The 115,343-nt window shown below is 41.4% G+C and carries 97 protein-coding genes and 2 tRNA genes; 66 read left to right on the top strand and 33 right to left on the bottom strand.

What is annotated here, in order from left to right; genetic code table 11:
- Positions 1–9 precede the first annotated feature (9 nt).
- The 7 genes from ACP2AF_RS10525 (at position 10) to ACP2AF_RS10555 (ending at position 11,221) form a co-directional block, all read left to right on the top strand.
- Positions 10–2,352 (top strand): TonB-dependent receptor domain-containing protein, encoded by a 2,343-nt coding sequence (locus tag ACP2AF_RS10525; protein ID WP_425236114.1) that lies wholly within the window; start codon positions 10–12, stop codon positions 2,350–2,352.
- 30 nt (positions 2,353–2,382) lie between these two features.
- The gene (locus tag ACP2AF_RS10530; RefSeq protein ID WP_425236115.1) at positions 2,383–2,892 is read left to right on the top strand and encodes a hypothetical protein; all 510 of its coding nucleotides are present in this window, start codon (positions 2,383–2,385) and stop codon (positions 2,890–2,892) included.
- A 76-nt stretch (positions 2,893–2,968) separates the two neighbouring features.
- On the top strand, positions 2,969–4,282 hold the full coding sequence (locus ACP2AF_RS10535; protein WP_425236116.1) for a prolyl oligopeptidase family serine peptidase: 1,314 nt from the start codon (positions 2,969–2,971) through the stop codon (positions 4,280–4,282).
- Positions 4,283–4,409: 127 nt separating this feature from the next.
- Positions 4,410–5,339, top strand: a complete 930-nt coding sequence (locus tag ACP2AF_RS10540; RefSeq protein WP_425236117.1) for a DUF5996 family protein — start codon at positions 4,410–4,412, stop codon at positions 5,337–5,339.
- Positions 5,340–5,391: 52 nt separating this feature from the next.
- Positions 5,392–6,201, top strand: coding sequence for a helix-turn-helix domain-containing protein (locus ACP2AF_RS10545; protein WP_425236118.1), 810 nt, complete (start codon positions 5,392–5,394; stop codon positions 6,199–6,201).
- Positions 6,202–6,281: 80 nt separating this feature from the next.
- The gene (locus ACP2AF_RS10550) at positions 6,282–8,756 is read left to right on the top strand and encodes a TonB-dependent receptor domain-containing protein (RefSeq protein WP_425236119.1); all 2,475 of its coding nucleotides are present in this window, start codon (positions 6,282–6,284) and stop codon (positions 8,754–8,756) included.
- Between the two features lie 116 nt (positions 8,757–8,872).
- On the top strand, positions 8,873–11,221 hold the full coding sequence (locus ACP2AF_RS10555; RefSeq protein ID WP_425236120.1) for an ABC transporter permease: 2,349 nt from the start codon (positions 8,873–8,875) through the stop codon (positions 11,219–11,221).
- 172 nt (positions 11,222–11,393) lie between these two features.
- On the opposite strand, the gene ACP2AF_RS10560 is transcribed toward ACP2AF_RS10555, so the two are convergent.
- Together ACP2AF_RS10560 and ACP2AF_RS10565 are read right to left on the bottom strand one after the other, a co-directional pair.
- On the bottom strand, positions 11,394–11,843 hold the full coding sequence (locus tag ACP2AF_RS10560; RefSeq protein ID WP_425236121.1) for a hypothetical protein: 450 nt from the start codon (positions 11,841–11,843) through the stop codon (positions 11,394–11,396).
- Positions 11,836–13,047, bottom strand: coding sequence for an AAA family ATPase (locus ACP2AF_RS10565; protein ID WP_425236122.1), 1,212 nt, complete (start codon positions 13,045–13,047; stop codon positions 11,836–11,838). The genes ACP2AF_RS10560 and ACP2AF_RS10565 overlap by 8 nt, the downstream gene beginning before the upstream one ends.
- A 274-nt stretch (positions 13,048–13,321) precedes the next feature.
- Here ACP2AF_RS10565 and ACP2AF_RS10570 point away from each other — a divergent pair, with 274 nt between their 5' ends.
- From ACP2AF_RS10570 to ACP2AF_RS10605, 8 genes are all read left to right on the top strand, one after another.
- The gene (locus tag ACP2AF_RS10570; protein ID WP_425236123.1) at positions 13,322–14,188 is read left to right on the top strand and encodes a DUF5677 domain-containing protein; all 867 of its coding nucleotides are present in this window, start codon (positions 13,322–13,324) and stop codon (positions 14,186–14,188) included.
- A 158-nt stretch (positions 14,189–14,346) separates the two neighbouring features.
- A complete protein-coding gene (locus ACP2AF_RS10575; protein ID WP_425236124.1) occupies positions 14,347–14,814 on the top strand; it encodes a RidA family protein in 468 nt (155 codons plus the stop codon).
- A 179-nt stretch (positions 14,815–14,993) separates the two neighbouring features.
- Complete coding sequence (locus tag ACP2AF_RS10580) at positions 14,994–15,587, top strand: Crp/Fnr family transcriptional regulator (RefSeq protein ID WP_425236125.1); 594 nt, start codon at positions 14,994–14,996, stop codon at positions 15,585–15,587.
- Between the two features lie 53 nt (positions 15,588–15,640).
- On the top strand, positions 15,641–16,282 hold the full coding sequence (locus ACP2AF_RS10585; RefSeq protein WP_425236126.1) for a hypothetical protein: 642 nt from the start codon (positions 15,641–15,643) through the stop codon (positions 16,280–16,282).
- A 22-nt stretch (positions 16,283–16,304) separates the two neighbouring features.
- Positions 16,305–16,757: a DoxX family protein gene (locus ACP2AF_RS10590; protein WP_425236127.1), complete on the top strand. Its 453-nt coding sequence runs from the start codon at positions 16,305–16,307 to the stop codon at positions 16,755–16,757.
- 4 nt (positions 16,758–16,761) lie between these two features.
- On the top strand, positions 16,762–17,304 hold the full coding sequence (locus ACP2AF_RS10595; protein WP_425236128.1) for an NADPH-dependent FMN reductase: 543 nt from the start codon (positions 16,762–16,764) through the stop codon (positions 17,302–17,304).
- Between the two features lie 36 nt (positions 17,305–17,340).
- Positions 17,341–18,180, top strand: a complete 840-nt coding sequence (locus ACP2AF_RS10600; protein ID WP_425236129.1) for an NmrA family NAD(P)-binding protein — start codon at positions 17,341–17,343, stop codon at positions 18,178–18,180.
- A gap of 19 nt (positions 18,181–18,199) precedes the next feature.
- Complete coding sequence (locus ACP2AF_RS10605; RefSeq protein ID WP_425236130.1) at positions 18,200–19,459, top strand: serine hydrolase domain-containing protein; 1,260 nt, start codon at positions 18,200–18,202, stop codon at positions 19,457–19,459.
- Between the two features lie 14 nt (positions 19,460–19,473).
- Here the strand turns inward: ACP2AF_RS10605 and ACP2AF_RS10610 are convergent, their stop codons facing one another.
- Complete coding sequence (locus ACP2AF_RS10610; protein WP_425236131.1) at positions 19,474–20,088, bottom strand: TetR/AcrR family transcriptional regulator; 615 nt, start codon at positions 20,086–20,088, stop codon at positions 19,474–19,476.
- A gap of 87 nt (positions 20,089–20,175) precedes the next feature.
- Here ACP2AF_RS10610 and ACP2AF_RS10615 point away from each other — a divergent pair, with 87 nt between their 5' ends.
- Positions 20,176–20,949 carry a hypothetical protein gene (locus ACP2AF_RS10615; protein ID WP_425236132.1) on the top strand — a complete coding sequence of 258 codons (774 nt, stop codon included), beginning with the start codon at positions 20,176–20,178 and terminating at the stop codon, positions 20,947–20,949.
- Positions 20,950–21,177: 228 nt separating this feature from the next.
- Here the strand turns inward: ACP2AF_RS10615 and ACP2AF_RS10620 are convergent, their stop codons facing one another.
- Positions 21,178–21,702 carry a hypothetical protein gene (locus tag ACP2AF_RS10620; RefSeq protein WP_425236133.1) on the bottom strand — a complete coding sequence of 175 codons (525 nt, stop codon included), beginning with the start codon at positions 21,700–21,702 and terminating at the stop codon, positions 21,178–21,180.
- A 216-nt stretch (positions 21,703–21,918) separates the two neighbouring features.
- Here ACP2AF_RS10620 and ACP2AF_RS10625 point away from each other — a divergent pair, with 216 nt between their 5' ends.
- The 4 genes from ACP2AF_RS10625 to ACP2AF_RS10640 all read left to right on the top strand — a co-directional run bounded on the left by ACP2AF_RS10625 (position 21,919) and on the right by ACP2AF_RS10640 (position 25,482).
- Positions 21,919–22,743 carry a winged helix-turn-helix domain-containing protein gene (locus ACP2AF_RS10625; protein ID WP_425236134.1) on the top strand — a complete coding sequence of 275 codons (825 nt, stop codon included), beginning with the start codon at positions 21,919–21,921 and terminating at the stop codon, positions 22,741–22,743.
- Positions 22,744–23,351: 608 nt separating this feature from the next.
- A complete protein-coding gene (locus tag ACP2AF_RS10630) occupies positions 23,352–24,236 on the top strand; it encodes a helix-turn-helix domain-containing protein (RefSeq protein ID WP_425236135.1) in 885 nt (294 codons plus the stop codon).
- 108 nt (positions 24,237–24,344) lie between these two features.
- Positions 24,345–24,842 (top strand): SRPBCC family protein, encoded by a 498-nt coding sequence (locus ACP2AF_RS10635; RefSeq protein WP_425236136.1) that lies wholly within the window; start codon positions 24,345–24,347, stop codon positions 24,840–24,842.
- Positions 24,843–24,882: 40 nt separating this feature from the next.
- Positions 24,883–25,482, top strand: coding sequence for an SRPBCC family protein (locus tag ACP2AF_RS10640; RefSeq protein WP_425236137.1), 600 nt, complete (start codon positions 24,883–24,885; stop codon positions 25,480–25,482).
- Positions 25,483–25,608: 126 nt separating this feature from the next.
- On the opposite strand, the gene ACP2AF_RS10645 is transcribed toward ACP2AF_RS10640, so the two are convergent.
- Positions 25,609–26,943 carry a S41 family peptidase gene (locus tag ACP2AF_RS10645; RefSeq protein ID WP_425236138.1) on the bottom strand — a complete coding sequence of 445 codons (1,335 nt, stop codon included), beginning with the start codon at positions 26,941–26,943 and terminating at the stop codon, positions 25,609–25,611.
- Positions 26,940–27,413, bottom strand: coding sequence for a MarR family winged helix-turn-helix transcriptional regulator (locus ACP2AF_RS10650; protein ID WP_425236139.1), 474 nt, complete (start codon positions 27,411–27,413; stop codon positions 26,940–26,942). Before ACP2AF_RS10650 ends, ACP2AF_RS10645 begins: the two co-directional genes overlap by 4 nt.
- A gap of 180 nt (positions 27,414–27,593) precedes the next feature.
- Between ACP2AF_RS10650 and ACP2AF_RS10655 the strand changes: the two genes are divergently transcribed.
- The 5 genes from ACP2AF_RS10655 to ACP2AF_RS10675 all read left to right on the top strand — a co-directional run bounded on the left by ACP2AF_RS10655 (position 27,594) and on the right by ACP2AF_RS10675 (position 31,439).
- Positions 27,594–28,634 (top strand): alpha/beta hydrolase family protein, encoded by a 1,041-nt coding sequence (locus tag ACP2AF_RS10655; protein ID WP_425236140.1) that lies wholly within the window; start codon positions 27,594–27,596, stop codon positions 28,632–28,634.
- Between the two features lie 63 nt (positions 28,635–28,697).
- A complete protein-coding gene (locus tag ACP2AF_RS10660) occupies positions 28,698–29,135 on the top strand; it encodes a hypothetical protein (RefSeq protein ID WP_425236141.1) in 438 nt (145 codons plus the stop codon).
- Positions 29,136–29,208: 73 nt separating this feature from the next.
- A complete protein-coding gene (locus ACP2AF_RS10665) occupies positions 29,209–30,003 on the top strand; it encodes a sugar phosphate isomerase/epimerase family protein (protein WP_425236142.1) in 795 nt (264 codons plus the stop codon).
- An 89-nt stretch (positions 30,004–30,092) separates the two neighbouring features.
- Positions 30,093–30,905 carry an AraC family transcriptional regulator gene (locus ACP2AF_RS10670; RefSeq protein WP_425236143.1) on the top strand — a complete coding sequence of 271 codons (813 nt, stop codon included), beginning with the start codon at positions 30,093–30,095 and terminating at the stop codon, positions 30,903–30,905.
- Between the two features lie 150 nt (positions 30,906–31,055).
- Positions 31,056–31,439, top strand: coding sequence for a VOC family protein (locus ACP2AF_RS10675; protein ID WP_425236144.1), 384 nt, complete (start codon positions 31,056–31,058; stop codon positions 31,437–31,439).
- Positions 31,440–31,500: 61 nt separating this feature from the next.
- Here ACP2AF_RS10675 and ACP2AF_RS10680 read toward each other — a convergent pair whose 3' ends face one another.
- Positions 31,501–31,623: a hypothetical protein gene (locus tag ACP2AF_RS10680; RefSeq protein WP_262696934.1), complete on the bottom strand. Its 123-nt coding sequence runs from the start codon at positions 31,621–31,623 to the stop codon at positions 31,501–31,503.
- Positions 31,624–32,216: 593 nt separating this feature from the next.
- On the opposite strand from ACP2AF_RS10680, the gene ACP2AF_RS10685 reads away from it, so the two are divergent.
- The 3 genes from ACP2AF_RS10685 to ACP2AF_RS10695 are packed head-to-tail and all read left to right on the top strand — an operon-like array spanning position 32,217 to position 33,982.
- Positions 32,217–33,041 carry an alpha/beta hydrolase fold domain-containing protein gene (locus ACP2AF_RS10685; protein ID WP_425236145.1) on the top strand — a complete coding sequence of 275 codons (825 nt, stop codon included), beginning with the start codon at positions 32,217–32,219 and terminating at the stop codon, positions 33,039–33,041.
- A gap of 42 nt (positions 33,042–33,083) precedes the next feature.
- The gene (locus ACP2AF_RS10690; RefSeq protein WP_425236146.1) at positions 33,084–33,596 is read left to right on the top strand and encodes a DUF2165 family protein; all 513 of its coding nucleotides are present in this window, start codon (positions 33,084–33,086) and stop codon (positions 33,594–33,596) included.
- A gap of 38 nt (positions 33,597–33,634) precedes the next feature.
- Positions 33,635–33,982: a VOC family protein gene (locus tag ACP2AF_RS10695; RefSeq protein ID WP_425236147.1), complete on the top strand. Its 348-nt coding sequence runs from the start codon at positions 33,635–33,637 to the stop codon at positions 33,980–33,982.
- 5 nt (positions 33,983–33,987) lie between these two features.
- Here the strand turns inward: ACP2AF_RS10695 and ACP2AF_RS10700 are convergent, their stop codons facing one another.
- Complete coding sequence (locus ACP2AF_RS10700; protein WP_425236148.1) at positions 33,988–34,671, bottom strand: cell division ATP-binding protein FtsE; 684 nt, start codon at positions 34,669–34,671, stop codon at positions 33,988–33,990.
- A gap of 244 nt (positions 34,672–34,915) precedes the next feature.
- On the opposite strand from ACP2AF_RS10700, the gene ACP2AF_RS10705 reads away from it, so the two are divergent.
- From ACP2AF_RS10705 to ACP2AF_RS10730, 6 genes are all read left to right on the top strand, one after another.
- Positions 34,916–37,939: a tetratricopeptide repeat protein gene (locus tag ACP2AF_RS10705; RefSeq protein WP_425236149.1), complete on the top strand. Its 3,024-nt coding sequence runs from the start codon at positions 34,916–34,918 to the stop codon at positions 37,937–37,939.
- 31 nt (positions 37,940–37,970) lie between these two features.
- Positions 37,971–39,728, top strand: a complete 1,758-nt coding sequence (locus tag ACP2AF_RS10710; protein ID WP_425236150.1) for a TonB-dependent receptor — start codon at positions 37,971–37,973, stop codon at positions 39,726–39,728.
- Positions 39,729–39,855: 127 nt separating this feature from the next.
- Entirely contained in the window at positions 39,856–40,974 is a 1,119-nt protein-coding gene (locus tag ACP2AF_RS10715; RefSeq protein WP_425236151.1) for an OmpA family protein, read from the top strand.
- A 61-nt stretch (positions 40,975–41,035) separates the two neighbouring features.
- Entirely contained in the window at positions 41,036–41,788 is a 753-nt protein-coding gene (locus ACP2AF_RS10720) for an NYN domain-containing protein (RefSeq protein WP_425236152.1), read from the top strand.
- A gap of 67 nt (positions 41,789–41,855) precedes the next feature.
- Positions 41,856–42,299 carry a hypothetical protein gene (locus tag ACP2AF_RS10725; RefSeq protein ID WP_425236153.1) on the top strand — a complete coding sequence of 148 codons (444 nt, stop codon included), beginning with the start codon at positions 41,856–41,858 and terminating at the stop codon, positions 42,297–42,299.
- A gap of 149 nt (positions 42,300–42,448) precedes the next feature.
- The gene (locus ACP2AF_RS10730) at positions 42,449–44,080 is read left to right on the top strand and encodes an amidohydrolase (RefSeq protein WP_425236154.1); all 1,632 of its coding nucleotides are present in this window, start codon (positions 42,449–42,451) and stop codon (positions 44,078–44,080) included.
- Positions 44,081–44,146: 66 nt separating this feature from the next.
- Here ACP2AF_RS10730 and ACP2AF_RS10735 read toward each other — a convergent pair whose 3' ends face one another.
- Positions 44,147–44,686, bottom strand: coding sequence for a DUF2911 domain-containing protein (locus tag ACP2AF_RS10735; RefSeq protein WP_425236155.1), 540 nt, complete (start codon positions 44,684–44,686; stop codon positions 44,147–44,149).
- A gap of 242 nt (positions 44,687–44,928) precedes the next feature.
- On the opposite strand from ACP2AF_RS10735, the gene asnB reads away from it, so the two are divergent.
- The 3 genes from asnB to ACP2AF_RS10750 all read left to right on the top strand — a co-directional run bounded on the left by asnB (position 44,929) and on the right by ACP2AF_RS10750 (position 50,209).
- On the top strand, positions 44,929–46,599 hold the full coding sequence (gene asnB / locus ACP2AF_RS10740; protein ID WP_425236156.1) for an asparagine synthase B: 1,671 nt from the start codon (positions 44,929–44,931) through the stop codon (positions 46,597–46,599).
- 581 nt (positions 46,600–47,180) lie between these two features.
- The gene (gene gyrB, locus ACP2AF_RS10745) at positions 47,181–49,121 is read left to right on the top strand and encodes a DNA topoisomerase (ATP-hydrolyzing) subunit B (RefSeq protein WP_425236157.1); all 1,941 of its coding nucleotides are present in this window, start codon (positions 47,181–47,183) and stop codon (positions 49,119–49,121) included.
- 71 nt (positions 49,122–49,192) lie between these two features.
- On the top strand, positions 49,193–50,209 hold the full coding sequence (locus tag ACP2AF_RS10750) for a DUF6588 family protein (protein ID WP_425236158.1): 1,017 nt from the start codon (positions 49,193–49,195) through the stop codon (positions 50,207–50,209).
- A gap of 73 nt (positions 50,210–50,282) precedes the next feature.
- Here ACP2AF_RS10750 and ACP2AF_RS10755 read toward each other — a convergent pair whose 3' ends face one another.
- The gene (locus ACP2AF_RS10755) at positions 50,283–50,654 is read right to left on the bottom strand and encodes a hypothetical protein (RefSeq protein WP_425236159.1); all 372 of its coding nucleotides are present in this window, start codon (positions 50,652–50,654) and stop codon (positions 50,283–50,285) included.
- Between the two features lie 255 nt (positions 50,655–50,909).
- Between ACP2AF_RS10755 and ACP2AF_RS10760 the strand changes: the two genes are divergently transcribed.
- Together ACP2AF_RS10760 and secDF are read left to right on the top strand one after the other, a co-directional pair.
- A complete protein-coding gene (locus ACP2AF_RS10760; protein ID WP_425236160.1) occupies positions 50,910–51,836 on the top strand; it encodes a malate dehydrogenase in 927 nt (308 codons plus the stop codon).
- 158 nt (positions 51,837–51,994) lie between these two features.
- On the top strand, positions 51,995–54,970 hold the full coding sequence (gene secDF / locus ACP2AF_RS10765; RefSeq protein WP_425236161.1) for a protein translocase subunit SecDF: 2,976 nt from the start codon (positions 51,995–51,997) through the stop codon (positions 54,968–54,970).
- 37 nt (positions 54,971–55,007) lie between these two features.
- On the opposite strand, the gene ACP2AF_RS10770 is transcribed toward secDF, so the two are convergent.
- Positions 55,008–56,261, bottom strand: coding sequence for an ATP-binding cassette domain-containing protein (locus ACP2AF_RS10770; RefSeq protein ID WP_425236162.1), 1,254 nt, complete (start codon positions 56,259–56,261; stop codon positions 55,008–55,010).
- A 233-nt stretch (positions 56,262–56,494) separates the two neighbouring features.
- Here ACP2AF_RS10770 and ACP2AF_RS10775 point away from each other — a divergent pair, with 233 nt between their 5' ends.
- On the top strand, positions 56,495–59,263 hold the full coding sequence (locus tag ACP2AF_RS10775) for a phosphoenolpyruvate carboxylase (protein WP_425236163.1): 2,769 nt from the start codon (positions 56,495–56,497) through the stop codon (positions 59,261–59,263).
- Positions 59,264–59,284: 21 nt separating this feature from the next.
- On the opposite strand, the gene ACP2AF_RS10780 is transcribed toward ACP2AF_RS10775, so the two are convergent.
- The 6 genes from ACP2AF_RS10780 to folE form a co-directional block, all read right to left on the bottom strand.
- On the bottom strand, positions 59,285–59,824 hold the full coding sequence (locus ACP2AF_RS10780; protein ID WP_425236164.1) for a GNAT family N-acetyltransferase: 540 nt from the start codon (positions 59,822–59,824) through the stop codon (positions 59,285–59,287).
- A gap of 5 nt (positions 59,825–59,829) precedes the next feature.
- The gene (locus ACP2AF_RS10785; protein ID WP_425236165.1) at positions 59,830–60,318 is read right to left on the bottom strand and encodes a DUF192 domain-containing protein; all 489 of its coding nucleotides are present in this window, start codon (positions 60,316–60,318) and stop codon (positions 59,830–59,832) included.
- 124 nt (positions 60,319–60,442) lie between these two features.
- A complete protein-coding gene (lgt, locus tag ACP2AF_RS10790; protein WP_425236166.1) occupies positions 60,443–61,405 on the bottom strand; it encodes a prolipoprotein diacylglyceryl transferase in 963 nt (320 codons plus the stop codon).
- 184 nt (positions 61,406–61,589) lie between these two features.
- Positions 61,590–61,811, bottom strand: a complete 222-nt coding sequence (yidD, locus tag ACP2AF_RS10795; protein ID WP_211341796.1) for a membrane protein insertion efficiency factor YidD — start codon at positions 61,809–61,811, stop codon at positions 61,590–61,592.
- 96 nt (positions 61,812–61,907) lie between these two features.
- Positions 61,908–63,389: a cysteine--tRNA ligase gene (cysS, locus tag ACP2AF_RS10800; RefSeq protein ID WP_425236167.1), complete on the bottom strand. Its 1,482-nt coding sequence runs from the start codon at positions 63,387–63,389 to the stop codon at positions 61,908–61,910.
- Positions 63,390–63,401: 12 nt separating this feature from the next.
- A complete protein-coding gene (gene folE / locus ACP2AF_RS10805) occupies positions 63,402–64,085 on the bottom strand; it encodes a GTP cyclohydrolase I FolE (RefSeq protein WP_425236168.1) in 684 nt (227 codons plus the stop codon).
- A 136-nt stretch (positions 64,086–64,221) separates the two neighbouring features.
- On the opposite strand from folE, the gene ACP2AF_RS10810 reads away from it, so the two are divergent.
- Together ACP2AF_RS10810 and ACP2AF_RS10815 are read left to right on the top strand one after the other, a co-directional pair.
- Positions 64,222–66,027 carry a T9SS type B sorting domain-containing protein gene (locus ACP2AF_RS10810; protein ID WP_425236169.1) on the top strand — a complete coding sequence of 602 codons (1,806 nt, stop codon included), beginning with the start codon at positions 64,222–64,224 and terminating at the stop codon, positions 66,025–66,027.
- Positions 66,028–66,156: 129 nt separating this feature from the next.
- Complete coding sequence (locus ACP2AF_RS10815) at positions 66,157–67,602, top strand: T9SS type B sorting domain-containing protein (protein ID WP_425236170.1); 1,446 nt, start codon at positions 66,157–66,159, stop codon at positions 67,600–67,602.
- Positions 67,603–67,656: 54 nt separating this feature from the next.
- On the opposite strand, the gene ACP2AF_RS10820 is transcribed toward ACP2AF_RS10815, so the two are convergent.
- Complete coding sequence (locus tag ACP2AF_RS10820; protein WP_425236171.1) at positions 67,657–69,162, bottom strand: OmpP1/FadL family transporter; 1,506 nt, start codon at positions 69,160–69,162, stop codon at positions 67,657–67,659.
- A 42-nt stretch (positions 69,163–69,204) separates the two neighbouring features.
- A complete protein-coding gene (locus ACP2AF_RS10825) occupies positions 69,205–70,530 on the bottom strand; it encodes a hypothetical protein (protein ID WP_425236172.1) in 1,326 nt (441 codons plus the stop codon).
- A gap of 92 nt (positions 70,531–70,622) precedes the next feature.
- Between ACP2AF_RS10825 and proS the strand changes: the two genes are divergently transcribed.
- From proS to ACP2AF_RS10850, 5 genes are all read left to right on the top strand, one after another.
- Entirely contained in the window at positions 70,623–72,098 is a 1,476-nt protein-coding gene (gene proS, locus ACP2AF_RS10830; RefSeq protein WP_425236173.1) for a proline--tRNA ligase, read from the top strand.
- Positions 72,099–72,207: 109 nt separating this feature from the next.
- Positions 72,208–72,279: transfer RNA gene (locus ACP2AF_RS10835), tRNA-Glu, on the top strand.
- Positions 72,280–72,351: 72 nt separating this feature from the next.
- A tRNA-Glu gene (locus tag ACP2AF_RS10840) sits at positions 72,352–72,423 on the top strand.
- A 46-nt stretch (positions 72,424–72,469) separates the two neighbouring features.
- The gene (gene rpsT / locus ACP2AF_RS10845) at positions 72,470–72,721 is read left to right on the top strand and encodes a 30S ribosomal protein S20 (RefSeq protein ID WP_282161243.1); all 252 of its coding nucleotides are present in this window, start codon (positions 72,470–72,472) and stop codon (positions 72,719–72,721) included.
- Between the two features lie 280 nt (positions 72,722–73,001).
- Positions 73,002–73,997: a fasciclin domain-containing protein gene (locus tag ACP2AF_RS10850; RefSeq protein WP_425236174.1), complete on the top strand. Its 996-nt coding sequence runs from the start codon at positions 73,002–73,004 to the stop codon at positions 73,995–73,997.
- Positions 73,998–74,046: 49 nt separating this feature from the next.
- Here ACP2AF_RS10850 and ACP2AF_RS10855 read toward each other — a convergent pair whose 3' ends face one another.
- Entirely contained in the window at positions 74,047–74,805 is a 759-nt protein-coding gene (locus ACP2AF_RS10855; protein ID WP_425236175.1) for a HEAT repeat domain-containing protein, read from the bottom strand.
- Between the two features lie 82 nt (positions 74,806–74,887).
- Entirely contained in the window at positions 74,888–76,450 is a 1,563-nt protein-coding gene (gene rho / locus ACP2AF_RS10860) for a transcription termination factor Rho (protein WP_425236176.1), read from the bottom strand.
- 194 nt (positions 76,451–76,644) lie between these two features.
- Here rho and ACP2AF_RS10865 point away from each other — a divergent pair, with 194 nt between their 5' ends.
- Positions 76,645–77,055 carry a DUF4293 domain-containing protein gene (locus tag ACP2AF_RS10865; protein WP_425236177.1) on the top strand — a complete coding sequence of 137 codons (411 nt, stop codon included), beginning with the start codon at positions 76,645–76,647 and terminating at the stop codon, positions 77,053–77,055.
- Between the two features lie 75 nt (positions 77,056–77,130).
- Here ACP2AF_RS10865 and ACP2AF_RS10870 read toward each other — a convergent pair whose 3' ends face one another.
- From ACP2AF_RS10870 to ACP2AF_RS10885, 4 genes are all read right to left on the bottom strand, one after another.
- A complete protein-coding gene (locus tag ACP2AF_RS10870) occupies positions 77,131–77,589 on the bottom strand; it encodes an SRPBCC domain-containing protein (RefSeq protein WP_425236178.1) in 459 nt (152 codons plus the stop codon).
- The gene (locus ACP2AF_RS10875; protein WP_120713182.1) at positions 77,586–77,933 is read right to left on the bottom strand and encodes an ArsR/SmtB family transcription factor; all 348 of its coding nucleotides are present in this window, start codon (positions 77,931–77,933) and stop codon (positions 77,586–77,588) included. The genes ACP2AF_RS10870 and ACP2AF_RS10875 overlap by 4 nt, the downstream gene beginning before the upstream one ends.
- A 99-nt stretch (positions 77,934–78,032) precedes the next feature.
- Complete coding sequence (locus ACP2AF_RS10880) at positions 78,033–79,457, bottom strand: alkaline phosphatase D family protein (protein ID WP_425236179.1); 1,425 nt, start codon at positions 79,455–79,457, stop codon at positions 78,033–78,035.
- A gap of 186 nt (positions 79,458–79,643) precedes the next feature.
- Entirely contained in the window at positions 79,644–80,138 is a 495-nt protein-coding gene (locus ACP2AF_RS10885) for a metallophosphoesterase family protein (protein WP_425236180.1), read from the bottom strand.
- A 200-nt stretch (positions 80,139–80,338) separates the two neighbouring features.
- Here ACP2AF_RS10885 and truA point away from each other — a divergent pair, with 200 nt between their 5' ends.
- Together truA and ACP2AF_RS10895 are read left to right on the top strand one after the other, a co-directional pair.
- On the top strand, positions 80,339–81,112 hold the full coding sequence (truA, locus tag ACP2AF_RS10890; protein ID WP_425236181.1) for a tRNA pseudouridine(38-40) synthase TruA: 774 nt from the start codon (positions 80,339–80,341) through the stop codon (positions 81,110–81,112).
- Positions 81,084–82,850 carry an ABC transporter ATP-binding protein gene (locus ACP2AF_RS10895; protein ID WP_425236182.1) on the top strand — a complete coding sequence of 589 codons (1,767 nt, stop codon included), beginning with the start codon at positions 81,084–81,086 and terminating at the stop codon, positions 82,848–82,850. The genes truA and ACP2AF_RS10895 overlap by 29 nt, the downstream gene beginning before the upstream one ends.
- Here the strand turns inward: ACP2AF_RS10895 and ACP2AF_RS10900 are convergent, their stop codons facing one another.
- Together ACP2AF_RS10900 and folP are read right to left on the bottom strand one after the other, a co-directional pair.
- Positions 82,851–83,636, bottom strand: coding sequence for a diadenylate cyclase (locus tag ACP2AF_RS10900; RefSeq protein WP_425236183.1), 786 nt, complete (start codon positions 83,634–83,636; stop codon positions 82,851–82,853). It lies immediately after the preceding gene.
- A 56-nt stretch (positions 83,637–83,692) separates the two neighbouring features.
- Positions 83,693–84,514, bottom strand: a complete 822-nt coding sequence (folP, locus tag ACP2AF_RS10905) for a dihydropteroate synthase (protein WP_425236184.1) — start codon at positions 84,512–84,514, stop codon at positions 83,693–83,695.
- Between the two features lie 109 nt (positions 84,515–84,623).
- Between folP and ACP2AF_RS10910 the strand changes: the two genes are divergently transcribed.
- From ACP2AF_RS10910 to ACP2AF_RS10935, 6 genes are all read left to right on the top strand, one after another.
- Positions 84,624–85,184 carry a DUF1599 domain-containing protein gene (locus ACP2AF_RS10910; protein ID WP_425236185.1) on the top strand — a complete coding sequence of 187 codons (561 nt, stop codon included), beginning with the start codon at positions 84,624–84,626 and terminating at the stop codon, positions 85,182–85,184.
- The gene (locus ACP2AF_RS10915) at positions 85,181–86,278 is read left to right on the top strand and encodes a BT_3928 family protein (RefSeq protein WP_425236186.1); all 1,098 of its coding nucleotides are present in this window, start codon (positions 85,181–85,183) and stop codon (positions 86,276–86,278) included. Before ACP2AF_RS10910 ends, ACP2AF_RS10915 begins: the two co-directional genes overlap by 4 nt.
- A gap of 4 nt (positions 86,279–86,282) precedes the next feature.
- Entirely contained in the window at positions 86,283–86,792 is a 510-nt protein-coding gene (locus ACP2AF_RS10920) for a TlpA family protein disulfide reductase (protein WP_425236187.1), read from the top strand.
- Positions 86,782–87,531 (top strand): triose-phosphate isomerase, encoded by a 750-nt coding sequence (tpiA, locus tag ACP2AF_RS10925; RefSeq protein ID WP_425236188.1) that lies wholly within the window; start codon positions 86,782–86,784, stop codon positions 87,529–87,531. The genes ACP2AF_RS10920 and tpiA overlap by 11 nt, the downstream gene beginning before the upstream one ends.
- A 101-nt stretch (positions 87,532–87,632) precedes the next feature.
- Entirely contained in the window at positions 87,633–88,472 is an 840-nt protein-coding gene (gene prmA, locus ACP2AF_RS10930) for a 50S ribosomal protein L11 methyltransferase (RefSeq protein WP_425236189.1), read from the top strand.
- A 33-nt stretch (positions 88,473–88,505) separates the two neighbouring features.
- Entirely contained in the window at positions 88,506–88,781 is a 276-nt protein-coding gene (locus ACP2AF_RS10935) for an ATP-dependent Clp protease adaptor ClpS (protein WP_425236190.1), read from the top strand.
- Positions 88,782–88,798: 17 nt separating this feature from the next.
- Here the strand turns inward: ACP2AF_RS10935 and ACP2AF_RS10940 are convergent, their stop codons facing one another.
- A complete protein-coding gene (locus ACP2AF_RS10940) occupies positions 88,799–89,212 on the bottom strand; it encodes a DUF6691 family protein (RefSeq protein WP_425236191.1) in 414 nt (137 codons plus the stop codon).
- Positions 89,209–89,772, bottom strand: coding sequence for a YeeE/YedE family protein (locus tag ACP2AF_RS10945; protein WP_425236192.1), 564 nt, complete (start codon positions 89,770–89,772; stop codon positions 89,209–89,211). The genes ACP2AF_RS10940 and ACP2AF_RS10945 overlap by 4 nt, the downstream gene beginning before the upstream one ends.
- Positions 89,773–90,135: 363 nt before the next feature.
- On the opposite strand from ACP2AF_RS10945, the gene ACP2AF_RS10950 reads away from it, so the two are divergent.
- From ACP2AF_RS10950 to ACP2AF_RS10980, 7 genes are all read left to right on the top strand, one after another.
- Positions 90,136–92,406 carry a GH92 family glycosyl hydrolase gene (locus ACP2AF_RS10950; protein WP_425236193.1) on the top strand — a complete coding sequence of 757 codons (2,271 nt, stop codon included), beginning with the start codon at positions 90,136–90,138 and terminating at the stop codon, positions 92,404–92,406.
- An 88-nt stretch (positions 92,407–92,494) separates the two neighbouring features.
- Entirely contained in the window at positions 92,495–94,336 is a 1,842-nt protein-coding gene (locus ACP2AF_RS10955) for a sodium:solute symporter family protein (protein ID WP_425236194.1), read from the top strand.
- 4 nt (positions 94,337–94,340) lie between these two features.
- The gene (locus ACP2AF_RS10960) at positions 94,341–95,306 is read left to right on the top strand and encodes a glycosidase (protein ID WP_425236195.1); all 966 of its coding nucleotides are present in this window, start codon (positions 94,341–94,343) and stop codon (positions 95,304–95,306) included.
- A gap of 46 nt (positions 95,307–95,352) precedes the next feature.
- Positions 95,353–96,399, top strand: coding sequence for a carbohydrate-binding family 9-like protein (locus ACP2AF_RS10965; RefSeq protein ID WP_425236196.1), 1,047 nt, complete (start codon positions 95,353–95,355; stop codon positions 96,397–96,399).
- Positions 96,386–98,716 (top strand): GH92 family glycosyl hydrolase, encoded by a 2,331-nt coding sequence (locus tag ACP2AF_RS10970; protein WP_425236197.1) that lies wholly within the window; start codon positions 96,386–96,388, stop codon positions 98,714–98,716. Before ACP2AF_RS10965 ends, ACP2AF_RS10970 begins: the two co-directional genes overlap by 14 nt.
- Before the next feature lie 41 nt (positions 98,717–98,757).
- Positions 98,758–100,998 (top strand): GH92 family glycosyl hydrolase, encoded by a 2,241-nt coding sequence (locus ACP2AF_RS10975; RefSeq protein WP_425236198.1) that lies wholly within the window; start codon positions 98,758–98,760, stop codon positions 100,996–100,998.
- A gap of 16 nt (positions 100,999–101,014) precedes the next feature.
- Positions 101,015–103,246, top strand: coding sequence for a DUF4838 domain-containing protein (locus ACP2AF_RS10980; protein WP_425236199.1), 2,232 nt, complete (start codon positions 101,015–101,017; stop codon positions 103,244–103,246).
- Between the two features lie 48 nt (positions 103,247–103,294).
- On the opposite strand, the gene ACP2AF_RS10985 is transcribed toward ACP2AF_RS10980, so the two are convergent.
- Positions 103,295–104,410 (bottom strand): NAD-dependent epimerase/dehydratase family protein, encoded by a 1,116-nt coding sequence (locus ACP2AF_RS10985; protein ID WP_425236200.1) that lies wholly within the window; start codon positions 104,408–104,410, stop codon positions 103,295–103,297.
- Between the two features lie 228 nt (positions 104,411–104,638).
- On the opposite strand from ACP2AF_RS10985, the gene ACP2AF_RS10990 reads away from it, so the two are divergent.
- Both ACP2AF_RS10990 and ACP2AF_RS10995 read left to right on the top strand, forming a co-directional pair.
- Positions 104,639–105,664, top strand: a complete 1,026-nt coding sequence (locus ACP2AF_RS10990) for a sensor histidine kinase (RefSeq protein ID WP_425236201.1) — start codon at positions 104,639–104,641, stop codon at positions 105,662–105,664.
- Positions 105,661–106,368, top strand: a complete 708-nt coding sequence (locus tag ACP2AF_RS10995; RefSeq protein ID WP_425236202.1) for a LytR/AlgR family response regulator transcription factor — start codon at positions 105,661–105,663, stop codon at positions 106,366–106,368. Before ACP2AF_RS10990 ends, ACP2AF_RS10995 begins: the two co-directional genes overlap by 4 nt.
- A 459-nt stretch (positions 106,369–106,827) precedes the next feature.
- Here ACP2AF_RS10995 and ACP2AF_RS11000 read toward each other — a convergent pair whose 3' ends face one another.
- Together ACP2AF_RS11000 and ACP2AF_RS11005 are read right to left on the bottom strand one after the other, a co-directional pair.
- Positions 106,828–107,289 carry a COG2426 family protein gene (locus ACP2AF_RS11000; protein WP_425236203.1) on the bottom strand — a complete coding sequence of 154 codons (462 nt, stop codon included), beginning with the start codon at positions 107,287–107,289 and terminating at the stop codon, positions 106,828–106,830.
- A gap of 472 nt (positions 107,290–107,761) precedes the next feature.
- A complete protein-coding gene (locus ACP2AF_RS11005; RefSeq protein ID WP_425236204.1) occupies positions 107,762–107,947 on the bottom strand; it encodes a hypothetical protein in 186 nt (61 codons plus the stop codon).
- An 806-nt stretch (positions 107,948–108,753) separates the two neighbouring features.
- On the opposite strand from ACP2AF_RS11005, the gene ACP2AF_RS11010 reads away from it, so the two are divergent.
- Positions 108,754–112,785: an FG-GAP-like repeat-containing protein gene (locus ACP2AF_RS11010; RefSeq protein ID WP_425236205.1), complete on the top strand. Its 4,032-nt coding sequence runs from the start codon at positions 108,754–108,756 to the stop codon at positions 112,783–112,785.
- Between the two features lie 977 nt (positions 112,786–113,762).
- Here ACP2AF_RS11010 and ACP2AF_RS11015 read toward each other — a convergent pair.
- On the bottom strand, positions 113,763–114,686 hold the full coding sequence (locus ACP2AF_RS11015) for an Abi family protein (protein ID WP_425236206.1): 924 nt from the start codon (positions 114,684–114,686) through the stop codon (positions 113,763–113,765).
- Positions 114,687–115,343: the final 657 nt, after the last annotated feature.

Genomic DNA, 115,343 nt, shown 5'->3' on the forward strand with positions numbered 1-115,343 from the left:
AGCTTTTTCATGGCTATCTGTACAACTTTTGCCCAAAATACAGGCCCTATTACCATAAAGGGTATAGTAGTGGAGCAGACTGGAGGACAGCCGGTGTCCTTTGCCACCATAATGGTTGCGGATAACGAGACCAAAAAACCGATAAGCGGTACTACCACTTTGGACGATGGAAGTTTTGTCCTGGAGACAGAGGCGAATAATTTTTATATTGAAATCAGTTTCCTAGGTTTCCAAACACGGACCTTTGGCCAGCCCGAGGTACGGAGTAAAACCATTGATTTGGGCACTATTGAACTTTCCGAGGATGCCGAGCAATTGAATGAAGTGGTTGTCCGTGGCGAAGAATCCGTGACGGAATTTAAGCTGGACAAGCGTGTTTTTAACGTGGGAAAGGATTTGAGCAGCACCGGAGCAAGTGCCTTGGATGTCTTGAACAACGTACCCTCCGTAAATGTAAGTATCGAGGGCCAGATAAGTCTAAGGGGAAGTGCAGGGGTACAGGTGCTCATCAACGGAAAACCCTCCATAATTGCCAGTGAGGAAGGGAATACCTTGGGCACCATTACCGCGGATATGATCGATAGGGTAGAGGTCATCACCAATCCATCTGCCAAATACGATGCGGAGGGCACATCGGGTATTATCAATATTGTAATTAAAAAAGAGGAAAGGAAGGGGTTTAACGGTTCCGTTTCCGTAAATGCCGGGGCACCAGAGAACAATAGTGTGGGGATAAGCTTAAACCGGAGGACAGAGAAGTTTAATCTATTCAGTCAGATAGGGGTAGGATTTCGAGATCTGCCCAATGACATTGAAAATAGGAACGTGGATTTGATAAACAATACCACCATTTTGACCACGGGTGAGGAATTCAGGAATGAAAACTATTACAATTTTATATTGGGAACCGACTACTACCTAAGCCCCAATGACGTTATAACCCTCTCGGGAAATTTTGCGCTGGAGCTTGAAGACCAACCTTCTACCACTAATTTTGCCGCATTGGATGCCTCGGATGAAATTACCTCTCAATGGGAACGTAACGAAACCACGGAAGCCACCAATCCAAAATTCCAATATGAACTGCAGTATAAAAAAGATTTTAAAGGGGATGAGGATCATACATTAATGTTCAGTGCATTGGGGAGCTTCTTTGGAAAGGACCAATCCTCGGATTTTCTGGATACCACAATTTCCGGAGAGGACAATGATGATGCGCAACGGACCCGAACTGATTTTAAGGAATCCGTTTTTACCTTTAAATTGGACTATACCTTACCTCTTGCCAAGAAATGGACCGTGGAGACTGGAACACAGTATGTCCTCAATGACGTAAGCAATGATTTTGAGGTCAATGATCTGATAGGGGGGGAATTTATAAACGACCCCGGTCTTACCAATATTTTTGAATTTGATCAGAAGGTTTTGGGACTTTATGGTACAGGAGCGTATGAAGGGGAAAAATGGGGGGTAAAGGCTGGTGTGCGTTTGGAGCAAACGGATTTGAACACCATACTTATCAATACCAATGAGATCAATGATCAGAATTATACCAATCTATTTCCCAGCGTACATACCTCCTATAAGTTTTCCGAAAAGATATCGTTGCAGGCTGGGTACTCAAAACGTATTTATAGGCCACGGCTCTGGGATTTAAATCCTTTTTTCAATATCCGGAACAATTTTAACATTCGTCAAGGTAATCCGGACTTAATGCCTGAATTTACCGATTCCTATGAGCTTACCAGTATTTTCTTTGTAGGCAGGACTTCCCTAAATTTTGGAGTCTATCATCGGTACACCACAGATGTAATTGAGAGAATATCCATTTTTGAGAACAACGTGAATACCGTTAGACCGGAGAATATTGGTACCAATAGGTCCACGGGGATCGAGTTCAATACCAAATATAGTCCTGTTAAATGGCTAACCCTTAATGCAGACTTTAACTATAGCCAGTTTGCTCGCGATGGATTTTTTGATGATACCGTCTTCGATTTCAGTGCAAACCAATGGTCTTCCAAATTGATGACCAAAGTGAAGCTCCCAGCGGATATTGATTTGGAAGCTACTGGAAATTATCGATCTAGTTATGAGACCGTTCAGGGTAGAATAAGTGAAATGGCTTTTTTGGACCTGGGCCTACGGAAAAAATTATTTAAGGGAAGGGGCGTGCTGAATTTAAGTGTACGGGATGCCTTTGCATCCAGAATACGTGAAAATGAAATAAGTCAGGAAAACTTCTTTATCTATAGTCGCCGCTTAAGGGGCACTTTTGTGGCCTTCGGATTCAGTTACGGTTTTGGAAAAGGGGAAGCCATGGAGTTTACCGGGGCAAGAAGGAGATTTTAATCTATTTTTGCGGCCGAATAAACTTGGGTTATGGGAAGAAAGACCGAACAGACCATGCGTACCTATCATAGGTATTTAGGATTCTTTTTAGCTGGAATCATGGCCATGTACGCCATCAGCGGAATCGTACTTATTTTTAGGAATACCGACTATTTAAAAAAAGACGTACAGGTCGAAAAAAAGCTGGAACCGCAACTGACGGCTGCGAATCTGGGCAAGGCCTTACGGAAAAAGAATCTCAAAGTAGAAAAGGAAGAAGAGGGACTTATCTATTTTGAAACCGGCACCTACAATACAACAACGGGAGAGGTCCAATATCTTGAGAAGCGTTTACCCTTACTATTGGACAAAATGGCCAAAATCCATAAGGCCAATTCCGATCATCCCCTGTTTTTTCTCAATATCTTTTTTGGAGTGTCCCTTTTGTTCTTTGTACTATCTGCCTTTTGGATGTTTAGACCCAATACCCCAATTTTCAAAAAGGGCCTCTATTTTACCTTGGGCGGGATAGTGCTTACCCTGATTCTGTTATTTGTTTGACCAACCGGTAAACCCTACATTTGTTTAAAGCGATACTATCCGATACGAATCAATTCACACCATAAAAAATGATCAAATGAAAAAAAGTATTCTCAATTCGATTATTTGGGTACTGGTCATTGCACCGATACTCCTTTCATCCGGCGAACCGCCAAGGGAACCTTTGCCATCCGGGAATGAAGATGCCGGGGAATACACCCTGATAGTCGAAGGGTATGACTGGGGTCCGGCCGCTAGCCGGGTGGTCTTGTCCTTAAATGAGACCATATCGTCCGCCAATTCCAGTGAATATGAAGTTTCCGTAAAGCGTAGTACCGAACAGGCCCAGATTCCCAATGAAATGGCCTCTGGACAGCGGACGGTACAGTATGCCTATGTATCCGACAAAAATGGCCATAGGGTGGCCGAAGGAAAATTCCTGACCCTTCTCCTTGCCATAGGGCCGAATATGGTCCTTGCCTCACCCATGCAATATATTCCCAGTGCACGGGGTAATGTATGGATAGATTACCAACTGGCCATAACCCATACCGAAACCGGTAAGGTTTGGGACAAGGAGGCGAATAGGATCCTACCCTTGGTCAATGAATTCGATTTGAACGGAAAGTATACGCACAATGCGGACATCAGTCTGTCCTATGCTTCTTTTAAACCCAAGACCTCCAACAAAAAATCCCCCTTGATCATATGGCTCCATGGGGGAGGGGAAGGGGGCACCGATACGACTATTCCCCTAATGGCCAACAGGGCGGCCAACTACGCCTCGGATGAAATCCAATCCCTTTTTGGAGGGGCCTATGTCCTTGTACCCCAAAGCCCGACCTTTTGGATGCAAAGCGCCTCGGGGGAATACACCCGGGGAAAGGAAAATGATATCTACAATGAGGCCTTAATGGGGCTCATCAAAAAATATGTGGCCGATCATCCCCAAATTGATACCGACCGGATTTATGTAGGAGGGTGCTCCAATGGGGGCTATATGTCGCTGAAGTTGATACTCCTCTATCCCGATTATTTTGCTGCTGGCTATATCAGCGCATTGGCCTATCATTCCCAGTTTATTACGGACGAGCAGCTACAGAAGATTAAGGATGTCCCTATGTGGTTTCTCCATTCCAAGGACGACCCGGTGACCCTTCCGGACGAGACCGTGGTGCCCTTGTACAAACGACTGATGGAGGCCAATGCCCAAAATGTCCATTTCTCCTACTACGACAACGTAGTGGATATTACGGGCTTCTTCGGTGGTCCCAATTACCGATATCATGGCCATTTTTCATGGATCTATTCCCATGCCAACCACGCCGATTTCGATTTTCAGGGCAATCCCGTTCTTTGGGAAGGCAAACCCGTAACGATAATGGAATGGATGGCCGCACAGCGCAAGTAAGGCCTAGGGGGTACGGCGAATTTGATTTACGTTTTGGGGAAATGCAAAAATACAGGCTTAAAAGCCCCTTGCTTTTTTGTACTTTTAAAAAGATGGAATTACTAAAAAAGGAAAGCGAAAAGTAGTTATGAAAAAAGAAATAGCATTGCCCGATTTACCCTTTGAAGCCTGGAAAGAAACCCGACTCACCGTACATTTAATTCTCCAGATTATTGGAAAGGCGCGTCTAAAACTGACCACCCGGAAAAACCATTGGTGGTATATTACGCTCTACGTTACCTCCAGGGGCTTTGGTACCCATAGTATTCCGGTCAATGACGGACTTGATACGCTGGAGATAGATTTCAATATATTGGAAAAAGCCGTCGTGCTCTCTCATAGTTCATACGAACCCATTCATATTTCCCTGTTGCCCAATCCCACCATAGCGGAATTTTACGGACATTTTATGAAAGCGCTGGCCAGTTTTGACCTGCATCCCAAATTTATAGAGAAACCTTTGGATCTCGGTATTGAGACGCGTTTTGATGCCATCAAGGAATACCATCATTACGATTGGAAATATATCCAGACGTTCTGGAAATTGATGCGATGGAATCACGCTGTTTTTCAGGAATTTAGCGGCCGGTTTTATGGGAAGACCTGTCCTGTACATATCTATTGGCACCACATGGACCTAACGGTTACCCGGGTTTCGGACAAGAAACTTCCCCCCATGGATAAATCAGCGCGTATTCTGGAACGGGACACCTATTCCCACGAACAGATCAGTTTTGGATTTTGGGCGGGCGATGATAATATGTCCGAACCTATGTATTATGCCTATACCTATCCCTCCCCGGAAGGCTTGGATGAAGAACCCTTGTCGCCGGATGCTGCCCATTGGGTAGATAGCAATGGGAGTCCCATGGCCCTCTTACGCTATGAAACGGTCAGGAATTCGGAAAATCCAAGGACGACGGTATTGGATTTTTTGGAAAGCGCCTACCAAGCGGGAGCCAAACGGGCCAAATGGAATGTTACCGAATTAACGGTTCCTTCCTTGGAGGATATTTGAAACCAATAAACGTTGATCTTAAGTTTAGGGCAGAGAAAATAGGCAATTATCCATGAGGACCGCAATCAATACCTACAACAAAATTTCCCCATATGCCCACATAAAAATTGAGCCCTTTGACATCAACAAACGGTATACCAAGCCCCACAGGCACAACAAGTACTTGGAACTGGTCTATTTCAGGAAGGGTTCGGGCCTTCACCATATGGATCTTAAGAGGTACCGTATAGAACCGCCCGTAGTTTTTGTGATCCAAAAAGACCAGGTACACCATTGGGAAATCAATACCCTTCCCGAGGGATTCGTCATTATCATCAAAGCCGAGTTTTTGGAGAAGACCCTGGATAAAAAGATCAACCACCAACTTGGGCAGCTAAACCAGAAACAAGTTATTGATGTTGGTCCGGATGCTACCATCGATAGTCTCTTTGAACTTCTGTGTAGGGAAACGAGGCAAAATACGTCTGGTCAAAACGAAGTGATCGAGGGATCCTTAAAGGCCCTATTGGCCAAGATACTGAGCTATGCCATAACGGAAAGGGCTCCCTTTATGGGAGATAAACTATCCCAATTCAATACCTATTTGGGAAAACAACTAAAAAACGACGTTTCGTACTATGCCAAAATGCTCAATACTACTTCCCAAAATCTAAATGCCCTTTGCCAAAAGGAATATTCAAAGACCGCCTCCAAAGTAATCGCCCTGCATATCATTAAAGAAGCAAAGCGATTATTGAACTTCACGGATCTTTCGGTTACCGAAATTGCTTTCAAATTAAACTTCAAGGATGTTTCCCATTTTGTAAAGTACTTTAAACGGCACGAGGGCAAAACCCCGATCCAGTTCAAGAAACGACAATGATACCTTAACTTTTTCAAATACACCGTCAGACCTCGGTACCTAGGTGTAGATTTGACATTTAACGTGTCAATGGATTTTTCATGAAGTTAGGCTTGTGCGGTGCCCTCATCTTGTTTTTTGTTTCCCATTTTACCTTAGCCCAGATTACCGGAAAAATTAGTAGTAGTGATACCAGAGCTCCACTGGAATATGCTACGGCCGCTTTGTACCATCAGGAAAATAGCGAATTGGTGGCAGGAGTAATTACGGATGGTGAAGGGGTCTTTGTCCTTACCGATCTTAAAAAGGGCATGTATTATCTAGAAGTTTCCTTTATCGGCTTTGAAACAAAAACTATTCGTGATATTCGTTTAAACGTCCGCAATGAAGCCAAGGAACTTGGGACAATACTACTTAAAATTGGGACGAACCAACTGAACGAAGTGGTGGTACAGGCCGAAAGTGCCACGGTAATCAATACGATCGATCGGCAGGTATTTGAGGCTTCCAAGTTTCAGAACGCTCAAGGTGGGACCGTAACAGATGTGCTAAGAAACCTACCCTCGGTCGCCGTCAATGGTTTAGGGGAGATTAGTGTACGGGGAAGTACCGGATTCGTACTCTTACTCAATGGGAAACCGATACAGGGCGATGCCGCGGTTTTCTTGAACCAACTTCCTGCAAATTCGGTGGAAAGGGTAGAGGTGATAACGGCACCCTCGGCAAAATATGACCCGGAGGGCAAGGCAGGCCTATTGAACATCATTATGCAGAAAGAATCGGTAGCGGGAACCTTTACGCAAATCAATGTCAGGGCGGGCCTACCATCAATCGAAGGGTATGGCAATACCGAACCTTCCCGGCGTTATGGGGTGGATGTTACCCACAACATCCGCAAGGAACAATGGAACTTTTCCTTTGGGGCCAACTACCAGCGAAACGATCTGGCCGGGAGGCGGGAAGGGGATGTCTTTACTATCCTCAACGATACGCTTACCCGTTTTCCTTCCGATGGGGAACGTAGTTTTGACGAAGTAAACTACAGCGGAAGATTTACGGTGGATTTTGAACCGGATACCCTCAATATAGTTGCCCTGGGGTTTTATGCTGGAAAGCGACAAAAGGATAGAACCGCGGATATCCTATATTTTGATAACCACGCCATTACCCCTGCCAATGGTACGGAGCGTTTGTATACTTTTCAGTATTTCAATGAAAACCTAAGGGAACGAAAAGGGGATTTTGTTTTAGGAAGTCTGGATTACGCACATACCTTTCAGAATCGCTCCAAATTGTCGGCTTCCTTGCTTTATGAATATACCTTATTGGGCGGGCCGACCACGAATCGGAATTTGGGATTCCCCAATACCGATTTGGTATATCAGGATGAATTCAATACCAACGACAACCCTTTGAACGGGTTCCGATTTCAACTCGATTATGCCTGGAAACCCTTTGCCTTCGGAACCTTGGAAACGGGATATCAGTACCGGATACTGGACCATACGGGGGATTTTGTATACGAACGCCGTAACAATGTCACCGGGGAGTTTGAACTGGTACCGGAATTCTCCAGTGAGGTGGATTTAACACGCAGTATTCATTCCGCCTATGCCCAACTCAGCGAAAAAAAGGGAAAATGGGACTATGCCGCCGGAATTCGCCTGGAGGCCATGGATCGGGATTTTGACCTTCGGGATAAGACCAATACCATAGATACCACCTATACCTACAATTTTGTAAAACCCTTTCCTTCCGCCTCCCTACAATACGAGCTAAATGAACGCACTCATATCAAGGCTGCCTATAGCAGGCGTATTGAACGTACCACCACCTTTAAAATGAATCCCTTTCCGGAAAGGGAACACTCCGAAACCTTGGAACAAGGTGATGCCACCTTGCTGCCAGAGTTTATTGATTTAGTGGAACTCGGGATAACCAAAAACTTTAAGGGCGATCACTCCCTGTTCGCCACCGCCTATTTTCGGAATGTGGAGAATTTGGTAAATCGGGTAAATACGGTCTTTAATGATACCATTTTAAACCGTATTTATTCCAATGTGGGCCGGGGTCGTTCCCTGGGACTGGAAGTAGGCGGTCAATTTAAACCCACAAAGAATTGGTCCAACTTTATCGGCGGTAATTTTTATAGTTATGATATAGCAGGCACCTTTGATAACCGAGCGCTTAATACCCATAGTTTCGTGTATTCCGTTAATGCGAATAGCACCTATGCCTTTACTCCCACGGCTTCCCTACAATTTACCTTCAATTATCTTTCGACCCAAAACACCGCCCAGGGCGAGGATTCCCGCTTCTATTCGCCCAACCTTACGTTTCGAAAGGCGTTTCTGGACAATCGGTTGGTAGCGACGCTACAATGGCAAAATATGGATATGGGCCTCCTGGATACCAACGAGCAGCGCATTACGACCGAAAGGCCCGGAGAGTTTTTTACCACCACCAACTATGTCTATGAGGTAGATATGATCCTGCTCAATCTCAGCTATTCCTTCAACAAGAATACCAACAAGGCCAAGTTTATTGAAAGTGAATTTGGCAAACGGGAGTTTTAAGAACTATTGCAAACCCGGCTTTCCCTGCCCGTTCCGGAATTCCTAAAGTGCACCTTCGGTTGGTATGATTGGAATTCGTAATTTCAAGGACGATAAACTTTAATACTCCAAGCACTATGATTAAGAATGGGTTAAGGGTCGGTCTTCGTATTTTGTTCAAGTATCGACTCTATACGGGAATCAGTCTGGTGGGAATGGCGGTTGCCATTGCCTCGGTTTGGTTCATAGCCAACTATGTCACCAATTCCTATCGCTACGATGCGTATCAGGACCATTCGGATCGGATCCATAGGCTAAGCATGCAAATTACCGCTGGGGGCAATACGGACAATTATGCCACCACGGGAAAACCCTTGGGCGGTGTATTGGCGGAGAACTATTCCGGTATCGGCAACTATGCGCGGTTGACTTTTCAGGGGAACCCCGTGGTACGGGTCAATGACGAGCTTTTTAAGGAAGACGGCTTTTATGCCATCAATCCGGAGGGGTTGGCGGTCTTTACTTTCAATTTTGTTTCAGGAAATGGAACCGCTGCTTTATCAGATCCCAATTCCATACTGTTATCCAGATCTTTGGCCGAAAAATATTTTGGGAGTACTGAGGTGGTAAACCAGTCGATTACAATCGGGGACCATGCCTATACCATACAAGGCGTGTATGAGGATTGGCCCAAGAACTCCCATGTGAATCCCAAGGCGTTGTTGCATTCGGAAGGCCTGGCGTCCGATTATGAACTACAGGAGTGGTTTAATCTGGAGCATTATACCTATGTGCTGCTCGATGGGTCCATGGGCCCAAAGGATTTGAATAACCAGCTAGCCCAGATGACGACCGAACATCTAAAACCGGGTCTGGAAGGATCCGGGGTAGATGTACAATTCAGGGCCCAACCCCTTAAAGGCCTGTATTTTGCACCCGCATTGATCGATGATGTACCCAAGGGCAACGCCAAATATGTCTATGCGTTGTTATTCGCGGGTGTATTGGTGCTATTGATCGCCGGCCTCAATTCTATTAACCTGTCCCTGACGCAATCGACCCAACGCACCAAGGAAATTCAACTGAAGAAAATGTTGGGCATATCGCGGGGACAACTGGTACTGCAGAGTGCTATGGAATCGGGCATCATGACGGTATTGGTGCTGCTCGTTGCCGGAATCCTGGTGCTAGCGTTTACCAATACCTATTTTCAATATTCCGGTTTTCAGGCCTTGGATGTCTCCGGCCAATGGCTGTTGCTACTCGGTCTTCCCTTGATCACTTTTGGTTTTGGGCTGTTGGGCACCAGTTACTCCGGGGTCTACCTGTCCTTTTCCGGCAATTTGGTACATTCCCAAAAATCTTCGGTCAATACCTTTAAAAAAGTACTGCTCGGATTTCAGTTTGCCATAGCGGCGATCATCCTCATTGCCAAGGGTACCATGAACCAGCAGATCCATTTTATGAAAAACAAGGATTTGGGTTTTTCAAAAGAGCAGGTTATGATCGTTGATCTTCCGGAGCGCGAGGATTTGAAAGACAAGCACATCCAGTTTCGGGAGCGGATCCAAAGCTTTCCCACGGTCCAGAATGCGTCCCTGATTGGGGGTGGCGCCCTGCCGGGGGAGGATAACGGCAAAGAGCTCTTTCAGGTTATGGTTAACGGGGAGGAAGTGGAAAAGGTATTTAACTTCTACCGGGTGGACGAAAATTTTAGCGACCTCCTAGACATACAAATGGCCCAAGGCCGAAACTTTGAAGCCGACCGGACCAGCGACCAAGAGGATGCCGTGTTGATCAACCAGGCTTTGGCCCAATCGCTACAATGGGACAACCCTTTGGGCCAAACGATACAGTATTATGGTAAGCCCAGAAGGGTGATCGGGGTGGTCCAAAATTTTCACAACAAATCCCTGCACAATGCCATAGAGCCCATTGTGTTTCTCTATGACGAGGCGTATGCCACCAAATTGCTCGTAAAAACAGCGATGGCCAACGTGGATCTGGTGGAGACGGCCTGGGCGGACTTTTTCCCGAATACCCCTTTTGCACTGTCCCATTTTGATCAATTTATCGAGGCTATGTATACCCAGGAGGATTATTTGGCCAAACTATTGGGCTTCTTTTCCTTAGTATCCTTGGGCTTGTGCTGTATGGGTCTTTTCGCCATTTTCTCCTTGCATTTGCTACAAAAGACCAAGGAATTGAGTATCCGAAAAGTATTGGGCGCCGATGCCTGGCATTTAGTACGGACTACCACCCGGAGTTATATGGGGGTTGCAGTACTGGCCATAGCTACGGCTATACCCGTGGCTTGGTATCTTCTGGAAAACTGGCTCACTGGGTTTAGCTATCGGATTTCCCTAGATGCCTTGGTTTTTATAGGGGCCGCTACGTTGATCTTGGGCATGAGCGGTCTTACCTTGGGGTACCATATTTTGAAATCCGTACGTATGAATCCCGTAACGTCCTTACAATCCGAATAGGCAGTACCACTACATATCCCATTGAATTCCTATAGCTAAGGACAAGTCGCTTCTATCCCTTACTTAAAATGTAGTTGTACTGGCTGGCTTATTAGAACGAAAAATACTACATTCGTAGGGATTGGATTTAGGATCATAGACAACTGTTTTAGCCAATTATTCAAATCCTCAGTTATTTTCGATTTTTACCTTTATTCTGAATTCCTTGCACTGGCCAAAATTTATGTTCTTCGTCTAAAAAAACGATATTAAAAACATCATTTTCTATATAGCCCACAACGACCTCCTTACTATTTGGCTTAATATGTAAAACAGACCAATTTTTTGGAGAAACATGTTTTGGAACATCAAATTCCGAATTAGGCGGAAATCCAACTTTAGTATATGTTTTAATCATTTGTCTGGCAAGAACCTCTCTAGTAGAATATTGACCAACTTGTCGCATCATCTCGCATAGTTCAGCTAATAATCCTTTTTCCTCCCAAGTTTTGATTGATTGTCCTTGATTAATGTCTAATTTAACCCAACTGAATGTTATGGTTCGTTCTTTATGACCCACTGCGGGCTTTTTACCCCGCTTTCTTTCATATGATTTGTACCATTCAGGGTCGTAACTAGCCATTCATAAGTGCAATTAAGTCTTCAGTAATTTCAATTGTATTTGCCGCACCAAAAACACTTTCCAAATACTTTTTCCTGAAATCAGAAGTGTTTCGTACTACGTTGGAGTCAAATTCAGACATTGAATACAATTCTGAAACTCCGAATTGGTTCTTATCAACAAACCAAATTTGATCTCTCCTAAAAAGCTCTTTGTTGAGAAGTGTTGCGTCTTGAGCAGTAAAAATTATTTGAGCTCCATTTTGATTAAGTTTATGGAAAAATTCTACGAGCTTTCTTGACAAATTAGGATGCAATTTAGAATCTAATTCGTCAATAAAAAGTATTCTACCGTACTTTAAAGTATCATAAATAGCACCTAATAGGTAAATCAATTTTCTTGTACCTTGACTTTCTTCTAATGACAATCTGAATGGAACCGTATCAATTATCACATTGTTTTCGTCAAACTTATTGTGGTAAGTTATTATTTCGTCATTCTCCTCACTTAATTCGATACTCGCAATTTCCAAAAATCGAACTGCTAAAATTAACCAGGCCTTAAATTTGGCATCATTCCTAAGATATAGACTCGTAACATTTTTGTAATGCCTGTTATCCAGTGCGCTAATAACGTTCATGTCCTCAAACCAAGAAAAAATATTCTTGGCTTCAGGAGTATTATGCTGAGCTAAATGGCTTAGGAATAATACATTAGAGTTAACCTCTTTTTTATGTTTATTCCCTTCGGGAAAACCACTATTATTAATTTTGAATTCAAGGAATTTTCTCTTGAAAAGAAGTGTTTCTACTTCTACTTTCTTAAACAACCATTCCGATACAATCTCATGTTCATGTATTTCGAATCCATATCGATAAATAATATTTTCTTTTAAAAACGTTACTTCGAACATTATCGGTTCACCAGTCGAAGTGGAACTAAGTTGAAAACTATAATCGCGAGTATCCCGATCCTCAATCTTTTTTAAAGAATCACTAAAGGAATTATGTATTGTATCCTTCATATGACTCATTGCTAAAATGAAATTGGTTTTCCCGCCTCCATTACTACCAAAAAGAGCCGCGGTTTTAAGAAGCTGAATGTTCCTTTTAGTTCTTATAATGTTTGTCTCAGCAAGTTCTTTGAAGGAACGGACGTTGGTCATAAGTAACCTAGTCTCATCTCTATAGGATAAGAAATTTTTGAATTTTAATTCAATTAACATTGACTGGTGGAGTTTTGCTTTAGGTTTCGGCTAATGTACGTTTTAAAGTTGTATTTTTGCCATCATATTGCATTTTTTTAACATTAGAATGCAAAAAAGTCAATTTAGTAGGGATTTACGGCAGTCAAACCTTCAAAATAGCTGGCCACAACAACGGCCATTACTTATGGTTTACCGCCTGGCCGTTTTTTCCTATTTTTAAATCAACAAAATAACGCCTGAAACTAGCCACAGAGTCATAGCCAAGACCGTTGGCATGCATTTTAACCGAACGTTGAACGAACTACATAAAATAAAACCCAAATATTCAAAAGCTGAATTAACTGAATTCAAAGATGAAAATCAGTTTATGGATGCTTATGTCGAATTATTAAAACAAACTATTACTTTACTATTTCTAATTGTCGGAGACAGATATTGCGAAGGAAATGAAGGAATTCCGAGAAAAATAAATCGGAACGAAGCCATAATTGGCGGAAATCTAACTCGGTTGATAAAACTGAACACCTCATTTCTTGAAAATATTTGCAATGGTAAATTAGAAATCTGTTATATACTTAATCGGTGTATTGCTGAAACAGCAATTAATATACAATTTATGATAGTTGAAGGCGAAGAAAATGTTTTAAGAAATTACATTAAATATTCGCTTATAACCGAAAAAGAATTGTGGAATACCATAAAAGACAATGTAGAGGACAGAAATGACGAAAAATTGCACATTGAGGAAAGAATGCAAAAATCAATCGAAAGTAGTTTTAACTCATCCGATTTTGATTTAGAAAATGTGAATAGAAGTTCAAAATGGAAATCAATTGCGAAAAGAGCTGAATATGTCGCAGGTGACCAATTTTATAAGATATTTTATGGTTTAGGCAGTCATTCAATTCACGGAAATTGGCAAGACATTTTAATGAATAATTTGACAAGAGAAAATGATGAATTTAAGCTAAATCTCGAATGGAATAGACCAAGACCTCAAATAATGGATGGAGCAATCGGAATGAATTTATTGTTAACAAAATCTTTTGTAGAAAAAGAGAAATTAAATAAGTCAAAATTTTATGTGGAAAAAGTAGAGCTTTTAATGAATTATCAGTCTGACTTGTTAAATGAACACGAAAAGTATCTGAAAACATAAAAAAAGAAATACCAAAATTGGCAACCGTTGCACAGGCCTTTGATTTTGGAAGAATCAACTTGGAATAAGCACTTAAAAAACCGAATCCCATTGCCGTAGCAACTGGGCAATGCCACAAAGCGCGGAAACCACTTGCTACAAAAAATGGAACTGAAAAAATGAATATAGACCCAAAGAAAAATCTCGCTGCTCTGGGATTGGAACTACCAGAAGTCTCAACACCCGGTGGAAATTATGTATCTGTAAACATTCGAGAGAATATAGCTTATGTCGCCATCCAATTCCCCATACGCAACGAAGCATATTTACATCAAGGCCGATTGGGAGATGAAATCACGTCTGAACAAGGTTATGAAGCCATGGAATTATGTGCTTTAAATGTACTTGCACAAATGGATAAAAAAGTTGGATTTGACCATATCATTGGACTAAACCATATAGACGCCTATTTCCAATCGGGCGATGATTGGGACGAATCGCCAAAAGTGGTCAACGGAGCATCCGACTTGTTCGTAAAAGTACTTGAGGAAAAGGGAAAACACTCCCGTTCCATTTTCGGAGTGCATAAATTACCAAGAAACTTTAGTGTTGGACTGACCGCTTCATTTACCATAAAAAGCGAATAAAAGCTACTCACGGCAATGATAAGCGTTGCACAAAACGTAGGTGTACCGGCTGGCACATTCGACAGAAAAAATACTACATTCGTAAGGCTGGGATGTAGAATCTAAGATTATATAGCATTGTTGGCAATAATCACTGAAAACACCGAATATAAAGGCACTTTAATTAAACTAAACCTGAATTGAATTACCAAGAATCACATATAGTAATACTTACTAATATCGCTAGGTTCATTGATTTAACCGAGTTGGAAAAACAGAAATATCTCTCCTTACTTACGGAAATAAAGGTAAAAAAGAAATCATTTTTGATGCAGGCCGGTGATATTACCCAGTATGAGTATTTTATAACCAAAGGTTGCTTAAAGGTATATACCTTAGATGAAGATGGCGCCCCTCATATATCGATGTTTGCAATAGAGGATTTTTGGACTGGTGATATGGCGAGCTTTATAACTAAAGAACCTACACGTTATTACATTAAGGCTACCGAAGATTCAGAATTGTTAGGTATTTCGCGAGCTAATTATGAATTGCTTTTTCAAGAGATACCAAAATTTGAAAGGTTTTATCGTATGCTGTATCAAAGATCCTTAATTAGTTATATAAGACGCTCAAATCATGGTATTTCATTAACCGCAGAAGAAAGATATATCGAGTTCAAAAAGAAATATCCAAACATTGTCAATAGAATTACTCAAAAAGATCTAGCAGGTTACATTGGCATTACACCAGAATTTATGAGTAAGATCATTACTAAAGTCAACCGAAAGTAAAAGTCTTAAACTAGTTCATTTTTTTTCATGCGTTCCCAAGGGAATTTTGAAGCATGAAAAAAATCATAATTATCACTTTTCTTATAAGCATTGGGTTTTCGAATCTAGTGCAAGCTCAATTTACTCAAGTAGAGCTGTTTTCAGGATTTGATAAAACTGATTTTACGCTATTCTACAGCTATCCTATTAATAAAAGTCAGACCCTGAGCATCAATACGCTGGCTTTCTTTCAAAAGTTTAAAAAAGAGAACCAAGAATTTGATGAGATTGGTGTACAACCCACATTGTTTTGGAACATTACCAAAAATATTGCTCTAGGACCTTCCATATACTATAACAGCTTTGCCGGCTATTCTGAAAGATTATCCGCTAAGTATGCCCTCAAAAATTCACGAGTGTTATTTGTACTGATGCCCACTGTAGCTCATTCGGAACAAAAGAACGCTAGCTATGCAGAAGTATTTGTACAAATTCAGTACAACACATCTTTAAGAGATAATCTATCGCTGTGGTTAAACGGTCAGTTCTTGACTATTTGGGATGGGTTTAAAAGGCATTCAAGAAGCTTTCAACAGTTGAGAGTCGGAGTGTCCTTTTATGACCATCAGGTTGGTATAGGTATAGATCTTGACCAGTTTGGTCCCAAACCCATCGAAAAATCTTCTTTCGGATTTTATTATCGCAGAACCCTATAAACAATTTTAAATCTTAAACATTATGAAAAATGTAGTAAAACAACTTTTAAAAACAAATCCAAATATTGGGTTTGGTATCGCACGATGGACTCTTGGTCTAGTACTATTTCCGCATGGTGCACAAAAATTACTGGGACTCTTTGGTGGCTATGGCTATTCCGCTACAATGGAATCCTTGACTACCCAAATGGGTCTGCCCGGTATTGTGGCCTTCTCAGTAATAATGCTTGAGTTTTTTGGCTCTATGTCATTGGTTCTTGGATTCTTCTCCAGATTTTGGGCATTATCACTTGTAGGCATGTTTACAGGCATAATCATTACTACGCAGTTAGAACACGGTTTTTTTATGAATTGGTTTGGAAATCAAGCAGGTGAAGGGTATGAGTATTCTCTTCTAATTATAGGTCTTGCTTTAAGTGTTGTAGTTAATGGAAGTGGACCATGGTCCATTGATGGTTTCATCTTAAAAAGATAGAAAAATGAAAAAAATAATCACAATGGCGGGAAGTAATAGTCAGAAATCTATCAACAAACGGTTACTATCGTATACATCTGGTTTATTGGAAAATGTAGAAATTATTTCAATAGACCTAAACGATTATGTTCTCCCTATTTATGGAGTTGATTTTGAAGACGAAAACGGGATCCCTACAGCCATTAAAAGACTTAGCGAATTATTTGATAAAGCTGATGGATTTATAATAGCACTGGCAGAACACAATGGAACGTATACCGCAGTATTTAAAAATACTTTAGACTGGTTGTCCCGCGTAAGTCTCCAAATATGGAGAAATAAACCTATGCTCTTAATGGCTACCTCACCTGGTGGTCAAGGTGGTACTAGCGTACTGCATACTGCAGTAACCTCTTTTCCCTACTTAGGTGGTAATGTGGTCGCGGATTTTTCCCTGCCCAGTTTCTTTGAAAATTTCTCGAACGATGAGATTTCCAATGCCGTCTTCAGGGAAGGGTTAGCTCAAAAACTTCAACTTTTCGAACAGCATCTTACTTACACAAAATAAAAACAGAATAATTATAAACTTTTAAACTTTAAAAACATGAAAACAGAAAACATTTTAGTAATAGGAGGAACTGGCAAAACCGGTCGCAGAGTTGCAAATAATTTGACTCAATCAGGACATAATGTACGTATTGTGGGTAGAAAAACAGACCCTGCTTTTGATTGGGAAAATCAAGAAACCTATGATGCGGCTTTGAAAGATATGGATAGAGCCTACATTGTCTATTATCCTGATTTGGCGGTTCCTGGTGCTAGGGATGCTATTACAGCACTCACTGAAAAAGCTCTAGAGGCTGGTTTAGAAAAAGTAGTACTGCTTTCTGGTAAAGGAGAAACTGAAGCTGAAGCTTGTGAGGATATCGTTGCCAATTCAGGTTTAAATTATACCTTGGTTCGGGCTTCGTGGTTTAATCAAAATTTTAGTGAAGGGGCATTTTTGGATTTTGTATTAAATGGTGTGGTTGCACTACCCATGCCAGAGGCCGAAATTCCATTTGTGGATGCAGATGATATTGCAGATGTGGTATCCAAAGTAATTGTGGATGATTCGTATAACGGACAGACCATAACCGTTACTGGACCTCAAAAAAGAACCTTTAAGGAAGTGGTTGAGATTATAGCTGAAGCTTCTGATACAACGATCCAATTTGTACCCATTTCTATTGACGAATTTAAGGATGGTATGCGAAAAGCTGGATTGCCGGATTCTTATGTTTGGCTTTTTGGTTATTTATTCAAAGAAGTGTTAGGAAATCCTAGTAATCAGGTAGTAATTAATGATATCGAACGTGTTTTAGGTAGAAAGGCAAAAACATTTTCAGCATATGCTAGTGAAACGGCTAGGACCGGAATTTGGGAGCAGGTAAGCGTCAAATAACCCTTTTAAAACGAAACCTATGAAACGACTTTTGAAATACTTAATACTGACAATTGTATTGACGGTTAGCTACATCGTGATTATTTTTCTAGGTACCGATAAAGGTTGGTGGTACACTCCATTTACCCATGAAAAAGCGCCTGATGCGTTTGTAGTATCGGTGCAAGAGGAACTCCAAAATGAGTATGTTGGAAATATGGCCATAGCAGTATTCGAAAACGGAAAACTTGCAAAAGAATCCTTTCACTCGAATGGTAAGACTGTGGATAGGAACACGGTTTTTCAAGTTGCATCGCTCTCAAAATTTGTATCTGCGATCGGTGTTATGAAGCTTGTTCAAGAAGGGAAGTTGGATTTGGAGGCACCTGCAAGTCAATATCTCACGAGGTGGCAATTCCCTGAAGGTAATTTTGACAGCAATGCGGTGACCATAAGAAGATTACTAAGCCACACAGCGGGTTTAACCGATGGACTCGGATATGCAGGTTTTGAGCATACAAAAGATGTTCAGTCTTTGGAAGCATCATTGACCAATGCCCAAGATGCAGACCCAGGTAGTGATGGTAAAACCGCGGTAGGTATCTTGCCAGGAAGTGAATGGCGTTACTCTGGTGGTGGATTTACAATACTACAACTTCTCGTTGAAGAGGCAAGCGGACAAACCTTTGATGTTTATATGAGAACCGAAATTTTTGGGCCATTGCAAATGACATCTTCATTTTATGAATGGGACGAAACTTTTGGAAGTAGATTATGTGATTTCTACCGGACAGACGGTTCCGTAGCGCAGCACCGTTACTATACAGCCCAAGCTGCCAGTGCGCTTTATACCACTTTAGCAGACTTGGAAAAACTCTTCTATTTTTTTGATGGAGACCATAGTAATCAAAAACCCTTGTCAACGGAATTTCAAAAAAGAATGTGGCAAGTGGAAGCAAAGACCCTAGGCGCACCCATCTATGGACTAGGAACTTTTTTATACACAGAAATAGAAAACGGCGAGTATATTATAGGTCATGATGGAAAAAATAACCCGCCCATCAATACAGCTTTCCGGTATAACCCAATGACAAATAACGGTATTATTATTTTGACCACGGGGAGCACTGATTTTGCAACAAGAATTGCCAGTGATTGGGTTTTTATACAAACCGGAAAGATAGATGCACTTTTATTCGTGATGCAACAGGATAAAATGATTCGGACCTTTGTCATCGGTTTGTTTGTTATTCTGGTTCTAGTAATATCCATTGCTTTGATTCGAAGGACAACTAAGTAGCCATTTCATCCAGGTCAATCTAATAGTTTTTCCCAGGTTTTCATTTCAGAAGGGTCCAGGTAAGGCAACCATAGTCTAAAAAGGAGCTTGGCATAATACTCAAACGACACCTTATCCGGGTTATAGTCCTTGACATTTAACCAGGATTGTATGTTAAAAATGAATTGTTCCGCCAGAAATTCAACCTGTCTGGCACTGATTTCTTCCCGGAACTTTCCTTCCTTTTTGTACAACTCTATAAGTGCCAAAATTTCGGATTGCTTGGTCTGGAACAACAGCGTCATGGTCTCCTTAATTTCGGGTAGCCTTCTCCAGATCACATCATTCTGTTGAAAGAATAGGCGATACGAATACATGATTTCAAAGTTATCCGTCATGGAGTGGAGCATTTGTTCCGGATCTAAAGGCTTATCCTCAATGATCCGCTCTGCGTTCTTCAATGCAGTGAGCATATCACTAAATAGCGTTTCAAGCAGTTTGTCCTTATTTGGATAATGATAGTGCAAGTTGCCCTGACTGATACCAAGTTCCTTCGCGATATGCCGGGTCGTGATGTTCTCCACCCCACTTCGATTGAACAGGCTCAGAGACATAGCGATGATTTTTTCTTTGGTAGATTTTTGGTTCATTTGAACTAATTAATATCTTCGCAAAGAATAGTTCATTTGAACTAATCTAAATTATTGTACAATATTCAGCATAAAATAGCAAAAGAAATGGGAAGATTGCAACTATTTGAATTTGAAGATCAAAAGTGGTTTCCGGCATTTTTAAGAAATTATGGCACGGACTTTTTGCAGTTTCTGTCGAACGCAACAAAAATGTACAAACCCATTATTCCAGTCATCAAGAAAGGACTTCAAAAAAGCCGAAGCAACCAAATAATAGATCTTGGTTCCGGTGGTGGAGGTGGACTTGTTTGGTTGAATTCGGAATTGAAGAAAGACGTGCCAGACCTCAAAATAACGTTGACTGACTTTTATCCAAACATACCAGCTTTCCGATTAACGAAGGAAAAGGCGGATAATTTTGACTATGTAAAAACCCCAGTTGATGCCAGGGACGTGCCCGAAGATTTAATAGGATTGCGAACCCAATTCCTATCATTGCACCATTTTAAACCCAATGATGCCAAACGCATTCTTCAAAACGCCATCAATACGAACAGTCCAATAGCCATATTTGAAGGACAGGAAAGAAGTTTGCCAAGCATTTTGGCCATGTTGTTTTCGCCCATAAGCGTTTTACTTACCACACCCTTTATAAGGCCATTTAAATTCGGACGGATTATTTTCACCTATCTTATTCCCATTGTACCTTTATTTGTGCTTTGGGACGGTGTGGTTTCTTCATTGCGGACGTATTCGGTCAAGGAAATGAATGAACTTGTTGAAGATTTGAACGGGACAGAGCATTACAATTGGGAAATAGATAGGGTGAAATCCGGCCCGGGTGTTATTCTATACCTATTGGGAACTAAAAAAGCGTAAGCTGCTTGCCATACCCAAGCGGACGATGAAAACTACCAGGCCACACAATCTGGGTCATCCTAAATTTTAGCGCTTTGGCACAAGAATAAACAAAAGATTCCCCACTATTGGAATGACGTACATGCGATATAACAGGGAATCTTATTTCAGGACCAAAAAGAACCATCAACTAAAAAGGCTTCTTTACCGAGGTAAAGAAGCCTAAACTCATCCGGAATATCGGTAGCCCTAGCAACCCGTTGGCCCCAAAGGAACTACCTGTTCCTGATCCACTTTTTCACCTTTGGCATTTTCGGCCGGTTCCCATTTCCCCGGTGCTTTTAGAATAAGGTCGATCATTCTGTAATCTATGGCAAAGTAACCCGAAGTGCCATCCAGTTTAACATTTTCGATAGTCCCATTTTTGGTCACGGTAAACACCAACTTAAAAGGTTGTAGTTTATCCATTTCCTGGCCGGCACGGACTTCTTTACTATTTTCTTCGAGGTATTTCATAAGCGCATCCATACCGCCTTCGTATGTCGGTTCCTTTACGGGTTCAACGGGAAGGTACGGCCCCCAATGGCTAGTTTCCCAAGCTGGGCCCGTAGCATTGCAAAAGCTACCCCCTGTTACCGGCTTGTTGATGACATTGGCCCCGGTAACCGATGTGGCTACCCTATCGGTTTCGGAATCGTTTCCCTCCATAAAACCAAAGGCCTGTGCCCCAAAAGCGGCAAGTGCCACGCAGAAAATGATACTGTTCTTTCTCATATCAGAATTGATTTAAAGATTAATTACTGTCAAATCTAACGGGGACAGCCCCTTCATCAGGTAAATCCAATGTAAAATGATGTAAATTTTGTGTAAAACGAGGTAAACTTTTATAGATATAAATAGTTTTGTAACATGGGCCAAAGACCGTTTAAAACAACGCTGTTCACTTTCGTTTGCCTCCTGCTTTTTGTCACAAGGAGCAAGGCTCAATTTATGCAGGACGAAAGGCACTTGGAAGTGGCATTGCGCATGATCGGACATCAGGTCTTGCTCAGTTCGGGCGATAGTATCTCCCGGATATTGCCGATTAGAAAGGAAGAGGATGGCCGCTATCGCATTCAATTCGAGTCCGAATTTGAATTCTCCCCGGAAGAATTGGTCACTACGATTAATGAAGTGGTCCACGAAACCCGTATGTCTACCCATTTTATCGTAGAGGTGGAGCAGTGCGAAACCGGTGAGGTGGTCTATAGTTACGAAATGAACCTTTTGGAACACAAGGACCTGATTCCCTGTAAGGCCAGAAGGCTACCCAAATCCTGTTATCAGCTCTTCTTCACTTTGCTGGATTTCGGTGAACCCCTGGTGGCATCGCAAGACGTTGCCCAAGCACCTTCCAATGGATGGTTGTCCAAAGCAGGTCCCGTAACCTATTCCATACTATCCGTACTGCTCGTTGTTCTGCTTGGTACCTTTGTTTTTCTATGGAGGAGAAGACATAATTCCAGGGTAGATCCGAATGTAATCTCCTTGGGGGAATACCAATTCGACAAACGGAATACGGAACTTGTATTGGGAAATCAAAGAACAGAGTTAACGGGCAAAGAAGCTGATCTACTTCTTTTATTGTACAAAACGGTCAACACCAGTGTGGCACGAGAGGTAATCCTAAACAAGGTCTGGGGCGACCAAGGCGATTATGTGGGCCGGACGCTGGATGTTTTCATATCGAAATTGCGAAAGAAATTCGAAGCCGATCCAAGGGTGAAAATTGTAAACATTCGTGGGGTGGGGTATAAGCTTGTGATAGGGGTTTAGAGGTTACTGGCCGAGTCGGGTCGATTTTTCGGAGGTAATGTTCGTTGCTTTTAGAATAGTTATTGAGTAATGATTTATGCTCCTTATAATCCCGATGCTGTCTTGGGTCTTTTTTTGAGCGTTAAAATTTGTTTTTAGTAAATCGAAAGAAACGAAAGACAATTTGGGAATTTCAGCGGTTTATGGATTTACCTACACCGCACTTTATACAGGTTGGATTTTTGGAATTATCTACATTGCGGAAATACTAAAATAAGGCCCAACACAGCGGCCTCACGGTTCGTGGGTGATTGCCACAGACACCTTGTTTTTAAGCGATTGACGACCCTGACTTTGGGCTATGAGCTATTACACCACTAATCCCTACAGATCGATCCCGTGGAATCCTTAGAGTCGGAATGCGCGCATTTCGCTGGGCATTTCCATAAAAAATTGTCATACTTTGCTTATGCGTAATGCAAGGTGTAGGTGCGCCGGTTAGCGCAATCGACTAAAAATATCATATTGGTAAGGGCGGGATATACAATTTCTGTTCATATACAATTGCTGTACAGCATCTTGACTCGAACCAAATTAACATTTATCTGCACTAAATCTACCATTTTCCAATGAATAGCTTTTTTAACTTTGAAAGAGTTATGATTATCAATCACCAACATTTTGATTTCAACGGAAAAGTAGTCTTGGAACGAGTAAAGTACAATGCCCCCTTGACCACTAACCGAAATATGCAAGATGAGGCTTGCTTGCTTTACAACATAATGGGAAAGTTTGATTTATATAGTCCCATTGACAAAGAGACGATACGTAGCCGGGAATGTGTGATAATGAAATGTGGACAATATTTTACTTCAGCTCCTAAATCCAATAAAAGGGAATCTTCTGAGGTAATAGCAATTCATTTTTATCCTGAGTTGATCAAATTGGCCTTTAAGGAAGGCCTTCCGAAATTTTTACAAATAAATGGCAACAATAAGAGACAAAACGCTATAAGTAGAATAAGTGTCGATGCTATCATTAACAATTATATTGACGGACTATTGCTTCTCTTCGAAACCCCTACACTAGTTACCGAGGACCTCATTATCCACAAAGTCAAGGAGATTATACTCATTTTGCATAATACGGATTCTGAAGAGGCCGAGAAGATTAAGGAGATCATATCCGACGTTTTCAACCCAAATCAAGCCTCTTTTAAAGAAATCATCGAGGCACATTGTTATAACTCAATTACTATCGAACAATTGGCTTATCTATGTAATATGAGTATTTCAACTTTTAAGAGAAGGTTCTCTGAAAACTTTGGAAAGACACCGGCCAGATATATTCGCCAGAAAAAAATGAACAAAGCTGCCCAATTGCTTAGAAACACAAACGAATCTGTTGCCTCCATTTGCTATGAAGTTGGGTTTTCGGACACTTCTAATTTCGTAAAAGCATTTACATCTCAATTTAAAACTACGCCTAGTAAGTTCAGAAAGCAATCCCAGTAAAAATTTCTTGTAAACGTTTTTAGAGCCGGATCCACCATTTTCTGAACGGTTTTCCCGATTAAATTCTACCTCATTGATCGAAATTTGCATTAACCAAAATACAATGCAATGGAAATAAAGCGTAAAATATTGGTCAACAGACCTATGATGGAATGTTGGGAAGTTTTAGGAAATCAATATAGTCAAATCCATAAATGGGCATCTCCTGTAAATCATTCGGAAGGAGACAATAAGCAAGGGTTAAATGGCGCAACCTGTGATGTTAGAGGGTGTAACGTAGACGGAATGGGAAATATCTCAGAAAAATTACTGGAATTTGACCCTCTAAACCACTTCCTTTCTTATGAAATAATAACAGGGTTGCCAAGTATGATGAAATCGGGTAAAAACAGTTGGAAGTTAAGGTCAAAGCATGGGGATCAAACAGAGTTGGAAATGCTGGCTCATATTGAACCCAAAGGAATCATTGGAAATTTGATGAAACCAATGATAAAACTGCAGTTTAATAAAATGGCTAAAACTCTGGTTGAAGACTTCAAATATTATGTGGAGAACAATCAACCCCATCCAAGAAAGGTTAAAGCAGCGGAAAAATATGCCGCTTAAAAACTATCAAATCAATGCATTACACAAAAAATAAAGAAAAATGATACAAAAAGGAGTCCTAAGTTTAATTACAGCGATACTATTTTCACAAGTAGTTTTGGCCCAAGAAAGGCAAAAGAAAACCCAACACTTTGTGGTTTCACACATCATAAATGCACCTGCCGACAAAGTATGGAAAGTAGTTGGTGAAGATTATGGCGCAGTAGCGTATTCCCATCCTAAAATTTTGAGTTCCAATTACGTGAATGGCTCTTTAAAGGCAGGAGAAGGTGCAGAAAGGGTTTGCAATTTTAATGAAAAAGGAACAAAGTATATCAAAGAGAAAATGATAAACTATGACCCCGAGAATTATACATTTAAGAATGTAGCCTATCAAGCTGGAAAATTTCCCGTGAATCCAGATTACACCTTTGCGGTTTATAAAATTGAAGAAATTGACGACAATACGTCGAGGTTTGTGTTCGATATGACATTTAGAACAAAACCGGCCTTTATGGGTGGGATAGCCAAAGGAAGCTTTAAGAGATTAATTGCTGATTATGCTATAGCAATTGAACATTACGTCAATACTGGTGAGAAAGTAACGAGGGATAATTTCAAAGATGTTAAAAAACAATACAAGCGAAAATCCAAAACATAACTGGCGGTTCTGATCACAATCATACATTACATAGCAAACTGTATAGGCAATAGCGGTTTGGATGCAAAACTCATACCGCTATTGCTCATAAACTAGCCCTTTGTCCGCCACGGGGCAAAGCCACATTTACTTTCCCGTCCTGGCATTCTGATCCGTTCGTCCACTGTCATAGAGCCCCTTTAGTCCCGTAACTTTTCCATTTTCCTCCAACATTTCAATACGAAATGCAGGGACTTCCGCTATCCGAAATTTGTTTTGGGACATGGGGATAAGTGGGTACTCCGTGTTTCCCTCCCTTTGATAATAGAGCGTACCGTCCTTGAAATGAATCTTTCGGGGACCATAGTTGCCGGCATAGGATTTAAGTGTTTTTTGATTCAAGGTAACAGGTTCCATTTGGGATTGTATACCTTCTAGGGCCCATTGGAGGAAAAAAGTGCCCTCTTTCCCCCCATTCTTTTTTAACAGCATCTCCAAGGCCTTAAGCTTGGCGGTTTCCAGGGCATCTTCGGCCGGAACCTTAATATGGGGTTCTACTCCGGTACCTTCCCAGTTGGTCTCGGTAATGGGGTTAATGGCCCTCCCGTCCGGGACAAATAGGGCAAATCGATCCGTGGCAATTTGTGTTCCCCCGGGATGTGCGCCACCCCCGGTAACCTCCCCGATCAAAGTAGCACGCTCCAGGTTACGAAGGTTGTAGCTAAACTCCTCGGCCGCGGAGAACGTACTGCTACTGGTCAATACGTAAACCGGTACGTCCGGTCTGCGTTTTCCAGGTACATAGGGCAGTGTCCAGGTCTGTGTCCGTTCATCATTGGCCCTATTGTAAAAATTGTTGAGATGCACCCTTTCCGGCCCGTATAAATAACTGGTGATCAGCTGGATCATGGCCGGACTCCCGCCTCCGTTTCGACGAAGGTCAATGATCAGGGCATCTGTATTGCTCAAAAAGTTCATGGTCGCTGCGGCCGCCGCACCGGCCTCTTCGTCTACACCAAAAAAACCGGTGAGGTTCAGATAACCGATGTTTCCGTCCAGAATCTTTGCTTCCCGAAACCCGTAGTTGGAGCGTCTGTTGTTGCGTAGACGGCGTTCCGCCAGGGCAATGCTATCCGCTGCCGAAAGTTCGGCGTTTCGTCTTCGGGCAATACCTTCCGGATCAAATCGTACCCTCAGGTGCAGATCCTTACTGACGGATTGGATATCCTCGGTAAGCTTTTGGGCAAACTCTTGAGCTTCCTTAATCCCGTCATATTTGTTGTCTTGAAGCTGGGTTCTGAGAAAATCGGTCATTTTAAGGGCTACTTCCGGAAAAACATAACTGGATTCCAAAATCGTGGAAATGGAATCGATGACCTGCGTTTTTTCTTGTACTGACACTTCGCTGTTGTCGTTTTGAGCGTTGCAGGTAATGACTATTCCCAATAGGAATAGTGCAAAGAGGGTTTTGATTTGTTTCATGATTGTTTCGATTTTTGATTTGTATTTTGACAATTTTCGGTGATGCGTTGTAATAGATTTCGTAGCGTAGCTACTTCGTTGGCATTAAGACCTTCAAGGGCGGTAGCCCTGTTTTGCATGATAATAGGTATGGATTCCTGTTGTGCCTTTTTTCCCATCGGGGTGAGTTGCAAGGTATAGCGGCGACGATCGTCCGGATGCGGGAATCTTTCAATAAAACCCTTGGTTACCAGAAGGTCTATCATCCGTGTAATGGAGGCATGGTCCTTGAATACCCGCTCGGCGATTTCCCGTTGTGTTAACTTGGGATTGTCATGCAGGGTTTTTAGGATCAGCCATTGATCTATGGTCAGATCCTGGTTCAAGGTGTTCAAATTACGTTGGGCAAATTGCCGGTAGGATTTAATGGTTTTTTCCATCACGTAAAAAAGCACGTTTTCTAATCGGGGTGAAGAATCCATATTTTTCATTGATACAAATATAATTGATATATCAATTATATACAAAATTTTTACTTCAGAGCATGTAGGAATGTATTATTTTTAACCAGTTCCTTTTCACGGCCCAATTCATTTAGATTGACTAAAACCTATGGATAACGTTATCCAGATGGTAGTACAGAAATTATGTGCCACATTTTATAAATAAAGATGAAGCGAATTGTTATCCTATCATTGCTATTTCTGATTGGACTTAGCTCAAAGGCCCAGACAAAAGAAGAGATTTTAGACTTTAAATTTGAGGGAGTGGTATTAAATGGGGTGTTGACTATTCCAAAAAACACCAATCCCAAAGGAATTGTACTCATCGTCCATGGTTCCGGAAGAACTAACGCCGTTGCCCAGGAATGGTATTCCGATGTACGGGAAACCATAGGAAGAGTAGGTTATGCCACCTACATGTGGGATAAAATGGGGTGTGGCAAAAGTGGGGGGACTTTCAATTATAATCAATCGGTACAGCATAGTGCTTTGGAGGTAATTGCGGCCATTCAAACCTTAAAAGAAAAGGAAATACCGGGTTCCGATAAAATCGGTTTATGGGGTATCAGTAGGGCCGGCTGGATAAATCCGATCGTGATAAATCAGTATAAGGACATTGCATTTTGGATCTCGGTAAGCGGAGTGGATGGGAAAGAGAACTTTAAATATCTGCTCCAACAGAACCTACGCATTAATGGACTTCCCAAGGATTCCGTGGATCTAATCGTGGATGAATGGTTAAATGGGGTTAAAATCAGTCATTCCGGAGGAAGTTTTAAGGCCTACCAAAATGCCACCCCGAACCTTGGGAAAAATCCATTTTGGTTGAGATTTACCCAAGGAGGAATTACGGAAGAGGGGTATTATGCATACCAACCTACTTTTATGAAGGAAGAACTTGATGAATGGACTGGGCTACAGGTATATATTAAAGATTTTGATTCCATCCTTTCAAACGTAAACTGTCCCGTTTTGGCCTTGTTCGGTGAAAATGATATGAATGTTGATTGGCAAAAAACCAAAGCTTTATACGAAAGAACATTGGCACCCCATACAGACTTGACCATTAAATCATTTCCTGATTGTAACCATAATCTATTCGAATGCAAAACGGGAGGCTTTTATGAAATGCAAGATAGCAACTTACCTTTTAATAGGTGTGAAGGTTTTCTCAATGCTATGGCCGATTGGTTAAACGAAAAAGAATAAACTAGAATCAACGATATATGCACCCTTAACCTGCATTTGAAAACTAAAACTTCATAGTCAATAATGGATTTTTTAAAAATAGGTTCAATAGTTCTTAGTATTTGGAGTAGTCTAAATTTTTTTCCCTCATTGTATGTGGTAATCGGTATTCTCTTTCTGGGCGCACACCCACCTGGATTATATGCTGTATTAGTTGCAGAGGATATCCAATCCATGAGCCCTGATATACTCGCTACGGTAGATTCTATCGGCCTCTTTGCCAATTTATCCGTTGCAGCTTTAAACGCGTTGATTCTCATTGTTATTTGGAAAGGCCTAATTAACAGAGTGGTCTGGGTCTATTGGGCTTTGTTGATAGCGTCCATTTTTGCCCTATTGGCGGGAATTGCGGCCGACTATGCGGTTAATTTTGCCTTTCCCGAAGTAAACCTGGTATCGGCTTTGATTTTGGCCATAGGTTTTATATTTTCCGGTATCGGACTTTTTAAACCGGGTAAATGAAAATATGTTGAAATTGAAAGGGTCAACACTGATAATCCTAGCTTTACTGGTTGTTTTCTGCAAAAATGAGTTAATGGCACAACGTATCGATACTGACAACATTTATGCCTGGTGCATTGTTCCTTATGATAGTTTGGAACGATCTCCCGAGGCCAGAATAGCAATGCTCAAAAAAATGGGGATTACAAAATACGCCTATGATTGGCGGCAGGAGCATCTTCCTCAGATGGCTAAAGAATTACAATGGGCCAAAAAGCAGGGTGTTACGGTCATATCGGTTTGGATGTGGATAGATGGGCAAGGGGACGCTTTGGGAAAATTAAGCGACTCCAACGAAAAGGTTTTTAGAGTCATAGAGGAAGTTGGTTACCAGGGACAAATTTGGGTAAGTTTTGCCGCCAATTTTTTTGAAGACCTATCTGATACCGAAGCTGTAGCAAAGGGAGCGGAAATGATAGCTTTCCTGAGCAAAAGAGCAACCACTTTGGGCTGTAAGATAGGGCTGTACAATCATGGTGATTGGTTTGGGGAGCCAAAGAATCAGATCCAAATCATCAAGGCCTTACCGGACGAGGATTTGGGTCTCGTCTATAACTTCCATCATGCACACCACCAAATAGATGCATTTCCGGAGATGGTAGACTCCATGATGCCGCACCTATGGTATGTAAACCTTAGTGGTCTTAGAAAGGAAGGGCCTAAAATTCTTACCCTTGGAAAAGGAGATTACGAAAAAGAAATGATTCGACTATTGTTGGAAAAAGGATATACAGGAGACTTCGGTATACTCGGGCATGTAGAGGACATGGATGCGGAAACGGTACTAAAAGCAAATTTGAACGGTTTAAGAACAATGCATATTAAATAGGTACTATTCTTAGGATGCAATTCAGAATTGGTAAACTGGACATAAAAATCAACATGGGATCAAGTATCTTTTGAAAATGAAGTTAAGGCGTGAAAGAATTTGAATCGATAAAAAAATTGTACAGGCCAGTACAGCCTACTATTCTCCCTTCGTTTAAAATTGTTTCCTATAAAGAGATCTTACCCGATCCCGCTCTACGGAACATTATTTATTGTTATTGGCAGCTAAAGACTCTGGAGCCACTTGCCCATCAATTCAATTATCGGGTGGTGGCAGATGGTTGTATCGATATTTTTTTCAACAACCGGAATGTTTCTGAAAGCTTTATCATGGGCTTTTGTAAGGAATACACCGAATTTCCCTTGGAGAACACCTTTGATTATGTGGGCATTCGATTTTTTCCCTCAATGGTGCCGCAATTGTTTCGGGTCAACGCATTGGAGTTGAGCAATAAGGCCGAAAATTTGGAACTCGTCTTACCGAAAATTGCCAAACGCTTAACAGAAAGCATCTCCCCTAATATGGATTTGAATTTGGTCGCGATCCATCTAGACCGGATTATGGGTAGCGTTTTTAGTACCGCGGAATTTGATAAGGATTATCGGTTTTACAGGGCTTTGCACCTTATTTTAAAAAATTGGGGCACTATTGAAACGGAATCAGAACTGGATATAGGAATAAGCCCAAGACAATTGAGACGGATATTTAATCACTATATCGGTACAACGCCCAAGACCTTTAGTAAGGTAGTTCGTTTTCAAAATATTCTCAATGCCAAACCCTCTATACAAAGTCTCGCTCAAAACAAATTGTTCTATGATGTGGGTTTCTATGACCAATCGCACTTCATCAAGGATTTTAAAAATTTCTATGGCGTAACGCCTACCCGGGCATTCCGTTAATATGTCCGATTTTTACAATGGTACCCCAACCCTCTCCGATATATTTGTTCCAAACAAAAAATAGAACGGATGAAAACTTTAATCACTCTACTGTTTGTGGGGACCGTAAGCATCGGATTTTCGCAAAAACCAAGCAAAAATGATCATACTATGAAACTAAACGCAGGAGTAATCACGGAGAAATTGGCCGAAACCAAGGATTTTTATACCAATAATCTCAACTTTGGGGTAACGTTTGAAAATGAATTTTATCTGCTTTTACATACCCCGAACAAACAGGCGGAACTAAGCTTCTTGAAACCCAACCATCCTACCCAACAACCTCTATTTCAAAATGCCTTTAATGGAAAGGGCATGTACCTGACCATTGAGGTGGAAGACGTAGATCAACTCTACAAAAAGATTAAGGATAAAGGAGTGCCCATAGCTATAGCGCTAAGAGATGAACCTTGGGGAGATCGGCACTTTGCCATTGTTGACCCCAATGGGATCGGAATCGATTTGGTAACCTTTACCCAACCAAGTGTGGAATAAAAACCGAAACCATTATTCATAAAAAAAGGGGGCGAAAGCCCCCTTTTTATAATAACAATTATTAAGAAAACCGTATTAACGCCAATGTGGTATGCCTACGGTGATTTCTCCAGCTTTCATGACGGGTCAATAACCTGTCCGCAACTGTGTTGTTCTCCTTGCGTTGTTTCTTTGTATGTTTCATTTTTTTAATTCGTTATTTGTTTGTTGTGATGGGCGCAATGGGCGTCCCTTTTTACACATACAGTAAGACGTATAAATGCCCATAATCTTACAAGTTTAAGAAGAGTTTAACACCTTAGGAGGCCTTATAGAATGGGAGTTGAGTACGATTTGGTAAAGCTGCGTTTTAACTCCGCCTCTCTAAGGCAAATACCCTTCTAAAACCTCATAGAGCCATAGAAGTAGTATCTGCTCTTAGAATTACGCTTTGGTGCTTTAAATATCAATTCGTGCATTGAATTGGTTTTGCTAAAGGAAGAAAAAGAATTTTATCCTGAAACTTGGAATATTTTGTTAAAATTCGTTTAAAGGTGTTCCTATCCTTAACAACATGCTTTCATTTGTAGTAGAGAATAGGTACTAAGTGGAAATCCAACCCTGTTAATTGGTCTGTTGCTGCTAAAAACGGTTCCCTACGCTTCATGGTCGAATCCTGGGCTTAAACAAAACTAAATCGTATAATTGGTTATGATAAAATATTTTAAGGGACTCACATTTTTATCTTTCCTTATTTTGTTGTCCTGTAGTGAAAGAAAAAGCCATCCGATGAAAGGTATGTATAAAATTCACGAGAACATTTCTACCCTCCCCAATATTGCTTACAAAACTATTGATTCCTTAACTCTTGCACTGGATATACACATTCCCGTTCTAAAACTTGGGGAAGAACCTTGGGATGTTCTATCGGAACAATTAAAACCAACATTGATATATTTTCATGGCGGTGGTTGGGTAGAGGGGGAAAGGACCTCAAGATTTTTAGGCCTGCTACCTTACTTGGAAAGGGGTTGGTGTGTAGTAAACGTTGATTATAGGTTATTGGATAAGACCAATCTTATCGGTTGTTTGGACGACTGCAACGATGCCGTAAATTGGGTTTTGAAGAACTCGTCCAAATACAAATTTGACCCTGACCGAATGTATGTATCCGGAGAATCAGCCGGAGGGCACCTGGCCTTGTTAACCGGTATGATGGATGATAGGACCAGAAAGAATGTCCTGTCCAATCCAAAAGATCGAAATATAGCTGGAATAATCAATTGGTATGGGATTACCGATATACCGCAAGCAATCAAATTTTGGAACGACTCGTCCTATACCCAGATGATTTCCGATAAATGGGAGGGCGATTTGGAAATGTATTATGACTTAACTTCGCCCATAAACTATATCTCACAACATACCCCACCTATACTAAGTATTCATGGAGACGCCGATGTGAATGTGGAAATTGGGCAATCCATAGCCTTGCACAAGCGCTTGGACGATGAAAAGATAAGAAACCGCTTGATCAAAGTTCCTGGTAAAAAACATGGTAATTTTTCCTCGGAAGAATTGGCATCGATATTTGAGAGTATTTGGGCCTTTCTTGAACCATAATGGAAGTGATTCAAAAGGAGGAAATCGACTAATTAAATTGAAATGTATTCTACTGCTCTATTACTCAGAATCGCAAAAGTTGTTTCAATATTTGCGATTGGCATGATGGCCTTAATTATCGTGATCGGGAACACCACCGACTATTATACCAATTACTATTTTGTGGAACATGTCCTTAAAATGGATACCATATTCCCTGATAGCAATATTCAGTATCGGGACATTAATAATCCCATATTGATACATACCGGGTATATTTTGCTTATTATCCTAGAGGCCATAATGGCGTTCTGTTGTTTAAAGGGAAGTTGGCTACTCTTTAAAAACCTAAAAAGTGACAGGATAACTTTTCACGCAGCAAAAAAATGGTCAATTGCCGGACTTATTATTGGAATACTTATCTGGTTCTTTGGTTTTGAGGTAATTGGCGGGGAATGGTTTGCCATGTGGCAAAGTTCCGTTTGGAATGGATTGGGTAGTGCCGAAAGGATAGTAACGTTTATAGTCCTGACCTTGATTTTATTCCATCTTAAGGATGAGGAACTTACAAATTAGTGGAAATCTATTATATAAAATGGGATATACTGTAAATTATGGATATAAGGGATAGTCACATCAATTACGTTGAATTCAAAGCAAAAGACCTTGAAGAAACAAAGGAGTTCTATACCGCCTCCTTCAACTGGACTTTTATGGATTATGGGCCAACTTATATCGCTTTTTCAGATAGTGGACTAGAGGGAGGTTTTGAAAAAACGGACTCGGAAATTGTAAATGGAGCATTGGTCGTTCTATACCACAGTAACCTCAATGCCATAAAAAATAGAATCATAAAGGCCGGTGGAAAAATCACAATGGATATTTTTTCCTTTCCCGGAGGCCGCAGATTTCATTTTACGGACCCTTCAGAAAATGAACTTGCCGTTTGGTCGGATAAATAGTTGTTTTAGACCGCCCGCTGTACTACTTCAAAAACACGGTTGCTATCGCACTTAAGGGTTTTTGATGGGAACTTTAAGATAAGTGCGTAATCGTGGGTGGCCATGAGGATGGTCCGCCCGGATTTATTGATATCCTGCAAGACTTTCATTACCTCTACACTCGTCTGGGGGTCTAAGTTTCCGGTAGGTTCGTCGGCCAGAATAAGTTCCGGATCATTTAATAGGGCACGGGCAATGGCGATACGTTGTTGTTCCCCACCCGAAATTTCATGCGGAAATTTAAATCCCTTGGTTTTCATGCCCACCTTGTCCAGAACCTCTTCGATCTGCTTGTCCATTTTTACGGGATCCTTCCAACCGGTCGCTTTTAGTACAAAAAGTAGATTGTTTTTAATATTTCTATCTGGCAGCAATTTAAAATCCTGAAAGACAATGCCCAATTTTCTGCGCAAGTATGGAATGTCCTTTTCTTTGAGTAACTTTAGATCATAACCCACAATGGTTCCAACGCCCTCTCGGAGAGGAATATCGGCATAAAGGGTTTTCATAAAACTACTTTTTCCACTTCCGGTCTTCCCGATAAGATATACAAATTCACCCTTATGCACCTCCAGGTTTACCTCGGTAAGGATTAGACTTTCCTTTTGGAAAATGGAAGCCTCTTTCAATTCCAATATCGTTTCTGGCATCTTGTTTACATTAGTGGGTTGTTGGATCGGGGTTGAACGATCGGATAGTTCTTCAAATTTCGAAACTTGTATTTTGAACCTTTTTTTGGGTACTTCCTTTGTTGATATAAAAGTAATAAGTTCCAGTGGAAAAGGAATACATGGTTTTCAAAAATCTTTTTCTTTGGGGGTTAGGATATACTTAGGAACGATATTTGTCGTTACTGTATATAACATCCGGTTATCGATAAATAGTTAGAACACTATGTTGAAAAAAATTACCGTTCTTTTCCCCATTTTTCTGGGGATGTTTTGTTTGGGAATCGCCCAAGAGACCAAAATCTATACACACGACAAAAAAGACTACCAAGATGCCTTGGCCTTGTACAATAATGAACAGTACCAAGCCGCTCAGACCATTTTTGCCAAAATAAAGAACAACACCGAAGACTTGGAAACCAAGGCCAACAGCGCCTATTACGAGGCCAATGCCGCGGTACGCCTAAACCAATATGGTGCGGACAGGCTCATGGAGGATTTTGTGGAAAAATATCCTACCTCCACCAAGCGGAATTCCGCTTTCGCCGATGTGGCCGAATACTACTTTGAAACAGGAAAGTACCCTTACGCTCTAAAATGGTACAAAAAGGTTGACCAAAGTGCACTTTCTCGAAATGAGATGGACAAGTTCAACTTTAACTATGGCTATTCCCTGTTTTCCTCTAAAAAGCCCAAGGATGCCGAACGCTATTTAAGCAAAGTTACCAACTCCCCGGTGTATGCGTCCCAAGCCAAATATTACCTAGGTTATATCTCGTATCAACAAGACGATTATGAAACTGCCAATGAACGTTTTGACGAGATTACGGATCAAGAAGTATTGGAAGATAAACTCTCTTACTATCAATCAGATATGAATTTTAAATTGGGCAAGTTTGAGGAGGCCATTGCCTTGGCCAAGAAGCAACTGCCCAAATCCAACCGAAAAGAAGTTTCCGAACTCAACAAAATAATCGGGGAGAGCTACTTCAATTTAAGGCAATATGCCAACGCAATTCCCTATTTGGAAGAATATAAGGGCAAGCGTGGGAAATGGAGCAACACGGATTATTACCTTTTGGGCTATTGCTATTACAAGCAAGGCGATTTTGCCAATGCCATTCAACAGTTCAATAAAATCATTGGGGGTACCAATAGCGTTTCCCAAAATGCTTACTACCATTTGGCCGAATGTTATTTGAACTTGGAAAAAAAGCCCGAGGCACTGAACGCCTTTAGAAATGCATCCCAAATGGATTTTTCGCCAGAGATTCAGAAGGATGCCTATTTGAACTATGCCCGATTGAGTTATGAAATCGGAAATGCGTATGAGCCTGTTCCACAAGTTATTTCCAATTACCTGGAACTTTATCCCAATGATGCACATACCAAGGAAATGCAGGAGCTTTTGGTAGATTCGTATATCTCCTCCAAGAACTTTAGGGGTGCTATGGAGCTTTTGGAAAAAAACAGAGGTTTTGCGAGTAAGGCCACCTATCAGAAAGTAGCCTTCTATCTGGGAACGGAACTCTTTATAGATGGGGATTATGGAGCAGCTGCCGAGACTTTTGACAAGTCGTTACGAAGTGCCGAGGATGCCTTGTTCAAAGCTAGGGCCAGTTATTGGAAGGCCGAATCACTCTATCTGCTCAACCGCTTTGATGATGCTTTGTCCAGCTATATAGAATTTAAACAAAACCCCAGCGCCAAACTCACGGAGGAATACAAGGATATGGACTATAATTTGGGCTATGCCCATTTTAAGTTGAAGGACTATGCGAATACCATTTCCAGCTTTAATGCCTATGCGAAGACCAGTCCTTCGGATACCCAAAAATTGTACGATGCCTATTTGCGTTTAGGGGATAGTTATTTTGTAACCAGTAAATACTGGCCCGCAATCGAGACCTATAACAAGGCCTTGGCTTTGACCGGACCACAAAAGGATTATGCAGCCTACCATAAAGCCTTGAGTTATGGGTTTATAGGTAGAGGAAATACTAAGATAGAAGAACTCAGTTCCTTTGTAGGAAGGTATCCAAAATCGACTTTAAAGGACGATGCCCTTTTTGAACTGGGCAATACCTATATAACCTCGGGTCAGGAACAACAAGGTTTACAGAGCTATAATCGGCTCATTAACGAGTATCGGGGAAGTTCCCTAGTGCCCCAGGCCATGATGCGGCAGGGATTGGTGCATTATAATGCCAACCGAAACGATCAGGCCTTGGGCAAATTTAAATCGGTCGTTAGGGATTATCCCAATACGCAAGAGGCGATACAGGCGGTGGCCACGGCTAAATTGATTTATGTGGATATGGGTCGCGTGGATGAGTATGCCGCTTGGGTAGAGAACCTGGATTTCGTGGAGGTCACGGATTCCGAATTGGACAATGCCACTTTTGAATCCGCCAACAAACAAAATCTGGAAGGTAAAAAGGATGCGGCCATCAAGGGCTATGAAAAATATGTAAAACAGTTTCCCAATGGGCTACATGCGGCACAAGCCAATTTTAACCTGGCGCAACTCTACTTTAGCAAGGGACAAAAAGAAAAGGCCCTACCATATTATGTGTTTGTTGCGGACAAGGGTGGAAGCGAGTATGGCGAACAAGCATTGACTCGGGTATGTGAGATCTACATTGGAGAAAATGATTATAATGCGGCGCTTCCCTATCTGGAACGCTTGGAAAGTGTGGCGAACATTCAACAAAACCGAACCTTCGCACAGTCAAATTTGATGAAGGGTTATTATGGCCAGAAGAATTACCCCAAGACTTTGCAATATGCGGACAAGGTATTGGCCAATGGCAATATCGACAATCGTATCAAAAGTGACGCGGAAATCATGATTGCACGTTCGGCCATGGCCACAGGCGATGAAGCAAAAGCCGAATCCGCGTACAAGGACGTACTGAAAATTGCATCCGGTGCCACGGCCGCAGAGGCTCTGTATTATGATGCCTATTTTAAAAACAAATCCGATGATTATGAGGCCTCCAATACTGCGGTGCAAAAGCTGGCAAAGGATTTTGCGGCCTATAAGGAATGGGGAGGTAAAGGGCTGATCATTATGGCCAAGAACTTTTATGCCTTGGATGATGCCTATCAAGCCACGTATATTTTGGACAGCGTAATCGCCAACTTTACCCAATTTCCGGAAATTGTGTCCGAAGCCAAAGGTGAACTGGCCATCATAAAGGCCAAGGAAGCCCAAAGCAATTCTTCAATAAATACCGACGGCAATTAAGATGATCCGAGTTTCTAAGACGAGAGAACACATGATACAAAAACAGATTACTACAAGCCTTATGCTATTCTTGGGAGTTTGCTTGGCCGTTTTTGGACAGGAAGAGGGCCAGGATGATATCGGGACCGAAACCGTGACCGTAACCAAGGCGTATACACCTACCATTTCGGATGCTTTTAAGATCAAATCCGTTCCTCAGTTTGGTGATTCCATTGCACTGCAGAAGAAGGATATAACCTATAGCATCAACTCTGTCCCCGTGGCTTCTACCTTTACACCCGCCAAGGGACAGGCATCCAGGGTAAAGAAGACACCGCCACCGGTATTGTTCAATTCCTATGCTTCGGCGGGAGGCGGAAATCCCGCTAATTTAATGGCCAAGTTTTATACCAGTAGAACCATTGACAGGGAGTCGGGATTTACCCTGGGGCTGGAACATAATTCTTCCAGGGGCGATATAGATGGGATAGTGTTGGACAATATCTACTCGGATACCGAGTTGGAAGCAGCCTATAAAAAGAGGGACCGTGATCTGGATTGGGGTGTTGATTTGGGGGTACAGCATCAGCTCTACAATTGGTACGGCTTGCCCATAGGTGTTTTTGATGAGGCTACGGTAAATGCAATTGACGAAAGACAAAATTACTATATGGCCGAAATATCCGGCCATGTTAATCTTGAAGATTCCTTTTTCAAAAATGCATCGTTGGAATATCGTCGATTTTGGGATGTCATAAAATCCGGAGAGAACAGGGCCGTTTTTAAAACAGGTTTTGAATTTCCCTTAAACGAGGAGTCCTTAGGCATTAATGCCAAGGTTGACTATGTAAACGGAAGTTTTGAAAATGCCGATGTCAATAACACGGCCAACATTAATGGGATAAACTATAGCCAATTCCAGGTAGGGATCAACCCCAGTTTGACCATGTACCGGGATGACTTGTCCTTAAATCTTGGTGTAAATTTGGTCTACGGTTTGGATACCGAGCGCAGTGATAGTAATTTTTATATCTATCCCGCTGTAACCGCCTCTTATCGTTTACTGGATGAGGTGGCCATTGTCTACGGCGGTATTGAGGGAGAGCTCAGCCAAAACTCCTATTACGGTTTTGTGGAGGACAATCCTTTTGTGTCACCAACTTTGACCATTGCTCCTACGGATAGGCAATACGATGCCTACTTGGGATTACGAGGGCAATTGTTGCCTAACTTAAGCTATAATATCAAAGGCTCCTATACCGCGGAGAATCGCAGGCCTTTGTTCAAACTAAACCCGCAAAACACATTTAGAACCGATGAGAAGGGATACTATTATGGGAACTCTTTTGAGGTGTTTTATGATGATATAAAGACCATTGGCGTATTCGGAGAATTGAATGTGGATGTAAACCGAAACTTTACTTTGGGCATCAATGCAGAGATATATGATTACGATACTGAAACGGATAATCCGGCTTGGAACCTTCCCAATATAAAAGGCTCACTTTTTATGGATTACCAAATTGGCGAAAAATGGTATATGGGAGCCAATCTATTTTATGTAGGTGAGCGGGAAGACGTAGCAACCGTGGCGATCGCCAATGCACAACCTTCGGAATTTCCGGCAACCATACTTACCTTGGATGGTTTCTTTGATGCCAATGCCCATGTAGGCCACCGATTGAACGATCAGTTATCCGTTTTTGTACGTGCCGCCAACATCGCCAATAACAATTACCAGCGGTGGGCCAACTTTCCGGTTCAGGGCTTCCAGATTTTGGGTGGAGCCACCTATAAGTTCGATTTCTAGGCTAAGGCACTTCGGATATGGGCAAATCTGTTTTGAACAACCGAGAACTCTGCCTTTAATCGATATCAATCCAAAGGGAATGACCAAATGCTTAATTTAGAATTGGTTAACTAAAAAAAAATTGGATTTGTATCGGATTTCTGCATTTGGAATCATCTTGTTGTGCATTGGGTGTATAGGTCATGTTTTTGCCCAAAATTTGGTAAGAAACCCAAGTTTTGAGACCTATAGCAATTGTCCTCAGCGGTTGGGGAATTTCAATGACGACGTCCAATCTTGGTCTACCCCCTCCAAAGGTTCCACGGATTATTTTAATGGCTGTAGTACGGCCATGGGGACACCGAAGAATTTTAATGGTGATCAACCTGCGGATTTTGGCAAGGGCTACGCAGGCTTATACGTATATGCACCTGAGGATTATCGGGAATACCTGCAAGGAGAGCTTTCACGGACTTTGGAACCCGGAAGGAAGTATCATATTTCATTTTATGTTAGCCTAGCTGAACAGTCGGACTTTGCCGTAAATGAATTTGGTGTGGTGTTTTCAAAGAATAAATTAGAATTCACCACAAAAAAGGAACTTTCTAAAGGAGTACTCTACAAGAATAGGGATAACAAGTATAACACTTTGGAAATTGGTTATAATGACTTTTATTCCGATACCCAGGACTGGGTCCTGGTGCGTACAGATTTTGTAGCCAAAGGATGGGAAAGGTTCATGACCATCGGAAATTTTAAGAAGAATACCCGTACCCGATTGTTCAAAACCAAACGTAGTGCCAAAAAGGGAGCGTATTATTACATAGACATGGTGAAAGTTGGATACACCAAAAAAATAGATACGGAAGAGCATCTTACGGACAGTGGCTTGGAAGACAAGATAGAGGATATTCAATTAAATCAGATTCATGTTTTTGAAAATGTACTTTTTGAATTTAACAGGTTTCAATTGTTGGAAGGGGAAAAGGTGGAATTACGAAAAATTTTCCAATATCTTAAAAATGATATGGCCCTAAAAATACATATTCACGGACATACGGATACTATAGGGTCCATAGCCTATAATCAAAACTTGTCCAATAAAAGAGCAAAATCCGTAGCGGATTATCTCATACATTTAGGCCTGCCCGAGAAAAGAATCTTGTGGAACGGGCATGGCGGTACAAAACCGGTTGCTGATAATGCAACAGAAGTGGGACGCAAACAAAACCGGCGGGTGGAGTTCGTGATTTCCAGGCAAGAATAATCTTGTATTCGTTTTTATTTGGTGGTAAACTCCGTACTTTGTAGAAAATCAGAAGATAGTTATGGATGTTAAACTGGCCGTGTTGATAGATGGTGATAATATACCTGCGGGGTATGTTAAGGAAATGATGGAGGAAATCGCAAAATATGGTAACCCTACCATTAAACGTATTTATGGCGATTGGACCAATCCTCGCTTGGGAAAATGGAAGCATGTGCTGTTGGAAAATGCCATTACCCCTATCCAACAATATGGGTACACTACCGGAAAGAATGCCACGGATTCCGCCATGATAATCGATGCTATGGATATCCTATACTCGGGTAAGGTCAATGGATTTTGTCTGGTAAGTAGTGATAGCGATTTTACACGTTTGGCCATTAGACTTCGCGAGGCGGGAATGCAAGTATTCGGAATTGGGGAAAAGAAAACACCCGATCCCTTTATTGTGGCCTGTGATCGTTTCATCTATCTCGAAATCTTAAAGGACCAGCCGGAAGAAGATACGCCGGATGCTACTACAAGGAAGTCCAAATCCAAAGCTAATTTGGATAAGATTGGGCCCAAGGTAATTAAACTGATCTCTACCACTATAGACGATGTTGCCGATGATGATGGGTGGGCTTTTTTAGGTGATGTAGGTAGCTTGCTGCAAAAAAAACAACCCAATTTCGATTCCCGTAACTACGGTTTTCAAAAACTAACTCCATTAATCGCGTCATTGTCCAATTTTGAGGTTGAACGCCGTGAGGATTCGCGAGGTAAAAAGAAATTGATTTATGTGAAAATCAAGGAAAAAACAAAACCTCGTTAAACCTAAAGAACAATTTATTTTTGTACTTTGTAACAATTCAAAGCACAATCCCTTTAAAACGTTACAAATGAAAAATCAATTGAACCCCATCAAAGGAATTTTTGGGATATCCATCTGCATAGCATTTAGTTTTTGCTTTGTTCTACATGCAGCCGTACCTTCAAAAGAGATAGTCCTTCTTAAGGACAAAAAAATAACCACAATGGTCGGCGATAATTTGGTAGGAGGTTGGGAGTATACCGCTCAAGGTGCTCCTGAAGGCTATGATAAAGGTCTTTTGTTGATTGTTGGGCAAGATGGGCAGTATCAAGTTCAGGTACAAAACGGCGCCGGTACCTTTATCGGTGAGAATGTCACTGTAAAAAAGAACACCATTAATTTTACTTTAATGATAGAAGGTGGGCAGGTTACGGTCAACCTGACTGCTAACGGAAGCAAAATTTCTGGAAAAAGCTCATCTCCAGAAGGAGATTATGTTATTGAAGGTGTGAAGAGTATTTCACCGGAGTAAACCGATTATCATTCCCTCCAGATACCATTGAAAGAGCCTAGAAGCCCCATTTTTTTTCTACTATAAGTATTGAAGATTCCCCCTTACAAACATTTTGGATCATTGCCGTGACATACATCCGTTTTTTGCTTTGGTTGTAATTAAGCACTATGAGAAGATTGATATTTTTATTGGTGTTGATGCTATCCAGTTGCGAACTGCTAAAGGAAAAGGTGGATTTTGTAATCTTGAACGCCAATGTATACAAGGTCGATGATAATTTTTCCAAGGCTGAGGCTTTTGCCGTGAATAAAGGAAAATTTGTGGCAATAGGAAGTACGAAGGAAATTCAAGACAACTATACTGCGGAATCAATAATAGATGCTGATGGACGTACCATTACTCCAGGATTCATAGATGCCCATTGTCATTTTTACCGTCTAGGAATGAACCAACAGGTGGTTGACCTTTCCGGGACCAAAAGTTATGAGGAGGTTTTGGAACGCGTATTGGCATTTCAAAATGAAAACCAAAAGGATTTTATTTTGGGTAGGGGTTGGGATCAGAATGATTGGGAGGTCAAGGAATTTCCGACCAAAAAAGAGCTGGATACCTTATTTCCCGATACCCCTGTAGCTCTGAGAAGAATCGACGGTCACGCTTTATTGGTAAACCAAAAAGCGCTGGACGTGGCCGGAATTGATTGGAGCACTAAGGTAGAAGGAGGGGAGATCGTTAAAAAATGGAATAGTGAAATTCAAGGCATCACCGGGGTTTTAATAGATAACCCCATGCGTCTTATTGATTCAATAATTCCTCCGCCAACCTTGGAAACAAAGATTCAGGCTTTAAAAGATGCCCAACAGATTTGTTTTGTTAATGGTCTTACCACAGTAAACGATGCAGGTCTTGATCGAGAAATTATAGAGCTTATGGATAGTTTGCAGCGGACCGGGGAGCTTTCCATTCGGATTTATGCTATGATAAGCAATACTCCGAAAAACCTGAATCATTATTTGTATAGGGCACCTTTTAAGACCGATCGATTAAATGTTCGTTCCGTAAAAGTGTACGGTGATGGAGCCTTAGGTTCCAGAGGTGCAACATTAAAAAGACCCTATTCGGATTTGCCTGGGCATTATGGGGCCATGGTGACCCCTGTTCATGAAATTGAGGATTTGGCCAGGAGAATCGCCATTTCGGAATATCAAATGAATACACATGCCATAGGTGACTCGGCCAATGCCGTAGTACTTAAGTCCTACAAAAAGTTTCTTCAGGGAGAGAAGGACCGACGTTGGAAAATAGAGCATGCCCAGGTTTTGGACTCCTTGGATTTTGATTATTTTGAGGATGGTATCATCCCTTCTGTGCAACCCACTCATGCCACGAGCGATATGTACTGGGCCGAGGAACGCTTGGGTAAAGAACGTATTCCCGGAGCCTATGCTTTCAAAACCTTATTGGATAAGGCCGGATTGATAGCTTTGGGCACTGACTTTCCCGTAGAAAAGGTAAGTCCCTTCCTAACTTTTTATGCGGCGGTTGCTCGTAAAGACCTTGACGACTACCCGGAAGGCGGTTTCCAGATCAAGGATGCCCTAACCCGGGAAGATGCTTTACGCGGAATGACCATCTGGGCAGCTTACTCCAATTTTGAGGAAAAAGAAAAGGGAAGTATTGAAGTCGGGAAATTTGCCGACTTTGTAATACTAAGCGATGATATCATGACAGTTCCGCTGGAACAAATTCCAAATCTTAGGGCCGAACAGACTTTTATCGGCGGAGATATAGCCGAGTAAAAATTTCAACAAAAAAAACCCGAAACAAGAAAAGTCTCGGGTTTTAAATTATTTGGTCCAATAACTTTACATGGTTATTGGCACTGCCACTCGAGTCTTGTCCCAGCCCATAACCATATGCGCCCCATTGTCCACTTCCTTAAAGGCTATGGAAAAGGCGTCCAGAGAAGAACTATCGGAAGCTGCGGGTACGGTAACCCTCGCTACATCGCCAGTTTCGTCATAGGAATAGGCGCCCCACTGATTTAGGTTTTTGTTGAGTACAACAGTCCATTCGTCCTTGCCGGGAATAGTAAATAGAGCATACGTGCCAGCGGAAATAGCCTTGCCACCAAAATTCACGTTCTTATAAAAGGTGATTTCTGCCGCTTCATTGGCACCGGTTCGCCAAACCTTTCCGGCAGGGGCAAGCTCTGACAAGGAACGTCCCTTTAACTGCGGACGACTGTAAATGATTCGTACCGCTTTGTCGGCGACCCGATAACTGGACGGGTAAGCTGCCATGTCCATGGGGCTCTTATCAAGTCCATCAAATTTCTGGGCCAAAGCCTCTGAGGAAAATACAATTGCCAATACCAAAAGGGCAAGAGAGCATAATTTTTTCATGTTTGTTTTTGTTTTTAGTGTGTTCAAAGCTAGTTAGTAATCCAATTATAGACTTATAAAAAGTCGTTAAAATTTGTACAGCTTACATAGCGTTCCATTTTTCTTCCAAACTAATTTTAATTATTACAGTATTCATTTAAAATTATATGTAAAGTGAAAATTAGTAAGCAAAAATTATTTTATTGTTTTTATTAGATATTTTATATACATCTTTGCTTTTAAATTGATATAACTTAATTGATATGTGTGGAATTGTTTGTGCGTTCGATGTGAAGGAAAGTACCGAAGCCTTGAGACCCCAACTTTTGGAAATGTCCAAGAAAGTAAGGCATAGAGGGCCGGATTGGAGTGGGATCTATTCGGACGATAAGGCTATTTTGGCCCATGAAAGATTGGCCATTGTAGATCCGGTTTCCGGTAAGCAGCCCTTATTTAGTGCCGATGGAAAGTTGGTTTTGGCCGCTAATGGAGAAATATATAACCACAGGGAATTACGAAAGCAATTTGATGGAAAGTATGATTTCCAGACCCAATCCGATTGTGAGGTCATTTTGGCTTTATATCAAAAGAAAGGCGCTGATTTTTTGGATGAAATGAACGGTATTTTTGGTTTTGCCATTTATGATGCCGAGAAAGAAGAATATTTTGTGGCCAGGGACCATATGGGAATTATCCCTTTATATATGGGATGGGACCAGAACGGTACTTTTTACGTAGCATCCGAGTTAAAGGCTTTGGAGGATAAGTGTACCAAAATAGAACTTTTTCCTCCAGGGCATTACTTGCATAGCAAGTATGGAGAACTAAAAAGATGGTATACCCGGGATTGGATGGAGTACGATGCTGTAAAGGAAAATGAGACCAGTATCAAAGAAATTCAGGAAGCTTTGGAGGCGGCGGTCCATCGTCAATTAATGTCAGATGTTCCGTATGGGGTATTGCTTTCCGGGGGGTTGGATTCCTCTGTCACTTCGGCCGTTGCCAAAAAGTATGCCCAAAAACGAATAGAATCGGATGATACCAAAGAAGCCTGGTGGCCCCAATTACATTCATTCTCTGTGGGATTGGAAGGCTCTCCTGATTTGGCGGCCGCCCAAAAGGTAGCCGATCATATTGGAACGGTACATCATGAAATAAAGTTCACAATCCAAGAAGGATTGGATGCCATTAAGGATGTTATCTACAATTTGGAAACCTATGATATTACTACCATTCGGGCTTCCACTCCCATGTACCTTATGGCTAGGGTCATAAAATCCATGGGAATAAAAATGGTATTGTCCGGTGAGGGTGCTGATGAGCTTTTTGGCGGCTACCTATACTTTCATAAGGCACCAAGCCCAAAGGATTTTCACGAAGAGACAGTTCGGAAGCTGGATAAATTGCATATGTACGATTGTCTTAGGGCCAATAAGTCCTTGGCGGCCTGGGGTATCGAAGGGCGCGTACCATTTTTGGATAAGGAGTTTATGGATGTGGCCATGCGAATAAATCCCAAGGATAAAATGATCAATGGGGAACGCATGGAGAAATGGGTGGTCCGCAAAGCTTTTGAGGACTATTTGCCGGAAAGTGTGGCATGGAGACAAAAAGAGCAGTTTTCAGATGGGGTAGGTTATAGCTGGATAGACACCCTAAAGGAGTTAGTGGAGGAAAAAGTTTCCGATGAGCAATTGGCCAATGCCAAGTTTCGGTTCCCATTGCAGACACCAACTACAAAAGAGGAGTTTTATTATCGGTCCATTTTTGAAGGACATTTCCCTTCGGATGCCGCCGCATTATGTGTTCCGCAGGAACCATCAGTAGCTTGTAGCACCAAGATTGCCCTGGAATGGGATGAGGCATTTAAGAACATGAACGATCCCTCTGGAAGGGCCGTAGCAAAAGTACATGACGATGCCTATGTAAAATGAAATTTATAGAATTCCTCACCTAAAGAGGATGTTGGCTGTCTTTATATAAAGTAACCAACAAGTATAGTTCTGTTTTGCCCATTAATTATGATGGGGCTCAGTTTTTATTTTAATTAGTCCTTAACCCCGCCCTAGGCGGGGTTTTGTCAATGAGGCCCAAGTTTTTCCAAAACTTGTTGGCCGAATTGACCCCGAGCCTGTCGAAGGGTCCGTTCGAAGCAGTCCCCTGACGGTTGCCCAAGTTTTTCCAAAACTTGTTGGCCGAATTGACCCTGATCAGACATCGTATGTCCAAGATGAAATAAGAAATTGGCCGACTTCAATTTTAATTTTTCGCCCTTCTGTTTTTCAATAGAAAATCAGCCTAAACAATGAGGGCAAAAATACTAATATTTTCCACAATTTTTGTTGATAACTTAGATGCTTTAAAGAGAGTAAAACACTATATTCCATGGGGTTTTCCGTATATTTGTAAGATTGCAAAAATTGAATGGGACCAAGCCTTTGAAAAAAGTAAATAGCTACTGATTTTCATGGGCTCCCAATGGATATTGGGAAGGTGAAAACAACTTTTAAATTCTATGAGCGAAGAAGCAAAAAAGAGGAATTATTCGGCCGATAGTATTCAGGCCCTTGAAGGGATGGAGCATGTACGTATGCGTCCATCCATGTACATTGGGGATGTAGGTGTCCGGGGATTGCACCATTTGGTCTATGAGGTAGTGGATAACTCCATAGATGAGGCCATGGGGGGGCATTGTGATACGATTAGTGTAACCATAAATAAGGACAATTCCATAACCGTAAGGGATAATGGTAGGGGAATTCCTGTTGACCTTCATAAAAAGGAAGGTGTCTCTGCCTTGGAAGTGGTCATGACCAAAATTGGGGCGGGGGGAAAATTCGATAAGGATTCCTATAAGGTTTCGGGAGGTCTTCACGGTGTAGGTGTTTCTGTGGTCAATGCGCTTTCCGATCATCTGAAGGCTACGGTATACAGGGATGGTAAAATATGGGAGCAGGAATATGAAAGGGGAAAGACGCTGTATCCCGTTAAAAGTGTTGGGGAAACAAAGGAAAGGGGAACATTGGTCACCTTCCATCCGGATGAAACCATATTCACCCAAACCATAGAATATAGCTATGAAACCTTGGCCAATAGGATGCGGGAGCTTTCATACCTAAACAAAGGTGTAACCATAAGCATAACGGACGAACGTGAGAAAGGTGAGGATGGTGAATTCATTTCTGAAACCTTTTATTCCGACGAAGGACTAAGGGAATTTGTACGTTTCTTGGATGGTAACCGGGAGGCTTTGATTCAAAATGTCATCGCCATGGAGGGTGAAAAAAATGACATCCCCGTTGAGGTGGCCATGATCTACAACACAAGTTACACAGAGAATTTACATTCTTATGTGAACAATATCAATACCCATGAGGGAGGAACCCATTTATCAGGATTCAGAAGGGGGCTAACCACTACATTAAAAAAGTATGCGGATGCCTCGGGAATGTTGGATAAACTAAAATTTGAGGTTCAAGGTGATGACTTTAGGGAAGGATTAACGGCCATAGTTTCGGTGAAGGTAGCCGAACCACAGTTTGAGGGGCAGACCAAGACCAAACTGGGCAATAGGGAAGTATCCTCAGCAGTTTCCCAGGCCGTTTCCGAAATGTTGACCAATTATTTGGAGGAGCACCCGGATGATGCCAAAGTGATTGTTCAGAAGGTCATTCTGGCTGCCCAAGCTAGGCATGCAGCTACCAAGGCCCGGGAAATGGTACAACGAAAATCACCCATGAGCATTGGGGGATTACCCGGAAAATTGGCGGATTGCTCTGAGCAGGATCCCGCAAAATGCGAATTATTCCTAGTAGAGGGGGACTCTGCGGGCGGAACGGCTAAAATGGGTAGGGAACGTAGCTTTCAGGCTATTTTACCGCTTAGAGGGAAGATTTTGAATGTTGAAAAGGCCATGCAGCATAAGGTTTTCGAGAATGAAGAAATCAAAAACATCTATACGGCCCTTGGAGTTACCATCGGGACCGAAGAGGATAGCAAAGCCCTGAACCTGGAAAAATTGCGGTATCACAAGGTGGTTATTATGTGTGATGCGGACGTTGATGGTAGCCATATCGAAACTTTGATCCTCACCTTCTTTTTCAGATATATGCGAGAATTGATAGAAGCAGGACATGTCTACATAGCTACCCCACCGCTTTACCTGGTCAAAAAAGGTAGTAAGAAACGGTACGCTTGGAACGATAGTGATCGTGACGAGATTATAGAGAGTTTTGGTGGAGCCGCTTCGGTGCAACGCTACAAGGGTCTTGGGGAAATGAACGCTGAACAGTTGGCGGATACTACCATGAACCCGGAATTCAGGACTTTACGCCAAGTTACTATAGATAATGCTACGGAATCTGATCGTATTTTTTCCATGCTTATGGGAGATGAGGTACCGCCAAGGAGGGAATTTATAGAGAAAAATGCCGTTTATGCGAACATTGATGCATAAGAATTGGCACTTCACAACAAAAACCCTGACAGTTATGTCGGGGTTTTTTAGTTTTAGGGAAAAATCATACAATGAAAACTGTAGTTTCCTTATTTCTAGCCCTATTCGGGTTTCAAGTAATCCTTTCACAGTCCAATATCAATGATTTATTGGCGGCCGGTCTGGAGGATGCCGAACGGTATACCAATGATTACCTGGCACCAGTTTCCGAAGGAGCAATGCACAGTATCTCCAATGGATGGTATAACTCGGGAGAATCTAAACCCTTAGGTGGTTTTGAAATTTCAATTATTGGGAATGTATCTTCCTTCAAGAATAAGGATGATAAAAAGGCATTTACTTTAAATACAGCCGATTATGAAAACCTTCAATTTGTTGACGGCAGTACGGCGAGACCCGTTTCAACGGCCTTGGGTGACCTAGAGGGCATACGCGTCTTCGTTGAAGCAGAAATAGCTCCAGGTATAACTGAACGTGAAGAATTTGAACTGCCTTCCGGGCTTGCTTCTGAGGACATCAATGTAATTCCCTCGGCTTTTTTGCAAGCAAGTGTTGGGTTGTTTAAGGGAACTGAGGTAAAAGCCCGTTTTTTTCCTAAAATCAATACGGACGATATCGCGGCAGGGCTCTATGGTTTTGGCATTCAGCACGAATTTACAAGCCATTTGCCTGCGGAAAGGCTATTTCCATTGGCCATTTCCGGTGTGATCGGATATACCCATTTGGACGCTACCTATGATTTCAGTACTACGGATATTATAGCCGGTCAAAACCAAAGAATAGATCTGGTTATGAATACTTGGGTCTTTCAGGCGGTTGCCTCTACCAAGCTTCCCGTTATCAACTTTTATGGTGGAATAGGATATATGACCGGTAAATCCTCTACGGATATTTTGGGAACCTACATTGTACAATCGGGCCCTTTTCAACAAACCTATACCGATCCTTTTTCAGTAGAACAGGACGCAAGTGGTGTTAGGGCCAATATCGGAACAAAGTTAAAACTGGGATTCTTTAGATTAAATGTAGACTATACCTTGGCCGAATTCAATAATCTTGCCGTAGGTATAAATTTCGGCTTTAGATAATGAAGCATAATGAAAAGACCGTTGGTACATTAATCGCACCAACGGTCTTTTATTGTGTATCAACCTTCTATTTTTATTCCCTGATTGCAAAGGGATTTCCGTTCATGTCTTCCAACATACTTCCGTCTTGGGATTCTTTTAGGATTACGAGGTCGTCACCTCTATCCAATCCAGGATAGGAAATAGTGTATATACCATCTTCCTGACTCCACTTAAAGTCAGTTTTAATGGTAATCTTGCCATTTTCTATACCATGGTATCTGCCAAGATAGGCATCATTAAAAATCCATTCCTCGCGGAACGTTTGGTTTTGTGTCTTGCCTGTGGATATTTCTGCGACATTGGACCAAATTCCAATAACTTGATCGTTATTCTCGGCTATTCGGGAACAATTGCTAACGGAGATAATGGCCATGATCGCCAGAAATGAAAAAAGCTTTTTCATTTTGTAGGTTTTCTGATTCGGGGTTTGGTATATCTGAGAACGCTCAATGAACCATTGATATTGCTAAAATTCGACGTATGGCACTATAATATGATTTTCTTCGTTGAATGGTCATTTTTTTTAACAACCTTTAATTAATTTATGGGTTTTGAAAACACTAAGAAGAACATAGATTAAACTGATTTTTGTCATTTTTTATCAAGGTAGAATCCCTACTTTTGCAGTGTTAAAAAACAACTAATAAATTATACGAATATGAAAGTTACCGTAGTAGGGGCAGGTGCCGTTGGCGCTAGTTGCGCGGAGTACATTGCCATAAAGGATTTTGCATCGGAAGTAGTATTGTTGGATATTAAGGAAGGGTATGCCGAGGGCAAGGCCATGGATTTAATGCAGACCGCTTCCCTTAATGGTTTTGATACTAAAATAACCGGTATAACCAACGATTACTCCAAAACTGCGGGAAGCAATATAGCGGTCATAACATCGGGGGTTCCAAGAAAACCCGGTATGACCCGCGAAGAACTCATAGGAATTAATGCAGGAATCGTTAAGACCGTATCTTCTAACTTATTGGAACATTCCCCCAATGCCATTTTAATTGTGGTAAGTAATCCTATGGATACCATGACCTATTTGGTTCACAAATCCACGAACCTTCCCAAGAACAAGATTATTGGAATGGGCGGTGCTTTGGATAGTGCGCGTTTCAAATACAGACTTGCAGAGGCTTTGGAAGCCCCTATTTCCGATATAGATGGCATGGTAATCGGTGGTCACAGTGATACCGGGATGGTACCTTTAGCTTCGCATGCCACCAGAAATAGTATTAATGTAACGGAGTTTTTAACTGAGGAAAGACTCTCCCAAGTAGTAGAGGATACCAAAGTGGGAGGTGCCACATTGACCAAACTTTTAGGAACCAGTGCTTGGTATGCCCCGGGGGCTGCCGTTTCTAGCTTGGTACAGGCCATTGCCTGCGATCAAAAGAAGATGTTTCCCTGCTCTACCTACTTGGAAGGTGAATACGGTCTTGAAGATATTTGTATAGGAGTGCCTGTGTTACTGGGTAAAAACGGAATAGAGGAAATTGTGAACGTTCCTTTGAGCGAAGCCGAAAAAAACAAAATGAAGGAAAGCGCCGCGGGAGTCTCCAAAACCAATGGATTGTTGGAACTTTAGCCCCCTCTTTAGGACGAAAATGCATATAAAGCCTCCTACCGATTACTATCGGTAGGAGGCTTTCGTTTTTACAATTACTCACAAATATATTGCCAAATCCTAGTGTAAATCATATATTTGCACGCTGTTACAAAAAGCATTCACAAAACACTTAATCAATGCAAAATAAAGGACTTATAAAACTTTTTGCTTTTTTGTTTGGGTTGGTAAGCATCTACCAATTATCCTACACGTTCATCACCGGTAAGGTTGAAAAAGAAGCAGAAGTTTTTGCCGAGAATCGGATATCGGAAGCTGAGGACGATTACGTAGCAAAGCGTGAAACGTTGGAGGCCAGATATTTGGATTCTATTGGTGCGAACCCGATTTTAGGATATACCTCGTATGATGATGCCAAGAAGAAGGAACTAAATAAAGGTTTGGACCTTAAGGGTGGTATAAACGTAACCCTCCAAATTTCCGTAAAGGATATTTTAAAAGGACTGGCGAATAACACCAAAAATCCAATTTTCAATAAGGCCTTGGCAGACGCCGATGCTGCTTCCAAAAGCAGTGACGATACCTATCTGGAATTGTTTTTTGATGCTTTTGATCAGATAAAAGGGGACACCCAATTAGCCTCTCCGGATATTTTTGCGAACAAAGGGTTAAGCGATGAAATTAATTTTCAGATGACGGATGATGAGGTAAAACCCATCATTAGAAGGAAAATTGACGAATCGATCGTTTCTGCGTTTGAGGTGCTTCGCGAAAGGATTGATGGATTTGGAGTTACCCAGCCCAATATCCAGCGGGAGGGGAATTCCGGGCGAATCTTGGTGGAACTACCTGGAGCAAAGGATATTGCAAGGGCACAAGATCTTCTTTCAAGTACGGCCCAATTGGAGTTCTGGGAGACCTATAGCCCCAGCAATCAAAGTATTTCCCAATTCTTTATTGCTGCCAATGAACGATTGAAATCTTTGGTGGATACCACTTCAGTAGAAGAGCCGGTAAAAGAAGAATCTGAACTGGATTCCCTGCTATCCGATGTTGCTGAAGACTCATTGGATATCGCCAACCAAATAAATCCGGTCTTCGATTTAATCGCCGGACCTGGAAGTGGTTATGCCATTGCAAAGGTGGCTATAAAGGATACTGCCAAATTTGGAAATTATTTGCGAATGCCGGAGACACGTAGATTGTTGCCTGCGGATATACGTTTTGCTAAATTTTTGTGGGAACGGCCTTCTGCCGAAAATGCGGAAGTAGTGGATTTATACGCACTTAAATCCAACCGTGATGCAGTTCCGAGAATAAGCGGGGATGTTGTTAGTGATGCGCGGGATGACTTTGATCAATTTGGAAAACCGGCAGTTACTATGACCATGAATACCAAAGGAGCCAAGGAATGGGAAAAACTGACCGGGGATGCCTTTACCAACCAAACCGGTATTGCCATCGTCTTGGATAACAAAGTATATACGGCGCCGGGAGTATCCTCAGGACCTATTTCCGGGGGACGTTCGGAAATTACGGGAACCTTTACCGTAAATGAGACCAAGGATATCGCAAACGTATTACGCGCTGGAAAGTTACCTGCATCAGCTGAAATCATTCAATCGGAAATTGTGGGTCCTTCTTTGGGGCAAGAGGCTATAGATAGTGGTTTTATGTCCTTTATGATCGCCATGTCCATTGTTTTGGTATGGATGATTTTCTACTACGGAAAAGCGGGAATATTTGCGGACATTGCTTTGCTGTTGAACATCCTTTTGATTTTTGGGGTACTTACCAGTTTGGGGGCCGTACTTACTTTACCTGGTATTGCGGGTATTGTATTGACCATAGGGATGTCCGTAGATGCCAATGTGCTTATTTTTGAACGTGTTAAGGAAGAACTGGCAAAGGGCAAGGGTAAGGGAGAGGCAGTGGCCGATGGTTTTAGCAATGCCTTATCCTCTATTTTGGATGCCAACGTTACTACGGGTCTTACAGCCATTATACTATTTGTTTTTGGTTCCGGTCCCATTAAGGGTTTTGCGACCACGCTTTTAATCGGTATTCTTACCTCCTTGTTCACTGCTATCTTCATTACACGTCTATTGGTAGATTGGTACATAAGCGGAAAAGGTAGAACACTTGATTTCTCCACCGCGATTACTAAAAACTTGTTCAAGAACATCAATATTAATTTCTTGGGCAAGCGAAAAATAGCCTATGTCATTTCCTTGATATTGGTAGGTGTCGGAGTCTTTTCCCTAGTCACACAAGGTTTACAACAGGGTGTTGATTTTATCGGTGGCCGTTCGTATCAAATACGTTTTGAGCAGGCGGTAAACCCCTCGGAAATTGCATCTGAACTAAATGCTGTATTTGGAAGTGGTACCAATGTCAAGACTTTTGGGGAAGCCAATCAGATAAAGGTGACCACACCATACAAAGTAGACGTAGAGGGAATTGAGGTAGATAATGAAATCCAGACCAAATTATACTCTTCACTACAAAAATATTTGCCCGATGGTACCAGTATGGATGACTTTAGAGTGGGAAGTGGAGAAAAATCCATTGGTATTTTGCAGTCCATAAAAGTTGGCCCTACTATTGCGGATGATATAAAAAACAATGCCTTCTTGGCTATCATTGGTTCCTTGGCGGTAGTGTTTCTATATATTTTGCTTCGATTTAGAAGATGGCAGTTTTCATTGGGTGCCGTCGTCGCCGTATTCCATGATGTCATGATCGTTCTTGGAGTATTTTCGTTGTTCGGTACTATTATGCCGTTTAACATGGAAATTGACCAAGCCTTTATTGCTGCCATACTAACCGTAATCGGTTATTCCCTAAATGATACCGTGGTGGTCTTTGATCGAATCCGGGAGATTATTGGCGAGCGGGGTTGGAAAGCCGGGGATAACATTAATTTGGCCGTAAACAGTACGTTAAGCCGAACATTGAATACATCGTTAACGACCTTGATCGTGTTGTTGGCCATATTCATCTTCGGTGGTGAATCGCTTCGCGGCTTTATGTTTGCCATGATCATAGGGGTCATAGTAGGTACCTATTCCTCTGTTTTTATCGCAACGCCTGTTATGTTCGATACCATACGGAAGAAAATAGTGAAACCCAAAGCTGAAAAGGCGATGGCCTAGTATACCAAATGTATTGATAGATTTTTTAAAAGCCGTCCTAGGACGGCTTTTTATTTCCCCTAGATCCCGTAGGTGTCATTTGTAGTTCGTAGACAAAGTCTGGATTTAGGCCTGGTTCTTTTCTATGGGATACAAATATGATGGCTGTATCGCTTTCGCTTGCCATTTTATTGACCAAGGCAACCAATAAATCAGCTGAGGCATCGTCCAGTCCGGCAGTGGGCTCGTCCAAAATTAGTAGCAACGGATGTTTAACCATAGCCCTTACCGTCATGATCAAGCGTTGTTGCCCCATGGTCAGGTTATGAAAATGTGTGTCCTTTAAGTCCCACATCCCAATTAATCGTAACCATTCCGCGGCCAGACGCAATTGGGCCTCCGTTGGTTTTGTGTATAACCCAATGGAATCGGTGAGCCCGGAAACAATCATATGTTCCAAGGTATGATAACCGGTAAACTTATCTGTCATCGCTGGCGTAAAATACCCCATTTTCTCCTTTAACTCCCATACACTCTCCCCACTTCCCTTTTTATGGCCGAAAATATAGAGTTCTTGTCCGTATCCTTTTGGGTTTTCTCCTGTAATCATGGAAAGAATCGTGGTCTTGCCACTTCCGTTTTTTCCCATCAACTGCCAAAACTCCCCCTTTTCGATTTTCCAATCTATCGCATCGAGCACCCTTTTGTCACCAAATTGTACGGTTACATTTTTTAAATCTACCAATACCCTTTGCTTATATTGCCATGATTGCAATGGCGAGGGAATAATACCTAAGCTTGGTATGGGTCTGTTTATAGAAGCGGGTATAGGATTTTCATGAATTAGCAAATCCTTTTGTTTAAGACTGGCATAGTTTGTTACAAATGGAAGGAGGTCTTTTCGCCTGCTAAGTATCTGAATAATGGTTGTTCTGGCTGATATTTTTTCAAGCCGTTTTGTTAGTTCCTCCTGTGATTCGGTATCCAAGTTGTCAAAAGGATTGTCCAGGATAATAAAATCTGGACTACCATTCAAGATATATTTCAACAATGCTTTTTTTTGTTCCCCACTGGAATGGGATCGAAGGCTTTGGGAAACCCCGCGGGTAAGCACTTTTATATCGTGCCGGTCTTCTTCCAGCATAAATAGCTCCAAGACCAGTTTGGAAAATAGAGCTCCTTTTTGCTCTTCTAGTTTGGACAGGTCCCTGGGCGGATTTCCATCCAATAATGATTTAGTGAAATGGGCCTTGTCCGAGGAATTATCAATAAAAATGGCCCAGTGTACATTTTTGGCTGAAGTAGAATTCATAGTCCGCTAAGATATGGTTTGTTCGGTAATGCTTCAAAAGGACGTATGTATTTTGAAAGTGTCTTGAAATTGATATCAATGCAATTGACAAGTGCAATAAAGGGCTTGGGCCTCAAGCATCAATTTGAACAAATTGTTATTTTTTTCAATTTTAAAAGTAGTTGCGCTTTTTTAATCGTTGCTTGTAAAGTATTTTTCCAGAAATTTTCACAAAATCATTTTAATACGGACGCATGGCAGACGGGATTACTCTTAAGAAAGTAGAAAAAGAAATTGGAAAGGCCTATATAGATCTTAGATTCCTATTGGAAGCCCTTTATGAAGTTCTCGTTGAAAATGGGGAGGAGGGCATTGCCGATGGCATTCCGTGGATTCAAGAAGGTACCTCTAAGGATGTTTCGATTACTCCAAAGGTAGTACAACTCTATTCCTTGGTATTTCAATTAGTGAATATGGTTGAGATCAACAGTGCCGTTCAAAATAGGAGGGAGCTGGAAGAGGATGATTTTACAGGGGTCAATGGCCTTTGGGCATGGAATTTAAAGTCCTTAAAGGAGCAGGGCTTTACCCAAAGGGAGATTTTGGACACCATGGGGAAATTATCCGTAGAACCCGTATTGACCGCACATCCTACGGAGGCCAAACGGGCAACCGTGTTGGAGCACCATAGAGAACTGTATCTATTGTTGGTACAGTTGGAAAATACGATGTATTCCACCCATGAGAAGGAAAGAATTCGGGAGACCATTAAATTGACCCTTTACCGCTTGTGGAAAACAGGGGAAATCTATTTGGAAAAACCGGACGTAGACTCGGAATTCAGAAACATATTGCATTATCTGGTGAACGTTTTCCCACAGGTTATTTCCATTGTTGATAACCGTTTGGAACATGCCCTTTCCATTGTTGGGTTCAATAGCGAAACTTTAAGGTCCCATCATTTTTACCCGCACATTGCTTTTGGGAATTGGGTAGGTGGTGATCGTGATGGCCATCCATTGGTGACTGCAGAGGTAACCCGGCATACGTTACTTCAATTACGTCTTAATGCCTTTGTAGTGATCCGCAGAAAACTTAACGAATTGGTGAGACGGCTGAGCTTGACCCATAGTTTGAAGAACTGTAGTACCGAATACCAAAAAAGGCTTCAGGAAATGAGTACCGATCTAGGTGACAAAGGCCCTGAAGCGCTAAACCGGAACAAGGGGGAAGCCTTTAGACAAATGGTTTCCCTAATGATAGCCAAATTGCCAGTAGATACGGAAAGAGGGCATGCAACTAAGCTCTCCGAAGTGCAAGGGGCTTATATACATTCTTCACAATTACGTAATGACCTACTTATTTTACAGAAAGAGCTATTACATTTTGGAGCCAAATCCATGGCCTATGGAGATATTACCGGAGCAATACGCATCGTTGAGGTGTTCGGCTTTCATTTAGCAGCTTTGGATATCAGGCAAAACAGCGCATTTCACGATAAAGCGGTTTCTCAATTATTAAAGGCTGCCCAATTGGAGGAATACTCCTTTGGTGACTGGGACGAGGATAAAAGAACCCAGTTCCTATTAGGTGAATTGCAGCACGCCCGCCCATTTGTTCATCCCAAGACCCCGTTGGAAAACGAGGCCCAGACCGTAATGGAATGTTATCGTGCCGTTGAGGCCCATACGGCTAAATATGGCTTTAATTGTATCGGCTCCTTTATTGTTAGCATGACACGCTCCTTTTCCGATTTGTTAACAGTATATCTACTGGCCAAGGAAGCTGGTCTTACTTTTATGACCGATGAAGGATTGGTCTGCAAAGTTCATGTGGTACCTCTATTGGAAACCATTGAGGATTTGGAAAATGGCCCTTCTATCTTGAAAGAATATCTTGGCAATCCTATGGTGATGCGATCTTTGGAATATGAACAACAACAGAAGAAGCTCGCACGTCCGAGGCAACAGATTATGGTCGGTTACAGTGATAGCAACAAAGATGGCGGTATCATGGCCAGTCAATGGAATTTATACAAAGCCCAATATAGGCTTGCGCAGGTTGGTAAGGACTTTGGTGTGGATATTCGATTCTTCCATGGGAAAGGAGGATCTATAAGTCGTGGCTCTGGACCGACACATTATTTTATTCAGGCCCTATCTTTCGGTTCTCCAAATGGAGACATTCGATTAACGGAACAGGGGGAAACCATTGCCCAGAAATATGCCAATAGGGTAAACGCCGCCTATAATATAGAATTGCTGGTGGCCAATACCTTGAGCAAAACGTTATTGGAACAGAGTAAGGAAAGAACCTTTCATAAACATGCAAAAATCATTGAGTGGCTGGCCAATGAAAGTAAGGAACGGTATGGAGAACTAATACAATCGGAAGGCTTTATTGCGTTTTTCAGAACAGCGACACCCATAGATGCCATAGAAACCAGTAAAATAGGGTCAAGACCTGCTAAACGGACCGGTGCCAGTTCCCTGGAGGACCTTAGGGCGATACCCTGGGTATTCTCTTGGAGTCAGGCCAGATATCATATGACTAGTTGGTACGGTCTTGGAACTGCACTTAAAAATTTAAAGTCGTCCCATTCGGAGGATTACCGTAAATTGAAGGAAGCGTTGAAGGAGGATCCCTTTTTGCGATACGTTTTTACCAATGTGGATAGCAGCCTGGCCGCTACGGATGAAGAAATAATGAGTATGTATGCAGAATTGGTGCCGGATACCGATATTAGGAAAGCGTTCCTGTCCAAATTTCTAGAAGAGTTAAAGTCCATGCGAGATCACTTGTACGATCTTTTGGAAAAGGACATCAAGGAAAGACGAAAGAACCATTATTATTCCAATCAGCTTCGTACAACACTTATGACCTCGTTGCATAAAAAACAGATAGAACTTCTGGAAAAATGGCGGGAAGAGCGTGAGCAAAATTCAAAAACAGCAGAGAAAACCCAAACAGAGTTGATGTTGACCATTAACGCCATTGCCAGTGCAAACCGAAATACTGGATAGTATTCAAAAGACCTGTAAATTTCAATTCTGGGAAATCGTAAAAGGAGATCGTATTCTATAAATTTGAACCGGGTTGTCCTTGTATAAGGTGGTCTTGTCCAGATGCATCCCATTATTAAGTGCTACTTTTTGGGAAGGTATATTGTCCACATGTATGATGGAAATCAAGGAATCCGCCAAGTTATTTTTAAACGCAAATTCCCTGCATTTTATCGCCGCTTCCGTGGCGTAACCTTGTTTCCAGTATTCAGGAAGGATGGAGTAGCCTATTTCCAATTCTTGCAGTCCATCCACGGTTTGTACCAATAGACCACAAATTCCGACGAGGTTTCCGTCGGATTTAAGAATTAGGGCGTTCATTCCTCCTAATTTTTTTTCGTAGCGTTCAAATACTCTATCGAATTGTTCTCGGCAAGCTGTATAAGGGTCTTTAGGTAGGCCCTCCCAATATTGGGTACTTCGCGGATATTTGTGAAATGGGAGCCATGCCTTAAAATCCGTGGACAATAAATTTCGAAATTTTAATCTTTTTGTCTCCTCCCCATATAGAAGTAACCCCATTTTGCCTACAATCTGTTAAAGGCGATACTATCACCAACTTTCAATCCCCATTTTTGGACCAGACCGGCATTCAATTCCAAAACATATTGTACGGGAACTTTGGAGGGCAAACTTTTTTCATCCAAAGGTTGCGCATTTTCTTGAAAACTGGCAATAGTCATGTTATCCTTAACGTAGACAATGTCAAGAGGAAATTCAGTATTCTTCATATAAAAATTGTGCAAGCGCACATCTTCAAAGATGAATAGCATACCTTGATGCTCTTCCATGCCTTTTCGGTACATCAATCCGGTTTCGGTTTCATAGCTGGTCTCTGCAATTTCAATATCAATCTTGGTCAGAATGGAATCTGTTCCCATATTAAAAATTTGGAGTTCTCCTTCCCTGGTAAAAACTATGGGTTCGGTTTTAATGACTTTTTTGGATTCTTCTTTACAGGATTGGAGGATCAAGAAGCCGGCAAAAAGGTAAATTATAAATCTACGGGATTTCATCATTTTGAAAATTAAAAGAAGAACGTGAAACTAAACTTTACTATGTCATCTCCCAGTTTGTAAACGGTACAATTCGAACATTCCAAGATACCTTAAGTCTTTTCAATTGAACATGACTCATTGATCAATGTTTACTAACCTTTGGTCTTAGCATAAAATATAGTCCTATTAAAACAAATGGGATGCTTAACCATTGTCCTGTGGATAAAAGCCCAAGAGACTCTTCAAAACCACCCTGACTTTTTTTCACGAATTCCACAAAGAAGCGGATGGTCCAGAGTAACACCAAAAAGAGCCCGAACAAATAGCCCGTTTTATTTTTCTTATCCGTTTTCCAATATAAGTAATACAACAAGAGAAATACAAAAATGTAGGCAACACCTTCATAGAGCTGGGCCGGATGCCGATAGGGGATTTGATTTAAATATTCCGAAAACTGTGGATTGTTTACCAAGGAACTATAGGCTTCATTAACAGATTGTTCCTGGGTTACGGCCATTGCCTTGGAGGGATGCATGTCATCCGAATCGCGAATAAATTTGGTGGCAAACATAAACGACTCGTCCGTAATTTTCCCATTGATTTCAGAATTGAAAAAATTTCCCAAACGCACACAGAATGCACCAATTGAAAAGGGGATTACCATTCTGTCCAATAACCATAATACATTAAACTCTGGATATTTACGCTTGTAGAGGTACATGCCTATGATAACCCCTATTGCTGCACCATGGCTGGCCAATCCGGTGAACCCGGTAAATTCATAGCCCTTGATGAAACCTAGTAAGCTGGCATTGGCACTTTCACGAATTGGTAATAATATCTCTAGCAGATGATTTTGATAATAGGGCCAATCGTAGAAGAATACATGGCCTAGGCGGGCTCCCAGCATGGTGGCCAGTAAAGTATAAATTAGCAGGGAATCCAATTGTTCCACTGTTTTTTTTTCTTGGAGAAAAATTCGTTTCATGATGAACCAACCCAGAGCAAAGGCTACGATCCACAACAGATTGTAATACTTGATTTGTATGGGCCCAAGATTAAAAAGTGTCTCGTTCGGATTCCAGATGATACCTAAAAAGTACATATGCATTATTTTGAAGGGCTAAGATAAAAAATAGAAACTAGACCACTTCGGTTTTTGGAAACTAGAATACAGATAAACAAAGTATGATTTTTTTGATTGATTTACCTCTTCTAAAAAGTAGATAAGCTACATTTTAGCTATTGATTGCCGACTTGATTCTTGAGCTTGTACATGAGTTTGAAGCCTATGGTACGGGATCATATCCTTTTCCACCCCAAGGATGGCAGCTAAAAATTCTTTTTATGGACAACCACCCTCCTTTAAAAAGACCATGTTTTTGCAATGCTTCCAAAGTGTACTGTGAACAAGTAGGGGAGTAGCGACAGGTTGCCGGGGTATAAGGGGAGATCGCAGTTTGATAAAACCGTACGAGGAGAACGAATGGGGCTATCAATATTTTTTTCATAAGTGCCGAAATTTTTTCGGTGACCATAGCATTTGTTTGCCGGAAAGGACGGGGTCGCTTTGGATAATGACTGGTTTCTTAAGGGCATACATGGCTTCAGGAAATACTAAATGTAGTACCTTCTTTGCCATCCTTTAATTGAATTCCCAAAGCTGCCAACTGATCTCTAATAGTATCCGAAGTGGCAAAATCCCTGTTAGACCGTGCTTCGTTACGTAATTGAATCAACAATTCCACAACGCCCTCAAGTTTATCGGAATCCTTGTTGTTATCCGAATTTTGTTCCAAGCCCAAGATATCAAAAACAAAGGAATGCATACTTTGTTGCAAAGCTTGTTTATGTTCCAAGGTAATACTTTCCTTTCCGTCCTTTATAAGGTTAATGTGTTTTACCGCATCAAAAAGGTGGGCAATAAGGATCGGGGTATTAAAATCATCGTTCATGGCATCATAACATTGCTGTTTCCATGTGTTTAAATCAAAATCCGTTGATTGCTTGGGTTCTAATTTGGCAAGGGTATCCATTGCTTCGATAAGGCGATTAAAGCCTTTTTCAGAGGCCAAAAGCGCCTCATTGCTCAAATCCAAAATACTGGTATAATGGGCCTGCATCATAAAAAAACGTACAACTGACGGCGAGAATGGTTTGCTCAGGATGTTATTCTCACCTGAGAAAATTTCTCCCGGCAGGATGTTATTTCCGGTAGATTTTGCCATCTTTTTGCCATTCAGAGTCAGCATGTTGGCATGTAGCCAATAGTTTACGGGAGAACGCCCGTTGCTTGCTTCGGCCTGGGCAATCTCACATTCGTGGTGCGGAAATTTCAAGTCCATTCCACCACCGTGAATATCAAAAGTCTCACCCAAGTATTTGGTGCTCATTGCAGTACACTCCAAATGCCAACCTGGAAAACCATCTCCCCAAGGAGAAGGCCACCTCATGATATGTTGTGGCTCTGCCTTTTTCCAAAGGGCAAAATCCTGAGGGCTTTTTTTCTCATCCTGTGCTGTAAGTTCGCGGGTATTGGCAATCATATCCTCCAATTTTCTTCCGCTCAATTTTCCGTATTCATGAGAGTCGTTAAATTTACTTACATCAAAATAGACTGAGCCATTTATCTCGTAGGCATACCCTTTTTCAATAATATCCTTAATAATTTCTATTTGTTCTATAATGTGCCCGGTTGCCGTAGGTTCTATACTGGGGGGCAGAAAATTGAATTTTTCTAGAATATTGTGAAAATCGACGGTGTAGCGTTGTACCACTTCCATGGGTTCCAATTGCTCCAAACGTGCCTTTTTTGCAATTTTATCTTCTCCATCTTCAGCATCATCCACCAAATGCCCTGCATCGGTAATATTCCTAACATATCTAACTTTGTAACCTAAATGTCTCAGGTACCTAAAAATCATATCGAAGGACATAAAGGTTCTGCAGTTTCCCAAATGCACATTGCTATATACCGTTGGTCCACATACATACATACCAATGTGACCCTCGTTCAAGGGTTTAAAGACTTCTTTTTTTCCGGAAAGTGAGTTATGGACCTTTAAGTTCTGGCTTTTGTACAATTGCATACGTTGGCAGGGCTATTCAAAATGGGTATCCAGATTAATATAATCCAAAAATTCACGACGTGTTGCCTCTTCCTTAAATTTTCCACCATATTCCGCCGTTACCGTACTACTATCAACATCCCTGATCCCCCTAGAATTTACACAAAGATGTTTGGCATCTATTACACAGGCTACATCTTCCGTCCCCAACACATTTTGAAGCTCCTTCACGATTTGAATGTTCATCCGTTCCTGGACCTGCGGCCTTTTGGCATAATAGTCCACAATACGGTTCATTTTAGAAAGTCCCACTACCGTTCCGTTGGAAATATAGGCTACATGTGCCTTACCTACAATAGGCAATAAATGATGCTCACAGGTGGAGTAGAGGGTTATATTTTTTTCGACCAACATCTCTCCATATTTGTACTTGTTCTCAAACGTAGAGGATTTTGGCTTTCGATCGGGATGCAAACCACTAAAAATTTCATTGACGAACATTTTGGCAACCCTATTGGGCGTTCCTTTTAGGCTATCATCGTCAAGGTCGAGCCCCAAGGTGAGCATTATATCCCTAATGTTCTGCTGTATTCTTTCGATTTTTTCCCCATCTTCTAAAATAAAAGCGTCTTTCCGCAAAGGGGTTTCTTCGGAAGCGGAAACATGGTCGTCTCCCATCTCCTCAAAATGCTCTTCCAATGTGCTGTCCATTTTCATTTTGCCGTGGCTTGTTCGAAGCGCAAAGATATACATAAAATGGCACTTTACGCTCTATTTGTCCTTCTACACAACATAAATTAGTGTTAACACAAACCCCTTTTTAAATTTATAAATTCCAGAATTATACCTACCTATGAGATGTATTGTAGCCATCTTGGCCTTGGTCTTTTTTATGAGGGTTCAAAATGCTGTGGCTCAGGTTTCTCCGGATTGTAGCAATGCCATACCCATTTGTAACAACACCCCTGTAAACGGGGGTACCCATGGATTTGGTCTAGATGATTTCAATGGGGCCGCTACAAGCGGATGTTTGGAGGAAGCCCTGGTCGGAGCCATTGAATCCAACTCGGCTTGGTACCGTTTTAGAACAGGAGCCAGTGGGCAATTGGGAATAAACATCGGAATAGATAGTAGTGAAGATTGGGATTTTGCCCTATACCAAACCAATGATTGTAGCAATTTAGGCGATCCGATCCGGTGCAATTTTTTTGACAATCAAGACGCTAATACCTTTATAGGTATAGGGGAGGATCCTTCCGGAGATACCGCTAATGTGCAATATGAAGATTGGATTCAGGTAGCACCAGGGCAGGATTATTATCTACTCATCAATAATTTTAGCAACAACAACTCTGGATTTTCTATTCAATTCTCGGGGCAGATTTTTGTTACAAATCCCTATGATGCCTTGGATTGTTCCATTATTGACAACTTATTGGGACCTCCTATATCGGCTTGTGAAAACGATATCGTACAATTGGATGCAACTACTTCGAATGCAACAAATTATGAATGGTTTATGGATAGTGGAAGCGGTTTTCAGCTTATGTCCGGGGAGAACAATGCTATTTTGCAGGTGACCAATTCGGCACTATATAGGACCAGGGTCTCCTTGCCTTCCGGTAGTACAATAGTAAGTGAGGTACAGGTTTCATTTTCTGCCCTTCCTATGTCCTTTCCAATATCGGATGATACGATTTGTTCGGACTTGGGAGCGTATAACCTTTTCCAAAAGAATAACCAAGTATTGGGAAGTCAGGATCCACAGGAATTTCGGGTTAGTTATTATACGAGTTATTCCGATGCTGTGAATGGTTTAAATGTCCTTTCCGAACAATATATTCCGGGAATAGGGGCACAGACTATTTATGTTAGGGTCAGTTCTTTGGAGAACCCAAGATGTTTTGATGTGTCCCAGCAATTCCAATTAACGGTTTTGCAAACCCCGATTTTAGACTTTCCTACGGAGGTAGATATCTGTGAAAATAACTCCGGAATTGCTATCGGAGATCCATTTCCAAACGCGGCACTTCATTACATATGGGATTCCGGGGAAACCACCTCTTCTATTGTGGTATCGCAGGCCGGTACGTATACGCTGACCGCTACGAATTCTCAGAACGGCGAAGACTGCACAGGTTCGTTAACGGTTACGGTCAGAGTTTCGCGCCCACCCGAAATATCGGATGTTATTATAGAAGATTTGCAAAATAACAATTCCGTAACGGTAATCACCAATGTTGAAGGCGACTTTGAATACCGTTTGGATAATGGGGTGTACCAATCCACAAATGTATTTTCAGATGTACTTCCGGGAATGCATAGCGTTACAGTAAATAATCGATCCGGTTGTGGCGCCGTAACGGAAAATATAGTTGTTGTTGGCTTCCCTAAATTTTTCACGCCGAATGGGGACAATATAAATGATGATTGGCATATCATTGGAATATCAAACCTTCGAGACCCTATTGTTTCGATTTTTGACCGTTTTGGCAAGTTGCTAAAAAGTTTGGATTCCAATTCCACAAATTGGGATGGTCGGTTCAACGGCCGGGAAGTGCCATCATCGGATTACTGGTTTAAGCTTACCTACGTGGACGCTAACGGTGAACCAACAACTGCTAAATACATAAATAACCACTTCTCGTTACGTCGTTAAAGCTCTTGGACTTTCCACTTCTTAAGCAGTTCATCGATAAACGGCAGAAATCTTCGGCCAAAATATACTAAATCCAACCTATCCGAGTTATTCTTAGTGATTAATAGTGTAACGTAAGCCCCATACCCTATGCGAACACTTTTTTTTGCTATTTGTGCCCTATTTCTAACTACTTCGGAAATACAGGCACAAAACTCACCGGACTGTAGAACCGCTATTCCCGTATGTGCCGATCAAGGTCCTTTATTCTTTGAGGCGGACGGTAGTGGTGACATCGATGATTTTGATCCCGATGTCATTCGAAGATCAGGTTGTTTGGAAAAAGGAAGTGTGGCCTCCGCAAACATAGAAAACAATACTTCTTGGTTCGTATTTAGGGCCGGAACAGGAGGACGGGTCGGTTTTGATATTGAGGCCTTGCCCGTGGGGGGTTCGGGTACGGTAACCGCCGAGTGGGATTTTGCCGTTTATGGGCCCGATGTGGATTGCGCAGCCATAAGTAACGGTACTGCGGAACCTATTCGTTGTAACTATGAGGTAAACGACACAAATTTTACGGGAATTGGGGTAAATCCTGAAAATGGACAAGAAGGCGCTCCTTTTTTGGTAGGTAGCCAAAATACGTACGACGAGTGGTTAGATGTACAACCTGGAGAAATCTATTACATCCTTATCAATAATTTCAATACTAATTTTGATGGCGATCCAGAACCTTATTCTATTACGTTTACCGGTACATCCGTAGAGGATGACCAAAATACAGCGTTGGATTGTACATTGCGAGACGAATTTCTAGGATTGGACATCATCGCTTGTGAAGGTGACCCGGATATAACACTTAGTGCATTGAACTCTCCTGCAGGTGCCGATATTGCCAATGTAGCTTGGACGGTGGACTACGAAGATGACGGGGTAATTGACGATACCTTGACCGGTACCGGGCCGTTTGGTGCCGAATTAATTGTTGCCAGTCCGAACTCCGGGCGCTATTTCGCAGAAATTACTACAATTACGGGTACGCCACCAACTGTTGCCGATGTTGGCGGAATTCTTATTACGTTTTATGGGATTCCTGTTTTAGACCGGGTAGAGATTCTGGATACGAATTTATCCGAGGATCCCGACATGAACAACATTGAAATCTTTGTGGATGGGGACGGGGATTATGAATATGCCATTAATGGAGGCGAGTTTCAGGACGACCCGGTTTTTAGGGATATTCCGCCAGGCTTAAATACGTTGATCATCAATGACAAAAATGGATGTGGTACTACAGAACCTTTGGAGTTCCTAGTGGTAGGTTACCCCAAATTCTTTACACCAAATGGGGATGGAATTCATGATGCTTGGAACATACTTGGAATTGAGACGTTGACTGATCCAGCGGTATTTATATTTGACCGTTATGGAAAGCTTTTAAAACAATTGAATGCCGCTACAATCGGTTGGGACGGGACCTTTAATGGAAGGCCCATGCCTTCTTCGGATTATTGGTTTAGGTTTGAATACTCCGAGGACGAGGAAGGGTTGGTAGTAGCAAAGACCAGGAAAGCACATTTTACACTAAAGCGATAAAAAATGGCGGCCATTTGGCCGCCATAACTACTATTTATTAGTTCCTTATATTTCTTAAAAATTCAAGGTAAAGCCCAAGGTTACATTCGTATTTAATCGGTTTACTGCGGCCGGAGTCGTAAGGCCCGTATCAAAAAGAAATTCTGCCACGTCCCATTCCGTTCTGTTTACGGCAAGGTCAATTCTACTTGCACCAAAGCTATAACCAATACCACCAGATATTCCCTCCAGATCTCCTACAATATTTCCATCTTCATACGGACTTTGTTCAAAGCGGTATCCTCCCCTAAGGCTAAATCGCTCAATTCTATATTCCCCTCCGACCCTAAATGAGGAAACCGTACCCAATTGATTTGAAATATCCGTATTTACCACAGCAAAACTGGGGTCGTTGTCCGGTCTTAGCTCGGCTTGTGACATATCTTGATAGCCATAGTCAAAGCTTAGCAAACCGTTCTTCCCGAAAACCAGGGCCAAACTTCCGATAATCTTTCCTGGGGTTTTAATCCTATATACTTCAAAAAGATTAACTACATTGAAATTGATAAAGTTGATATCATCATCGGCAAGATCGGAGTTGATTCGTTGAGAAAGATCATCCGTCAATCGGTACCAAGTTGGGGACTGATAACTTCCTCCGATTCTTATGAACTCGTTTAATTTTGCTATAGCTCCCAAGCTGAACGAAAAGCCGGTACCCTCCGTGTGCAAAAGATTGTCAAAAGTAGTGAACTGGATTTCGGAATCTGCATCGTATCCATTTTCCGTAAATTGATCATATCTATCATATACCAAATTATGGAAATTCAGTGAAGCCCCTAGATAAAGAGTTTCCCGATATTGCGAAGCGACATTCAAGGTAAATCGACTATTATAACCCGAAGTACTTCTCAAAAATTCCTGATTAACGGAGCTATAGTCCGCATTACTTATATATGTAGTATTGGTATCTTCTAATTCTGCGGGATCTATTATTCCACCGTAATAGCCTAAAAACGCCTGCTGATCCCCAAAACCCTGTACAGCTCCTATGTCCAGATACGCTTCCTCCAAGAACTCTCCATCCTGTAATAATATTGAACCGAAAGGAACACCTTGTGCAAAGTCCAGGAAATAGTTGTCTATGCCCTGATTGCTGTCGCCGGCAACGAAAAATTCATTATCAAAATTCTCCACTACATCATAGTTGACTGCAAGCGAGAATTTTTTCCAGTCGGAATTGGCATCGGTGTTTTTAAAAACAAATACACCTCCTAATTGATTCAGGTCTATATCATGGGTTGTAGTTCCGCTTGTACCGTTAAAATAATTGGCCGTATTGTCCATGGTATAGTGTGTGCCGGAAACCGAGAACAAACTATTATTAAAAACCGCTGAACCTGCAGGATTGGTATTTAGGGCGGACAAATCTCCTCCAAGGGCCCCAAAGGCTCCTCCCATTCCCTGGAAACGGGCGGTCCCCTGAATATTTTCTGTACTATAGCGCAATACATCGCTGATGTTCTGGGCACTGGTTACTGCACATGCCAATAGCATGATGAAAGTTAAATGACTTTTCATGATTGAAAATTTAGTACTAAAGTTCTTGATGATTTTATGGGCTTAATTTCTTCTACCTCCACTACTTCTACCTGAAGACCTACCACCTCCCGATGATCTACCTCCGCCAGAGGACCTATACGATCCCCCCGAACTTCTATAGCTTCCCCCGGAGCTTCTGGAACTGCCACCGGAACGGTAGCTTCCGCTGCTCCTTGAGCTTGAACTCCGACTTCCTGAGGAACGATAACTTCCCGTTCTAGGTGATGAACTTCTATAGGATTGATTGCTTCTGGAGCTTGAACCTCTATAAGCACTGCTACTTCTTGTTCGATTTCCTGAACTATAGCCCGAACTCCTTGGTGCAGTAGTCCTGGCTCCGCTCCTATAGGTGCCGTTTCTAGCTGTTCCGTTTCTATAGCTTTGACTTCTAGAAGAGCTATTATACCTAGGCACGGCCCGAGTACTCCTACTGGTTCTATACGCTCTATTCCTGTCTACGCCCACGGTTCTTCTGGCCGTGGTTCCACTTCTATAACTTCTTGAATTTCGGGTTGTGCCATTTCGCGTCACAGCAGATCTAGATCTTGTCGTATTGCTTCTATATCTGGTGGACGTACCCCTATTCCTCACATTGGACGTCCTAGTTCGCAAATTACTTCTACCGGTACCGGCAATTGTATTTCTATTATAGTAGCCACGCCTACCTCTATTTAGGGCAAAGCTTCTATTACGACCATAGTAGCCGCCCCAACCCCAGTTGTTCCAGCCCCAGCCGTAGCCTCCAGCCCAACCCCAGTTGTTCCAGCCCCAGCCGCCTCCCCAGCCCCAACGGTTCCATCTCCATGGATTGTTCCAACCCCAACCCCAGGCGCCGCCCCAGCCCCAGCCGTTCCAGAGCCATGGGTCGTTCCAACCCCAACCAAAGCCTCCGCCCCAGCCCCAGGCACCGCCCCAGCCCCAGTTGTTGTCGTATATATTGATATTTACACTGGTGGCATTGTCTCCCCATCCTGCATAGCCCACATAATCATTATCGTTGTTGTCAAAATAATCTGTTAACCGATCCTGCTCGGCTATACTGTCGTTTTCAACAGTACTGCTATAGGAATCGATATCCGTAAAGATTTCACCTTCCAGAATTTCCTCCACTTCATCTGCCTTTCTTCCAAAATAATCCGCATAGGTGTTGTTCTCATTTTGTTTTTTGACCGATCTGCCTTGTCGAGGGTTTTTCTCAACAACGCGGACATTATCACTGGTATAAATACCATCATTATCGTAATAGGAAGCCTGTTGATAGGATCCACAGGAAACGACCAAAAAACCGATACTAATGGCAAAGGCCAAGGGGTATATTTTGTGGTGGGGTAGAGAACGTATCATCATAGTAATTTTAATTGTTGGACATATTAAAAATAACTAGTTTTACCGAGTTATTTTGCATACACATGCACAAGTTTTGTGCCAAACTACGGATAATGGGTAAAAATTTGACAAAGCGTAGCGATGATTATTCCAAATGGTATAATGAACTGGTCATTAAAGCTGATTTGGCCGAAAACTCTGGCGTAAGGGGATGTATGGTCATTAAACCCTATGGTTTTGCCATATGGGAAAAAATGCAGGCCGGCTTGGACAAGATGTTCAAAGAAACGGGGCATGAAAATGCCTATTTTCCCCTATTCATACCCAAATCGTATTTAAGCAAAGAGGCCAGTCATGTGGAGGGGTTTGCCAAAGAGTGCGCCGTAGTTACGCATTATAGATTAAAAAATGCTGAAGATGGCAGCGGAATCGTAGTAGATCCCGAGGCGCGTTTGGAGGAAGAGCTTATCGTAAGACCCACATCGGAAACCATTATTTGGGATACATATAGAAAATGGATTCAATCCTACAGGGATTTACCTCTTTTGATAAATCAATGGGCCAATGTGGTGCGATGGGAGATGCGGACACGATTGTTTTTGCGCACTGCCGAGTTTCTTTGGCAGGAGGGACATACAGCCCACGAAACCGAGAATGAAGCCATCGAAGAAGCGGAAAAAATAATGCACTTATATGCTGATTTTGTCGAGGGTCATATGGCCGTGCCGGTCATAAAAGGAATTAAAACCGAGAGTGAGCGCTTTGCCGGTGCCATAGAGACTTACTGTATTGAGGCGTTGATGCAAGATGGGAAGGCCCTTCAGGCAGGGACATCGCACTTTTTAGGGCAGAATTTTGCCAAGGCCTTTGACGTAAAATTTGCTACTAGGGATGGAAAACAAGAACATGTATGGGCCACATCTTGGGGGGTGTCCACCCGACTTATGGGAGCTTTGGTCATGACCCATAGTGATGATAACGGACTTGTACTCCCTCCAAAATTAGCACCTATCCAAGTTGTGATTGTACCAATTTATAAAGGGATACAGCAATTAGAGGCTATTTCCGAAAAAGTTGATCCACTGGTAAAAGAGTTGCGCAACAAGGGAATATCCGTGAAATTTGACAACCGGGATACCCATAAGCCGGGCTTTAAATTCAATGAGTATGAATTAAAGGGCGTTCCCGTACGTTTGGCCATTGGTCAGCGCGATATGGAAAATGATACCTATGAGGTAGCACGTAGGGATACTTTGGAAAAGGAGACCGTGCCAATGGATGAGGTGATTTCCAAAATAGAATTCTTGTTGGGAGATATCCAGAAAAACATTTATCAAAAAGCATTGGAATTTAGAACGGCACACATTACCGAGGTCGATTCCTATGACGAATTCCAAACCGTTCTCGAAGAAAAGGGAGGATTTGTTTTGGCACATTGGGACGGTACATTAGAAACCGAAGACCGTATTAAGGAAGAGACCAAGGCCACTATTCGTTGTATTCCAATTGACGCAAAAACGGAAGCAGGAAATTGTATGGTTACCGGTAAACCTTCCTCTAAAAGAGTACTGTTCGCCAAAGCCTATTGAAACAGGCAAAAAATAAGAATCCGTTGTTGTGATAGTTAAAAATAATTGTATTTTTGCACCCGCTTGAATGGTATTAATATCATAGAAGTTTGCATTTTTGCATGGTAATGGCCCGTTCGTCTAGGGGTTAGGACGCCAGGTTTTCATCCTGGTAACAGGGGTTCGATTCCCCTACGGGCTACAAGGTTTAATGGATACTGAACGGGGAATACTTAAAAACCGAATATTTTTAGTCTTCCTTTTTCAATAATTAGGCCCGTTCGTCTAGGGGTTAGGACGCCAGGTTTTCATCCTGGTAACAGGGGTTCGATTCCCCTACGGGCTACTTGAAAGCATGGGCATTGGCCCTTAAACATAATATAATATTTAAGATGGCAAATCATAAATCTGCATTAAAGAGGATTCGAAGGAACGAGGCGGTTCGTTTGAGAAATAGATATCAACACAAGACTACGCGTAACGCTATTAAGAAACTACGTGCCGAAGAGAAGAAAAAGGATGCCGAAGCCATGTTGCCGGGTGTTGTTAGCATGATCGATAGATTGGCCAAGCGCAACATCATTCATGCCAATAAGGCTGCCAATTTGAAGAGTAAGTTGGCCAAGCACGTGGCCGCCCTATAAAATTTCTAAAAAAAAGATTTAACAGAACGCCCTTTTGTAGGGCGTTTTTTGTTTCTGAAGTTTCCCCTAAATACTTTGCAAAAGGTCATAAAGACCTATATTCCCTTACAATTTCCAATTTTGGACCACATCTTTCCGAATCATTTATTTTTCGAATAGGATTTTTAATGCTTTTCCAAAACCATTTTTTGGAACCCAATTATGTTAAACTTTTTGTTGTGGAGGCAACTATTAACACATTTTTTAATCTATACTAAGAAATGAATTTAAAATATATACTATGAAAAAGCACCTCAAATCAAAAAGTATTCTTTTCCTTTTCTTGGTCGCGCTTATGGCTGCGTCCTGTTTAAGTGATGACAATGGTGGTATTCAAAGACCTCCAGAAAATATTGCTGATCTAGTTAAGACTATAGACGATTTATCGCTTTTGGAGTCGGCTTTGGAAAGAGCAGATTTGGTTTCCAGTTTAGAGGAATTGGGCTCTTTTACGCTCTTGGCACCTAATAATGCAGCTCTTACTACATTTTTGGAGGACAATGATTTTGCCGATATAGATGCCATACCCGTGGATGTTCTAAGGCAGGTCTTGTTAAACCATCTATTAGTCGGAGAGTTCCGCTCAACCAACCTAATAGATGTATCAGGGTACGTAAGAACATTTGCCGAAGCACCGGTAGCGGAGAACAGAATGAGTATGTACGTAGATGGAACGGACGGCATTGGTTTCAACAATGTGGCAAAAGTAGCTCCAGGAGGCAGGGATATTGCAGCTTCCAATGGCTCTATACATATTGTTGACGGGGTGATTGGGCTACCCACTTTGGCAACTTTTGTATTGGCGGATTCCAGTTTCAGGGAGTTGGAAACAGCCCTGACTTCGGCTACTCCTTCTGTGGATTACATTACAGTATTGTCGGATACGGGCTTACTTACTTTATTTGCACCATTGGATACGGCTTTTGACGCACTTTTATCTAGTAATCCGGATTGGAATTCCCTAGAAGACATAGATGAAGACTTGTTGAATTCGGTATTGGCACATCATGTTATTGGAGGAGCCAATATTGTCTCAACGGATATAGAGAACAATGAAGAATCCCCGTCTACCCTTGAAGGAGACACCCTTACCTTTACAGTAACCGGCAACAATGCTATATTGATTACCGATGGTAGCGGTAATACCGATACTACCATCACCGCGACTGACATTCAGGGTTCAAACGGAGTACTGCATGTCATTAATAGGGTAATGATTCCAAATACCGAAAACTAGGATACTCTTAAAAGGAAGAAAGTACAAGGGACGCCTTAGGGGTGTCCCTTCAATTAAAATTTTCATTTATATAGGTTATGGTCTGCTGTTGGGATAAAAAAGCAAAGTTTTTATAGCGATGATGAACATCCACTATTTCGTCCAAGGCCAATTTTACGAGCTCCGTATTATCCCATGATTTCAATGTGCCTACTACGGTTTCCAGACACCCCTTCTTGTAGGCAATTTGCCCAAGTACATGGATAAGCGTATTTCGGACACGAGAGGTTTCATCATGCTGTAGCTTTTCCAACAAGGGTAGCACATCTTGTGGATGGGTACGTCCTCTTAACTCGATGCCATGACAAATTTCCCGCCGTATTTCCTTGTCCGGGTGTTCGAGGTATTCTTTTGCCCATTTAAGTATGGGTATGGGATTCTTTGCTCCCATTTTCTTTAAGGAACCTATTACCGCATTTCGTACGGAATGGTGGTTATCAAATAAACCTATATCAAAAAAATACCGTACTATTTCAAAGTTTAGCATCCCGATTTCCCCTGCGGCATTTATGGTCGTTTGCCTCACCTTAGGACTATCGGACTTCAACAATGTATCAAGGATTTTCAGGATTTCTGCCTGTTTTTTTTCAGTAGTCTTATATAACTTACCAATGGACAGATATGCTGTTTTCCTAATATAAGTATCCTCATCTGAGAAATAAGTGCGAATCCCGTTCAATTGATAATTGGAAACGGCTTCGAAAATTTCCTTGTAGATGGTGTCCACCAATTGGGTGCGTTCCGATTTGGATAAATCATAAAAACCCATGCCAACTTATTTAATCCACTTAATTTACAAACAAAAAACCCGATGACATGCGCCATCGGGTCTAATCTTTTCAACTAAAAGCCTATTGGTTCATGGTCATCAAGAACTCCTCGTTGTTCTTGGTCTGCTTTATACGCTGTTCCAAAAATTCCATAGCTTCAATAGGATTCATGTCCGCTAGATATTTACGTAAGATCCACATGCGCTGAATGGAGTTTTCGTCCAATAAAAGATCATCCCTTCGGGTAGAAGAGGAAACCAAATCTATAGCCGGGAATATCCTACGGTTGGAAATACGCCTATCCAATTGCAGTTCCATATTACCTGTGCCCTTGAATTCCTCAAAGATCACTTCGTCCATCTTAGATCCCGTTTCCGTTAGGGCCGTGGCAATGATAGATAGAGATCCTCCTCCCTCAATATTACGGGCAGCTCCAAAGAAACGTTTGGGTTTGTGCAATGCATTGGCATCCACACCACCACTCAATACCTTTCCAGAAGCAGGTTGTACCGTGTTATAGGCACGCGCCAAGCGGGTAATAGAATCTAAAAGTATCACAACATCATGCCCACATTCTACCAAACGCTTTGCTTTTTCCAGCACAATATTGGCCACGCGCACGTGTTCCGTAGCTTCCTTATCAAAGGTAGAAGCCACCACTTCGCCCTGTACGTTACGTTGCATATCGGTAACTTCCTCGGGTCGTTCATCTATAAGTAATATGATTTGATATACTTCCGGATGGTTCGCGGCTATGGCATTGGCTATATCCTTGAGCAACATGGTTTTCCCAGTTTTGGGTTGGGATACGATCATACCGCGCTGCCCTTTGCCTATTGGGGAGAACAAGTCTATGATACGCGTGGAAATGTTGCTTTGTCGTTCGGCCAATTTGAATTTTTCCTGCGGGAACAAAGGGGTCAGGTGCTCAAAGGAAACCCGATCGCGGACCACTTGTGGGTCTATACCATTGATTTTGTTTACCTTGATCAAGGGGAAGTATTTTTCTCCTTCTTTTGGTGGGCGGACATTTCCTAAAACAGTATCTCCCGTCTTGAGACCGAATAATCGTATTTGCGATTGTGAAACATAAATATCGTCCGGGGAGGATAAATAGTTATAGTCCGAAGATCTTAGAAAACCGTAACCATCCTGCATAATGTCCAAAACCCCTTCGCTTTCAATAATACTATCAAATTCGAATTCGGGCTCTTTGTACCTGTTTTTCAGGTCCTTGTCAAAATTGCTAGTCCGTTTATCCTGGCCGTTTTTTTGATGGTGCGGGTTCTTTTTGTTTTGATTTTTATGTTGAGGAGCTCCTTTTTGTTGATCCTTTCTGGGTTGATTGCTATTCTTGTTTCTTTGTGGATTTTCGTGCTTGGTGTTCTCCGAAGAATTTTGAGGCGAATTCGATTGCTGCTCTTCTTTTGGTTTTTCTTGGGATACCCGCGCCCTTTTTGGTTTTTCGGCAGGGGCCGCTGCAGCAACTTCAGCAGTGGCTTTAGGATTGGAAGCTTGTAGGTCTAGGATTTGGTAGACCAAATCCAATTTTTTTAAAGTCTTAAATTTAGGTACGTTAAGTCCTTTTGCAATTTCCTGAAGCTCAGGAAGCTTTTTCGATTTTAAATCTGAAATCTCAAACATTAAGTAAAGTATAAATTATACGTTTTAGAATGGTAGCAAGAAGTGTATTGTTATCTGGGTATTACTCGGGAAAGATTTCCCTGCAGGTAAGTGCTATAACTAATAACGCCACAATAATACAAATTATTTTCAACAATTGAGGGATAAATTTTAAAAAGACCCTTATTTTTGCAGTCCGTAATACGGTAATGGCAATGATACAACGTATACAGACTGTTTATCTTTTTGTCGTAGTGCTTTTGGGAGCTGTCTTGCCTTTTTGGGCAAATCTTTGGTCGGACGGTGAAGGAAATGAAATATTTGCTAGGAACGAAGTATGGATTTCCTTGGTTTTCTATGGTTCTTCCATCTTAGCAGTAGTAGCTATATTGCTTTTTAAAAATAGAAAGAATCAATTTGTAGTAAACAGATTGAATATAATATTGAATCTTTTTTTACTGGGATTTTTCGTGTATCGATCGCTAAACTTATCCGGAGAGACCGTTGTCTCGGAGAAGGGTATTGGGATGTTGATTCCTGTATTTTCTATCGTTTTTCTGGTTCTGGCCAACAGGGCCATCAAAAAGGATGAAGATCTTGTAAAATCTGTAGATCGTTTACGTTGAACCTAACATCTTAGTAGTATTAGTGTGTAAGACCCTGGCTTGTTCCAGGGTCTTTTGCATATATGATTTTTTTCATTAGGATTTGTTCACATAGGAGTCCAAACGGTCGAACGTGGAGCCCCAACCATTGTAAAAGCCCATTTTTTCCTGTTGCCTGCAATATTCCTCGGTTTCATGCAGTACGTGAAAAGTAAAGTGGGTCGTATCCCCATTTTCCTCAAAATGGATATGTAATTCTACATTCTCCGTCATAGGCTTAAAATCTGCGGAAGTCACTATCTTTTCAAATTCAACGATTTCCGAATAGACGCCTTCCGTTATAAACGTACTCCCATCCGGCATTAGCATACTATATTTCCATCGGCCGCCTACATGAAAATTGTGCTCAATCACTTCCGTTTCCATTCCCTGGGGTCCCCACCAGTGGGCAATATGTTCAGGTTGCGTCCAAGCCTGCCACACCAGGGCCAAGGGCGCTTTAAAAGTTCTTTCTATGGTCAGGGTTCGGTTTTTTGCTTCTTCCGGAATACTCATTTTTTTGATTTATTGGCCTCCTCATTGGGTAGGCGGGTTTGTAATTTGGTTAAATAATCTTCAAAGGAATCCAGTTTGTCCTCCCAAAGTTTTTTGTATTGATCGATCCATAAAAAAGCTGGGATAAGCTCTTTGGGTCGTATTTGACAATAGCGCTCCCGGCCTTGCTTGTTGATGGCAATAATTCCGCATTCCTCAAGGATTTTGAGATGTTTGGAAATGGCAGGTCGGCTTACGTCAAATCTCTCAGCAACAGAATTTATGGTAAGCGTTTCCTCCGCCAATAGCTGAATAATGTCTCTTCGTACAGGATCGGCAATGGCTTGAAAAACATCTCTTCGCATTTTATGTAACCTTTCGGTTACAAATATATATGAAACCGTTCGGTTACGCAAATAGTTTCAACAAAAAAATGGAAAGCAGTTTTTGAATGGGAGCATACGCTATTGTTTGCCGGATATTTTTTCTTCATGCATTAGCTTGCCATCAACATCACAATGCATAAACTTAATAATCGGTATACCATCTTCCCGATAGACCTTGGTAGCTAAAAATCCACCTTTTACCCGCAAAAACCGATGTTCGGGTTTTACGTTGTCAGGATTCCATCCTTGGGCATGGGTATCGCTTACAGGTCCTTGGCTAAACTCCCAAAGACCCGTCTTAGGGTCCACGGAAACATATTGCCAATGCCGGTCACCATTGATTACAAATACGTTTTGGTCCGCAAGATACTGGCGTAACCACGTGCCCTCTGTCTCAAATGAAGCATTGGAATGATTATCGAATTTACCTTTGGGGCGGTCCGGTCCCACGATTGGAGTAGGGGAAACGAGTACTTTAAAGGTGGCATCCGAGGATTGTACGGTTTTTTTGAACCAATTAATTTGTTCACGGCCCCATATGGTCTTGTTCTTACCATCTGGAATATTGTTATCACTTCTAAATTCCCGTCCCTCTACGACCCATATCTGTAAATCCTTTCCCCAACGAAAGGTTCTATATGGTTTCCCCATAATCGGTACCTGCTCCCTCCAAATAGAAAGTCCGTCCTCAAAAGTTAATTCCCCAAATGGAGATGAATACGGGGTTGCGTCGTCCTTTAATAAGTCATGATCGTCCTTTTGGATGTACAAAGGCGTTGCCTTGTAGAAATCCGCTAGAGACGGCCAGGAATTCATGGCATGCCATTTATGCCTTGCCAGCGGAACCGTATAGGCCATGGGCCCGGGTTTGTCATAATACACATAATCCCCTGTTTGGCAATGAAACAATGGATCCAATTTTAACATACTATCATAAATCTTAAACCCACGTTCGGGGTTATCGTAGGACCAATAGTATTGGCATGTAGATGATGTAAACAATATGGGAACCGCTTCATTTTGGGATGGTGCAGTGGTAAATTTGCCTTTGATATGGGTTGTTGGCGATTCTTCTTCTTTTCTTCCCTCAATAGTAATGGTATATGTGGTATTGGGTCGTAGGTTTTCAAATTTTCTTTTAATGGTAAAGTCTTTGTAGGCCGAGACGTATGTCCACTTGGTCTGGATTAAGGTATCATTGGACAGCAATCGTACTTTTACTTGACCAAAGGAGCCTTCCACGGCCCCTTCCATATTATGTATGGAAGCAGTGTTATCAAAATCTATGGGGCTTTTAAATGGAGCCTCCTTCCGTTGGTGATGAACGGCCACAGGTTTGGATGTTTTGCATAAGCGCGTCAATAGAACTGCCGATGTATCGGTTACTTCTCCAATTTTAAACCCTGTAGTGAAGTATACTTGATTATCAATTTCTTGGGCCTTAAGATTGTGGCAAAGCGAGGAAGTAAGGAATAGGACGAGGAGTAAAATCTTGTTTTCCATTTTGACAGTATGCGAATATCGTTCTATGATTTGTTGTTCAGAATAGTACTTTTAAATGCTTAAAAGGCCCGAAAAATTCTTAAAAGTGTTGTTTCCCAAAATCTCTTTTAGGCGAAATATAGGAACATTTCGAGATGCAATTATTAGTATTATTTCAATATCAAAATCCTTAAAACTAAACCAAATCTACCGCTTGCCCAATTCTACCACCTCCAGATCCTTGATATTGTCCCCATCTATTACAAAACGCAACATGGTCCGTACCTGATGAAAGCCATGTCTTCCACAAGCCCCGGGGTTCATATGGAGCACGCCAAGCGTTTTGTCCATCATTACCTTTAGGATATGAGAATGCCCGCAGATGAACAATTTAGGAGGTTTTTCCAAGATTTTCTTTCGCGTTCTAGGATTATATTTTGGGGGATACCCTCCAATATGGGTCATGTATACATCTACTCCTTCACATTTAAATCGATTATCCAGAGGAAATTCCTTTTGGATTGTTGAATCGTCAATATTGCCATAGACTGCTCTTAGCGGTCTTAACTGGGTCAGGGTATCCGTTATCTTTAGATTTCCAATGTCTCCTGCGTGCCAAACTTCATCGGCCTGTGCCACATACTTCAAAATAGTAGCGTCCATATGGCCATGGGTATCCGAAAGTAGTAATATTCTTTTCATCCTTCGGGTTTAATCGATGATACGTTTAAGATTCCTTTTTCTACATTTGGACCCTGAGCATGTCGAAGGGTATCGGAGAGCAATAAAATTTTTGTCATTTTTAGCGTTTGCGGGATTTTGGAATAATCGGATAATTCAGACCAAACCTTGGTATCCTGTAAGAACCTTTATATTTACCATCACAAAACTAGTATATCCCTTTGAGATATTTTGTTCAATTCTCATACTTCGGTAAGTCGTATCACGGTTGGCAAAATCAGCCGAATGCCATTACCGTACAACAGGTTTTGGAAGAGGCTTTTTCCACGATCCTGAGACACCCCATAGAACTTGTAGGCGCCGGGCGTACCGATACAGGTGTCCATGCGCGACAAATGTTCGCACATTTTGATACGGAGCCCATAGCTAACCCTGCGCAATTAACGCATCGACTAAATGCATATTTACCAGCGGATATTGCCGTACAGCAAATCTTTGAGGTGCCCTCCAATGCCCATGCTCGTTTTGATGCCCTATCCCGAACCTACGTATATTGGGTCGTTCAGGAAAAGAACCCATTTTATGCGGATTCAGCCTATTATCTAAGACATCCTTTGGCTATTGGGCCTATGAACGAAGCCGCCAACTTATTGTTGGAACATCAGGACTTTGAATGTTTTTCCAAGTCCAATACGGATGTAAAAACTTATTTGTGCAACATCAAGGAAGCTTTCTGGCAGGATACAAACGACAAACTGATTTTTACCATCACCGCCAATCGCTTTTTGCGGAATATGGTACGGGCCATAGTAGGGACGCTGTTGGAAGTAGGTATGGAGCGATGGACGGTAGACGATGTTAATACTATCCTAAAAAGTGGAGATCGACAAAAAGCGGGCCCTTCCGTCCCTGCAAAAGGATTATATTTGACCACCATTGGCTATCCAAATACGATTGTAAGTACCCATGAACCAAGATTCGGGAAAAGCGTTTGATGTTCGCCTTTTTAAACGATTAATGGCCCATACCCGGCCCTACAGGCTTACCTTTTACGGGGTGGCCCTGGCAGCTATTCTATTATCCGTGTTTGCCGTATTAGGCCCATACATTCTACAAAAAATAATAGACGACGCAATTATCCAGCCAGATGCGCAGAAGCTATTATATCTTTCCTTGGGAATGTTGGGCGTCCTCTTGGCACAAGTTGTTAGCCAATTGTTATTCAACTATTACGCTAACTGGTTGGGTGAATCTGTTATAAAAGATGTGCGTATTAACCTCTTTCAACATATGTTGGGTTTCCGCATGAAATATTTTGATAATTCCTCGATCGGGGTTTTGGTGACCAGGGCCGTAGCGGATATGCAACGTATAGGGGAAATCTTTAGCCAAGGGTTTTTCATGATCGTGGCGGATTTGTTGAAAATGTTAGCAGCGGCGGCCATGATGTTGTACATGAATTGGAAGTTATCCTTATTGGTCTTTGTACTCCTCCCTATTATTTTATATGCCACACGACTTTTTCAAAGGGCAATGAAAGTAGCTTTTATAGAAGTCCGGGCCGAAGTGGCAAATCTCAACTCATTTGTACAGGAACGCATTACAGGTATGAAGATCGTGCAGTTGTTTACTCGGGAAAAGATTGAAAGTGACAAATTCCGGGAAATTAATGAGAAACATCAAAATGCTTGGCTGAAAACGGTATGGTATAATTCCATTTTTTTCCCAATTGCCGAAATCGTCTCGTCGGTAGCAGTAGGTTTAGTAGTTTGGTATGGAGGACTACAGAACGTAGCCAATATCACAGTAGATATTGCGGGAACCATTTTTGCTTTTATACTATACATTGAAATTCTTTTTAGACCGTTACGCCAAATAGCGGATAAATTCAATACCCTGCAAATGGGTATGGTGGCCGCCAATCGGGTATTTGGTATATTGGATACGAACAGTCACATTCAGGATGTGGGTACTATTGTGAAAGAAAATGTTCGAGGCGATATCCGGTTCTCAGCGGTGCGTTTTGGTTATTTGGAGGATGAGGAGGTACTCCATGGCATTTCCTTTGATGTTAAGGCAGGGGAAACCATTGCTATTGTAGGGGCTACAGGAGCTGGAAAATCTACCATCATTAACTTATTGAATCGATTTTATGAAATCAATTCCGGGACTATTTTCGTAGATGGAACGGATATCAAGGATTTTCAACTGGCTTCCTTGCGGTCTCATATTGCCGTGGTGCTGCAAGACGTATTCCTTTTTGCGGATACCATTGCCAATAACATTTCTTTGAAGGATGCGTCAATATCCGTGAAAGCTATTGAAGAGGCAGCCAAAAAAATAGGGGTACATGAATTTATCAGTAGTTTGCCGGAGGGATATGGATACAATGTAAAGGAAAGGGGCACTATGCTTTCTAGTGGTCAGCGGCAATTGATAGCATTTCTGCGGGCCTATGTAAGCAACCCGAGCATACTCATCCTGGACGAGGCCACCTCTTCCGTAGATACCTATTCCGAACAATTAATACAGCAGGCAACCGAGAAAATCACCCAGGGTCGTACTTCCATTATTATTGCCCATCGTTTGGCTACTGTAAAAAAAGCCAATAAGATTTTGGTTATGGATGCCGGAAGAATAGTGGAAACGGGAACCCATAAAGAGCTACTTGAAAGAGGCGGATACTATAGTAAACTTTACGAAGCCCAGTTCTTGGCGGAGGAAGTGGCCTAATTAAATAATATCGTCCTTCAGCATTGTGGCCAATTGTGTTAAATCACCAAAACTTACAAATCCCCCGTTTTTTATATAGGAGATGACCCCTGTCTCTTCGCTGACCACCAAGGCCAAAGCATCTGTCTTTTCCGTAATTCCCACAGCGGCGCGATGTCTCAACCCAAAACGCAACGGGATATTTCGTTCATTGGAAACCGGAAGGATAACCCTTGTAGCCACAATATGGTTATTTTCAATAACAGTTGCCCCATCGTGCAGTGGGCTGTTTTTGTAAAAAATACTCTCCAAAATAGGTTGGTTTACTTCAATGTACATGGGGTCTCCAGAAGACTTTACAAAATCCAGGGAGTTGTTTCTGCCAATAACAATAATGGCCCCTGTTTTGGTAGTGGCCATTTTTTCGCAAGCTCCCAAAATAGAATCCACATCGATACTTGATGACAACCCGTCCCCCCTTAAAAACTTAAAGTGCCTGATAAAGTTACGTTTATTGGCAAAATTTGTGGACCCTATCATCAGCAAGAATTTTCGGATTTCCTGTTGAAACACTATGATCAAGGCAATGAGTCCTACCTGCATAAAAGCTCCTACCATGCTGCTGATCATTTCCATTCCCAAAAGCTCCGTGAGTTTCCAGAAGGCCCAAACGATAACGATGCCTATAAAAATATTAATGGCCACGGAACCACGGACCAATTTGTAGATGTAATAGAGGAGAACTGCGACCAAAACAATGTCCAAGACATCGGTTATCTTAAAGTCGATAAAATTCAGAAAATCCAATTAATGGCAGTTTTTGTAAAATTAGGAAAAATAGATGAACAAAGAAGTTGAAGTTTTTATACCAAGGCCGCTGAAAGTTTTATACATTCCATAGCTTCCTTTACATCATGGACCCTTAAAATGGACACCCCTTTTTGCAGGGCATACATATTTAGGGCGGTAGTCCCGTTCAAAGCCTGTTTTGCATCAATATCCAACGTCTTGTATATCATTGACTTTCTGCTTAGCCCAGTAAGAAGGGGAAGTCCAAGATTCTGTAGGAGATCCAATTTTTGCAATAATTCATAATTCTGACTCAGGGTCTTGGAAAAACCAAAACCTGGATCAATAATAATGTCGTGTATTCCAAAGGAACGGGCTTTGGCTATCCGTTCTGAAAAGTAATATTGTATGTCAGGGATTAAATTATTGTAATCCGTCTGTTGTTGCATGGTCTTGGGTTCCCCCCTCATATGCATCAAAATGATGGGCACCTTCAATTGGGCTACCGCAGGTAACATGGCTTTATCCAGGTTTCCACCAGATATATCGTTGATCAATGCAGCACCGGCCTCTATACATTTTTCAGCTACCTTGCTCCTAAAAGTATCTATGGACAATACAATTTCGGGAAATTCATTGATGAGCAAATTGACAATCGGTAGGATTCGATCCAGTTCTTCCCTCTTGGAAATCAACTCGGCACCGGGTCGGGAACTTTGAGCGCCAACGTCAATAAAAGTAGCGCCTTCATCTAACATTTTTTCTACTTGGGAAACTATCGTTTTTTCATCCTTATATTTTCCTCCATCAAAAAAGGAATCCGGGGTAATATTAAGAATGCCCATTATCTTGGGTATTTTTAAATCTAGGAGTGTTCCCTTACAATTAATTGTCATACAAATTGGGTTGATGCTCGAGATTCATTATTCTCCAATAAGTTTAGATCACGAACTTTGACGATTCCAAATTTTTAAGCGAAATTTACGCAAATTACCAAAGAAATAAATGCAGCACACTTCCGAGCAATACGATGCCGTAATAAAAATTTGTCGGGATTTGTTCCAAAAAAAGATGAAGGATTATGGCAGTGCCTGGCGAATCCTTAGACTTCCTTCCCTTACCGATCAGATTTTTATAAAGGCACAACGCATCCGAGGTCTTCAGGAGAACCAGGTACGAAAAGTGGATGAGGACGAACAATCCGAATTTATTGGAATTATCAACTACGCCATAATGGCCCTCATCCAATTGGAAAAGGGAATTGCAAGCGAGCCGGATTTATCTGGGTCTGAAGCTTTGGTGCTTTATGATAGGCATGTGGCCGAAACCAAAGCCCTTATGGAAAACAAAAATCATGACTATGGTGAGGCCTGGCGAGATATGCGTGTAAGCTCATTGACCGATCTTATCTTACAAAAGATATTGCGGGTAAAGCAAATTGAGGACAACAAGGGGAAGACATTGGTAAGTGAAGGTATAGATGCCAATTATCAGGATATGATAAATTATGCCATATTCGCACTCATTCATTTGAACGCTAGTACCAAATCTGAAATTACGGAATGAAATATCTTGTCGGTTTTAGCCGCATATTTGTTGGGGTTTTATTTATTATCAGTGGATTTATCAAGTTGAACGATCCTGTTGGGTTTTCCTTTAAGCTGGAAGAGTATTTTAGCCAAGGAGTATTGAATCTCCCTTTTTTAGAACCCTATGCGCTCGCCATTTCTATTTTTGTTGTCATATTCGAGGTATTGTTGGGCGTGATGCTACTAGTAGGTTTTCGGGTAAAGTTTACAATTTGGAGCCTTTTGCTCATGATTGTTTTCTTTACCTTTCTTACATTTTATTCAGCGTATTTCAATAAGGTAACAGATTGCGGATGTTTTGGTGACGCCATTAAGTTAACCCCATGGGAATCCTTTACAAAGGATATCGTGTTATTGGTTTTGATAATGCTATTGTTCGTCGGGAAGAAGTATATAGGCTCAATTTTTGGCTCCAATACAAAACGGATACTGACCCTCGTTGCTCTGGTACTCTGTATTCTCTATGCGAATCATGTGCTTAACCATCTGCCGGTAATCGATTTTAGACCCTATAAAATTGGGGCGAATATTGAACAGGGCATGCTTGTTCCTGACGATGCACCCAAAGCTGTCTTTGAGTATGCATGGCGATTTAAAGTGAATGGGGAAGAACAAATAATCGTCACCAATGGAGAATATCCCTCTGTAGATGGTGAATTTTTGGATGTGGAAACAACCGAAATCCAAGAAGGATACGAACCACCGATTCATGACTTTACCATAGAACAAGAGGGTGAGGATTTTGCCTCTGCGTTGTTGCAAGAGCAGAAATTGGTTATGGTCATTGCCTACGATCTTCGAAAAACGGAAAGAAGTACTTACGTTGAAATCAAGAAAGTGACCGATGAGGCACTAAATAAAGGTTACAAAGTGATTGGAATGTCTGCTTCCAATGAAGAACAGACTAAAGGATTAGTAAAGGACTTTGGATTGAATTTTGACTTTTACTTTACTGATGAAACTACACTTAAAACTATAGTTCGTTCCAATCCTGGGGTACTGGTTTTACAACAAGGAACCATTTTACAGAAAGTACATTACAACGATTTGGATGAACTCCAATTTAATTGATGTTATGAAAAGCGAAAGACTTCTTCTTGGAATCTTTTTATTTTTGTTTTTGGGCGGAAATGCCCAAAAAGATACGTTTTCCGAGGAAGCTTTGAATGATGTTTTATTAACCGAAAAAGGTGAAAAGGTTTCTTTTAAATCCATATTGGATGAAAATAAGGGGCAAACAATTTTTTTGGATATTTGGGCTTCATGGTGCAAGGATTGCGTGGTGGGGATGCCCAAGGTCAAGAAATTGAAGAAAGAATATCCAAAAGTGTCCTTTGTGTACATATCGCTTGATAAGAACGAGACCCATTGGAAAAAGGGAATTCGCCGATTTGGAATTGAAGATGGGGCGCATTATTGGGCCACCAACGGCTGGAAATCCGATTTATTCAACGATTTGGACCTGGATTGGATTCCAAGATATATGATTTTGGATGGCTCTGGCAATATTGAACTGTTTAAGGCCATTAAAGCGGACGATGTAAAAATTTTAAATTACTTGAAAAACGAACAATATGAGAAGTAAAATAGTCGCAGGAAACTGGAAAATGAACAATAATTTAGAGGAAACGGAAAAACTACTTGCCGAACTCTCAGCCAAATTACCGGATACGGAAGCTGAAGTAATGGTTGCCCCTACTTTTGTGAATTTATCCCGTTCCGCCCATGTTTTGGAATCTTCAACAATTCAGGTTATGGCACAGAATATGCATTTTGAGGAAAACGGGGCCTATACCGGGGAGATTTCAGCTGATATGCTTCTTAACATAGGAGTGGATACGGTAATTTTGGGGCATTCCGAAAGAAGGGCCTATTTTGGGGAAACGGACGAGCTTCTTGCAAAGAAGGTGACCAAGGCATTGGTGAAAGGAATGCGGGTGATGTTCTGTTTCGGGGAAGAATTGGATGAGCGCAAGGCCGGAAATCATTTTAAGATTGTGGAAGGGCAGCTAAAGAATGCGCTTTTCTCCTTAGAAAACAGTGCATGGGACAGTATTGTGCTGGCCTATGAACCCGTTTGGGCCATAGGCACCGGAGAGACCGCTTCACCGGAACAGGCACAGGAAATGCATGCCTTCATTCGTAAAACGATAGCAGATGCCTACGATGCCTCCATTGCAGATAAAGTATCCATATTATACGGCGGAAGTGTAAAACCTGGGAATGCCCAGGAAATTTTCTCTAAGCCGGATGTGGATGGTGGACTCATTGGAGGAGCTTCCTTAGTGGCCGATGATTTTGTGGCAATCATCAAAGCGATTTAAATCTAGATCGTTTTGGGGAATTGACTTTTAATACGTTTGCTTAACCGGTGAGAGGCCTGGATTATGTTTTCAGAAAACCTTCTTTGCTAAAAACTGGAACATTGCCCAATACTATTTATATAGAATACACCTTTAAAATTCACCCTTTGCAACCTGCATCCGAAATTTTAATTGCGGAACTGGGCGAATTGGGTTTTGAAAGTTTTGTAGAAACGCAGGAAGGTGTCCAGGCTTATCTTCAAAAACAAGATTGGAAGGAAGATATCTTGGATTCGGTCTTTATTCTAAAGAACCCTTATTTTAAAATCTCCTATCGACCCAAGGAAATAGAACAGGAGAACTGGAACGTTACTTGGGAAAGGAATTTTAATCCAATTCAAGTCGACGATCTATGCACGGTCCGTGCGCCATTTCATGAAAAATCCAACTCAAAATACGACATCGTTATTGAACCGAAAATGAGTTTTGGAACCGGCCATCATGAAACTACCCATATGATGTTGCAACATATATTGAGTTATGATTTTGAGGGAAAATCCATATTGGATATGGGAACCGGAACGGGAGTCTTGGCAATATTGGCGGAGATGAAAGGGGCAATCGATATTGATGCTATTGATATTGATCATTGGTGCTATCTTAACGCATTGGAAAATGTGCAGCGGAACGATTGTCATAACATTCAAGTTTTGGAAGGAGACTCCTCCATAATTCCACAGCGCAAGGAATACGATATTATTTTAGCCAATATCAATAGGAATATTTTGTTGAAGGATATAGCGGTCTACGCGAACTGCCTGAAACCAAATGGTTCACTTTTTTTAAGTGGGTTTTATTATGATGATATTATTGTGATTTCCGCAAAATGTACCGGCGTAGGTTTGAAATTTGAAAAAAATATTGAAAAAAATAATTGGGTTGCCGTAAAATATGTATTTTAGAATATCTTTAAGTTTATGGTTAAAAACCTTGTAATGAGCACTAAAGAAAAAATATCCGAAGAGCTCCTTTTAGAAGAGGAAACGATAAAGCCAAATGAGATAATCCTCTTTAACGATGATGTAAACACCTTTGAACATGTCATCGAAACCTTGATCGATGTCTGCGATCACTCTCCCGTACAAGCGGAACAATGTTCATTGATTGTCCATTACAATGGAAAATGTACGGTGAAAACGGGTGAATATAAAGACTTGGAACCTAGATGCAGTAGATTACTACAAGCAGGATTGAGTGCGGAAATCGTTTAAGGTAGGAGCATTTTTATTCAATGAGGTAGCTTATCCTTTAAGACACCGTATACAAAGGTGCCTAGAACTGCGGCAGCAATAACGATTAACATACTAAATACTCCTGTACCTAAAAGGATATACATAGGCCCTGGACAAGCACCACCCAATGCCCAACCCAGCCCGAAAATACTACCGCCAATAATATAACGGACAAATCCCCTATCCTTAGGTGGAAGATGTATGGCATCACCATCAATACTTTTAAGATTTGTTTTTTTTATCAACCAAAGAAACAACATCCCAAGAAATACAGCTGAGCCAATAATTCCGTACATATGGAAGGATTGAAATTTGAACATTTCAAAAATTCGATACCAGGATACGGCTTCGGACTTTACCAGGACAATCCCAAAAAAAATGCCCACAAGAAAGAATTTTAAAAGCTTCATGTTCCAAAAATTAGAGGTAGCAATACATGTGTCATAATAAGTCCACCCGCAAAGAAACCTATCACCGCAATAAGTGAAGGCAGTTGGAGGTTACTCAATCCCGTAATGGCATGGCCGGAGGTGCACCCCCCAGCATAGCGTGTGCCAAAACCGACCAAAAATCCTGCAACGATCAATATGGCCAAACCTTTGAGGCTAAAGACACTCCCCCAATCATAAATTTCAGCAGGAAGCAGGGATTCTCCGGCATTATAAAAACCCAATTCACGCAAATCTGAAACAGTTTCAGGATTAAGGGCAATAGTGGAACCATCGGACAGGAGGGTAACGGCTATAAAGCCACCGAAAATGGCACCCAAAACAACAACGAGGTTCCACCGATAGGTCTTCCAATCAAATTTAAAAAAGTCCGAATACTTTCCGGCACCACCTATACTACATAAAGTTCTTAGATTGGAGGACATCCCAAAGGTCTTCCCAAAATAGACCAAGATCAAGAGTACCAGGGCAATCAATGGGCCCGAAACATACCAAGGCCAAGGTCGTAATAAAAAATCCATAGCAATTCGCTTTTTGTCAAAAATAATAGGTTGCTGTCCCGTATCGTGTAATATAAGTTACATACTTTAATTATTGTGAAGTTCCAATATCGGAAATAATAGGTACACTTTTAAATACCAGCACACAATCTGTTGTAAAAGCATTAGGAGACCAATAGCTCTTCTTTTTAGTCCCTAAACAATCCAACATGCGATATGGGTAAATTTCTTTACTTGTCAGCTTATGGGTCCATGATTTTTGGAACGGTTTTTCGCTATACTAAATTATATTTCCAAAACCTTATATTACCAACTATGAAATCACTTGCTTTTACTTATTTTTAGCATTGATTTCCACCAGTACACATACAAATGGTGGTATTTATGACTATGACCATGGTAAAAATTCACTCCCTTTTCTTTGTCCTCATCATTGTACTTTTTTTTTCTTGCGGTAGCGAAATTGAATCAAAAGACAGCCCTGGGGAGACTATTCTCGGTTATGTAGACCCCTTTATAGGTACAGGGGGGCACGGGCATACCTATCCAGGTGCCACTGCTCCGTTTGGAAGGATACAACCAAGTCCTGACAATGGTATTACAGGATGGGATTGGTGTTCGGGATATCATGTTTCGGACTCTATCATCTCTGGCTTCGGACAACTGCATCTCAGTGGAACGGGGATAGGTGATTTAACGGATGTACTCTTAATGCCTGCTACAGAAAAGGTTGATGTTACACTTTTTGGGAGCGGTAGGGATACCTTGCCGTACACTTCCAAGTTTTCACATGCCAATGAAAAAGCCTCTCCAGGGTACTATCAGGTTTTTTTGGAAGACCCTGAAATAGATGTAGAGTTGACAGCAAATGATTATGTAGCTTATCATAGATACACGTATAAAAACAAGGAAGAAGTTTCCTCTTTTATTCTTGATTTAGGTTACGAGGTGAACTGGGACAAAGCAACGGGCAGTACTACACAGCTCGAAAACGACACCTTGATTTCCGGTTATCGCTTCAGTAAAGGTTGGGCAAGGAATCAAAAGGTGTTTTTTGTTATTGAAACATCAAGGCCTATTAAGTATTACAGTTTGGCGGTAGATGGAGTAGCAATGCAGGATACCAATACAGTTACAGGTACAAAAACCGGAGGACAATTCTATTTTGATGGGCATAAGGGCTCAGTAGAATTGAAGGTGGCCGTTTCTTCAGTCGGTATAGAGAATGCAAAGATGAACCTAAAATTATATGGTTCTCAAAGTTTTGATGAGGTACGACTTGAAACCGAAAATAGTTGGAATAGTTTGCTCGATAAGATTCATATTGAAACCCCAGTAGATTCATTAAAAACTATTTTTTACACTTCGCTCTATCATACGCAAGTCGCTCCAACATTGTTTGGTGATGCCAATGGCGAATTCCGTTTACAAAATGACAGTATCACCAAAGCCCAAGGATTCCACATGTATTCCACACTTTCCCTGTGGGACATCTTTAGAGCGCAAACCCCACTTTTGGGTATATTGGATTCTGAACTTGTAAATGATATGGTACAATCCATGCTTACCTATTATGATCAAAGTGGGGTTTTGCCGGTTTGGGTACTTTCCGGAAACGAAACTGGGACCATGCCCGGATACCATTCCGTTTCCATTATTGCCGAAGCCTACTTAAAGGGCATTCGGGATTATGATACGGACAAGGCTTTTGAAGCCATGAAAAAAACAATGATGGGCGATGAAAGAGGATTGGCCCCCTATAAGGAATTTGGGTATATCCCTTACGATATAATGGATCAATCCGTTTCCATGAGTCTGGAGCTAGCTTATAACGATTGGTGTATGGGCCAAGTGGCAAAGGAAATGGGTAAAAAACAGGATTATGAATATTTCAACGAACGTTCTAGGGCCTATCAAAATTTCCACGACCCCAACTCGGGATTTCTAAGAGGTAAATCCTCGGACGGCGCTACCTTTCACGAACCTTTTGACCCCAAGGTGGCCAACCATATTGAGGATACAGATTACACCGAGGGTAATGCCTGGCAACATAGTTGGTATGTACTGCACGATGTTGAGGGCCTAATAGAATTACATGGCGGAAACGAACCCTTTTCCAAAATGGTGGAGCAACTTTTTACCGAGAGCTCAGAATTAAAGGGAGACAATGTTTCAGCGGATATCTCAGGATTGATCGGACAATATGCACATGGGAACGAGCCTAGTCATCATATCGCCTACATGTTCAATAAAGCAGGCCAGCCTTGGCGTACCCAATATTGGGCAAGGGAGATTTTAAATTCACAATATACTACCCAACCGGATGGCTTGAGCGGAAATGAAGATTGCGGACAAATGTCTGCTTGGTACGTTATGAGTGCCATAGGTATGTATCCTATGAACCCCGCTTCCCTGGAATATGAAATAGGAAGTCCGCTATTCAAAAAATCGACCATCAAATTACCAAATAATAGAACATTCGTAATTTCAGCTCCCGATACATCAGATGAAAATAGATATGTGCAGTCGGTAATGCTCAACGGAGAACCTTTGAATAGAACTTACGTACGGCATAGTGAAATTGTTTCCGGTGGTACTTTGGATTTTGTCATGGGCCCCCGACCCAACAAGGTTTGGGCAGTTGCACCAGAGTAGTCGATAAAATGATAGGCTCAAGGAAATTCAAAAGACAGTAGTTTTTCGTAAACCATAAACCAAACTTTAAAGACCAATCAACTCATATATGGAACTATCAAGTATTGACCTCGGAATAATTATCGGCTATGTAGTGATTACGGTTCTTTTTGGACTTTGGGTTTCAAAAAGGGCTTCCAAGGATATCGATTCTTATTTTTTGGGAGGCAATGAAATACCCTGGTATTATTTAGGGCTTTCCAACGCCTCGGGCATGTTCGATATTTCGGGTACCATGTGGGCGGTGACCATTATGTTCGTTTATGGCCTTAAAAGTGCTTGGTTGCCTTGGTTATGGCCCATTTGGAACCAAGTATTCATTATGGTCTTTCTGGCCGCTTGGCTAAGACGTTCCAATGTAATGACGGGAGCCCAGTGGATAACCTATCGTTTTGGCAAGACCTTTGGCGCCAAATTATCGCATATTATCGTTACCGTTTTTGCTATCATAAGCACTTTGGGTTTTATTTCTTACTTCTTTGAGGGCATCGGGAAGTTTGCGACCATATTTTTTCCTTGGGACCTCGCTTTTGAATTGGGTCCTTTGGCAGTTAATTCAGAACAAGCCTATGCCTTGGTTATCATCGGACTTACCACTATTTATACGTTAAAAGGAGGTATGTATAGTGTTGTTGGTACCGAAGTCCTGCAGTTCATTATTATGACGATTTCATGCTTTGTCATAGGCTATATCGCCTTTAATTCAATTACGGCCGATCAAGTAACCGCTGCCGTACCAGAGGGTTGGCATAATGTCTTTTTTGGCTGGGAATTGGATTTGGATTGGACGGGGTATATAGATAGTGTAAATACCAAGATCGAAGAAGACGGTTTTTCCCTTTTTGGGTTTTTGTTGATGATGATGATCTTTAAGGGTATTTTCGCCAGTTTGGCCGGTCCTGTGCCCAGTTATGACATGCAACGCGTACTCTCCACACGTAATGAAGTAGAAGCTTCCAAAATGAGCGGTTTGACCATTGTAGTACTCTCCATACCAAGATACTTGATGATCGCCGGTTTTGCCGTTTTGGGAATTGTATATCTCGGCCCCGAATTGCAGGCTATGGGAGAGGGAATTGATTTTGAGACCTTGCTTCCGGTCGCCATTCAACGCTTTGTTCCAATAGGTTTCAAAGGTCTTTTGTTGGCAGGTCTTTTAGCTGCCTTTATGGGAACATTTGCAGCCTTTATCAATGCCGCTCCAGCCTATATTGTAAATGATATTTATAAAAAATACATCAACCCAAATGCTTCAGCAAAGACCTATGTACGCTACAGCTATTTATCTTCCATTATCATTGTGGTAGTAGGACTTATTGGCGGATTCTTTGCTTCTTCCATCAATACCCTTACATTATGGCTTACTTCAGCTCTGTACGGCGGGTACGCCGCGGCCAATGCGCTAAAATGGATTTGGTGGCGGTTTAATTCTTATGGATATTTTTGGGGAATGTTGGCCGGTCTTGTCGCGGCGACCATAGTCCCACAATTATACCCGGATACGGCCGCAATCTACTTATTTCCACTGATATTGCTTATTTCCTTTATAGGTTGCTTCCTAGGTGTAATTTTTGCAAAACAGGATGATATGGAGGTGTTAAAACATTTTTATAGAACAACAAAACCATGGGGTTTCTGGAAACCCGTTATTCGAGAGATACAAAAGGAAGACCCTGGTTTTGAACCGAATAGGAATTTTTTAAGGGATGCATTTAATTGTTTGGTAGGTATTGTTTGGCAGATGACCTTTGTCCTTTTCCCCATTTACCTCATAATTAAGGAATATTATAGTATGGCCTTTGTGGTTCTCCTAATGATAATCACATCCGTAATCCTGAAAAGGACTTGGTATGACAAGTTAAAATCAAGTGAGTTAGTAGACAAAAACTGAATTAATGAACACAATACCTTGGCAGGATAAGCCAAAAGATTCGGAAGATGTTCTTTGGCGTTATGATGCCAACCCTATTATAGATCGTTTCGCCATTCCCACATCAAACAGTATTTTCAATAGCGCGGTGGTACCTTTTGAAAATGGATTTGCCGGAGTTTTCCGCTGTGATAACAAAGCGGTCCAAATGAACATCCATGCTGGTTTCAGTGAAGATGGTGTCCATTGGAATATAGATTATGAACCCATACAAATGCAGTCGGGTAATACCGAGATGATAGACTCGGATTATAAGTATGATCCACGAGTTGCCTTCATTGAGGACCGGTATTGGATTACTTGGTGCAATGGTTATCATGGTCCAACCATTGGTATTGCTTATACGTTTGATTTTAAAGAATTCTATCAATGCGAAAATGCATTTTTACCCTTTAATAGAAACGGAGTGTTATTCCCAAAAAAAATAAATGGCAAATATGCGATGCTCAGCAGGCCAAGTGACAATGGTCATACCCCCTTCGGTGATATTTATTTAAGTTACAGCCCTGATATGAAATATTGGGGCGAACATCGCTGTGTGATGAAAGCCGCTTCCTTTAATGATAGTGCATGGCAATGTGCCAAGATAGGCGCTGGTCCGGTACCTATTTGGACAAACGAAGGTTGGTTGGTGTTTTATCACGGTGTGATAAAGACCTGTAATGGTTTTCGCTATTCCATGGGATCCGCGGTATTGGATGAAAACCAACCGGATAAAGTTAAGTATCGGACACAACCCTACTTAATGGCCCCTACGGAAATATATGAACAGGTAGGTGATGTGCCTAACGTCATCTTTCCGTGTGCCACTTTACATTCCGAGGAGGAGGACAAGTTGGCATTGTATTATGGGGCAGCCGATACGGTAACTGCTTTGGCATTTGGCCATATTTCGGAAATAATTGCTTTTACCAAGCAAAACAGTTTATAGGTAAATGGGGGATGAGTCTTTGAAAAGAGTCAAAACGGTAAACCTAATGCTTTTTCTTTTGTATATGGGTTGCATACAGTTGGCCGGTCAAGAAACACCGAGAAAATATGTTGCCCTAAAGACCTTGGAAGCGCTTAGTATTGATGGAAAAGCGAATGAACCTTCGTGGTCCAATGTAGAATGGAGTTCGGATTTCATTGATATTGAAGGGATGAAAATACCCGAATATAAAACCCAAATGAAAATGCTTTGGGACAATACCTATCTCTATTTTTTTGCGCAAATGGAAGAACCACATATTTGGGGAACTTTAAAGCAACGGGACACGGTGATTTTTTATAATAATGACTTTGAGATTTTCATAGACCCGGATGGGGATACCCACAATTATATGGAGTTTGAGATGAACGCCCTGAACACCGTTTGGGATCTATTTTTAACCAAACCCTATAGAAACCAAGGAAAAGTTTTGGACAGTTGGGATATCCAGGGCCTAAAATCGGCAGTTTACGTGGACGGAACTTTGAACAAATCCAACGATTCCGATACGGGATGGAGTGTTGAAATTGCCATTCCTTGGTCGGTGCTTACCGAGGCCAGCAATAGCAAAAACCTTCCCAAAAATGAATTTTGGCGAATCAACTTTTCAAGGGTCAATTGGGATTATGAATTGACGGATGGACGCTATTCCAGAAAAAAGGACGAAAATGGAAAATACCTTCCCGAATACAATTGGGTATGGTCTCCGCAAGGTGTCATCAACATGCATGAACCGGAGCATTGGGGCTATGTCTATTTTTCGACGAATAGAACCGGGGGAAAAGATGATTTTTCAATACCAAAAGATGAGTATATTAAATGGCATCTTTACGAATTGTACCGAAATTTTAGGGATAGAAGGAAAGAAGATACAAAAGGGAAATCCGCAAACGATGAAATTTTTGGGTTCTCAAAAGAACTGTTCGGGAAGTCTTTCACACCCATATTGGAGGATTGCAAAACAGGGTTTACTATTTGGACAAAGAGTCCCTTTACCAACAAAACGCTGATAGTTAAGAACGACGGAAAATTTGAAACTCATGAAGAAAAATAGTCTTATTATAGGTGCTTTTTGCTTTTTCATTATAGTAGGGGCCATATCTTGTGTGAATCCAAAGGTGGAGAAGAAAGATGGGAAAAAAGACCTGGAAATGTCTTTGTTGGAACATGTGAACCCTTTAATGGGTACAGATTCAGAATTTAGCCTTTCCAATGGGAATACCTATCCGGCCATTGCTATGCCTTGGGGTATGAATTTTTGGACGCCAATGACGGCTAAAATGGGGAATGGATGGACTTATAATTATGATGATTATAAGATTCGTGGTATTAAACAAACCCATCAACCGAGTCCATGGGTCAACGACTATGCGGCCTTTTCTTTTATGCCCGTTACCGGTGAATTAAACTTCCAGGAGGATGAGCGGGCCTCCTGGTTCTCGCATAAATCGGAGACCGTACGCCCGGATTACTATAGCGTTTATTTGGCGGATTATGATGTTATCACGGAAGTGACCCCAACAGAACGAGCGGCCCAATTTAAGTTTACCTTTCCGGAAACCGATTCCGCTTATGTGGTACTCGATGCGTTCAATAAAGGTTCTATGGTTAAGATTCTCCCTGATGAAAGAAAGATAATCGGGTACTGCAGGAATAATAGCGGAGGAGTTCCTGAGAATTTCCATAATTATTTTGTGGCCCAGTTCGATACGGATTTTGAGTTGACCCATACCTGGGAGGATAATTGGAAGTTAAAAGAGAATACAACCCAGAGCGAAGGTGATCATGTGGGAGCTATCATTGGATTCAAGACCAAAAGGGGCCAAAAGGTGCATGTAAAGGTGGCTTCCTCCTTTATAAGTCCGGAGCAGGCCCAATTGAACTTGGACCGGGAAATAAGTGGTGACACATTTGATCAAACCCTACAAAAAGCATCTTCGGCCTGGGAAAAGGAACTAAACCGCATTCAGGTAACTTCGGATAATTTGGATGATATACGGACTTTTTATTCCTGCTTGTACCGGGTACTCCTATTTCCTAGGAAGTTCTATGAATTGGACAAGGATAACAAGGTGGTCCATTACAGTCCGTATAACGGCAAAGTAGAATCCGGTTACATGTTTACGGATAATGGTTTTTGGGATACGTTTCGTGCGGTATTTCCCTTTTTCAACATGATGTATCCTACCCTAAACTCCCAGATTATGGAAGGCCTGGCCAATACGTATAAAGAGTCGCGTTGGCTACCGGAGTGGGCCAGTCCCGGACACCGTGATGTGATGATCGGTTCCAATTCGGCACCGATTATCGTGGATGCCTTTTTACAAGGGAATGTACCCGAAAAGGATAAATCCATATTGCTTGAAGCATTACTTAAAAATGCCACAGTGGAAGAAGGTCGGCCGGAAACTTCCGTGGGACGAGAAGGTGTGGATTATTACAACGATTTGGGCTATGTTCCCTATGATGTGGATATCCATGAAAACGCGGCCCGTACCTTAGAGTATGCCTATGCGGATTTTACCATAGCCCGCATGGCGAAAACCATGGGCAAGGATAGCTTGGCAGAAATGTACTTCTCCAAGTCCATGAACTACAAAAATCTCTATGATTCGTCCACAAAACTAATGCGGGGCAAGAATAAGGACGGGAATTTTCAGTCTCCTTTTAACCCCTTAAAATGGGGTGATGCTTTTACAGAAGGGAATAGTCTGCACTATACCTGGTCTGTTTTTCATGATGTACAGGGCCTTATCAATCTAATGGGCGGAGCTAATGAGTTTACGAAGATGCTGGACCATGTTTTTGAAATGCCACCGATATTTGATGATTCATACTATGGTTTTACCATTCATGAGATACGTGAAATGCAGATTATGAACATGGGGAATTATGCACATGGCAACCAGCCCATTCAACATATGATATACCTGTATAACTACGCAGGTCAGCCTTGGAAGACTCAAGAAAAGATTAGAGAGGTATTGACCAAGTTATATACCCCAACTCCGGACGGATATTGTGGGGACGAAGATAACGGACAAACTTCGGCCTGGTATGTATTTAGTGCTTTGGGCTTTTATCCTGTAGCACCGGCAACTGATCAATTTGTAATCGGTAGTCCTCTGTTTGATAAGGCAAAACTACACTTGGAAAACGGGAATACATTTTTGATTAAAGCCGACGGAAATGGAAAAGGTAGGCCCTACATTCATAACGCAAATCTCAATGGGCTCAATTTTGAACAAACTTGGCTGGGAGTAGAATCCATTCAAAAAGGAGGGGAACTTATTTTTGAAATGGGATCGGAACCGAATACAAATTGGGGGGTATCGTCAGAATCCGTACCGTATTCATTAAGCAATGAGTAAAGACCATAAAATACCATTTGAAAGCGATATTCAAACAAATTATGACTTTTAGATTTTTTCTTTTTTCCGTGGTTTTCATCAATTCCCTTTATGGGCAAAAGCAGCCTGTGGAGTATGTAAATCCGTTTATCGGAACTTCCAATTTTGGTACCACAAATCCTGGTCCCATTGCTGTGAGGGGAATGGCCAACGTTTCGCCCTTTAATGTGGCAGGAGAACAAAACTTGCCGTTGGAAAAAGACAGTCGTTGGTTGTCCACGCCCTATGTTCACGAGAATGGGTTTTTGACCGGGTTCAGCCATGTCAACCTAAGTGGGGTAGGCTGTCCAGAACTTGGCGTTATTTTGGCCATGCCAACTACCGGTGAGATAGAGACGGATCATTTGAAATACGGATCCACCTATTCCTCGGAAGTATCCGAAGTGGGGTATTATTCCAATCATTTGGATAAATACAATATAAAGATGGAGGCTACCGCTACCACGAGGGTAGGGGTCAGCAATTACACTTTCCCCAAAGGGGATTCGAATGTTCTATTGAATTTAGGTCTGGGACTTACCAATGAGCAGGGAGCAAGCGTTAGGGTGGTTTCCCCTACTGAAATAGAGGGAATGCGGTCGGTCGGTTCATTTTGCTACTACAAGCCGGAAGAAGCCTATCCGGTATATTTCGTAGCCCGTTTTTCAAGACCGGCACAAGAATTTGGAACTTGGAAAAAACCAACAAAATATAACGGGGTCGAATCCCAATGGATGGGTTACAATGGGAAAACCAGATTAATGCGGGGCTATACCAAAGAAGTTGTTGGTGATAGCATTGGGGCGTATATGCGATACAGTTTTGAGGAACCGACCCAATTGGAATTGAAAATTGGCATATCCTATATAAGTATAGCCAATGCCAGGGAAAACATGGAAAAGGAAACTTCCGATAGAAGTTTTGATCAAATTCTACAAAGTGCCAAGGATGAATGGAATCGATATTTGTCCAAGATTGAGGTGGAAGGGGGCACGGAAAAGGATAAAATCAACTTTTATACGGCCTTGTACCATACCTTGATACATCCGAACACCCTAAACGATGCAAATGGGGACTATCCCAAAATGAGGACACGGGAAACTTTAAAAACGGATGGGACCCGTTATACGGTTTTTTCGCTTTGGGACACCTACCGCAATTTACATCAGTTGATGAGCCTGGTTTATCCCAAGCAACAATCCAACATGGTGAAGAGCATGTTGCAGATATATGATGAGAGCGGCTGGCTTCCGAAATGGGAATTAAACGCCACGGAGACAACCACTATGGTGGGAGACCCAGCTGGAATCATCATTGCAGATACCTATCTTAAGGGAATCCGTGATTTTGATGTCCAAAAGGCATACGAGGCCATGATAAAAAGTGCGGACCAAACAGAGAACAATCCGCTCCGGCCGGGAATTAAAGATTATCTGGATAAAGGATATTTGACGACCAAGACTACCAATAGCGGTTCGGTTTCCACAACGCAAGAGTATAACATTACCGATTTTGCGATTGCTCAATTGGCCAAGGCCCTGGGCGAAAAGAAAGATCAAAAAAGATTTGCCAAAAGAGCCATCTCCTATAGGAATCTGTTTGATTCTGACATTAATCTTTTACGACCAAAAAATGATGATGGCACTTGGCTTACACCCTACAATCCGGAATCCGGGGCCAATTTTGAAAAAAACTTGGGATTCATTGAGGGCAATGCTTGGCAATATACTTTTATGGTTCCCCATGATATAAAGGGATTGATGAAAATGATGGGAGGCCCCAAAACCTTTGCAGACCGGCTTCAAGATGTTTTTGACAAGGATCAATTTGATATGGCCAACGAACCGGATATCGCTTACCCCTATTTGTTCAATTATGTAAAGGGTCAGGAACATCGCACCCAACAAAAGGTATCCGAGCTTTTGGAAACCTATTTTAAGAACAGCCCGGACGGATTGCCTGGAAACGATGATACGGGAACCATGTCCGCCTGGGCGGTATTTTCTATGATGGGGTTATATCCCATTACGCCTGCCGAACCTGTTTATGCCCTGACTAAACCAGTTTTTGATACCATTACCGTTCATTTGGATGATAAGTACTATAAGAACAAAAAATTGCAAATAATAAGCAGCGGTCCAAAAGAAAAGAATGCAGAGATCCAAACCATCAAGGTGGATGGAAAACCGCTTAAAGGATATTTTATTTCACATAATGATTTAACCAACGCTTCCACCTTGTATTTTGAAATGGTATCCCATTAATTTTTATGCGTAAGCTATGCCAAGAATCATATCCCTATTTCTAACAACTGTGATGGTTTTCCATGTTTCATGTACCGAGGACCGGCTACAGATCTTCGACAATGGGAAGTCGGATTATGAAATAGTGGTTTTGGGTGAAGCTACGGAAAGCCAGTATCGATCAGCGGAATTGTTACAGGAGTATTTGCAAAAAATAAGTGGGGTGGCACTGGATATTGTGGATGAAAGCTCCCAAGATGCTTCAAAACATAAAATCTATGTTGGAAATAGAAACGATGAGCCATTGGAGCCCCATCAAATTGTCATCAGAACACAGGAAAAAGACTTGTTCATTTTTGGCCATTCCGATTTGGATACCCGGTATGCGGTCTATGAATTTTTAGAGCGTTACCTGGGATGTAAATGGTATGCCCCCGATGCTATGGAAATTCCCTCCATATCGTCTATAGTACTGGAACCTATCGGTTATGTGTATACACCGGAGATAACTACGAGAACGGTACATTCCAAACTATTCTATGAAAACAAAAGTTTTGCCGACCAGCAAAAAGTAACTTATGAGTCCTTTCCATACTATGCTCAGGGAGCTAGGGTTCATACTTTTCATCGGTTTTTGCCGGAGGAGAAATTCTATGGATCCCATCCAGAATATTATGCCTTAAGAGGAGATCAACGATTGCCCACCCAATTGTGCCTAACCAATGAAAAGGTATTGGAAATCGTTAAGGATTCTGTATCCGCTTTGTTTGAACGAAATCCGCAAGCTTCAGTTGTTTCGGTAAGTCAGGACGATAATCAGCAGCACTGTCAATGTGATGCTTGCAGTAAGATCGATAGGGAAGAAGGTAGTCCTTCGGGGACCATGATCCGCTTTGTAAATGAAGTGGCCGCCGATTTTCCGGATAAAACTATTTCTACCTTGGCCTATCAGTATACCCGTAAACCCTCCAAGACTAGACCAGCAGACAATGTGTTGGTAACCCTTTGCTCCATAGAGTGTGACCGTGCAGCACCTATTGCTGAAAAGTGTACCGATTTTGCCGAGGATTTGGAGGGTTGGGGAAGATTAACGGATAATGTGAGAATCTGGGATTATACCACCCAGTTCACCAATTTTCTGGCACCCTTTCCCAATTTACATGCGTTACGGCCCAACATTCAATTATTTAGGGATAACAATGCGAAATGGGTCTTTGAACAACATAGCCATAATCCAAGTGAACTTTTTGAACTACGGTCGTACATAACGGCAAAATTGTTATGGAACCCCGATTTGGATCTGGATGCCTTGTTGGTAGAGTTTACCGAGGGGTATTACGGGGTAGCCGGAACGTACATTAAGGCCTATGTAGATTTGATTCATAGCGAACTGGAAAAAGATACAGATTTCTTTTTATTCCTATATGGGGACCCTTCCGAGGCATTTGGTTCCTATCTACGGCCGGAACTATTGACCAAATACATGGAATTGTTCGATAAGGCCGAAAATGTAGTAGCCGATAGCCAAGAATTGGTGGCCAGGGTAAAGAAAGCCCGTTTAGGGGTGGATTATGCGGTTTTAGAAGCCAGTAGAAAAAGTATCGATGAAAAGTACAGTTTAATGATTATGGATGATGGGGGAACAAAAAAAGCCAATCCTAGAGTAGTGTCCGTTTTGGATAACTTTATGGAAACGACTTCAGGACACAATATAGAACTCATAAATGAAATGGGCTTTACGGTAAATGAGTATGGTAAAAATTATCTATCCGCCCTGGAAATCGCTCAAAAACCCAATAAAGCCAAAGGCAAAAAAGTAGTTACTTTATCGAAACCCAAAAAATATGCTGATGAAGATCCCTTAGTCCTTACGGACGGTGCCTTGGGGGGGAGTAGTTTTTATGCCAATTGGTTGGGATACGAAGGAAACGATATGGAAGTGGTCTTGGATTTAGGGGAACCCGTGGAGATAGGGACCATCTCCCTTGCTTTTTTACAGGTAACCAATCACATCGTGTTCTTGCCATCCTCAGTGTCCTATTCGATATCTTTGGACGACAAGTATTTCCGTATGCTGGGTACAGTGCCTAATCCTTATCCCCTAAAAAAAGATAGTAAAGTAAACGACATCCAGTATTTTGATATGGACTTTGAACCGTTACAAGCACGTTACGTTAAAATTCAGGCAAAGAATACCAAAACGCCATATTGGCATCATGCGGCTGGATTACCTTCTTGGACCTTCGCTGATGAAATAATTGTTAATTAATTGATTTGAGCAAGAAGGAAAACAGGTACTATGAATTCATGATAGAATCTATTTAGTTTTTTCCTTCCATCTTTCGATGATATTGTTCTCCCTTTCTTCGGATATTCCAAAAACCACATCATATCCTTCCTCCTCAATGAATCTTTTCTCTTTAAAAGAGAGATAACTTGTTTTAACGGTCTCGTCGTAATCCGTAAACACCAGTCCATCTTCTATGGCCTTTTTACTACTAATTTGATAAAAACCAGGTTCAGGATCAAAAGCGACAGGAATCCAAAAAGGAATTTCCATAAAAGGTTCAAGCTTAACTTCTTCGACCAAAAATTTAGGGTCCATCCATAGTATCCTTACTTTGCTTTTCAACGCTTTCTTTGCCTGAATCAGCATGTCCTTATAGCCCATTGCTGAGGCTGGGCCTACTAGATTAAAATGGCCCCCAACTTTTTTTTCAAGACAAGAAGCAATGAACGTACCAATGTCCTGGGCATCTATCAATTGAACGGGATCATTGGAATCGGGCGCTAAAATTTCTTTTCGGTTTTTGATCCGGTTTAGCAGATATCTTCCAAAGGGACCGGAATCCCGATCCCCGACAATTGCACCAGGCCTCACTATGGTAAACTGACCGGGGAATGCTTCCTCTACTGCTTTTTCGCACAGCACCTTGTTGAGGTTGTAGTTGCCCTCCTCATAGCTATTACCTTTTCGCCTTGCCGTGTTTTCATCTAATCCTATGGGTCCATAATTGGCATATACGGCAATACTGGAAACAAATACATAGTGTTTGGTTCTATTTTGTAAAACAGTTATGGCGTTTTGGACAAAATTTGGGTTTTGTGGCCATACATCGATAACCACATCCCAAATTTCCTTTCCATTTTTTAGATTCTGGTATCCGGAAATACCCTTTTTGCGGTCCCCCCTTATTTTGTAAAGCTTAGGGAATAAATCCGGATTGGTAATTCCTCTATTAAACAAGGTTACGTTATGTCCCTTGTCGACAAGTGAATTTACGATTGCCGGTCCCAAAAAGTTTGTACCGCCCAATACCAACACGTTTAGTTTAACGGCGGATATGGGATTGGGTAGTACAAATGGCATGGAGAAGGTTGCCGCTCCCATCATGGAGAAATCTTTTAGGAATTTTCGTCTACTGGTATACATAAGTCCAAGTTTTAGTTCTATTGACCGAATTAAAAATAGGATTTCAATTATTCTTCCTTTTACAGAATAGTACCAACAGCCTTCTATCTTTTACAAAGACATACAAAAAACACTTTTTTGTAATTGGTACTCATTATTATGTAATTAGAACTCAATTTTTGTTTTTTTATACCTAGTATTGATTTATGCAACCATTTTACCACTAAATTGGTTAAGATTTCTTCGTCCATGAAAAAACTAGTGAGGCATGGTGTTTTCTGGTGTCTGTACATCCTCTTTACGGTAGGGATTTACTATGTTCAGGAACCCAACCTGGGTTTACATATCACTTATGAATTGGCATCTTTGCCTGCAAAATTTCTTATGGTATACGCCACGCTGTATTTTATTCTACCCCAATTTGTGTTAAAGAAAAAGTATGGGCTGGCGTTCTTGCAATTTGCCATACTATTGATTGTCGGAATATTTTTTTTACGATTGTTGGTATGGGTAACTGTTTATCCGATTTATTTTCCTGACCTTGATACCAAGCTCATTCCGAGTAACCCAACAAAACTTATCTCCCCTTTGTTGGATCTCATTATAGTATCTTCAATGGCAGTGGTCATTAAATTGTTACGGGATCGCGAAAAACAGCAACTGGACCATCTCAATCGCTCAAAATCAAACATTCAAAATGAACTACAACTCCTAAAGTCCCAGCTGCATCCCCATTTCCTCTTTAATATCTTAAATGGGCTGTATGCCCAAATATTGGAGAACCCGGAAAAAGCATCGCATATGGTAGTTCAACTTTCGGACCTTCTACGTTTTATTCTGTATGAGGCAAAAGAATCACTGGTAGACGTTGAGGAAGATTTGGAATGTCTGGGGAACTATATTGCTTTGGAGCAAATGCGATATGGTAACAAACTGGATTTAAGTTATACCGTTTTAGGAATAACAGTCCATAAAAAGATTCCACCTTTGCTCCTTCTTCCGTTTGTTGAAAATTCATTTAAGCATGGTATCTCCAAAGATTATGAAAAATGTTGGATACGATGTAAAATTGAATTCTTTGAAGATATTCTGATGTTGGATCTGGAGAATTCAAAACCCTCGTTTTTTGAAGAAAGCCAAACTGAAAATGGGATAGGACTTAAAAATGTTAAACAACGATTGGACCATGTTTTTCCCAGAAGATATGATCTCACTATAAATGATATGGAAGATAGATTTTTAATTAACTTAAAAATACCTATAGTCAAAAAATGAAGTGCGTAATTATTGATGACGAGCCTTTGGCTATTGATGTTTTGACAAAGCATTTGAAAAAAACGCAGGGCCTTACCTTGCTTAGGTCTTTTCAAAACGCCTTCGAGGCCTTATATTATGTACAGACCCAAAGGGTAGATTTGGTTTTTTTGGATATTCAAATGCCTGGAATAAAAGGATTACAGTTTATCAGGATTTTAAAATATCCGCCTAAAATTATCATAACAACAGCCTTTAAGGAATATGCTTTGGAGGCGCTTGAATTGGGCGTGGTCGATTACCTGCTGAAACCAATACCTTATCATAGATTTCTTTCTGCCGTAAGCAAGGCCATGGAGATGAAATCTATGCCAAAGGTCTCTTCAATGACCAAAGAGATTAATAAGGATCGGTACTTTTTTTGTAAGGAAGGGTCTGTTTATGTTAAGGTTCATGAACGGGATATTGGTTATATACATGGAAATCGAAACTATTGTATTATTCATCTGCACGACCGAAAACTAAAAGTAAAAGGTAATCTGGGCTATTATCATTCGGTTTTTTCCGAAGATAATTTTGCAAGGGTACATAAATCTTATTTGGTCTCCCTGGACCGTATAGAAAAATATGATTCCGACTCTTTATGGATACATGGGGACGTCATCCCAATAGGAAGGACCTATAAAACAGTAGTATGGGATTATTTGAAGGAAAAGACCTTATAAACCACTTCTTTATAGAATTTAATCGTTTTCCCTCCGGATAGTCTATAAAAAGGGTCATTTAATCCCAATTTTAGGATAATACCGTTTCTAGACCATGTGTATATTGATTCCGATAAATGGAAGTATTGCTTTATTTCATACCAAAAAGCCTTTCATACATCGATAAATCTCTGAAATGATTTTAGGTCGCCCCAAATTTGAGGTATCCTAAATCATGTTGATTATGAAAGAACGTATCAATTTACAGAAGGTGTTTACCTTTACCTGTTGTTTATTTGTGGCAGTGGTACTCTTACTTATTAAGAAGATGATGGTTTATAATGGGTTTTAAGGAATAAACCTGGCTCAATTACCTTAAAGATTGTAAAAGCAAGCCATATTCCGGTAAGCCGCAAATAAAACGTGCAATTGTCGCCGGCAAGTCTTTAGTCCTATCTTCTTAAGTCATTTGGGAGGTATTTAGCCTCTTCCCTCAATGTAAAGCAATGTAGTTGCCCAAATAATGGCACAGGACAAAAAAATACCCAATGCATTGGCAAAAAATGCCTTGCGCCTTTGTATTTGAAACAAATAAGACGCGATACTTCCTGCATAAACCCCGGTACCGGGAATAGGTAGCATAACAAAGAATACGAGACCCCAAAAGCCGTATTTCCGGATTTTTTCCCCAGAGCCTACCTTTGCCCTTTTAGCCACAAAGACTGCCGATTTTTTATAAAACCTCCATTGTAGTAAATAACGATGCAAATTTTCCAAAAAAAACAGCATAATGGGAAAGACGAGAAGATTGGCCGCAAAACAGACCACAAATACCAAGTAACTATTCAACCCACTGTACAATCCATAGGGTATGCCCACTTTGGCCTCTCCAAATGGAGAAAGGCTCCACAAAAACGATATGATTATGTCCAATACGGGCATGGTAACGGTTAAACCGCTAAACTACACTTGCCTTAAGGAATTGGAGGGACACGAATCATAAATGTTCCTTAAAAACGACGTTAGTCCTGTTAATTTTACCCATACGATTACATAGATTGCAGTAGAGAGTGCCATTAGATGATTAAAATCAAGATGTTTTAGTTTACTGCTCTTGGTTTACACGTAAGTTATGGCAACTTAATCCGCACCAAATTCATGAATAGGTTGCCAAAGGCTTGTTGAAAGAAAATCAATTCAAAAAGGAATGATTAAAATACGATGAAACAATACACAATCCTGTAGCAGGATTACCTGGCTCACCGTTAACTGTAAACGGGTATGGGCTTATTAGTTTCCTTTAATGCGTTAGTATCATTTTTTAAACTGGGAATTCGCTATTTTTCACAAAATGCGATACCGTTCAAGAATGATAGTCTCCAATTTATCAGCTTTATCAACGGATTTTTTCATCCTAAAGCTCCAGAAAATTCTTTAATTTTTTATCCTCGACCTTGATTTTACTATTTTGTAACGCTTCACGCAAATCTTGTCTTGCCCATTGCATTTGTTGAATGGAAATCTGGAGATTGATATTGGCCTCGTGCAGTTCGGCCCATGATAAATCCAATTTCTTTTTAGTTTTCTTAAAATGTTCCATGCTCGAAATGTACGAAAAAACGAATGTCATGACAGTTAATTCTCAAATTTTTCGATGAAACTACCATCAATTAACTGTTAAACTTTAAAACCAATGTTAAATCTTATAAAAAAAGTAGTAATATACGTATTAAATTTACTGATATTAGTAGGCCTCATTCAGATGATTTATATATATATCGAATCGAGGGTCGGAAAGTATTCTGATTATCAATAGATTACGGAATGATCGGTTAGCTGCCCTACCGTTCATAAATCCGGTTGGTTTTTAGGATGGCAAAACCCGATCCTTGGTTCGTGCGTATGATTCAGCTACTTGTATTCAACATTAAAACAAATGATCGAAAGGTTTGAAGCAATACGCATTACAAAGTTTCAAACCCTTGCCTTTTGTCACCTTTGCAGAATTCCGTATTTCTAAGAACATAAATATTATAAAACGTCACTATGAAATGCGCTGACCGAATTATTTGGGATCCGTTTGATAGCAAATGATGTCACTTGGATTTTATTTAAAGGTTAAAATCCTTATATTATGCAAGGTTATTAACGTATAACCCTGATTTTTTAAAATATTCGTTTCGCTAAACGTAAACATATTTATCTTCAGAACACATACCTAATTTGGCCTACTTAAAAACATAAAAAGGGTCCGATTGGACAATTGGCCGTATCAATCTTAATATGTAATATTGCTCCACCAAACCGTCATACTTGATAACTAATTCCTTAAGATTACTAATACCTATTATCCTTTTATTCCAGTTGAGGTTAGGATTAGGTCAAACGTTCTTCGAAGAAAGCCTAATGGAAAGATTGGGTGAGGGAATTACTTATGGATCCGTGGCCGTAACCGGGCTTGGGCCCGGAATATCCTTTATGGACTTTGATAATGATGGTTGGGACGATATTACCCTCCCTGCCTCGGCGAACAGGGACTTTCAGTTCCTTAGAAATACAGGCGGACAATTTGAAATACTAGATCTTCCAATAAGCAGTGGTGGTATTCAATCACGTCAGGCCATTTGGGTCGACTTTGATAATGATGGGGACAACGACTTTTTTGCGGTTAGCGACGTTGGACGATGCTGGTTTTATCGTAATGAGGGTAACTATAATTTTACGGACATTATTGGTGTTTCCGGTCTACCTACAGCCGTAATGGAATATTGGGGAGCTTCATGGGGAGATTACAACAACGATGGTTTTTTGGACGTGTTCATCAGTGTACGGGACCCAATGCAGGTCAACCACAATTTACTGTATCGCAATGACGGGGATGGAACCTTTACCAATGTCACGGTGGCAGCTAAGCTTAGCTTGGATGGCCATATAACATTCTGCTCTTCTTTTATTGATTATGATCGGGATGGCTTCCAGGATATCTATATGGCCAATGACAAAGAAGTAACATCCAACATTTTATACAGAAACAAAGGTGACGGTACCTTTGAGGATGTGAGTATAAGCTCAGGTACCGATCTCCATATGAACGCTATGTCTACCACCATCCATGATTACAACAATGATGGCTGGTTGGATATTTATGTTACCAATATTTATCCTCCGTTATTACCAGGTACCGACATTGGGAATGCATTTTTGCTGAATAACCGAAATGGCACTTTTACTAACATTGCGTTGGAAAATGGCACGCGTTTCGATAGTTTCGGTTGGGGAGCCGTGTTTTTGGATAGCGAGAATGACGGCGATCTGGATCTATACGTCAGCAGCCATCTTGATGGAAATGATGGTCGGAAATCCTCGGCATATTACCAGAACAATGGCAGTGGCATATATACAATACCCTCTTCTGTGGGATTCATAGATGATACGGCAAATAGCTATGGCAATGCCATAGGAGATATACAGAACGATGGACTCCCCGATATTGCGGTGGTGAATACTATGGATCAGCCTATGATGCTATGGGAAAACAAGACGGTATCCGATCAGAATTGGCTAAAAATTAAATTGCAGGGTACCGAGAGTAACCGTATGGGAATAGGGTCTTTTATTGAAGTGGGTGCGGGAGGGCAAACGTACTTTGGATATACGCTTTGTGGAGAAGGGTATATCAGTCAGAACAGTAGCTCCAAGATTTTCGGTATAGGTACCAATGAAATGGTAGACTATGTAGAAGTGACCTGGCTTAGCGGGATAACGGATCGTATAGAAAATATAGGTAGCAACCAGTTCATCACCATAGTGGAAGGGTCAAATCCAATTGAAAATGAGGAAGATGATACAGAGAACGGGGCGAGTGAAAATGTTAGGGATACCATTAACTCCGTGGCAAGACAATGGAACGAAGCCCTACTTGATGCCATAAGGACCGATTTGGCACGCCCTACGGTACACGCCCGAAATTTATTTCATAGCGCCTTGGCCATGTACGATGCCTGGGCTGTATTCGATGAAAATTCGGAGACCGTGTTTTTGGGGAAGACCTTTCGAGATTTTAGTTGTGAATTCAAGGGTATGCCCAGTACACAGGATTTGGAAGCTGCCCGAAGGGAAGTACTGAGTTATGCCATGTACAGCTTACTCCACTATAGGTTTTCGGATTCCCCCGGGGCGGCGGCAGCCCTTCCTCGTTTTAGCGCCCTTATGTCTTCATTGGGTTATAACACAAATAATACCTCTACGGATTATGAAACGGGCTCTTATGCGGCTCTTGGCAATTATCTGGCGGCAAAGCTCATAGAATTTGGCAATCAGGACGGCTCCAACGAGGAAAACACCTATACCAATACGTATTATACCCCTATCAATGACCCTCTTATGCTTGGGACTTATGAGGATTCATATGGGTTGATAGATCCCAACCGTTGGCAACCTTTGACTTTTGAAACATTCATTGATCAAAGCGGTAATCCGATTTCAGGTGAAACTCCTGAATTTCTAAGTCCTGAATGGGGTGAAGTGATACCTTTCGCATTGAAGCAGGCTGAATTGGAGATTCTCGATAACGGTTTTAAAAGCTACATTTACAGTGATCCGGGAGCTCCACCAAGCATTCAGGTTTCCAATGAGGACGGTATTGAAGATCCATACAAGTGGCATTTTGCCCTCGTGGCTTCTTGGTCATCCCATCTCGACCCTGATGATCCTACCCTCATAGACATCTCCCCAGGTGCTATTGGTAATGTGGATATAGCTATCTATCCAGAGAGTTTTCAAGACTACCAGGCATTTTATGATTTTGAAGAAGGAGGTGATATAGGATTAGGGCATCCGGTAAATCCCAGGACAGGGCAGCCCTATACCCCACAAATGGTAAAAAGGGCAGATTATGCCCGGGTATTGGCCGAATTCTGGGCGGACGGGCCGGATTCCGAAACACCTCCGGGGCACTGGTTCACCATACTGAATTATGTGAGCGACCACCCCGATACCCAGAAACGGTTTGCCGGCGAGGGAGATGTAATGGATAATCTAGAGTGGGATGTAAAAAGCTATTTGGCATTGGGGGGTGCTATGCACGATGCTGCCATAGCTACATGGGGTGTTAAGGGATATTACGATTATATAAGACCAATATCGGCCATCCGTTATATGGCTTCCAAAGGACAAAGCTCAAATGCTGAATTGCCTGCTTACGATCCTCACGGTTTACCTTTGATTCCCGGAAGAATAGAACTGGTTGAAAGTGGTGATCCCTTAGCGGGGCCAGGAGGTGAAAATGTGGGTGAGGTTAAGATTTATGCCTGGCGAGGCCCGGATTTTATCGGTGACCCCACTATGGACGTGGCAGGTGTTGGTTGGATTTTAGGCACCCGTTGGTGGCCGTATCAAAGACCCACCTTCGTAACACCTCCATTTGCCGGATACGTTTCCGGACATTCCACTTTTTCAAGAGCGGCGGCCGAGGTATTGACATTGCTAACAGGAGATCCGTTTTTTCCCGGAGGCATGGGTGTTTTCAATATAGAAGAAAACCGATTTTTAGTTTTTGAACAAGGCCCCAGTCAAGGCTTCAGCTTGCAATGGGCTACCTACCGGGATGCCTCTGACCAAACAAGTTTGTCTAGAATATGGGGCGGTATCCATCCACCTATAGATGATATTCCAGGGCGTATAATTGGAGAAAAGGTTGGTAAAGATGCTTTTGATTTGGCCCAGGATTATTTTGAAGGATTGGTAAGCATACCAACCGATAATTTCCTCATAGAAATAAAAGGGGAAAGCTGTATAGATAGCAATGATGGATTTATTCATATAACTGCAAAAGACTACTATAATTATAGACTTTCCTTAAATCAGCAGGAATATTCGTTTAATCGCGAAATTGAGATTGCCAACTTGGCTCCTGGTACATATCAAGCTTGTATTACCGTTGTGGACAATGTGGAATTTGAGCATTGCTACGACTTGGTTGTTCAGGAGGTAACACCAATTGATGTAAACACAAGTATCGTCGAGGAGGGGATTGGTTATAAAGCCAAATTTGAGATAAATAAAGGGACCCCTCCTTTCACCATTGAGAAAAACGACCGGGTTATAGGTGCTTTCGAGAATACTTCTTTTGAAACGGAAGTGATCAATGGTGATTTGCTGGTCATCCGTTCTGGAAAGGCTTGTGAGGGATTATATTCACAAAAAGTATCGTTTCAGGAGAAGATTATCTACTATCCGAATCCCACATCGAATTATTTAACAGTCCTAGGCTCTTCCCATAACCGTGTTTCGGAGCTTTATAATTCCGAAGGAAGACACCTCGGTAGTTTTAGTGGTAAGGATCCCATAGATTTCTCTACCCTTGGAAAAGGTGTCTATTTCTTGGTAATCACTTATGATAGAACTACTGAAGCAATAAAGGTAGTTGTCGCTGATTGAATACAACTGCTATGCACTCTAAGTGTTACTTGATTTCCGAATGACAGACTTAAGGAATATTGCCCGGCACTTAAGGTAATTAAAAAACCGTTTCCCAGATCTGGAAAGGATATTCATGGCCATGAGTCACTTTTCAAGGCTTTAGGGATTGGATGAAGTTTATAAAGAGTTTTGACTTGTGAATTGTATTTCACATGGGGGTATTTCCAAAAAAAATCCATTACATCGGTAATAGACTTTTTACTTATAGTGACCGCGACGGGATTACCTCTGGTTTTCCTTTGAGTTCCACAATCTAAATGAAAAGCTCCAAACCTTAGGTTTGGAGCTTTTTTATGTCCTTACTTCGATTCCTGAATGAGCTCAGATTTCATTCGAACAAAAAAGCCTGCCAAATGACGAGCTTTTCATTCTTGAGTGACCGCGACAGGATTTGCTGTGCACATCCTTTGAACTCAATGTTGCAAATACAAGTCCACGCGCTAGCGCTCGGGTTCTTCATTTCATTCTAAAACGCAAACGCTGTTTGGTTTTTCCATAAAATAAAGAACCACGCCCTTAAGGGCGTGGTTTTGTTAGTGTCGTGACCGCGGCAGGAAAATCAGTTTTATATTATTTATAGTTGATATATACACTAATTTCAAGAAAAGGTATGTATGTACCATATATTTGATACATATTTGGTGTTTATATGATTCAAAACGGTCGGACAAATGTCGGACTAAAAACAGCAAAAAATGGCAGCGCACTTAAAGATAAAATCTTTATACTAAAATGTAGATCTAAAGAATTATTTAGGAACCTTGGGATTAATAAAGTTTAAATATAGTTTAAGCTTAACGCTATTTTTTTCTTTGCAAACTAAGTTTTTGGCACGTTGTCCAACGACCCCTTTATAGTGGGTTTTTGCTCATTTTTTCAGGCCGTTCCTTTTTTCTTTGGATTTATTCGCTGGCCTTTGATAAAGACAAATATTCCTACCCTAGTAATTTAATCTCTTCTATTTTCCACAATGGTTGTTGTTGCCAATCAATAGGAAAATCCATGCTTTTCGTGTAGTCAATGTTTGGATATTTTTCAAATAGCTTTATAATCTTTTCTTTAAATTTATTATTAGGGTTTATTCTATCCACTAAATACTGAATAATCGATAAGTAAAAATATGATTTATTCCTACATATTCCACTTTGCTCTATCCATTTATAAGGAAGCGGATTTTTAGTTTTCAAAACTTTGATAGCCAATTGCCTGTTCCAAAATCTTGAATGATGTGCACAAATGTTTCTACAATATGTCAATGCCATTAACCAGTTTTCTAAAATTTGATATGGTACACCAAAATCATTCGAAATTTTAGATTTTATAGAAGTGTCTTTTAAATTTGAGAAAGTTTTTGAAAGATGGGCGAAGGTGATAATTTCCATAACCATCCAACTTGGCATATCATTGTTTACGTATTTCCTTTTAAACTGTATTACAAAATCTTCGGAACTATCCAATTTTGATTTTTCTATACTTGACTTTCCATTATTTTGGATTGATATGTCTTTAAACAATTTATCATGCTTATACCAATAAGGGTCGTAACGTAGGGAAAGATAATATGTAAGTTTAGACCTAAGGGCCACTTCAATTTTCTCAATATTTCCAAGTAGTAAAATTCTTAGTTCTCTGTCAAAACAATACATTTTAAAAGAACTTTCCAAATAGCTATTGGGTTTGAATTTGTGATTTTCTTTTGGTATTTCAAGTTGGGGGTATAGATAACCAGTTAATCTAAAATACCCTATTTTATCAATTAGGTGAAGGGCTTTATCAAAGTCTTTAACTTCCAAACCCCTTGAAATAAGTAGATGCAACTGCTTCTTGTGGGTTGTGGGTGGTTTTTTGTAGATATCCAAGTAAAAAGAATGATAGGTCTAAAAATAGAACACCACTCCTAATACGCATCATAATGATAGGCGGGAGTGGTATGTTAATACAAATATATAATATTATAGCCCATAACATACTTTAAATCAATACTTAATACCTATAGTTGTATTAGGTTCCATAGATCGTCCTTATAAGTATTCTTATATATAATTAATTAACTATTTACGAATGTCTTTCCGCTCCTTCCAGGAACTTATTAAAACACTCATTATGGTTATACGCCCTGTAACTGAACCGAGCAGCTCGTTCATCTAAACATCGGATTCAAGCTTTTGACTTAATAATCGCTGAAGCAACATGTTGAGTTTTATTTTTTAATAAACCCTTTTTCAGGGTCGAGTTAGTCTTTGATTGGATTTTAAAAAGGCATCTGTCCACATAGTATAATAGTTGTTCCTGTTTTTATAAATTCCTCAATCTCAAGTGTCACCAACTATTTGGAGTTATTGAAAACTATTTGAAAGTGAATGTCCGAACTATCCAAATATTTACTTAGTAGTACCAACGTTTATATTTGGTAAATGGCATTAAAAGGATTGAATCACATTATGGTCACCAAGATTATAATGTACTTATCTGATAAACAATCAATTATAATAGAGTAAGTATCAATTGATGTAGAT

Source organism: Ulvibacterium sp. (genome assembly GCF_965248315.1).
In the GTDB taxonomy this organism is placed as follows: Bacteria; Bacteroidota; Bacteroidia; order Flavobacteriales; family Flavobacteriaceae; genus Ulvibacterium.

What these genes read in the sequence shown, in the direction of transcription:
- ACP2AF_RS10525 (WP_425236114.1), top strand. Translation starts at nt 10, where the DNA reads ATGGCTATCTGTACAACTTTTGCCCAAAATACAGGCCCTATTACCATA.
- ACP2AF_RS10530 (WP_425236115.1), top strand. Translation starts at nt 2,383, where the DNA reads ATGGGAAGAAAGACCGAACAGACCATGCGTACCTATCATAGGTATTTA.
- ACP2AF_RS10535 (WP_425236116.1), top strand. Translation starts at nt 2,969, where the DNA reads ATGAAAAAAAGTATTCTCAATTCGATTATTTGGGTACTGGTCATTGCA.
- ACP2AF_RS10540 (WP_425236117.1), top strand. Translation starts at nt 4,410, where the DNA reads ATGAAAAAAGAAATAGCATTGCCCGATTTACCCTTTGAAGCCTGGAAA.
- ACP2AF_RS10545 (WP_425236118.1), top strand. Translation starts at nt 5,392, where the DNA reads ATGAGGACCGCAATCAATACCTACAACAAAATTTCCCCATATGCCCAC.
- ACP2AF_RS10550 (WP_425236119.1), top strand. Translation starts at nt 6,282, where the DNA reads ATGAAGTTAGGCTTGTGCGGTGCCCTCATCTTGTTTTTTGTTTCCCAT.
- ACP2AF_RS10555 (WP_425236120.1), top strand. Translation starts at nt 8,873, where the DNA reads ATGATTAAGAATGGGTTAAGGGTCGGTCTTCGTATTTTGTTCAAGTAT.
- ACP2AF_RS10560 (WP_425236121.1), bottom strand. Translation starts at nt 11,843, where the DNA reads ATGGCTAGTTACGACCCTGAATGGTACAAATCATATGAAAGAAAGCGG.
- ACP2AF_RS10565 (WP_425236122.1), bottom strand. Translation starts at nt 13,047, where the DNA reads ATGTTAATTGAATTAAAATTCAAAAATTTCTTATCCTATAGAGATGAG.
- ACP2AF_RS10575 (WP_425236124.1), top strand. Translation starts at nt 14,347, where the DNA reads ATGAATATAGACCCAAAGAAAAATCTCGCTGCTCTGGGATTGGAACTA.
- ACP2AF_RS10585 (WP_425236126.1), top strand. Translation starts at nt 15,641, where the DNA reads ATGAAAAAAATCATAATTATCACTTTTCTTATAAGCATTGGGTTTTCG.
- ACP2AF_RS10590 (WP_425236127.1), top strand. Translation starts at nt 16,305, where the DNA reads ATGAAAAATGTAGTAAAACAACTTTTAAAAACAAATCCAAATATTGGG.
- ACP2AF_RS10595 (WP_425236128.1), top strand. Translation starts at nt 16,762, where the DNA reads ATGAAAAAAATAATCACAATGGCGGGAAGTAATAGTCAGAAATCTATC.
- ACP2AF_RS10600 (WP_425236129.1), top strand. Translation starts at nt 17,341, where the DNA reads ATGAAAACAGAAAACATTTTAGTAATAGGAGGAACTGGCAAAACCGGT.
- ACP2AF_RS10605 (WP_425236130.1), top strand. Translation starts at nt 18,200, where the DNA reads ATGAAACGACTTTTGAAATACTTAATACTGACAATTGTATTGACGGTT.
- ACP2AF_RS10610 (WP_425236131.1), bottom strand. Translation starts at nt 20,088, where the DNA reads ATGAACCAAAAATCTACCAAAGAAAAAATCATCGCTATGTCTCTGAGC.
- ACP2AF_RS10615 (WP_425236132.1), top strand. Translation starts at nt 20,176, where the DNA reads ATGGGAAGATTGCAACTATTTGAATTTGAAGATCAAAAGTGGTTTCCG.
- ACP2AF_RS10620 (WP_425236133.1), bottom strand. Translation starts at nt 21,702, where the DNA reads ATGAGAAAGAACAGTATCATTTTCTGCGTGGCACTTGCCGCTTTTGGG.
- ACP2AF_RS10625 (WP_425236134.1), top strand. Translation starts at nt 21,919, where the DNA reads ATGCAGGACGAAAGGCACTTGGAAGTGGCATTGCGCATGATCGGACAT.
- ACP2AF_RS10630 (WP_425236135.1), top strand. Translation starts at nt 23,352, where the DNA reads ATGAATAGCTTTTTTAACTTTGAAAGAGTTATGATTATCAATCACCAA.
- ACP2AF_RS10635 (WP_425236136.1), top strand. Translation starts at nt 24,345, where the DNA reads ATGGAAATAAAGCGTAAAATATTGGTCAACAGACCTATGATGGAATGT.
- ACP2AF_RS10640 (WP_425236137.1), top strand. Translation starts at nt 24,883, where the DNA reads ATGATACAAAAAGGAGTCCTAAGTTTAATTACAGCGATACTATTTTCA.
- ACP2AF_RS10645 (WP_425236138.1), bottom strand. Translation starts at nt 26,943, where the DNA reads ATGAAACAAATCAAAACCCTCTTTGCACTATTCCTATTGGGAATAGTC.
- ACP2AF_RS10650 (WP_425236139.1), bottom strand. Translation starts at nt 27,413, where the DNA reads ATGAAAAATATGGATTCTTCACCCCGATTAGAAAACGTGCTTTTTTAC.
- ACP2AF_RS10655 (WP_425236140.1), top strand. Translation starts at nt 27,594, where the DNA reads ATGAAGCGAATTGTTATCCTATCATTGCTATTTCTGATTGGACTTAGC.
- ACP2AF_RS10660 (WP_425236141.1), top strand. Translation starts at nt 28,698, where the DNA reads ATGGATTTTTTAAAAATAGGTTCAATAGTTCTTAGTATTTGGAGTAGT.
- ACP2AF_RS10665 (WP_425236142.1), top strand. Translation starts at nt 29,209, where the DNA reads ATGGCACAACGTATCGATACTGACAACATTTATGCCTGGTGCATTGTT.
- ACP2AF_RS10675 (WP_425236144.1), top strand. Translation starts at nt 31,056, where the DNA reads ATGAAACTAAACGCAGGAGTAATCACGGAGAAATTGGCCGAAACCAAG.
- ACP2AF_RS10680 (WP_262696934.1), bottom strand. Translation starts at nt 31,623, where the DNA reads ATGAAACATACAAAGAAACAACGCAAGGAGAACAACACAGTTGCGGAC.
- ACP2AF_RS10685 (WP_425236145.1), top strand. Translation starts at nt 32,217, where the DNA reads ATGTATAAAATTCACGAGAACATTTCTACCCTCCCCAATATTGCTTAC.
- ACP2AF_RS10690 (WP_425236146.1), top strand. Translation starts at nt 33,084, where the DNA reads ATGTATTCTACTGCTCTATTACTCAGAATCGCAAAAGTTGTTTCAATA.
- ACP2AF_RS10695 (WP_425236147.1), top strand. Translation starts at nt 33,635, where the DNA reads ATGGATATAAGGGATAGTCACATCAATTACGTTGAATTCAAAGCAAAA.
- ACP2AF_RS10700 (WP_425236148.1), bottom strand. Translation starts at nt 34,671, where the DNA reads ATGCCAGAAACGATATTGGAATTGAAAGAGGCTTCCATTTTCCAAAAG.
- ACP2AF_RS10705 (WP_425236149.1), top strand. Translation starts at nt 34,916, where the DNA reads ATGTTGAAAAAAATTACCGTTCTTTTCCCCATTTTTCTGGGGATGTTT.
- ACP2AF_RS10710 (WP_425236150.1), top strand. Translation starts at nt 37,971, where the DNA reads ATGATACAAAAACAGATTACTACAAGCCTTATGCTATTCTTGGGAGTT.
- ACP2AF_RS10720 (WP_425236152.1), top strand. Translation starts at nt 41,036, where the DNA reads ATGGATGTTAAACTGGCCGTGTTGATAGATGGTGATAATATACCTGCG.
- ACP2AF_RS10725 (WP_425236153.1), top strand. Translation starts at nt 41,856, where the DNA reads ATGAAAAATCAATTGAACCCCATCAAAGGAATTTTTGGGATATCCATC.
- ACP2AF_RS10730 (WP_425236154.1), top strand. Translation starts at nt 42,449, where the DNA reads ATGAGAAGATTGATATTTTTATTGGTGTTGATGCTATCCAGTTGCGAA.
- ACP2AF_RS10735 (WP_425236155.1), bottom strand. Translation starts at nt 44,686, where the DNA reads ATGAAAAAATTATGCTCTCTTGCCCTTTTGGTATTGGCAATTGTATTT.
- asnB (WP_425236156.1), top strand. Translation starts at nt 44,929, where the DNA reads ATGTGTGGAATTGTTTGTGCGTTCGATGTGAAGGAAAGTACCGAAGCC.
- gyrB (WP_425236157.1), top strand. Translation starts at nt 47,181, where the DNA reads ATGAGCGAAGAAGCAAAAAAGAGGAATTATTCGGCCGATAGTATTCAG.
- ACP2AF_RS10750 (WP_425236158.1), top strand. Translation starts at nt 49,193, where the DNA reads ATGAAAACTGTAGTTTCCTTATTTCTAGCCCTATTCGGGTTTCAAGTA.
- ACP2AF_RS10755 (WP_425236159.1), bottom strand. Translation starts at nt 50,654, where the DNA reads ATGAAAAAGCTTTTTTCATTTCTGGCGATCATGGCCATTATCTCCGTT.
- ACP2AF_RS10760 (WP_425236160.1), top strand. Translation starts at nt 50,910, where the DNA reads ATGAAAGTTACCGTAGTAGGGGCAGGTGCCGTTGGCGCTAGTTGCGCG.
- secDF (WP_425236161.1), top strand. Translation starts at nt 51,995, where the DNA reads ATGCAAAATAAAGGACTTATAAAACTTTTTGCTTTTTTGTTTGGGTTG.
- ACP2AF_RS10770 (WP_425236162.1), bottom strand. Translation starts at nt 56,261, where the DNA reads ATGAATTCTACTTCAGCCAAAAATGTACACTGGGCCATTTTTATTGAT.
- ACP2AF_RS10775 (WP_425236163.1), top strand. Translation starts at nt 56,495, where the DNA reads ATGGCAGACGGGATTACTCTTAAGAAAGTAGAAAAAGAAATTGGAAAG.
- ACP2AF_RS10780 (WP_425236164.1), bottom strand. Translation starts at nt 59,824, where the DNA reads ATGGGGTTACTTCTATATGGGGAGGAGACAAAAAGATTAAAATTTCGA.
- ACP2AF_RS10785 (WP_425236165.1), bottom strand. Translation starts at nt 60,318, where the DNA reads ATGAAATCCCGTAGATTTATAATTTACCTTTTTGCCGGCTTCTTGATC.
- lgt (WP_425236166.1), bottom strand. Translation starts at nt 61,405, where the DNA reads ATGTACTTTTTAGGTATCATCTGGAATCCGAACGAGACACTTTTTAAT.
- yidD (WP_211341796.1), bottom strand. Translation starts at nt 61,811, where the DNA reads ATGAAAAAAATATTGATAGCCCCATTCGTTCTCCTCGTACGGTTTTAT.
- cysS (WP_425236167.1), bottom strand. Translation starts at nt 63,389, where the DNA reads ATGCAATTGTACAAAAGCCAGAACTTAAAGGTCCATAACTCACTTTCC.
- folE (WP_425236168.1), bottom strand. Translation starts at nt 64,085, where the DNA reads ATGAAAATGGACAGCACATTGGAAGAGCATTTTGAGGAGATGGGAGAC.
- ACP2AF_RS10810 (WP_425236169.1), top strand. Translation starts at nt 64,222, where the DNA reads ATGAGATGTATTGTAGCCATCTTGGCCTTGGTCTTTTTTATGAGGGTT.
- ACP2AF_RS10815 (WP_425236170.1), top strand. Translation starts at nt 66,157, where the DNA reads ATGCGAACACTTTTTTTTGCTATTTGTGCCCTATTTCTAACTACTTCG.
- ACP2AF_RS10820 (WP_425236171.1), bottom strand. Translation starts at nt 69,162, where the DNA reads ATGAAAAGTCATTTAACTTTCATCATGCTATTGGCATGTGCAGTAACC.
- ACP2AF_RS10825 (WP_425236172.1), bottom strand. Translation starts at nt 70,530, where the DNA reads ATGATGATACGTTCTCTACCCCACCACAAAATATACCCCTTGGCCTTT.
- proS (WP_425236173.1), top strand. Translation starts at nt 70,623, where the DNA reads ATGGGTAAAAATTTGACAAAGCGTAGCGATGATTATTCCAAATGGTAT.
- rpsT (WP_282161243.1), top strand. Translation starts at nt 72,470, where the DNA reads ATGGCAAATCATAAATCTGCATTAAAGAGGATTCGAAGGAACGAGGCG.
- ACP2AF_RS10850 (WP_425236174.1), top strand. Translation starts at nt 73,002, where the DNA reads ATGAAAAAGCACCTCAAATCAAAAAGTATTCTTTTCCTTTTCTTGGTC.
- ACP2AF_RS10855 (WP_425236175.1), bottom strand. Translation starts at nt 74,805, where the DNA reads ATGGGTTTTTATGATTTATCCAAATCGGAACGCACCCAATTGGTGGAC.
- rho (WP_425236176.1), bottom strand. Translation starts at nt 76,450, where the DNA reads ATGTTTGAGATTTCAGATTTAAAATCGAAAAAGCTTCCTGAGCTTCAG.
- ACP2AF_RS10865 (WP_425236177.1), top strand. Translation starts at nt 76,645, where the DNA reads ATGATACAACGTATACAGACTGTTTATCTTTTTGTCGTAGTGCTTTTG.
- ACP2AF_RS10870 (WP_425236178.1), bottom strand. Translation starts at nt 77,589, where the DNA reads ATGAGTATTCCGGAAGAAGCAAAAAACCGAACCCTGACCATAGAAAGA.
- ACP2AF_RS10875 (WP_120713182.1), bottom strand. Translation starts at nt 77,933, where the DNA reads ATGCGAAGAGATGTTTTTCAAGCCATTGCCGATCCTGTACGAAGAGAC.
- ACP2AF_RS10880 (WP_425236179.1), bottom strand. Translation starts at nt 79,457, where the DNA reads ATGGAAAACAAGATTTTACTCCTCGTCCTATTCCTTACTTCCTCGCTT.
- ACP2AF_RS10885 (WP_425236180.1), bottom strand. Translation starts at nt 80,138, where the DNA reads ATGAAAAGAATATTACTACTTTCGGATACCCATGGCCATATGGACGCT.
- ACP2AF_RS10895 (WP_425236182.1), top strand. Translation starts at nt 81,084, where the DNA reads ATGAACCAAGATTCGGGAAAAGCGTTTGATGTTCGCCTTTTTAAACGA.
- folP (WP_425236184.1), bottom strand. Translation starts at nt 84,514, where the DNA reads ATGACAATTAATTGTAAGGGAACACTCCTAGATTTAAAAATACCCAAG.
- ACP2AF_RS10910 (WP_425236185.1), top strand. Translation starts at nt 84,624, where the DNA reads ATGCAGCACACTTCCGAGCAATACGATGCCGTAATAAAAATTTGTCGG.
- ACP2AF_RS10915 (WP_425236186.1), top strand. Translation starts at nt 85,181, where the DNA reads ATGAAATATCTTGTCGGTTTTAGCCGCATATTTGTTGGGGTTTTATTT.
- ACP2AF_RS10920 (WP_425236187.1), top strand. Translation starts at nt 86,283, where the DNA reads ATGAAAAGCGAAAGACTTCTTCTTGGAATCTTTTTATTTTTGTTTTTG.
- tpiA (WP_425236188.1), top strand. Translation starts at nt 86,782, where the DNA reads ATGAGAAGTAAAATAGTCGCAGGAAACTGGAAAATGAACAATAATTTA.
- ACP2AF_RS10935 (WP_425236190.1), top strand. Translation starts at nt 88,506, where the DNA reads ATGAGCACTAAAGAAAAAATATCCGAAGAGCTCCTTTTAGAAGAGGAA.
- ACP2AF_RS10940 (WP_425236191.1), bottom strand. Translation starts at nt 89,212, where the DNA reads ATGAAGCTTTTAAAATTCTTTCTTGTGGGCATTTTTTTTGGGATTGTC.
- ACP2AF_RS10945 (WP_425236192.1), bottom strand. Translation starts at nt 89,772, where the DNA reads ATGGATTTTTTATTACGACCTTGGCCTTGGTATGTTTCGGGCCCATTG.
- ACP2AF_RS10950 (WP_425236193.1), top strand. Translation starts at nt 90,136, where the DNA reads ATGACTATGACCATGGTAAAAATTCACTCCCTTTTCTTTGTCCTCATC.
- ACP2AF_RS10955 (WP_425236194.1), top strand. Translation starts at nt 92,495, where the DNA reads ATGGAACTATCAAGTATTGACCTCGGAATAATTATCGGCTATGTAGTG.
- ACP2AF_RS10960 (WP_425236195.1), top strand. Translation starts at nt 94,341, where the DNA reads ATGAACACAATACCTTGGCAGGATAAGCCAAAAGATTCGGAAGATGTT.
- ACP2AF_RS10965 (WP_425236196.1), top strand. Translation starts at nt 95,353, where the DNA reads ATGCTTTTTCTTTTGTATATGGGTTGCATACAGTTGGCCGGTCAAGAA.
- ACP2AF_RS10970 (WP_425236197.1), top strand. Translation starts at nt 96,386, where the DNA reads ATGAAGAAAAATAGTCTTATTATAGGTGCTTTTTGCTTTTTCATTATA.
- ACP2AF_RS10975 (WP_425236198.1), top strand. Translation starts at nt 98,758, where the DNA reads ATGACTTTTAGATTTTTTCTTTTTTCCGTGGTTTTCATCAATTCCCTT.
- ACP2AF_RS10980 (WP_425236199.1), top strand. Translation starts at nt 101,015, where the DNA reads ATGCCAAGAATCATATCCCTATTTCTAACAACTGTGATGGTTTTCCAT.
- ACP2AF_RS10985 (WP_425236200.1), bottom strand. Translation starts at nt 104,410, where the DNA reads ATGTATACCAGTAGACGAAAATTCCTAAAAGATTTCTCCATGATGGGA.
- ACP2AF_RS10990 (WP_425236201.1), top strand. Translation starts at nt 104,639, where the DNA reads ATGAAAAAACTAGTGAGGCATGGTGTTTTCTGGTGTCTGTACATCCTC.
- ACP2AF_RS10995 (WP_425236202.1), top strand. Translation starts at nt 105,661, where the DNA reads ATGAAGTGCGTAATTATTGATGACGAGCCTTTGGCTATTGATGTTTTG.
- ACP2AF_RS11000 (WP_425236203.1), bottom strand. Translation starts at nt 107,289, where the DNA reads ATGCCCGTATTGGACATAATCATATCGTTTTTGTGGAGCCTTTCTCCA.
- ACP2AF_RS11005 (WP_425236204.1), bottom strand. Translation starts at nt 107,947, where the DNA reads ATGGAACATTTTAAGAAAACTAAAAAGAAATTGGATTTATCATGGGCC.
- ACP2AF_RS11010 (WP_425236205.1), top strand. Translation starts at nt 108,754, where the DNA reads ATGGAAAGATTGGGTGAGGGAATTACTTATGGATCCGTGGCCGTAACC.